This is a genomic window from Paenibacillus sp. CH40, from assembly GCF_024213605.1.
Classification (GTDB): Bacteria; Bacillota; Bacilli; order Paenibacillales; family Paenibacillaceae; genus Paenibacillus; species Paenibacillus polymyxa_B.
In genome coordinates, this window is sequence record NZ_JANAVQ010000012.1 from 1 (window position 1) to 96,173 (window position 96,173).

72 protein-coding genes, 1 rRNA gene and 1 riboswitch are annotated in these 96,173 nt (G+C 47.7%); of the genes, 69 read left to right on the forward strand and 4 right to left on the reverse strand.

Annotated features, from left to right (window positions below; translation table 11 throughout):
* Positions 1–74: ribosomal RNA gene (rrf, locus tag NLX73_RS25250) — 5S ribosomal RNA — on the forward strand; the annotation flags it as partial.
* Positions 75–308: 234 nt separating this feature from the next.
* Positions 309–728, forward strand: coding sequence for a hypothetical protein (locus NLX73_RS23195; RefSeq protein WP_013308104.1), 420 nt, complete (start codon positions 309–311; stop codon positions 726–728).
* Between the two features lie 373 nt (positions 729–1,101).
* Here the strand turns inward: NLX73_RS23195 and NLX73_RS23200 are convergent, their stop codons facing one another.
* Positions 1,102–1,629: a hypothetical protein gene (locus NLX73_RS23200; protein ID WP_061831832.1), complete on the reverse strand. Its 528-nt coding sequence runs from the start codon at positions 1,627–1,629 to the stop codon at positions 1,102–1,104.
* Positions 1,630–2,028: 399 nt separating this feature from the next.
* On the opposite strand from NLX73_RS23200, the gene NLX73_RS23205 reads away from it, so the two are divergent.
* The 10 genes from NLX73_RS23205 (at position 2,029) to rsmI (ending at position 9,960) form a co-directional block, all read left to right on the forward strand.
* On the forward strand, positions 2,029–2,214 hold the full coding sequence (locus NLX73_RS23205) for a sigma factor G inhibitor Gin (RefSeq protein ID WP_023986422.1): 186 nt from the start codon (positions 2,029–2,031) through the stop codon (positions 2,212–2,214).
* A 144-nt stretch (positions 2,215–2,358) separates the two neighbouring features.
* Positions 2,359–3,942: an aminotransferase class I/II-fold pyridoxal phosphate-dependent enzyme gene (locus NLX73_RS23210; RefSeq protein ID WP_254327481.1), complete on the forward strand. Its 1,584-nt coding sequence runs from the start codon at positions 2,359–2,361 to the stop codon at positions 3,940–3,942.
* 103 nt (positions 3,943–4,045) lie between these two features.
* Positions 4,046–4,693 (forward strand): dTMP kinase, encoded by a 648-nt coding sequence (gene tmk / locus NLX73_RS23215; protein WP_013308107.1) that lies wholly within the window; start codon positions 4,046–4,048, stop codon positions 4,691–4,693.
* A 74-nt stretch (positions 4,694–4,767) separates the two neighbouring features.
* Positions 4,768–5,097: a cyclic-di-AMP receptor gene (locus tag NLX73_RS23220; protein ID WP_007427998.1), complete on the forward strand. Its 330-nt coding sequence runs from the start codon at positions 4,768–4,770 to the stop codon at positions 5,095–5,097.
* A gap of 197 nt (positions 5,098–5,294) precedes the next feature.
* On the forward strand, positions 5,295–5,738 hold the full coding sequence (locus NLX73_RS23225; protein ID WP_013308108.1) for a YaaR family protein: 444 nt from the start codon (positions 5,295–5,297) through the stop codon (positions 5,736–5,738).
* 161 nt (positions 5,739–5,899) lie between these two features.
* Complete coding sequence (gene holB, locus NLX73_RS23230) at positions 5,900–6,895, forward strand: DNA polymerase III subunit delta' (protein ID WP_023986424.1); 996 nt, start codon at positions 5,900–5,902, stop codon at positions 6,893–6,895.
* Between the two features lie 138 nt (positions 6,896–7,033).
* Positions 7,034–7,834, forward strand: a complete 801-nt coding sequence (locus tag NLX73_RS23235) for a PSP1 domain-containing protein (RefSeq protein WP_013308110.1) — start codon at positions 7,034–7,036, stop codon at positions 7,832–7,834.
* Positions 7,835–7,861: 27 nt separating this feature from the next.
* The gene (yabA, locus tag NLX73_RS23240) at positions 7,862–8,236 is read left to right on the forward strand and encodes a DNA replication initiation control protein YabA (protein ID WP_025722558.1); all 375 of its coding nucleotides are present in this window, start codon (positions 7,862–7,864) and stop codon (positions 8,234–8,236) included.
* 90 nt (positions 8,237–8,326) lie between these two features.
* Complete coding sequence (locus NLX73_RS23245; protein WP_254327482.1) at positions 8,327–9,082, forward strand: tRNA1(Val) (adenine(37)-N6)-methyltransferase; 756 nt, start codon at positions 8,327–8,329, stop codon at positions 9,080–9,082.
* Complete coding sequence (rsmI, locus tag NLX73_RS23250) at positions 9,079–9,960, forward strand: 16S rRNA (cytidine(1402)-2'-O)-methyltransferase (protein WP_053324314.1); 882 nt, start codon at positions 9,079–9,081, stop codon at positions 9,958–9,960. The genes NLX73_RS23245 and rsmI overlap by 4 nt, the downstream gene beginning before the upstream one ends.
* Before the next feature lie 124 nt (positions 9,961–10,084).
* Here rsmI and NLX73_RS23255 read toward each other — a convergent pair whose 3' ends face one another.
* Complete coding sequence (locus tag NLX73_RS23255; RefSeq protein ID WP_007428005.1) at positions 10,085–10,339, reverse strand: AbrB/MazE/SpoVT family DNA-binding domain-containing protein; 255 nt, start codon at positions 10,337–10,339, stop codon at positions 10,085–10,087.
* Positions 10,340–10,670: 331 nt separating this feature from the next.
* Between NLX73_RS23255 and NLX73_RS23260 the strand changes: the two genes are divergently transcribed.
* The 13 genes from NLX73_RS23260 to NLX73_RS23320 all read left to right on the forward strand — a co-directional run bounded on the left by NLX73_RS23260 (position 10,671) and on the right by NLX73_RS23320 (position 23,260).
* Positions 10,671–11,954, forward strand: a complete 1,284-nt coding sequence (locus tag NLX73_RS23260) for an HD domain-containing protein (RefSeq protein ID WP_165179748.1) — start codon at positions 10,671–10,673, stop codon at positions 11,952–11,954.
* A gap of 42 nt (positions 11,955–11,996) precedes the next feature.
* Positions 11,997–12,767, forward strand: a complete 771-nt coding sequence (locus NLX73_RS23265) for a TatD family hydrolase (RefSeq protein WP_254327483.1) — start codon at positions 11,997–11,999, stop codon at positions 12,765–12,767.
* Positions 12,768–12,968: 201 nt separating this feature from the next.
* Positions 12,969–13,251, forward strand: a riboswitch (cyclic di-AMP (ydaO/yuaA leader).
* A gap of 271 nt (positions 13,252–13,522) precedes the next feature.
* Entirely contained in the window at positions 13,523–14,671 is a 1,149-nt protein-coding gene (locus tag NLX73_RS23270; RefSeq protein WP_254327484.1) for a resuscitation-promoting factor, read from the forward strand.
* A 146-nt stretch (positions 14,672–14,817) separates the two neighbouring features.
* The gene (rnmV, locus tag NLX73_RS23275; RefSeq protein ID WP_013308117.1) at positions 14,818–15,363 is read left to right on the forward strand and encodes a ribonuclease M5; all 546 of its coding nucleotides are present in this window, start codon (positions 14,818–14,820) and stop codon (positions 15,361–15,363) included.
* 7 nt (positions 15,364–15,370) lie between these two features.
* Positions 15,371–16,255, forward strand: a complete 885-nt coding sequence (gene rsmA / locus NLX73_RS23280) for a 16S rRNA (adenine(1518)-N(6)/adenine(1519)-N(6))-dimethyltransferase RsmA (RefSeq protein WP_103049272.1) — start codon at positions 15,371–15,373, stop codon at positions 16,253–16,255.
* Between the two features lie 55 nt (positions 16,256–16,310).
* Complete coding sequence (yabG, locus tag NLX73_RS23285; protein ID WP_061831846.1) at positions 16,311–17,207, forward strand: sporulation peptidase YabG; 897 nt, start codon at positions 16,311–16,313, stop codon at positions 17,205–17,207.
* Between the two features lie 201 nt (positions 17,208–17,408).
* Complete coding sequence (veg, locus tag NLX73_RS23290; protein WP_013308120.1) at positions 17,409–17,690, forward strand: biofilm formation stimulator Veg; 282 nt, start codon at positions 17,409–17,411, stop codon at positions 17,688–17,690.
* A 162-nt stretch (positions 17,691–17,852) separates the two neighbouring features.
* A complete protein-coding gene (locus NLX73_RS23295; RefSeq protein ID WP_007428013.1) occupies positions 17,853–18,032 on the forward strand; it encodes a small, acid-soluble spore protein, alpha/beta type in 180 nt (59 codons plus the stop codon).
* 144 nt (positions 18,033–18,176) lie between these two features.
* Positions 18,177–19,031, forward strand: coding sequence for a 4-(cytidine 5'-diphospho)-2-C-methyl-D-erythritol kinase (gene ispE, locus NLX73_RS23300; protein WP_165179749.1), 855 nt, complete (start codon positions 18,177–18,179; stop codon positions 19,029–19,031).
* A 182-nt stretch (positions 19,032–19,213) separates the two neighbouring features.
* On the forward strand, positions 19,214–20,041 hold the full coding sequence (gene purR, locus NLX73_RS23305; protein WP_013308122.1) for a pur operon repressor: 828 nt from the start codon (positions 19,214–19,216) through the stop codon (positions 20,039–20,041).
* A 175-nt stretch (positions 20,042–20,216) separates the two neighbouring features.
* Complete coding sequence (gene spoVG / locus NLX73_RS23310; RefSeq protein ID WP_007428016.1) at positions 20,217–20,504, forward strand: septation regulator SpoVG; 288 nt, start codon at positions 20,217–20,219, stop codon at positions 20,502–20,504.
* A 345-nt stretch (positions 20,505–20,849) separates the two neighbouring features.
* A complete protein-coding gene (glmU, locus tag NLX73_RS23315; RefSeq protein ID WP_081330709.1) occupies positions 20,850–22,247 on the forward strand; it encodes a bifunctional UDP-N-acetylglucosamine diphosphorylase/glucosamine-1-phosphate N-acetyltransferase GlmU in 1,398 nt (465 codons plus the stop codon).
* A 59-nt stretch (positions 22,248–22,306) separates the two neighbouring features.
* Positions 22,307–23,260 carry a ribose-phosphate diphosphokinase gene (locus NLX73_RS23320; protein WP_013308125.1) on the forward strand — a complete coding sequence of 318 codons (954 nt, stop codon included), beginning with the start codon at positions 22,307–22,309 and terminating at the stop codon, positions 23,258–23,260.
* A gap of 68 nt (positions 23,261–23,328) precedes the next feature.
* On the opposite strand, the gene NLX73_RS25185 is transcribed toward NLX73_RS23320, so the two are convergent.
* Positions 23,329–23,529, reverse strand: a complete 201-nt coding sequence (locus NLX73_RS25185; protein ID WP_023986434.1) for a hypothetical protein — start codon at positions 23,527–23,529, stop codon at positions 23,329–23,331.
* Positions 23,530–23,603: 74 nt separating this feature from the next.
* Here NLX73_RS25185 and pth point away from each other — a divergent pair, with 74 nt between their 5' ends.
* The 44 genes from pth (at position 23,604) to NLX73_RS23540 (ending at position 94,437) form a co-directional block, all read left to right on the forward strand.
* Positions 23,604–24,164, forward strand: coding sequence for an aminoacyl-tRNA hydrolase (gene pth / locus NLX73_RS23325; RefSeq protein ID WP_061831840.1), 561 nt, complete (start codon positions 23,604–23,606; stop codon positions 24,162–24,164).
* Between the two features lie 86 nt (positions 24,165–24,250).
* On the forward strand, positions 24,251–24,481 hold the full coding sequence (gene fin, locus NLX73_RS23330) for an anti-sigma-F factor Fin (protein WP_013308128.1): 231 nt from the start codon (positions 24,251–24,253) through the stop codon (positions 24,479–24,481).
* Positions 24,482–24,615: 134 nt separating this feature from the next.
* Positions 24,616–28,143, forward strand: a complete 3,528-nt coding sequence (gene mfd / locus NLX73_RS23335; protein WP_254327485.1) for a transcription-repair coupling factor — start codon at positions 24,616–24,618, stop codon at positions 28,141–28,143.
* Positions 28,127–29,245, forward strand: a complete 1,119-nt coding sequence (locus NLX73_RS23340) for a peptidylprolyl isomerase (RefSeq protein WP_103049275.1) — start codon at positions 28,127–28,129, stop codon at positions 29,243–29,245. Before mfd ends, NLX73_RS23340 begins: the two co-directional genes overlap by 17 nt.
* 167 nt (positions 29,246–29,412) lie before the next feature.
* The gene (spoVT, locus tag NLX73_RS23345; RefSeq protein WP_023986438.1) at positions 29,413–29,955 is read left to right on the forward strand and encodes a stage V sporulation protein T; all 543 of its coding nucleotides are present in this window, start codon (positions 29,413–29,415) and stop codon (positions 29,953–29,955) included.
* Between the two features lie 142 nt (positions 29,956–30,097).
* Positions 30,098–31,756, forward strand: a complete 1,659-nt coding sequence (locus tag NLX73_RS23350) for a putative polysaccharide biosynthesis protein (protein WP_254327486.1) — start codon at positions 30,098–30,100, stop codon at positions 31,754–31,756.
* A gap of 158 nt (positions 31,757–31,914) precedes the next feature.
* Entirely contained in the window at positions 31,915–33,414 is a 1,500-nt protein-coding gene (gene yabN / locus NLX73_RS23355; protein WP_254327487.1) for a bifunctional methyltransferase/pyrophosphohydrolase YabN, read from the forward strand.
* A 333-nt stretch (positions 33,415–33,747) separates the two neighbouring features.
* Positions 33,748–34,020, forward strand: a complete 273-nt coding sequence (locus NLX73_RS23360) for an HU family DNA-binding protein (RefSeq protein WP_007428028.1) — start codon at positions 33,748–33,750, stop codon at positions 34,018–34,020.
* Positions 34,020–34,298 (forward strand): RNA-binding S4 domain-containing protein, encoded by a 279-nt coding sequence (locus tag NLX73_RS23365; protein WP_016818913.1) that lies wholly within the window; start codon positions 34,020–34,022, stop codon positions 34,296–34,298. Before NLX73_RS23360 ends, NLX73_RS23365 begins: the two co-directional genes overlap by 1 nt.
* A gap of 178 nt (positions 34,299–34,476) precedes the next feature.
* Positions 34,477–34,761: a sporulation protein YabP gene (yabP, locus tag NLX73_RS23370; protein WP_025721693.1), complete on the forward strand. Its 285-nt coding sequence runs from the start codon at positions 34,477–34,479 to the stop codon at positions 34,759–34,761.
* On the forward strand, positions 34,758–35,336 hold the full coding sequence (gene yabQ / locus NLX73_RS23375; protein ID WP_254327488.1) for a spore cortex biosynthesis protein YabQ: 579 nt from the start codon (positions 34,758–34,760) through the stop codon (positions 35,334–35,336). Before yabP ends, yabQ begins: the two co-directional genes overlap by 4 nt.
* Before the next feature lie 4 nt (positions 35,337–35,340).
* Entirely contained in the window at positions 35,341–35,670 is a 330-nt protein-coding gene (locus tag NLX73_RS23380; RefSeq protein WP_013308137.1) for an FtsB family cell division protein, read from the forward strand.
* A 123-nt stretch (positions 35,671–35,793) separates the two neighbouring features.
* Entirely contained in the window at positions 35,794–36,318 is a 525-nt protein-coding gene (locus tag NLX73_RS23385; protein ID WP_014279051.1) for a S1 domain-containing RNA-binding protein, read from the forward strand.
* A 505-nt stretch (positions 36,319–36,823) separates the two neighbouring features.
* Complete coding sequence (spoIIE, locus tag NLX73_RS23390; RefSeq protein WP_254327489.1) at positions 36,824–39,331, forward strand: stage II sporulation protein E; 2,508 nt, start codon at positions 36,824–36,826, stop codon at positions 39,329–39,331.
* 126 nt (positions 39,332–39,457) lie between these two features.
* The gene (locus NLX73_RS23395) at positions 39,458–40,207 is read left to right on the forward strand and encodes a vWA domain-containing protein (RefSeq protein WP_023986444.1); all 750 of its coding nucleotides are present in this window, start codon (positions 39,458–39,460) and stop codon (positions 40,205–40,207) included.
* The gene (locus NLX73_RS23400; RefSeq protein WP_053324326.1) at positions 40,191–41,129 is read left to right on the forward strand and encodes a protein kinase domain-containing protein; all 939 of its coding nucleotides are present in this window, start codon (positions 40,191–40,193) and stop codon (positions 41,127–41,129) included. Before NLX73_RS23395 ends, NLX73_RS23400 begins: the two co-directional genes overlap by 17 nt.
* 65 nt (positions 41,130–41,194) lie before the next feature.
* Positions 41,195–42,643: a tRNA lysidine(34) synthetase TilS gene (gene tilS, locus NLX73_RS23405; RefSeq protein ID WP_254327490.1), complete on the forward strand. Its 1,449-nt coding sequence runs from the start codon at positions 41,195–41,197 to the stop codon at positions 42,641–42,643.
* Positions 42,644–42,690: 47 nt separating this feature from the next.
* Positions 42,691–43,230 (forward strand): hypoxanthine phosphoribosyltransferase, encoded by a 540-nt coding sequence (gene hpt, locus NLX73_RS23410; RefSeq protein WP_254327491.1) that lies wholly within the window; start codon positions 42,691–42,693, stop codon positions 43,228–43,230.
* Between the two features lie 97 nt (positions 43,231–43,327).
* Positions 43,328–45,367: an ATP-dependent zinc metalloprotease FtsH gene (gene ftsH / locus NLX73_RS23415; protein WP_254327492.1), complete on the forward strand. Its 2,040-nt coding sequence runs from the start codon at positions 43,328–43,330 to the stop codon at positions 45,365–45,367.
* A gap of 277 nt (positions 45,368–45,644) precedes the next feature.
* Positions 45,645–47,258, forward strand: coding sequence for an L-aspartate oxidase (nadB, locus tag NLX73_RS23420; protein ID WP_254327493.1), 1,614 nt, complete (start codon positions 45,645–45,647; stop codon positions 47,256–47,258).
* Positions 47,248–48,138: a carboxylating nicotinate-nucleotide diphosphorylase gene (nadC, locus tag NLX73_RS23425; protein ID WP_061831244.1), complete on the forward strand. Its 891-nt coding sequence runs from the start codon at positions 47,248–47,250 to the stop codon at positions 48,136–48,138. The genes nadB and nadC overlap by 11 nt, the downstream gene beginning before the upstream one ends.
* A 6-nt stretch (positions 48,139–48,144) precedes the next feature.
* Entirely contained in the window at positions 48,145–48,912 is a 768-nt protein-coding gene (locus NLX73_RS23430; protein ID WP_013368697.1) for a type III pantothenate kinase, read from the forward strand.
* Positions 48,913–49,131: 219 nt separating this feature from the next.
* Complete coding sequence (hslO, locus tag NLX73_RS23435) at positions 49,132–50,016, forward strand: Hsp33 family molecular chaperone HslO (protein WP_254327494.1); 885 nt, start codon at positions 49,132–49,134, stop codon at positions 50,014–50,016.
* Positions 50,017–50,036: 20 nt separating this feature from the next.
* Entirely contained in the window at positions 50,037–50,969 is a 933-nt protein-coding gene (locus tag NLX73_RS23440; RefSeq protein ID WP_235306852.1) for a peptidyl-prolyl cis-trans isomerase, read from the forward strand.
* Between the two features lie 250 nt (positions 50,970–51,219).
* Positions 51,220–52,158, forward strand: a complete 939-nt coding sequence (gene cysK / locus NLX73_RS23445; RefSeq protein WP_061831241.1) for a cysteine synthase A — start codon at positions 51,220–51,222, stop codon at positions 52,156–52,158.
* A gap of 126 nt (positions 52,159–52,284) precedes the next feature.
* A complete protein-coding gene (locus tag NLX73_RS23450) occupies positions 52,285–53,907 on the forward strand; it encodes an anthranilate synthase component I family protein (protein ID WP_254327495.1) in 1,623 nt (540 codons plus the stop codon).
* 5 nt (positions 53,908–53,912) lie between these two features.
* Positions 53,913–54,488 (forward strand): aminodeoxychorismate/anthranilate synthase component II, encoded by a 576-nt coding sequence (gene pabA, locus NLX73_RS23455; RefSeq protein ID WP_013308153.1) that lies wholly within the window; start codon positions 53,913–53,915, stop codon positions 54,486–54,488.
* A 3-nt stretch (positions 54,489–54,491) separates the two neighbouring features.
* On the forward strand, positions 54,492–55,388 hold the full coding sequence (locus NLX73_RS23460) for an aminotransferase class IV (protein WP_254327496.1): 897 nt from the start codon (positions 54,492–54,494) through the stop codon (positions 55,386–55,388).
* Positions 55,385–56,251, forward strand: a complete 867-nt coding sequence (folP, locus tag NLX73_RS23465) for a dihydropteroate synthase (RefSeq protein ID WP_254327497.1) — start codon at positions 55,385–55,387, stop codon at positions 56,249–56,251. Before NLX73_RS23460 ends, folP begins: the two co-directional genes overlap by 4 nt.
* Before the next feature lie 168 nt (positions 56,252–56,419).
* Entirely contained in the window at positions 56,420–56,782 is a 363-nt protein-coding gene (folB, locus tag NLX73_RS23470; protein WP_023986457.1) for a dihydroneopterin aldolase, read from the forward strand.
* A gap of 9 nt (positions 56,783–56,791) precedes the next feature.
* Entirely contained in the window at positions 56,792–57,340 is a 549-nt protein-coding gene (folK, locus tag NLX73_RS23475; RefSeq protein WP_069290765.1) for a 2-amino-4-hydroxy-6-hydroxymethyldihydropteridine diphosphokinase, read from the forward strand.
* The gene (locus NLX73_RS23480; protein WP_172828286.1) at positions 57,292–57,492 is read left to right on the forward strand and encodes a helix-turn-helix domain-containing protein; all 201 of its coding nucleotides are present in this window, start codon (positions 57,292–57,294) and stop codon (positions 57,490–57,492) included. Before folK ends, NLX73_RS23480 begins: the two co-directional genes overlap by 49 nt.
* A 44-nt stretch (positions 57,493–57,536) precedes the next feature.
* On the forward strand, positions 57,537–58,565 hold the full coding sequence (gene dusB, locus NLX73_RS23485; RefSeq protein ID WP_250259961.1) for a tRNA dihydrouridine synthase DusB: 1,029 nt from the start codon (positions 57,537–57,539) through the stop codon (positions 58,563–58,565).
* A gap of 214 nt (positions 58,566–58,779) precedes the next feature.
* A complete protein-coding gene (gene greA, locus NLX73_RS23490; RefSeq protein WP_013308160.1) occupies positions 58,780–59,256 on the forward strand; it encodes a transcription elongation factor GreA in 477 nt (158 codons plus the stop codon).
* A gap of 110 nt (positions 59,257–59,366) precedes the next feature.
* Positions 59,367–60,887 carry a lysine--tRNA ligase gene (gene lysS, locus NLX73_RS23495; protein ID WP_061831234.1) on the forward strand — a complete coding sequence of 507 codons (1,521 nt, stop codon included), beginning with the start codon at positions 59,367–59,369 and terminating at the stop codon, positions 60,885–60,887.
* A 90-nt stretch (positions 60,888–60,977) separates the two neighbouring features.
* The gene (locus NLX73_RS23500; protein WP_254327498.1) at positions 60,978–62,315 is read left to right on the forward strand and encodes a TrkH family potassium uptake protein; all 1,338 of its coding nucleotides are present in this window, start codon (positions 60,978–60,980) and stop codon (positions 62,313–62,315) included.
* A gap of 293 nt (positions 62,316–62,608) precedes the next feature.
* Positions 62,609–63,142, forward strand: coding sequence for a hypothetical protein (locus NLX73_RS23505; RefSeq protein ID WP_235306860.1), 534 nt, complete (start codon positions 62,609–62,611; stop codon positions 63,140–63,142).
* A 589-nt stretch (positions 63,143–63,731) separates the two neighbouring features.
* Entirely contained in the window at positions 63,732–64,502 is a 771-nt protein-coding gene (gene fabI / locus NLX73_RS23510; protein ID WP_013308164.1) for an enoyl-ACP reductase FabI, read from the forward strand.
* A gap of 12 nt (positions 64,503–64,514) precedes the next feature.
* Positions 64,515–65,975 carry a class I adenylate-forming enzyme family protein gene (locus NLX73_RS23515; protein WP_254327499.1) on the forward strand — a complete coding sequence of 487 codons (1,461 nt, stop codon included), beginning with the start codon at positions 64,515–64,517 and terminating at the stop codon, positions 65,973–65,975.
* A 44-nt stretch (positions 65,976–66,019) separates the two neighbouring features.
* Positions 66,020–67,243: an aldehyde dehydrogenase family protein gene (locus NLX73_RS23520; protein ID WP_103049295.1), complete on the forward strand. Its 1,224-nt coding sequence runs from the start codon at positions 66,020–66,022 to the stop codon at positions 67,241–67,243.
* Positions 67,240–68,940, forward strand: a complete 1,701-nt coding sequence (locus NLX73_RS23525; protein WP_254327500.1) for a thiamine pyrophosphate-binding protein — start codon at positions 67,240–67,242, stop codon at positions 68,938–68,940. The genes NLX73_RS23520 and NLX73_RS23525 overlap by 4 nt, the downstream gene beginning before the upstream one ends.
* A gap of 23 nt (positions 68,941–68,963) precedes the next feature.
* Positions 68,964–70,205, forward strand: coding sequence for a beta-ketoacyl-ACP synthase II (gene fabF / locus NLX73_RS23530; RefSeq protein WP_069290771.1), 1,242 nt, complete (start codon positions 68,964–68,966; stop codon positions 70,203–70,205).
* A gap of 4 nt (positions 70,206–70,209) precedes the next feature.
* Entirely contained in the window at positions 70,210–70,617 is a 408-nt protein-coding gene (locus tag NLX73_RS23535) for a 3-hydroxyacyl-ACP dehydratase FabZ family protein (RefSeq protein ID WP_025721676.1), read from the forward strand.
* A gap of 93 nt (positions 70,618–70,710) precedes the next feature.
* On the forward strand, positions 70,711–94,437 hold the full coding sequence (locus tag NLX73_RS23540; RefSeq protein ID WP_254327501.1) for a non-ribosomal peptide synthase/polyketide synthase: 23,727 nt from the start codon (positions 70,711–70,713) through the stop codon (positions 94,435–94,437).
* A 110-nt stretch (positions 94,438–94,547) separates the two neighbouring features.
* On the opposite strand, the gene NLX73_RS23545 is transcribed toward NLX73_RS23540, so the two are convergent.
* Positions 94,548–95,582, reverse strand: a complete 1,035-nt coding sequence (locus NLX73_RS23545) for an alpha/beta hydrolase (protein WP_254327502.1) — start codon at positions 95,580–95,582, stop codon at positions 94,548–94,550.
* Positions 95,583–96,173: the final 591 nt, after the last annotated feature.

The following is a 96,173-nucleotide window of genomic DNA, read 5'->3' on the forward strand; positions in this document are numbered from 1 at the left end:
ACACGACCGTTAAGCCCTCCAGCGCCGATGGTACTTGGACCGCAGGGTCCTGGGAGAGTAGGACGTCGCCAAGCAACAAGTAAAGAGGATCATGATCTCGTTGAGATTATGATTCTTTTTTTGCATATACGTATATTTTAGAAATATCCTTACAAAAGGAAGGTAACATTTTTGTTACGGAATGTAGGAGTAAACCCTGTATAATATAGGTATTGAATCCCATACACACACGCTGCATTATTGCAGATTTATGCAAACTCCATCATAGGATTTTGTATAGTCAATCAGGCTGGTAAGGAGGGAAGATCATGCGGCGAAATAAATGGCTTGCTCTATTGGTGCTATTCAGTGTCGCTGTCGCGATTCTTACCGGGTGCGTGGAAGAGGAGCCTTCTTGGACATCGTTTGAGGGTGCTGCCAACGAGAAGACGTTTCCGGTTCCTAAAGAAGCTAGTAAAACCGATCGGGCCAGCAGTAATTCGGACATGGACTATGTTCGCTATGCACTGCCAGCGTTGAAGGAAAGTGATAGTCTACCTGCTCCTTATTTAGAAGAGATTGCAGCTTGGGGCTGGACTGAGGAACCGAATTTATCCACCTCGAATCAGAAGGTGTTTCAGAAAAATAAGCATATGGTGCATTTGTCTGTGCATGATGGTTCTTTTACTGTATTGGTTCCAAAAGACAGAAAGGCTGTTGTGAAGAGCAAAAGCGTGGATCTTAATTAGGGACACGGTTTTCAACCGAGTAAGTAGCATAGGATTTATTGTAGATCATATTTATAGTAAACTCAGCATATTGTATGCTGTGTATAATGATGAATGAAGAGATCGGATATGGGGAAGCACTCAGAACTGCCGTTGAGTAGGGAGTGGCTTCCTTTTATATATTTGCATGTTGATCAAATGCTCTACATGAATAACGAGGATAACGATGAGGAAAAGTTTACTTGATAAGAGAATAAAGCGATTTTAATTGTTAAGACACAAAAAAAAGGAGTAACCGTTTGAGGTTGCTCCTTTTTTATTGCTTCAGTCTAGATCGTTGGTAGGTTAGTTCAGACCTGAGTTTTCTATCTGTACGGATAATGAGTGATTAAATTTACTGTTGATAATATGAGGCATCTTCATCGGTAAACTTCAACATGCCGTCTTTTCTCTCGCCTGTAAGCCGACTGAGGATGTATAGACGCGGTGCAATAAGCCATAGATGCCAGAAGAGTAAGGATACAGTAAAGGCTGGTGGAGACCAGAGAATGAATACGGCTGATAAGCAGATACCGATCCAGAGGGTATGTATGTGCACACGACGAAAGATGCTATAGCCTATGTACTGGTCTGTCATATAGCCTAGCCAAGGTAATTTACGGTGGAATGCCCAGCGTTTGCGGAAGGATGTTCCGCCACCGATGTATAGGACAGATCGTGAGATTACGAAGTGTACCCATAAGGTTAGGAAAAAGGCAAGAGCAAACAAAAACACGCTAGTCCAGGAAAAGGCAAGAAGCAGAAAGAGAAGCATAATAACAGGCAGTGTGATATGACTCCATATTAGTTGACGCGGTATACTGATTTTTTTAATGAGCTTGTAGTGATAGTAGGTAGCTTTGGTTCCGGTTTCCTCTGTCATGCGAACAGTCCTTTCATTAATCTACTGCATCACAAGTGGCTTCCCGTCCACAGCCGGAAAAAGGGACGGTACTTCGCTCATGCCGCTTAAATAAGCATTTAATCGTTTTTGTAGAAATACAGAATGATCGACATCCAGTGTTAGCTAGCCTAGTCTATAATTACTGGAAAAGCTATCACTGATGAAGTGTTCAAGGGCTCCGATGAAAGGGTATCCATACATAAGAGCTTTTCTTATTATATCGGCATAGACGGCTGTTTTTTAAACATACGGGGTACAAACACCATAATGGCCCAGATGGAATATATATAGAGTATATCGTCGAACTGGGCTATGAAAAGGTTTAAAATAGTAGAAAGTGCCCCATACTAATAGTAAAAGAAACAAGGTGGGATGGATATGCATGATCAAGGCGGCCACCGCTGTATTATATGCGGGCAGCACAAGCATGAAGGCATTTTTATCGTTTCCGAGTTTATCTGTGATACGTGTGAAGCTGAAATGGTGCACACGGATGCAACTGATGCCAAATATCATTTTTTTATTGATCAACTAAAGCAAATCTGGGTACAGAAAAATGCATAATATCCTTTGCTAATTAGTCTTTGAAGGATTGGCATTCCAAGGTCTGTCGATACGGGCCTTTTTTTCTGTGAGTAAAAGTAGGATTCCGCTTGATTTTACGATAAAATAAGGTAGATATAAAGCTTTGTTTGGAAGGATTGCAGAATGATGGGGAAAAAGGCGGTACATGCACCATTAATGGAAGCTCTAATACGTTACCGGACTCAGGGCAATGCTTCTTTCCATGTACCCGGTCATAAAAATGGACAAGTATATGAGCATGAAAATATTGCATCTCTGTTGCAAGAAGTGATGTCTATTGATGCGACAGAAATTACTGGACTGGATGATTTGCATCACCCAGAAGATGTGATTCGTGAAGGGCAAGAGCTGGCTGCAAAGTGCTTTGGTGCTGAAGAGAGCTTTTGGCTCATTGGAGGAAGTACGGTCGGTAATTTGGCTATGATTTTAACTGTATGTACGGAGCCGGGAGATCTACTGCTGGTACAGAGAAATGTACACAAATCTGTCCTGAACGGTCTCATGCTGTCAGGGGCTAATGCGGTATTCCTAGATCCGGAAATAGATACACGAAGCGGGCTGGCGGTTGCCCCAACGACGGATACAATAAAAGCTGCACTGAAGGCCTATCCTTCGGCTAAAGGGGTGTTACTTACACTACCTAATTACTATGGGATGGGGCATGACCTGAAGGCAACGGCTAAGGCCTGTCATGCAGCCCATGTGCCGCTATTGATAGATGAGGCACACGGTGCCCATTATGGGCTGCATCCTCGTTTGCCAGCCTCTGCGCTATCCTGCGGGGCTGATGTAGTCGTCCAGTCGACACATAAAATGCTTCCAGCCATGACCATGGGGGCCATGTTACATGTGCAGGGAGAGAGAATCCATCGGGAACTGCTTCGTCAGCGTTTGGCGATGGTGCAAAGCTCTAGCCCTTCTTATCCGTTAATGGCTTCACTGGATTTGGCAAGATGGTATATAGAGGCGTATGGAACAGATGCTTTTACAGTGGGCTTAGCGGCGGCAGATGCTTTTAGAAAGGGCCTGGAGCAGCTCCCACGCTTTCGCTTGCTAGAACCTACACAGCAGGCACTAGAGGGAGAATATGCTCACAGGGGAATCTCTGAGGTCCTAGAAAGGGCTGATGAGGGAATAAGCGGATATTCAACCCAGGATCCTTTTAAATTGGTGCTGTATGATACATGGGGTATACTGGATGGGTTTGGACTCAAGCATGAGTTGGAGACTTATGGATGTACTCCAGAGATGAGTGACGAAAAACATGTTGTTTTATTGTTTACGTTAGGCTCTACGGCTAAGGATGCGAGTCACCTGTTGCAGGCTCTTGTGCATATAGATAATGATATAAGATTTAAGGAGACGGCTGGTGAGCCGGGGTCAACGGAAAAAGAGCAGCAAAGATTCGAATTAGATTTTTCCACGTGGAACAATGATAGAATGAAGGGATACTCTAGTCCGGTGCCGTTTGGGCTTCGACCGATTAGCCCGGATCAGATGGAGACCGTGCCTGTAGACGAATCCGCTGGCAGGGTAGCGACTGAAATGATTATCCCGTATCCTCCAGGTATTCCACTGCTATATGCAGGAGAAACGATTACAGAAGCGGTTGCATTGCGGATGAGTCGTCTACGTGAGCTGGGAGCCAAGTGGCACGGGGTAGCAGATGAAAGTATGCTTACAATTCGGGTATTCCGTTTACAATAAAGATTAGATACTAGAGACTTAACAAATACAGAAGACTGAATAAAAGAAGCATACGTAGCCTATGGGTGACTTTTATTTTTCAGGCAGGAAAGCAGGGAATAACATGAATCGCAAAGGCATTTTTATCACACTGGAGGGGGGAGACGGCTCCGGTAAAACAACTATGATTCAACGGCTGGCGAAGTTTATGGAGGAAGAAGGCTATCCAGTCATCACGACGAGGGAGCCGGGTGGCATCGAAATTTCCGAAAAGATTCGTTCTATCATTTTGGACCCTGCTCATACCAGTATGGATGCTCGAACAGAGGCACTTTTATACGCGGCGGCGCGGCGTCAGCATTTGGTGGAGAAGGTAAAGCCGGCTATTGAACAGGGAGCTATCGTATTATGTGATCGTTTTGTGGATAGTAGCTTGGTCTATCAAGGATTTGCAAGAGGGATCGGAATTGAAGAGGTAGCTTCAATTAATCGCTTCGCGGTGGATGATTGGGAGCCGGATGCCACATTTTATCTGGATATTGAGCCCGAATTGGGATTGGCAAGAATTAATGCGTCACGAGGAGCAGAAATGGACCGCCTCGACATGGAGAGTATATCGTTTCACCATAAGGTGCGAGAGGCATATTTGGAGTTGGCTCGCAAATTTCCAGAGCGAATTACAATTGTTGATGCATCTCCGGCGCCAGAGCAGGTGGAGCAAGTATTGAAGGATTTGCTGAAAAAGCGGTTTGTTCAGAATTTTAGCATATAATTGTCGAAGGATATACGGTAAAATTGAGCTAGGGACAAGGTTGTCTCTAATATGACTTGAAGGAGGAATACAGGATGAAGCTGATTATTGCGATTGTACAGGATAAGGACAGTAACAGATTATCCAGCGGACTGGTGAAAGCTAATTTCCGTGCTACTAAATTGGCGAGCACAGGAGGATTTCTGCGTGCTGGTAATACGACATTTATGATCGGTGTTGATGACAATCAGGTGGACTCATTAATGAACGTCATTCGCAGCAGTTGCAAGGTTCGTGAACAGCTGGTCACACCCGTTACCCCTATGAGCGGGACGACGGATTCCTATTTACCGTTGCCTGTTGAAGTCCAGGTGGGTGGAGCGACGGTATTCGTGATGCCTGTAGACCGTTTCGAGCATTTCTGAATCTACACAATAGGGCCTATTCTGCCGATATGATAGGGGAATCGCCTGTATCTTCTCACATGATGAGAGTGAGGGCAGATCCACTAAAACGGTAGCGCTACAGCGCAGTTCCCGGAAAGCCGAAGAAACCCTGAGTTCTAGATTGAACTGTTCATGAAGGGGGAAAGTGGAAGCATCCGGGGAGAAAGCAGGTTTATATGAAAATAAATCCGGGCTATCGCCCTTTACAAAGTACATTGTCTACAAATGAAATGAGTGCAAAGCCAATTCAGCCCAAGAGCTTCTCCGACGTTATGCAGCAAAATGGGGAGCAAGCTTCGCAGGAGGAATTGAATCGGCGCTTTAAGGAAATACAAATGCAGGGAGATCGTCTTGCACGTTCAATGACGATTCGTGAGCTGAAGGCCTATAAGATGTTGGTTAAACGGTTTTTGGAAGATACCGTTCGGCGAGGCGTGTCCATGAAGGACACGAAGGGCTGGGATCGCCGGGGACGCAGCAAACGTTATAAGCTGATAGATGAAGTGGATGAGCTGTTGCTCAAAATGGCGGATGAGCTGCTCGAAACCGAGCAAGGCAAGATTGAGCTTTTGCAAGGGGTCGGTGAGATCAGAGGATTGCTAATTAATCTCTCATTTTAATGTAGACTTATGTTATAAATGAATACAGACGGGCTGTTGCCACGAAGAAATAATCTGCTTGCTGATCATGCTGGCAGATTATTTTTGACTATGTACATGCCCGGAAGAACAACGATTTGTTGAGGGATCACAGTTGTTTTCAGTGGAGAAAGTGAGGAAATATGTCTTTTCAACATATAATGGGCCAGGATGTAGCCAAAAAAATGCTGCAAAGTGCACTACGGAATCATACGGTCAACCATGCCTATGTTTTTAGCGGGCCGCCGGGAAGCGGGCAGATGAACATGGCGCAGATCTTTGCTAAGGCTTTATTTTGTGAGCGACAGACGGATGATGCATGCGGGGAGTGTTTGTCATGCCGCAAGGTAGAGCACGGGAATCATCCAGATTTGCATATTGTAGAGCCCGATGGAGCTACGATTAAAATTGATCAGATTCGTGGGCTTCAACGTATATTTTCTTACAAATCTGAAAGCTCCAATCCGAAGGTATATATCATTCGGCAGGCGGATACCATGACAGTGCAAGCTGCTAATAGCCTACTTAAATTTTTGGAGGAGCCCCAGATTCCAGTGGTCGGCATACTCATTTCTGAAAATGGACAGGCGTTGCTGCCTACGATTCAATCACGGACGCAGCAGGTCCCTTTCCACGCTTTACAGCCGGAGGTGATGATGCAGGCATTAATTGGGGAAGGCTATACAGCAGGGCTTGTCCGGTCGGTCGTTCATATTGCTTCAGGACTGGAATCATGTAGAGAAATTCTCCAGCAGAATTGGTTTGCAGAAATTAGAAACGTAGTGTTACAATTAGTGAAGGAGTCCATGAGTCGGGGGAGCTCGTCTATTATTCTGGCTCAACAGAAGATTTTTAAAACTGGACTTTCTGAACACCTGGATATTCTGTTTCATCTGTTTCATTTGTGGTTTAAGGATATGCTTCATTTCCGTTACGGAAGGCACGAAAGCATTGTTTTCATAGATCATTTGGAGTCCGTCTCCAAATTGGCAATCACCCGCAGCACGGAACAATGGGTCTCTTATATGGATTTGGCCGCGAATTGCAGGAAGAAGCTCCGTTTTCACGTCAACGGGCAATTATGCGTGGAGCAGCTTCTGATTGGGTTGTCCGATACAAGCGGTTCTATCACCGGCTAACAGGAAGGCGCGCTTGTTCCACTCTGCACAATCCGCGACGCCAGGTTCCCGGTTTGTGCGACAGTGAGACTTCAATTGCGGCCATTCGTACAATGTCGGCTTCAAATGAGGTTTAGTGGCATACAAGGGGGTTAATTTTTGTATAGTGTAGTGGGTGTCCGTTTCAAGAAGGCGGGCAAGACTTATTATTTTGATCCGCTGGATCTTCCAGTGGAGAAAGAAAACTGCGTCATTGTAGAGACCGCGCGCGGTATTGAATATGGCAAGGTTGTAGTGGGCAAAAAAGAGGTAAATGATTCGGATGTTGTCCTGCCCTTAAAAAAAGTCATTCGTATTGCTGGGGATGATGACGCTCTTGTTGTAGAAGAGAATAAATTGGCGGCCAAGGATGCATTCGGCACGTGTTTAAATAAAATTAAAGACCATGGCCTTAAAATGAAGCTGGTAGATGTAGAATTTACATTTGACCGAAATAAGATCATTTTTTATTTTACGGCAGAGGGTCGGGTGGATTTTCGAGAGCTTGTAAAGGACTTGGCCAGTATTTTTCGTACACGGATCGAGCTGCGGCAGATCGGCGTACGGGATGAGGCTAAAATGCTTGGCGGAATCGGACCTTGTGGACGTATTCTGTGTTGCTCCTCATGGCTGGGGGATTTTGAGCCGGTATCTATTAAGATGGCGAAGGATCAGAGTTTGTCGCTGAATCCGACGAAGATTTCCGGGTTGTGCGGGAGATTGATGTGCTGTCTCAAGTTTGAACATGATAACTACGAAAGCATGCGAGAAGAGCTACCTCAGGTGGGTAAGATGGTTATCACCTCTTTGGGAGAAGGTAAAGTCGTAGGTGTGAATGCAGGTCATCGCACGGTGCATGTTCAACTATTTGAGATCAGTAAGGTCAAGGAACTTCCAATGGACGATGTAGTCGTCAAGTAAACCATTAGGTTGCTTCGGGGTGGAAACTTGGATAAATTAAATGTTTTTGCGCGTATTCACGAAATGGAAACCCAAATGGGACAGTTGCATAGCGATCTGGGTGAATTGAAACTGGCAGTAAAAGAGCTGCTGGAGGAAAATCAACGACTAACGATTGAAAACGAACAGGTGCGCAAGATGCTCAAACGTGAAACCTCTGGAGAAGAAAAGACGGCAAACAAGCCGAAGCTTCCTCCTCCGATCGTCATTAAGGATGAAGGGCAAACGGGTGAGGTCGTGGGCGAAGGCTACGACAATCTAGCGAGGCTGTATCATGAAGGCTTTCATATATGCAACGTGTATTACGGACATTTGCGAACGGAAGGCGATTGCCTCTTCTGTCTGTCATTTTTGAATAAATAAAAACAAGCCGTAGGAGCAAGATGCCTACGGCTTTTTTGTAAGGAAGTATGAGTGAAAAGCGATTTTGGTTATAAAAGATGGGAGAGCACTATGTACGAAAATGAAAAGAAGTCGGAACGAATTGATGATCTGCTTTCACATAATTTGCGTATTATCCAAAGTGATGAAGTATTCAGTTTCTCAATGGACGCGGTCTTGCTGGCACGTTTTGCCGGTATTCCGCAGCGTGGAAAGATTCTGGATCTGTGTACTGGCAATGGGGTTGTCCCGCTGTTGCTAACGACACGAACAAAGGCGTCTATTGAAGGAATTGAGATTCAACCACGTTTGGCAGATATGGCTAGACGTAGTGTCAGCTTGAATGGATTAGAAGCAGCAATCCAGATTCGGGAAGGGGACCTACGTGAGCTGGTTCACACCACGGGACATGGTGTTTATGATGCGATTACCGTGAACCCCCCCTATATGCCGCTAAATGGTAGCGATATCAAGCTGAATCCTCACCAGGCAATTGCTCGTCATGAAGTGAACTGCACACTCGAAGAAGTCATTCAGGCATCCACCCGGCTTGTCCGTAATGGGGGAAAGGTATCTATGGTTCATCGCCCGCAGCGGCTGGGTGAGATTATAACCTTGATGCGTAAACATAGTTTGGAACCCAAACGAATACGTTTTGTTCACCCACGAGTTCATATGGAAGCCAATATGGTCCTGGTTGAAGCATTACGTGACGGCAAACCGGAGGTTCGTTTGTTGCCTCCGCTCATTGTATATCAGGAAAATGGGAATTATACTCAGGAAATAAGAGATATCTATGGAGAAGTAAGCAAGGGGGATTCTGTGTGAAAGCAGCTGTACAAAAAAGCTTTAGTACCAGTGAAGAAGAACGGGGAAAGTTGTATCTTGTTGCGACACCTATTGGAAATCTGGACGATATGACCTTTAGGGCGATTAACACCTTAAAATCATGTAGTATTATCGCTGCTGAAGATACACGGCAGACACGCAAACTGCTCACTCATTTCGAAATTACACCGGATATGCTCTTCAGTTATCATGAACATAATAAGGCTGCTAGTGGGCCTGAACTGATACGTTATATAATAGAAGGAAAAAATTTGGCACTGGTTAGCGATGCAGGTCTACCGGCCATTTCTGACCCTGGTTCGGATCTGGTCAAACTGGCACTGGAAGCGGAAATTAGCGTCATTCCTATCCCAGGAGCAAATGCGGCACTATCGGCTTTAATTGCCTCAGGACTGGATACAGAAAGGTTCACCTTCGCTGGCTTTCCACCACGGGAGAAAAAGGACCTAGAGAAGCTGTTGCTATCGTTTCAGGTATCTCACGGCACAATTATTTTTTATGAATCGCCTCATCGTATTGTGAAGACATTGATGGTGTTGAAGGAAACATTAGGTTCACGCAAAGTGGTGCTTGCGCGTGAGCTGACCAAGCTGCATGAGGAATGGGTGCGGGGAACCGTGGAGCAATGCCTTGCTAAACTAGAGGAGAATCCGCCGATTGGTGAATATTGTCTGGTGGTTGAAGGGAAAGACGAAGAGGAAGAGGAACAGGAACGTCAGGCATGGTGGCAGTCTTTATCTTTGGAGTCCCACGTCGCACATTATGAGGCAGAGGGACTCACACGCAAGGATGCAATGAAGCGTACAGCCACAGATCGTTCAATCTCCAAGAGAGATGTTTACAACGCACTCTTATGAATATCTGCCTAAACAAAAAAGGGCCTTCCAACGGTTGGGTTCAAACCGTGGAAGGCAACAAGGAGTATATATGAAAAAGGTTAGAATTAACAATATCTGATAAGTCTATTATATACTAAAATTCTCAGTTTGTCACAGGTGTTGGGATTTCAGAAATGCAATCTTGGCAAACAATTTTTCCTTTGAAGTAAATTACGTTCTCAGCATTGCCGCAGAAGATACAAGCTGGCTCGTATTTTTTAAGCATGATGCGTTCGCCATCAACATAAATTTCCAAAGCGTCTTTCTCTCCGATTCCCAGGGTACGGCGCAATTCGATTGGAATAACAACACGTCCGAGCTCGTCAACTTTTCTTACAATACCAGTGGATTTCATCATAATAAATCAGGCTCCTCTCGCCGTTTAAAATAATATAAGTGTCATGATTCGACAAAATTTTCTCTTTTCTGATATTTACTATACCAACGATTCCCAAAACAGTCAACCTTAAAAATGTAGTAACAGTCTGATTATGCAAAAGTATTTAGATTAAAGAGCTTTACTTGTGTGTATTGCCTTATCTCATTGATGATTTATTCAGTTTGTCGATTTGGAAATGTCGAAAAACTATAATTCGACATATTACGACAAAGAATGTCGAATGAGGGAAACCATTTAGGATTTTATTGTATTTTAATCCATTATTCCGAATATTAAAGGAGCTGATATCTTGCACCAGCCACTCAGTGAAGAAAAAGTTTTTAAAGACCCGGTACATAATTACATCCATGTTCAGGATACTGTGATATGGCGGTTGATCAACACGCCGGAGTTCCAACGTTTACGGCGCATACGGCAGTTAGGAACGTCGTATCTTACGTTTCATGGAGCGGAGCATAGCCGGTTTTCACACTCATTGGGCGTATATGAGATTACGAGAAGTATTATTTCTCAATTTGAACGTGGAGATTTCCCGGATTGGCCGAAGGAGGAAAGACTGGTTGCTCTGTGTGCAGCTCTATTGCATGATGTGGGGCACGGCCCATTTTCTCATTCAATTGAGGAAGCCTTTCATATGAACCATGAGGATTGGACATGCCGCATTGTACTGGGAGACACGAAGATCAACGCCGTGCTACGGCAAGTCGACGAGAAGCTTCCACAAAAGGTGGCTGCGGTTATAGCCAAAACGTATGATAAACCGATTGTTGTCAACCTGGTAACCAGTCCGCTAGATGCCGATCGTATGGATTATTTGTTGCGGGATGCTCACTCGACAGGTGTCAACTACGGCACGATTGATTTGGATCGTATTTTACGACTGCTGCGTCCTCATAATGGGAGAATTGTTGTGAAGGAATCAGGTATGCATGCAGTAGAAGATTATTTAATGTCACGCTACCAGATGTATTGGCAAATTTATTTTCATCCTGTAACACGCAGCTCGGAAATCCTTTTACGTAAAATTTTCAAGCGAGCAAAGGAATTGTTTAAAAACGGATATGAGTTTGGATTTCTGCTGGACCCGTTGCCGGATCTGTTGAAAGGAGATCTTACAGTAGAGCAATATCTGATGCTTGACGAGTCATTAATCCAGACCGTATTTAGCCAGTGGAAACGAGAAAAGGACGAGATTTTAAGTGATTTGAGCAGCCGGTTTATGGACCGTAGATTGTATAAATATGTAGAGATTGAAAATATGGATACAGATACCATTGACAGTATTCGAGAAGCTTTGAAAGAGGCCGGTTTGCACCCTGAATATGATTTTGAAATTGATTTTCCGACAGATCTTCCTTATGATGTGTTTCGGCAGGGTGGCTCGACGGACAACCAGATTTTGCTGCTTGGACGTCAGGGCGAGGTGAGTGAAATATCCGAAGTTTCGGAAATTGTGCGCTCAATAAGTGGTATTCACCGAGGGAAATATCATATGTATTTTCCCCAGAATAAATTGAACGCGGTAAAAGACAGGCTTCCTGCCGAAATAAGGAATTATTTTGTCAAAGAATAGACAACTATATAGAAATGTAAGTAAAAAAAGGAGATGTAAACCTTGGATTTATTCGACACTCATACTCACTTGGATGCGCCACAATTTGACGAAGATCGTGAAGAAGTTATAGCACGTGCTGTCGAATCAGGAGTAACGCGGATGATCAATATCGGATTTAATCGTGAGACCATTCCATCCACCATGAAATTGGCCGAGACGTATGATTTTATTTATGCGGCAGTTGGATGGCACCCACAGGATGCTATTACAATGCAGGAGGGCGATCTAGAATGGATTGCATCGTTATGCAGTCATAAAAAGGTTGTAGCCATCGGGGAGATCGGTCTGGATTATTACTGGGATACATCACCGAAGGATGTGCAGCATCGGGTGTTTCGAAATCAAATTGGTCTGGCTCGTGAGCTCAAGATGCCCATTGTTATTCATAACCGGGATGCACATGAAGATATTGTTAAGATTTTGCGCGAGGAAAAAGCGAGTGAGATTGGTGGAGTCATGCACTCCTTTTCGGGTAGCTGGGAGACAGCCAAAATGGTGCTGGATATGGGATTTCACCTTTCCTTCGGTGGTCCAATAACGTTCAAAAATGCCAAGCAGCCAAAAGAGGTGCTCGCACAGGTGCCGCTGGACCGTCTGCTCATTGAAACTGATGCTCCCTATCTGACGCCTCATCCGTTTCGTGGGAAGCGAAATGAGTCTGCACAGGTGAGACTGGTAGCAGAGGCTGCAGCCCAAATCAAAGGGATTACAGTGGAGGAAGTAGTGTCAATAACGACCCGAAATGCCCTGGAACGATTTTACATTCAATGAAAAAGTGAAGAAATCGATCAAAATAAAGAGATAGACGAAGCTAATCATGAATTTGTTGCAGGAAACTCGAGAATATTACAATATTTTAACCGAATATTTTAAAAAATGTACTTGAAACCTGCTTTACAACATGCATAGAAACAGGATATCATCTTTTCAGTGAATTGTTGTTTGAATGTAAACATCAACAAGTCATTTCATGAACCAGTCTCGCTGAGTCCCTTTTACAGGGAACGGGGGAACCGATATGGCTTACAGTACGTCCGGCGTATGTGCAAGAAGGGAACGTCTCTTCCGCCAGCCGGCTCGACCTAAATTCTTTTCCCGGATGGGATTGAACAGGTGGAGGAGCCGTATTTCGATTTCTTTCTGGGTCTTCGGGGTGAATGTGAAGGCGACCGCCATGAGCGGTTGACCCAAGCTAGGGCGACTCTCTACGTCCGAACCCGACAGCTAACCCCGTAAGCGTAACAAGAGAGAAGCCATCTCGTGCATGAGTTTTCCCGCATATTCACACATGCCGGAAGCCACGAAAGAGCTCTCTAGTCTCTTTCTCTGGCTTTTTTTGTTGTGAATAAAAGAAAATCTGTCATCATACTGTGGTTAAACAGGGGAGGACAGCATGCCGCGAAGACGGGTACATGGTGCAGGACAGTCGTAGTTTGGGCTTGTCTTGTAGAAAATCTGTTATAGTCACGTCAAATCTCAACTATGTCTTACTCCAGACGGCGGGCTATGTAAGGAGGACGGAGGAAATGGGCATTTTCCAAAAAAAGGATACCCATGAGTCACGCTCATCCAGCATGTCTTACGTATTGCGTTGGAAGCAAGAGAATGTGCGCCAGGCTGCTTTGGTTGCTATTTTTCTAATCGCGCTAACGATTATGATTTCAATTCTGATGTACACGCAATCTAAAAAACAAGTCTTTTTTGTCATCGATGGCAAGGCGTCTGCGGTAGAAACCCGGGAATCCATGCTTCAAGATTTGCTGAGCGAGCATTCCATTTCACTTCAGCCGCATGATACAGTTTCCATGCCGCTAAATGGAGCAATACAGGATGGCGATCGCGTAGTCATTAAACGTGCCAATCAGGTTAAAGTATCTTCAGGCAATGAGACGAAAAAGCTGTACACAACAGAAAATACAGTAGAAGGTGCCATTCGTACCTCGGGCTATAAATTATCATCAACGGATAAAGTTTATCCTGCGTTGGATGCCTCTGTTTCGTCTAACATGGACATAAAAATCGTCCGTGTGAAGAAACAGCAGGTCGAACAGAAAAAACAGGTGCCTTATCAGGTCATCAAAACGGCCGATCCGAGTCTTTATAAAGGCGATAATCGGGTCATTCAAAGCGGCAAATCGGGTGTGGTCGTCCAGCACGTTCAAAAGGTATATCATGATGGAAAGTTGGTATCCAAACAGCTGGTTAACAAGGAAGTTGCACAGAACCGTGTGGATAAAGTCATTGCGGTAGGAACGAAGAAAAAACCGGTCGTTCTTGCTGCTTCCGTCGGTCCCAATGATGCGGTTAAGGCAACAACGGTTAGTTCGGGCAGTGCTGTCCGTAAAGCAGGCGTAAATTTTAAATATAGCAAAGTTTTACAAAATGTCTCCATGACGGCGTATTCCTCACAGGAGCCAGGTATCGGTACACGTACTGCATCCGGCGCACGTGTCACGGAAGGACGCACCATCGCGGTCGATCCGAGTATAATTCCAATCGGCTGGTGGGTGTACATCGAAGGGGTGGGCTTCCGTCGTGCGGAGGATACCGGTGGCGCGATTAAAGGCCACAAAATCGATGTGTATTATGAGAGTTTGAGCCGAGCCAACCAATTTGGTCGTAAGCACGGTAAAACCGTATATGTTATCGGACCGGTAAAGCCTGAAATCAACTAAAACAGGTTGTGTATGTTGAGGGCAATGCGATAGTATTAACAACATAGTTATGCCATGCTAAGAAGAGGATATCCTCTTCTTATTTTGTTTTCAAAAGCAGGGAAAGATAAATATAGCTTGCTGTGTAGCAGTGGAGGGAAACGCAAATGATCAAGGAAGTGATCGTGGTAGAGGGCCGGGATGATACGGTGGCCATTCGCCGCGCTGTTGAAGCGGATACGATAGAAACTGGCGGCTCCGCCATTAATAAAATGACGCTGCGTAAAATTGCATTGGCGCAGGAGCGGCGGGGGGTCATCATTTTAACCGATCCCGATCATGCAGGGGAGCGCATCCGTAAGATTATCGCTTCCAAGGTACCCGGCTGCAAGCAGGCCTTTATACCCGAGGCAGAAGCGACGCGTAAAGGAGATATTGGCGTGGAGAATGCCTCACCAGAAGCGATCAGACACGCTCTTGCACGGGTCCATACGACAGTGGAAGGCGCCGACCCGCTGATTGAGTGGGCGGACCTGATTGATGCTGGACTCATCACCCATCCCAATGCTGCTGCACGCCGTATGGCCTTAGGGAATGTGCTGGGTATTGGTTATTGTAACGGAAAGCAGCTACATAAACGGCTCTCTGTATTTCAGATCAGCCGCGAGGAATTTGCCGGGGCGCTGGCACAAATTGAAAGTGAAGGATTGTGATGTCCGTATGACAGGGATTCAAGATATAGCAACACCGCGGCGTACGAAGGAAATTATTCAACGGCACGGTTTTTCGTTCAAAAAGAGTTTGGGACAAAATTTCCTGATTGATCAAAATATTCTCAATAAGATTGTAAATGCTGCTGGATTGGATGAGACGAAGGGTGCACTTGAGATCGGTCCTGGGATTGGCGCTTTGACCGAGAAGCTGGCTCAATCGGCCAAGGCAGTTACCGCTGTCGAGATTGACCAGCGGCTGCTGCCAATTCTCGAAGAGGTGTTGGCCCCTTACGAGCATGTGAAGGTACGTCATGGAGACGTGCTGAAGCTGGATTTGCGAGAGGTGTTCGCAGCCGATTTTGCAGACGTGAGTAAAGTAAGTGTCGTGGCTAATCTGCCGTACTATGTTACCACACCGATTCTGATGAGGCTGCTGGAGGACAAGCTCCCTCTGGAGAATATCGTCGTTATGATCCAAAAAGAAGTGGCTGAGCGCATGGCTGCGTCTCCTGGAACGAAGGATTACGGCAGTCTGAGCATTGCAGTGCAATATTACAGCGAACCTGAATTAGTCTGCACTGTGCCGAATACAGTATTTATTCCCCAGCCAAATGTGGAGTCTGCAGTCATCCGGCTGCGTGTACGGGAAGCCCCTCCGGTGGAAGTGGTGGATGAGAAGCACTTCTTTGAAGTGGTTCATGCTGCTTTTGCCCAGCGTCGTAAAACCATTTCCAATAACTTAAAAAGCCGTTTCTTCACCAAAGAGAACAGGGACACGCTGGAGCCGCTGTTGCAACAAGCTGGTATTGAACCCTCCCGTCGAGGAGAAACGCTAAGTATTGAGGAATTTGCGCGTCTCAGCGCTGTGCTGTTGGAGGCAGGTATATCCTAAGCTGGAACCAAACTGTGCATTCACCCATACGATATAGGAGGGGTGATACAGTGTGATGAGTTTAGGAGACTTGGTCGTTCGGAAATCGTACGGCGGAGATGTCACGTTTCGTGTTGAGGACATCCAGCGGGATAAAGCGATCATTAAGGGAATAGAATTTCGGCTGCTGGCCGATTCCCCGGTGAACGATCTGGTCAGAGTGCCTGCAGACCAGATTAGTGGTAAGACTCAGCAGGCCCACATTAAGGCTGGTGAGTCTCTTAATCTGTTGCAACGGGCACGCCAGCAGCAAGCTGCTCGTAGTCAGGCAGCTCTGGTAGGGGACTGGAGTGATCCGGTTGAGTCAACGTATTTTGAAATGCCGGGAAAGGTTCTTCACCTGGATGGAGATCCCAGCTATCTGAAAAAATGTCTCAGTTTATATGAACAGCTCCGTGTTCCTGCAGAGGGACATCACGTTCACGAATCGGCAATGGCAGACACGTTGTACCGACTGCTTCCTCGTATCCGTCCGGATATCGTAGTCATTACTGGACATGACGGTGTGCTGAAGCAGCCACAGCCTTACGATTTGTACAGCTTGAAAAGTTATAAAAATTCGCAAAATTTTGTGGCGGCAATTCAGGTAGCAAGACAATATGAACGTCATCTGGATTCGCTGACGATTGTAGCGGGAGCGTGCCAGTCCCATTTTGAGGCGCTGCTACGTGCGGGAGCGAACTTCGCCAGCTCACCAGGGCGTATCCTGATTCACGCGCTGGACCCCGTATACGTGGCTGCCAAGGCGGCCTTTACTTCGATCCGTGATACGGTCAACATGGGGGACCTGTTTCACCAGACAATCAGTGGCAGTCGTGGAGTGGGTGGAATTGAAACTAGGGGAAGCTATCGCATCGGCCTGCCGAAGCTTGAAAATTTATCAACGCTTAAAGTAACGCCTTCCGCAATCTAGGATTCAAATGTGCCAATAGGATTAACCTGAGCAAAAAGCCTCTGCTTTCAGAGGCTTTTTGTCATTTTTTATATAAATTATTCCTGTTCGCAAAAAATTAAATTGACAACTTATTTTTCGTGTTGTTATAATATTTAGCTTGATTTGACAATCCCTCTAAAATTCGTTATAATGGACAAGGAAAGAGGTGGTCGTTAGGCAATGGCTAAAAATACGCTGTTGGAAATCAAACGCAGTCTCGACGCACATGTAGGGCAAAAAATTTTGCTGCGGGCTAACGGCGGACGCCGTAAGACCGTCGAACGAACTGGTGTCTTGGAAGAAACGTACCCTTCTGTTTTTATCGTCAAGCTGGATCAGGAGCAACAGACGTTTAAACGTGTCTCCTACAGCTATGCTGACATTCTTACCGAGTCGGTAGAAGTCAGCGTATATGATCCCGACTCCCATACAAGTGTAGTCGAATATTTTGAAACACCTTAATTGATTTCGTGATTTATACCAGCTTTGCAGGTTTAACGACGGCTTCGTCATTTCAAATGACGGGGCCGTTTTGTATATACAGAGCAGGATGAAGCATGACATCTCTGCACATACTAAGCCGGGAATGATCTTCCTTATTCCATTGCCGAAGGAGGCGTATGTATGAGCCGAAGAAGACGGAGTGTCATGTCGGAGGAGCTAAAGTACGAGTTGGCCAAAGATCTTGGATTTTACGACACGGTCAAGGAAGAAGGCTGGGGAGGCATTAAAGCCAAGGATGCGGGCAATATGGTCAAGCGGGCTATCCAACTTGCCGAGCAGGCAGCTTCCCGCAAATCGTAGCTATCGGTGGTGCTGATGAAAAGCGGGGATATCCGGGATTAGACCGGGTCATCTCCGCTTTTTTGAACCTCATGACTTGACACGCTGAGTCTGATATAATATGTTAAGCTGTCTTGAGGGAAAAGTTGAAGGTGGGTGAACGCCTTGAAAATATATGAAAAAGCACCGGCGAAAATCAATTTAATGCTTGATGTTCTACGTAAGCGGGACGATGGTTATCACGAGGTCGAAATGATTATGACCATGGTCGATCTGTCTGACCGATTGACGATGTCTGAGTTACCGCGTGATACCATTATTATTTCAAGTCAAGCTGGGTACATACCATTGGATGAAAAGAACTTGGCTTTTCAGGCTGCTCGTCTGATCAAAGAACGTTATAACGTGTCTACGGGCGTCCACATTCATCTGGATAAGCATATCCCGGTGGCGGCAGGGTTGGCAGGTGGAAGTAGTGATGCTGCCGCAGCGCTGCGTGGATTGAACAAGCTATGGAAGCTTGGTATCTCGGATGCCGAATTAAGGGTGCTGGGTGCGGAACTGGGCTCAGATGTACCTTTCTGTATTACAGGGGGTACAGCTTTAGCAAGTGGACGCGGAGAACTGCTCAAGCCACTTCCGAATCCGCCACAATGCTGGGTGATCCTTGCGAAGCCGCCGATTAATGTATCGACGGCTGAAGTGTATGGTCGTGTCAAAGCAGATCAGATTGCGCACCACCCGTCTGCCCGCCAGATGGAGCATGCGATCCATAACGCTTCTTTTACCGATGTATGCGACGCGCTGGGGAATGTACTTGAGGATGTAACACTAAAGCTGTATCCAGAGGTAGAGCATCTTAAAAACTCCATGATCCGCTTAGGAGCAGACGGTGTGCTGATGTCAGGTAGCGGACCTACAGTGTTCGGACTGGTATCGAAGGAAGCCAAAGTGCCACGGATTTACAATGGACTAAGAGGGTTTTGTAAAGATGTGTATGCAGTACGACTTTTGACCTGATTTTAGATATTTCTTTCATATTATAGTGGTAATTGTTGTACAAATACGTACGAAGATGATATATTTACTATTAAATATTCGGATTTTACTATATCACTTACATTCCGCCAGCAACCGGCCAGTCCGCCGGTGCTTTTACTGTACAAAGCGGGCGGCAGGAGAATAGATCGCGAGGAATTGTTGTGAAAAAACTTAAAAGAAGCTCACGTTTGGTGGAAATGACGCAATTTTTGTTGTCACGGCCGCATACGCTGGTGCCTCTTACTCATTTTGCGGATCGCTACGGGGCAGCTAAGTCCTCCATAAGCGAGGATCTGGCCATCATCAAGGAAGTTTTTGAGGATGAGGGCACTGGCGAGCTTCTGACACTGGCGGGAGCGGCAGGGGGCGTGAAACTGATCCCGAGGCTTTCCAAGCAGCATGCGCTTGCGTTTGCGAACGACCTGTGTGCGCAACTGGAGCAGCCTGACCGCATATTACCGGGAGGATACCTGTATTTGTCCGATTTGCTGGGCCAACCTGCGATGATGAACGAAGCTGGTAAAATATTCGCGACCGCTTTTGCCAATCGTCAGATTGATGTGGTTATGACGGTGGAGACCAAGGGTATTCCACTTGCCTATGCAACTGGAGCACAGCTGAATTTGCCAGTCGTCCTCGTACGGCGTGATCATCAGGTGACAGAAGGCTCGGCTGTAAGTATTAATTATGTTTCAGGATCACAAAAGAGCCTGCATACAATGTCTTTATCCAGACGTGCGATGCGTGAGAAATCGCGTGTGCTCATCGTAGATGATTTTATGAAGGCCGGTGGCACGATTCAGGGGATGGTCGACTTGCTGGCTGAGTTTGATGCTGAGGTGGCCGGTGTAGGTGTGCTGGTAGAATCGGGTGAGGTGGAGAACGAAGAGCGCCTGCTGCACGATTATATTTCACTGGCGAATCTGACCGCAGTCGATTCTCGAAGCAAGCAAATTACGGTCAAGCTGGGCAATTATTTTGATGAGTGAACAGGGCAGTAAATTGTCACAATCCATCATAAAATACCTAAATATGTCGAAAAGAAATCTTTTCAAAAAAATTACCTGAATTTAGGATACGAATTACCGAAAAAAAGAAGGATTTCGAACTGCTGTGTGGAATGTATACACCAAGTCCTATTTGGAAAAAGGTGGTGAAACACACATGCAGATTACGGATGTTAGACTCCGCCGAGTGAACTCAGAAGGAAGAATGAAGGCGATTGCATCCATTACGATTGATAACGAGTTTGTTGTTCATGACATCCGAGTTATCGACGGTAATAACGGGATGTTCGTAGCTATGCCAAGCAAACGAACTCCAGACGGAGAGTTTCGCGATATCGCTCACCCGATATCTTCAGGAACCCGTGAGAAGATCCAAGCTGCTGTATTAACTGAGTACGAACGTGCAGCTGTGGATGAAGAAGTTGCTATTGAAGAAGGCGCTTAATTCGCCTAAAGCAGGATTGGGGAACAAAAGAAAAAGAGAGCCACTAACTGTGGCTCTCTTTTCTTTTTGTCTGGAATGAGATATATTCTTTAGTGAGTTAACAGTCAGTTTTAAGGCAACTTGGAGCCATCCGGGCTGCCGAAGCGGCTTTTTCATAAGACAGGGACTAGGCAGCGATGCGTCCCGGGGATGAATGTCCAGCACAAGCTGGCCTGAAAAAATAGCCATTAACCAAAGGTTCGCCGTTATTTTTCAGGAGGATTGTGAAAAGTTAAGCAAAATCTGATCTGGGAATTAACGTTTTAGCCAAGGGGTAACTGTTATTTTCAGGATAGGAGGTTGGACTTGTTGGAAAGGTTGGCAGTCATTCTTGCCGCAGGGCAGGGAAAACGTATGAAATCCAAATTATATAAAGTTCTGCATCCGGTGTGCGGAAAACCGATGGTCGGGCATGTGCTCGACACGGTTCGTGAAATCGGTGTGTCCCGAAGCGTAGTCGTCGTGGGTCATGGAGCAGAGGCGGTACAGTCTTATTTGGGACCGTCGGCAGAATATGCGCTTCAGGCTGAGCAGTTGGGAACGGGCCATGCTGTCAAGCAAGCCAAGGACTTGCTCGGTCAGGAAAAAGGTACAACCATTGTCATTTGTGGGGATACTCCTTTGATCACAGCGGAAACGCTGGAGGGCTTGGTGCAACTGCACGAGAGCCGTGGGGCGGCTGCGACGATTCTGACCGCTGAGTTGGACGACCCGAAAGGATATGGACGAGTTATTCGTGATGCTTCCGGGGCCGTGCTCAAGATCGTGGAACAGAAAGATTGTTCACCTGAGGAAGATGCTGTCCGGGAGATCAATACGGGAACGTACTGCTTTGACAATGCCAAGCTGTTTGCAGCGCTGGACAAGGTAACGAACACCAATGCACAGCAGGAATATTACCTAACAGATGTCATTGGTATTTTGCATGGTGAAGGTGAGCAGGTTGAGGCGTATTTGACAGATGATGTGTCTGAATCCATCGGTGTTAACGACAGAGTGGCTTTGTCGATAGCTGAAGGCTATATGCGTGAGCGCATTGTTCGCAAGCATATGCTGAATGGTGTCACTGTCATTGATCCGTCTTCTACCTATATCGGGAGCGAGGTTGTTATTGGTTCCGATACGGTACTGTATCCGAACACATGGCTGCATGGTCAAACACAAATCGGAGAAGATTGTGTGATTGGTCCACAGGCTGAGATTCAGAATACGATTATCCATTCAGGCGCAACGGTAAAACATTCGGTGTTGAACGAAGCGGAAGTGGGAAGCAGTACATCTGTGGGGCCGTTTGCTTATCTGCGTCCAGGCGCGAAGCTTGGCGAACATGTGAAAATTGGTGATTTTGTTGAGGTGAAAAATGCGACCATTGGAGATCATTCCAAGGTGTCTCATTTGAGCTATGTCGGTGATGCTAAGGTGGGTACAAACGTAAATATTGGCTGCGGGGCAATAACGGTCAATTATGATGGATATAATAAATCCATTACAGAAATTGAAGACGATGCCTTTATTGGCAGCAACGTGAATCTGATCGCCCCGATTAAGATTGGAAAAGGTGCTTATGTTGTAGCAGGCTCCACTGTAACACATGCTGTCCCTGATAACGATCTGGCCATTGCCAGACCACGTCAAGAGAACAAAGCCGGATATGCGGACAAAATCCGCGCACGTGCCAAAGCGAAGAAGAAAAGATCGGAATGACCTTAATCAGCAAGCTGTTGAATCTGTAATGAATGAACCAGCACGGAGGGTTTCTATTAATGACTTATTGCGATTCCAAACTCAAAATATTTACTTGTAACTCCAATCCGAAGTTAGCCCACCAGATTGCGGACTACATCGGCATCCCAATGGGGGAATCCCATACCACATCGTTTAGTGACGGTGAAATCCAGGTTAAGCTGTCGGAAAGCGTACGCGGCTGCCATGTGTATATTGTGCAGTCAACTTGTCTGCCGGTTAACGACAACTTGATGGAGTTATTGGTTATGATTGATGCACTTAAACGCGCTTCTGCCAAAAGTATCAATGTCGTTATGCCATATTACGGTTACGCTCGTCAGGATCGTAAGGCTCGTTCACGCGATCCGATTACAGCGAAGCTTGTCGCTAACTTGATTGAAAAAGCGGGAGCTCACCGCGTAATCAGCATGGATTTGCATGCGATGCAGATTCAGGGATTCTTTGATATTCCAGTAGATCATATGTTGGGAGCGCCAATTCTGGCCCAATATTTCCGTTCCAAGCAAATTGAGAACCCGATTGTCGTTTCACCCGATCATGGCGGGGTTGTTCGTGCGCGTAAGCTGGCGGACTTCCTGAGTGCGCCGCTAGCTATTATTGATAAGCGTCGTCCAGAGCCAAATGTCAGTGAAGTGATGAACATCATCGGGAACATTGAGGGTAAAACGGCTATTTTAATTGATGATATCATTGATACAGCCGGAACGATTGTATTAGGTGCAAATGCGCTTAAAGAAGGCGGCGTAAAAGATGTGTATGCGTGTTGTACACATGCTGTGCTGTCCGGTCCTGCTATGGAAAGACTGGAGAATTCACCATTAAAAGAGGTGGTTGTGACGGATACAATCCCGATCGTTCACCCGAATCCGACAAGCAAGCTGAAGGTATTGTCTGTGGCTCCATTAATGGGAGAAGCTATCATCCGTGTGCATGAAGAATTGTCGATCAGCAAACTGTTTGAAATCGAATAAGCGCTGGCTCATTAAAAAAGGGGTTGCCTTTTCCATATGGAAAAGGTAACCCCTATCAGCATGTCAGGCTAAAAGCCTGGGCGAGATATGAATGTGAAACGTTGACGATTGTATAGTGTGTCCTCTATTTCGACGAAATGCTCATTAAAACGCGCAACGATGCCAATCTGAATATGTACATTCCCGTCATATATCTGGACAGGAACGGAATGTTTTAAATGATATAGAAAATGGCTGTCATATAAGAGGATATCACCTTGATTGAGCATACCGGCACGCACCTTCCTATTCAATACAACTATTTTACCAAAAAATCAAGACTGCGAAAGAGGGTGTCAAAGTTATGAAGTGGATTGTAGGATTGGGCAACCCCGGTCCCCAATACGAGAAAACGAGACATAATGTCGGATTTATGGCATTGGATGCTCTTGCCTCGCGTCATAACATCCAGATTAACCAAAGCAAATGCAAGGCGTTAATTGGAGAGGGTCACATTGGTGGCGTAAAAACCGTACTGATTAAGCCAATGACCTATATGAATCTATCAGGCGAGTCTTTACGTGCTTATATGGACTATTATAAGGCCGATATGGAAGATCTGATTGTCGTGTACGATGATCTGGATACAGAAGTCGGTAAAATAAGATTGCGTTATCAAGGTAGCGCAGGCGGTCATAACGGCATTAAATCGATCATTCAGCATACCGGCACGCAGTCCTTCAATCGGATTCGTATGGGCATTTCCCGCCCGGAGCCTGGACATGCTATTGTCGATTATGTTCTGGGTACCTTTCCCAAGAAGGAAAAAGAATTACTGGCCGGAATGATCGAGGACACGTGCAACGCCTTAGAACACAGCTTGAGTCATCCGTTTGAACGGACGATGGCTGAATTCAACAAGTAAGTTCAGACGTAGGCAGACGGGCTTAAATGGAAGATTGTTGGACATACTGAAAGGTATAGAAAACTTTCAGGAGGCATATACATTACATGATTGTTAATTATGTATGCAGACATTGTCGAACTTTCTTGGGACGAATTGATTCCGCGGCAATAACCGAAGAAAGGTTGGGCTTCCATTCCTTGACCCCTGCCGAACGTAGAGATATAATAGCGTATAATTCGGGTGGTGAAGTGACCGTCAAAGTCATTTGCGAGCATTGCAGTCAGGCATTGGAGAATAATCCAGAGCTGAGTCTGCTCGTTAATCCGCTCCAATAACAGGTATTCAACTGGTAGGATGTACCAGCTTGAGAGGTGAAGCGGCAATTCCGCTTATGGAGCCTTGGCAGCATTGCTGAGGCTTCTTTTTCGGTTTACATGTAACTATTTATAAGCATAAAGGGGTGCCTTTTTTGTTACAAGCACTTATTCAGGCTTTTACGAAGGATGCTGATTATGCATCCATTGCAGCAGGTATTTCATCAGGGATGAAGGAACAACTGATATCAGGTTTATCAGGCTCTTCCCGACAGGTACTGATGGCCGCGCTTGCCGAAGATACCGGACGACCGTTAATGGTCATGACGCACAATATGTTTGCCGCTCAAAAAATAGCAGATGACTTACAGGAAGCGCTTTCTCCTGATCAGGTTTTATTGTATCCTGCTAATGAGCTGGTAGCTGCTGAAGCTGCAATATCCAGTCCAGAGACATTGTCCCAACGAATTGATGTATTGATACGCTGCGCCCAGAGTTTTCGTGGGATTGTTGTCGTGCCGTTTTCTGGTGTCCGACGTTTACTGCCAATCCCGGAAACATGGCGTGAGGCTCGTATTGAACTGAAAGAAGGCGAAACGATTCAGCTGGAAGCGTTTTTGCTACATATGGTCGAGATGGGCTACCAGCGTGTAGAGCGTGTGGAATCACGTGGAGAGATGAGCGTACGCGGAGGAATTATTGATTTTTATCCAATGACAACCCGTTGGGGCTATCGTGTGGAGCTGTTTGACGATGAAATCGATTCGATCCGTAAGTTTGATCCGCAAGATCAGCGTTCGGTGGAAAAGGTTCAGGACGTTACCGTAACACCGTGTAAGGAAGTTATTGCGAATAACCAGCGTATGGATCAGGCGGCGGATGCCGCTGCTATTTTGTTGGAGGAGCAGCTGGGCAAAATGACGGATCGTCAAGCTAAGCAGCACCTGAAAGAAGAGATCCATCGTGAAATTGAGTTGCTGCGAGAGCATGTGTATTTTGACGAAATCTATAAATATATCTCCCTGCTGTATCCTGAACGTAAAACCCTAGCAGACTATATGCCGGAAGATACGATTCTGATTATTGACGAACCGGCACGTATGCTGGAAACAGCCAAGCAACTGGAACGGGATGAGTCAGAATGGAATCTGCATTTGCTTCAAAACGGTAAAACGTTACCGCAGCTAGAACTGTCAGATGACGCGGACAATCTGCTGTACAACCGGAGATTTCAGACGTTGTTCCTGTCGATTTTTCTCCGTCAGGTTCCTCATACCCAGCCACAAAATATTTTGAATTTCATCTGCCGAGGCATGCAGGATTTCCATGGCCAAATGAATGTGCTCAAGGCGGAGATGGATCGTTGGCGCAAAGCTGGCACACAGGTTATGATGCTGGCAAGTGGGGATGAACGTCTGGACCGGATGCGCCGAGTGCTTGAAGATTACGGTATTGATGAGCCGACGATGGCTATCGGCAATCTGCAAAGCGGTTTTGAAATGCCATCTATTCATCTGGCTGTCATTACCGAGGGTGAGATGTTTTCCCAGAAGCAGCGGAAAGCTCGTAAGCAGGGCCGGCATGTGGACAATGCAGAACGGATTAAGAGCTATAGCGAGCTGAAGGTGGGCGACTACGTCGTACACCAAAATCACGGGATTGGGAAGTACATGGGGATCGGCACGCTGGAGGTTGGCGGTATCCATAAGGATTACATGCATGTCCTCTACGCGGGTGGAGATAAGCTGTCTGTGCCGATTGAACAAATTGATCTGATTCAGAAATATGTCGGCTCAGAGGACAAGGAACCCAAGATTTATAAACTGGGTGGCAATGAGTGGACACGGGTTAAAAGTAAGGTGCGCAGCTCGGTTCAGGATATTGCGGATGACTTGATTAAGCTATATGCAGAACGACAGTCGGCACCAGGGTTTGCTTTTGAAAAGGATTCACCGGAGCAACAAGAGTTTGAGGATATGTTCCCGTATGATGAGACACGTGACCAGATTCGGGCCATTGAAGAGATTAAGAAGGATATGGAGCAGAGCCGCCCGATGGATCGTTTGCTATGCGGTGATGTAGGTTACGGCAAAACTGAAGTTGCCATTCGTGCTGCTTTTAAGTCTGCTATTGAAGGCAAACAAGTAGCGGTGCTGGTACCGACGACGATTTTGGCACAGCAACACTATGAGACGTTCCGTGAACGTTTTTCAGGGTATCCGTTCAATATTCAGGTATTGAGCCGTTTCCGCTCGCGCAAAGAGCAGAATGAGACGATTAAAGGGGTCCGGCAAGGCACAGTCGATATTGTCATTGGTACCCATCGTCTGTTGTCGCAGGATCTGGTGTTTAAGGACCTCGGAATGCTGATTGTCGATGAAGAACAGCGATTTGGCGTAACTCACAAGGAAAAGCTGAAGAAGCTGAAAACGAACGTAGATGTGCTGACGTTAACGGCAACACCTATTCCGCGTACGTTGCATATGTCCATGCTGGGTGTACGTGACTTGTCAGTCATTGAGACGCCACCGGAAAACCGTTTTCCAGTGCAAACCTATGTGGTTGAGCACAGCCAAACTCTAGTTCGTGAGGCCATTGAACGCGAGATGGCACGCGGTGGACAGGTGTACTACCTGTATAATCGCGTGCAGGGTATTCAGGAGATGGCTGCAGAGATCAATGCGCTCGTACCGGAGGCCAAGGTGGGCGTGGGTCACGGACAGATGTCCGAAACCGAACTGGAGAAAACGATTTTGGATTTCCTGGATGGCGAATACGATGTGCTGGTCAGCACCAGCATTATCGAAACCGGCGTGGATATTCCGAATGTGAATACACTCATTGTGCATGATGCCGATAAAATGGGGCTATCTCAGCTTTATCAGCTGCGTGGGCGTGTAGGTCGTTCCAATCGGATTGCCTATGCTTATTTCACGTACCAGCGGGATAAGGTGCTCACGGAAGTGGCGGAGAAGCGCCTTCAGTCGATTAAAGAATTTACGGAGCTCGGCTCCGGGTTCAAGATTGCAATGCGCGATTTGTCCATCCGTGGAGCGGGTAACTTACTTGGCGCTGAGCAGCATGGTTTCATCGCATCCGTCGGTTTTGATCTCTACTCGCAGATGCTGGCTGAGGAAATTAATAAACGTAAAGTCAGCGTACTTGGAGAAGAGGATCAGTCCAATCGGAATTGGAGTACGTCGATTGATTTAGGCGTCGATGCTTACTTGCCGGGAGACTATATTTATGACAGCATCCAGAAGATTGAGATTTATAAAAAGGTTGCAGCGGTCAGCACCTTTGACGAGGCTTCCGAACTGGAGGATGAACTGGTCGACCGATTTGGTGATCTGCCAGAGGCTGTGCGTCATTTGCTAGCCGTGGCTCGCCTCAAGGTATATGGACGCATGTATGGCATCGAGTCCATGGTGCAACGGGATGACAATATAGTGCTGAAATTCCATGAAGGGCGCCAGCAGGCGGTACAGACCTCCAAACTTGCCGAGATTGGCAATCGCTTTGAAAGACGTGTACAATTTGAACAGGGCACTTCTATGAGCGCACGCATAAAGGGCAAAGGTCTAAATGATCCACAGTTGCTAGAACTGCTGGAACAATTTTTGAGTGCATTGAAAGAAGCATTCACATTGAAGGAGGAACTGCAAAATGCCACAACTAAATAAAAGAAAACCTTGGAGAATGCTCTCCTTGGGAATGGCAGCGCTGCTAGCTATATCTGTCCTCGCAGCATGTACGAAGCAAGCGGATGAGAACAAGGTCAAGGATGAACCGAAGGACAACAGCAAGGTTGTCGTGACCTATAAGGGTGGAACCATTACCGAAAATGAGTTCAACCAAGAAATCAGCATGATGAAATTCCTTTACCCGGAATATGAGGCTGCGTTAGCTTCGGATCAGGTGCGGGAGCAAATTGTAAAGCAGGAAGTAGTGTACAAGCTTCTGGCAGCTAAAGCGGACGACAAAGCCAAGGAGCAGGGTGCCAAAGAAGGGAACGAACAGCTGGAGCAGTATAAAAAGTCAGTCGGAGAAGATAAGTTCAAGACATTTCTGAGTGATAAAAAACTGACCGAACAAGGTGTGAAAGATTATTTCACGCGTGTAATGACGGTAATCAACAGCGAAACCAACAAAGTAACAGATGATCAGCTAAAACAGGAATTTGAGAAAAATAAAGATCAATTCACGACGGCAACCGTGCGCCATGTATTGATTAACTTCGAAGATCCTAAAACGAAGAAACAGCGCAAAAAAGAGGATACCCTCAAGCTGGCCAAAGAAGTGAAGGCGAAGCTGGACGGAGGAGCCGATTTTGCGACGATTGCCAAGAAATATTCAGAAGACCCAGGTTCTGCGTCTAACGGAGGTTTGTATGAGAATGCATCCGTAGCGCAATGGGTACCTGCTTTTAAAGAGGCCGCTGAGACTCAACCGATTAACAAAATTGGTGAGCCAGTGGAAACGGAATACGGATATCACGTGATCAAAGTGGAGTCCCGCAATGAGCCAACGTTTGATAAATTGAAAGACAACGAAAAGGCAGCCCTGAAAAATAAATTGGCCGGGGAAAGTATCCAAAACTTTACCGAAAATGATTTGGCGAAACTTGATTTGAAAATCAATCTGCCGAAGGTACCAGCTACGCAAGAGAAAAGTGGTGCAACTTCCGGGGCCGGTAGCACAACTACACCGGGCGCAACAACAAACGGTACGGGCGATACCAACGCAGGAACAGCCAAAGATGGAGCTACAAACGAAGGTAAATAACTGAACATGCATAAGGAATTGGGAACAGATGAATACTATGGTCAGATATCACCATAAACACCATGACCGTGACGTTCTTCGTGACCGCTTCTGGGGGAGTGGAAGCGTCTTTCGATACCGTCAGTAGTTTACTAAATTCTTCTTGAGAAAGTGGGGCAACATGTGAAATGAAAGCTACTGGTATAGTTCGCCGTATTGATGACCTTGGGCGGGTAGTTATTCCAAAGGAAATTCGCCGCACCTTGAGAATTCGTGAAGGAGATCCGCTTGAGATTTTTGTGGATCGTGACGGAGAAGTCATTTTGAAAAAGTATTCACCTATTGGTGAACTTGGTGATTTCGCCAAAGAATATGCTGAGTCCCTGTTTGAAAGCACGGGCCATATTACAATGATTACCGATCGGGACACCATTATTACGGTGGCTGGAGGCTCCAAAAAAGAGTTTCTGGACAAGCCAATCGGTAGCATTATCGAAGGTAGTATGGATAATCGCAAAACTGTGCTGGAGACAGCCAGCGGCTCCTATGAGCTAACGCGAGACCACGAAGAAACACTCTCGTCCTTTGTGGCGGCTCCCATTGTTTCCGGTGGTGATCCCATTGGTTCCGTTGTATTGTTGAACAAGGACGAAAATGTAAAAATGTCCGAAATGGAGATTAAAATGGCTGAAACAGCCGCTGGCTTCCTGGGCAAACAAATGGAACAGTAACATCCCGTTTCACCCCTGTATGACGTACAGAATGGCGAAAGCCGTTCTGCGTTGTACAGGGTTTTTTTTTCTTTCCGAGAGAAGAGGCGGTATAATAGGACTCGTGAAAGATGCATATTTCAGGTGGGAGTGGAGACGGAGAATGCAGGAAAATCGCGCCGCTTCGCGGCTGCTACGGGGTGCTGTCATTTTGACACTGGCAGCAGTAGCGAGCAAGCTGATCGGCACAGTGCAAAAAATCCCGCTGCAGAATATCGGCGGCGACGGCGTGTTTGGCATTTATAATACGGTTTATCCTTTTTATACGCTGTTCATTACCATTGCAGCTGCTGGATTTCCGGCTGCAATATCCAAATTTGTAGCTGAGTTTGAGGCAGTGGGAAACCAGGCAGCGGGGCAACGTGTTGCTCGGCTATCTTCGCTTGTCTTGGGTGTCTTTGGATTGATTCTGGGCGTGCTGATGTATGCGTGTGCGCCGCTCATTGGTCAATGGATTGACAATGCTCACGTCATTCCGTCGGTGAGGGCGGCGGCGTTTGCCTTTTTGTTCGTGCCGGTTATGGCGGGATTGAGAGGATATTTTCAAGGTTTGCAAAATATGGTTCCGACTGCTGTTTCCCAAGTGACGGAGCAGGCGATACGGGTAAGCGTGATGATTATGCTGCTGCTGCTCATGCTGTCACAAGGAGCGGGGGCGGATATGATTGCCGCCGGAGCAGTGTTTGGTTCAGCAGCAGGCGGTGCAGCGGGCTTGGTCGTCATGTTGCTATATTGGCGAAATCACAGGAAGAGGCTTAGAAGGCAAGGGACGGTCATGGCGACAGTGCAAGCACAAACTGGAGAGCTACACCCAGCGGAAAGAAACGGTGCCTTACTAAAGGCGCTGCTGCGTTATGCCTTGCCTGTTTGCCTTGGAGCGCTAGCCGTTCCGTTAATTAGTCTGGTAGACACATTTACCGTACCTCGATTGTTAAAGCAGGAGGGTTTGGACGATACTGCGGTTATGGTGGCCTTTGGCGTGTATAACCGAGGTCTGCCGCTGGTACAGCTAGTCATGATGTTTGCCACCACCCTGTCGGCATTATTCATTCCATCGCTGGCTGAAGCGCGGGTGACCGGCGGTACGGAGCTGGCACGTCGCCAGTGCGAGCAATCGCTGCGCTGGTTTTGGTTACTGGGACTAGCCGCTGCGACAGGCCTGATCGTGCTGGCTGTGCCCGTCAATGTGATGCTGTATGCGGACGACGCCGGCAGCGGGGTCATGCGCTGGATGGCGCTAACCGCCGTTGGCGGCACGCTCAGCATCATCTCGGCTGCGCTGCTGCAAGGGCTTGGCGCGGTTCGCGCGCCGGCTCTGGCGATGCTCGCGGCCGCAGTAGCCAAGGCGCTGCTAAACTGGCTGCTCGTGCCGCAGCTAGGCACGGCTGGAGCCGCCATTGCGGGGGCTGTCGCCTATCTGCTGGCGGCGGTGATCAACATCGTGCTGCTGGCTCGCTTGGTAGGCTTGCGTGGGAGCTGGTCCGCCAGCGTGCTCAAGCCGGCGGCACTGCTTATCGCCCTGGCTGGTGCGGCCGGGGCGGCGATGTGGGGCACCAGCGCTGTGCTGGGTGCCTTGGGGTGGGCTGCCGGAGGTCGTGCCACGGCAGCCGCGGAGAGCCTGCTGGGCGTAGCCGCAGGCGCCGTAGTGTTCCTGATCGGCCTCGCACGCTTGAGGCTGATCACGGAAGCCGAGCTTGTGGCGGTGCCCAAGCTCGGGCGCCCGCTGGCAGCCGTGCTGCGCAGGCTGCGTGTACTGACGTAGCCCAGGCATAGGGCTTAGGGCACGAAAGCGGCACAGCCATTTTATGAGCCTATACAACTTTGTGGTATAGTAAATGCCAAAGCAAAGGAAGCAGAAGCGGGTTAGGCCGTGTATTTTTTCGAGCATGAACCTTGTTTCTGCGAAACGGAGGATTGAATATGAGCGTAACATTAACGGTCGTAGGTTTGGGCTCGGGAGACCCGGATCAGCTTACGATAGGGATATTGAACAAAATGCGGGGCGCTTCAGCGCTGTATCTGCGGACCAAGGAGCATCCTGCCGTTCAAGTGCTGAATGAGTTTGAAGTGGCTTTTGAGTCGTTTGACAACGTATATGAGACAAAGGAGTCTTTTCCAGAGGTATACGAGGAAATTACCAGCCAATTAATTACGACGGCTGCTAAGGCGGCAGACGGAAGCGAAATCGTCTATGCGGTTCCCGGTCACCCGATGGTGGCAGAAGCAGCGGTGCAGTTGCTTAAGGAGCGTTGTCCTGCGCAAGGGATTGAACTGAACATTCTGGGCGGCGAAAGTTTCCTGGATGAAGCTTTTGTGCGTCTTGGTTTTGATCCGATTGAGGGTTTCCAGCTGTTGGACGCAGGTACACTGGATGCCAGCTGGCTCCAGCCTCAGCTGCATACGCTGATCGGACAGGTGTATGACACCTTCACGGCATCTGATGTAAAGCTGTGCCTGATGGAGCGGTATCCTGACGATTATGAGGTGTATGTCGGTCACGCTCTTGGGGTGGAAGGTGAGGAAGCGGTGCACAAGGTGCCGCTGTACGAGCTGGATCGAGTAGAGGGCTACGGGAACCTATCCTTGGTATACATACCTCGCAGTGAAGATGAGGCGCTGAAACGGCGTTCTTTTGACCGTTTACACGAGATTGTTGATATTTTACGCAGTCCGGAAGGTTGTCCATGGGATCGTGAACAGACACATCAGTCGATCCGCAAAAATCTGATCGAAGAAACGTATGAAGTCATCGAAACGATAGATGAGGACGACCCTGAGCATATGAAGGAAGAACTGGGCGATCTGTTGTTGCAAATTTTGCTGCATGCCCAAATGGAAGAGGAAGTCGGAACCTTCAATGTGTATGATGTTATCCAGGGGCTGAACGATAAGCTTATTTTCCGTCATCCACATGTATTTGGTGACAATCAAGCGAATGATGCGGAAGAGGCGCTGCAAAACTGGGAGCAGATGAAGGCTGAGGAAAAACGGCTTAAAGGCACGACGGCAGCATACCCTTCCGTACTGGATGGGGTTCCACGTGATCTGCCTGCTCTTATAAAATCGTACAAGCTCCAGAAGAAAGCAGCTAAAGTAGGCTTTAACTGGGATAGCATTGAGGGCGTATTTGATAAATTAGACGAAGAAGTGGCTGAGTTGAAGGAAGCGGTTCGTGAAGGGCATGCCGTGGAAGCCCAGTTGCTGGAGTTAGGCGATGTGTTATTTGTTGCCGTGAATGCAGCCCGGTTCATGGGAGTAGATCCAGAAGAGGCATTGTCCGCCACCAATCGCAAATTTGTCGACCGTTTCCAGTATATTGAGCAGAAATTACGCGAGCAGGGGCGTCGTCCCGAAGAAAGCAGCGTAGATGAAATGGAGACTTACTGGCAGGAAGCGAAAAAGCTCCTTGGCAAAGCGTGATTCCACACATTCGCTTTTGGCTGCACAGACCAGTAAAATGAGACATATGCAGGGTTGAAAGAAGGCCCAGTTTGAGAAGACTTGCCAATGGACAGAGTTTTGTAGTAGGATGTTGGCTTAACTGGGGTCGAATAAAAAAACGCCTGTCATTGCAGGATTTTTACGGACAAGCCAGAATAACTTGTAGTAATTCTGAAAATAACTGTAGCTTATAGTTAAGCGTGTTACAGTGACATTCAGGAGGGCTTCGGCCACAGTTGGACCTCACGTCTGCTCCATAAATGGACATGCAGCGTGATGATTATTTTTTGACATTTGGGAGGCTTTTATCTTATGAACAAGACAGATCTGATCAACAATATTTCCAGCAAAAGCGGTTTGAGCAAACGTGACGTTGAAGCTGTATTGAATGGCGTTCTTGGTGAAATTACAGATGCACTTGCTAGCGGTGACAAAGTGCAACTGATCGGCTTTGGTACTTTCGAAACACGCAAGCGTTCCAGCCGTACGGGCCGCAATCCACAAACCGGTAACACGATTGAAATTCCAGAATCGACCGTTCCTGCTTTTAAAGCCGGTAATAAGCTTAAAGAAGCCGTTAACTAATGCGTCTTGATAAATTCTTGAAAGTCTCGCGGCTGATTAAGCGGCGTACGGTAGCCAAGGACGTCTCCGAACAAGGGAGAGTGCTGGTGAACGGACGCGAAGCCAAGCCGAGCAGTGCGGTCAAAGTAGGCGATGAAATTACCGTCCAGTTTGGCCAGAAGCTGGTGACCGTGCGAGTGGAACGGCTCGCCGACACTACACGCAAGGACGAGGCTGCAAGTATGTACACTTTGGTAAAGGAAGAGCCTATTGCCAGGGACAATGGTTTGAACTGGTAAGCAGACCTCTGATTTTCTCATAACTGTACATGAAAGCATTCCTTCATTATTTTATGAAGGAGTGCTTTTTTTCTTTAGATGACGAGTTTTCGTCCATCATATGCTGATTAACAGCAAAAGCGGTTCTAAATCATACGGCCCCCTTCATAAGCTAAGAACAGAAGGAGGGGTACATGCCATGATTGAACAAGGGAAGTCCAAGCACCATGATCTGCGCATGCAAAGCCGCAAGCAACTCGATATTTCAGGCGTCAGCAATGTGGAGAGCTTTGACAGTGAAGAATTTTTGCTTCAGACCGAGCTGGGCCATCTCACCATTCGCGGACAACATTTACATATCAAAAACCTCAGTCTAGAAGAGGGGCTGTTGTCCATTGAAGGTCTGATTACTTCCCTCGTCTACCTGGAGCCCGGGGCCCCGGCCAAAAACGGAAAAAGCCTATTCGGCAAGATCTTCAAATGAACCCTTACACGCAATGGCTGACGTTGACGTGGATGCTGTTGTCGGGCATAGCTATGGGAGTGGTGTTTGACAGCTACCGGGTGCTGTCCATCCGCTTTCATTTTGCCCGCTGGAGCGTTCATATGTTGGACGTGCTCTACTGGGTGGCCTCGGCTTTGTTTATTTTCCGTGTGCTATACGCGAGTAATCGCGGTGAGCTGCGGTTTTATGTCTTTTTAGGACTACTTTTGGGGGTTTGGCTCTATTTTTGGGCCTTTAGTGTTACAACCCAACGTTTTGTGGTAATGTTATTAGAGATAGTTCGCAGACTGACGTTGATCGTGAACAGCATACTGCGCATCCTGATTGTTCTTCCGGTGTTAGCGCTGTATCGGCTGTTACGCAAGCTGGTCGGATGGACATGGGCACTTATTGTGTTCCTGGGAAGGATGCTGATATACATCCTGATGCCGGTTTGGAAGCCGATCCTATGGCTGATCGCTCCGCTTAAAGCACGCTGGAAGACTCCAGAGTTGCTCGTAAAGCTAGGTATCAGACTGAAAAACACAGCGAAAAGATGGTTTGGAAGGAGGTAGTATCATGCGTAATTCGTCTGTAGATCGCCATTCATCTTCTACGTCCAAGTCCAACGCGGGCGGGCGCAGGCGAATCATGATTTGGTTGCTATCGCTTGCCGCCTTTGGTAGTTGGGCAATTTTTACCTTTTTTTCTCAAGGCATGATTATGGCCGATCGAAGTGAACAGCTCACCCAGAAGGAAAAGCAGAAGCAAGCTGCTACACAAACGGAACAACAGCTTCAAACCGAAGTGAATCGTCTCAAGGACCCTGAGTACATTGGCGAGATTGCCAGAAGCAAGTACGGTCTTTACAAACCGGAAGAGACGCCAATCATCGGAGATCAGAAATAGGAACATTATCGGGCCAATGCTTAGTTGACCTTGGTTCCGCCATTTTGTATAATCAAATCACCACAGCGGGATTTTTTTGCAAAAAAATCGGTTGTATATTTTAAGGGAGGATCATTTTATTCTATGGCAATTGAAGTGGGCACCAAGTTAGAGGGCAAAGTGACAGGCATCACGCATTTTGGAGCATTTGTGGATTTGTCTGGAGGTGTCACGGGTCTCGTTCACATCTCGGAAATCGCCGATAACTATGTTAAGGATGTTAACGACCACCTGAAGATTAATGATGTTGTGACGGTGAAAGTCATTAATGTTGACAAAGATGGCAAAATCGGGCTTTCCATTAAGCAAACGATTGACAAGCCGGCAAGTGAAGCCCGTCCCCCAAGAGCTCCAAGACCGGAGCGTACAGGAGGACCAGGCGGAGGCGACCGTTTCGGCGGTGGAGGTTCAGGTCCAAGTCAAGGACGCGGTGGTGGTGGCGGTGGTTTCAACCGCGATCGTGGAGGCCGTTCTTTCAAGCCTGCACCGGGTAAACCTTCATTTGAGGATAAAATGTCACGCTTCCTGAAAGATAGTGAGGAACGCATTTCGTCGCTGAAAAAGAACACCGAAGGTAAACGCGGAGGACGCGGCGCGAAGCGTGTTTAATTCACTTTGACAACCGTATCAATCATACACGGAAAACCGTACAGTCGAGAGACTGATACGGTTTTTTTGCGTTCTACCGACAACAGATGTGATAAGCAGCGATTGTGGGCGCTGAATCCAGTGGTTAGTCGTACGGGCATTTATGAGATTCGCAATTTTGATGAAGAAGAAAAGAGCTTCGATGCTGGAAAGCGGATGTTTTTTTTGTCGTGAGGACATAATCGTCCGACAAACTCCAACGGTTTTCCGTCTATCTTCTGTGCAAATCGCTAGTTTGGACATCAGGATGAACGACATCGAGAGGTCATATAAGGAGTAGCGGGACGTTTCTTCCATCGGCTTCCATACGGGCGTAGCTTGATGTTCAGAGTGATGCTCTGTCCTTTCGCGCAGAACGTTTTTTTGTCGGAAATTTCTTGGAATAAGACGTGGGGTTCTGACAAACTTTCTCAGTCGTTCCGGTTTAAGATAGGAACATCAAATTGATGAATGGGGTGCCTGACGCATGATGGAGAAATGGAACGTGGTACATTTTCCGGGGTTAAAATCTAGAAAGTCCAAATCCAAAGAGCGTACGGAAGGTTGGTCTTCCAGACTCAAGAAACGGCTGGATTCACATAAAGTGGTGCAATGGGTAACGGCGCAAAGATGGATGCTGCTATTGTCAGCTATGGGAGTTCTACTGGGACGCGCCACTATTTTGGACGAGCTTTCTCCGTTTGCCCTCGCTTATTTTGCGGTCATAACGTTTCTTCGGCGTGATCTGATACTGCCTGTAGCTGTATCCGTTGTGTTAGGCAGCCTGTTAGCTCCTTACCCATCGTTATTTATGATTGGTGGCGAGCTACTGGTATTTTATCTCCTGTATCGCGGACTACGAACCTTCGACCGTCTGGAATTATCCTATGCCCCGCTTATGGTTTTCTTGTCGGTGTTTATGGTCAATTTATTTAACGCCGTGATGGCTCCAACTTTTACATGGTATGAGCTTATCATTGTGGGAACGGATGCGGTTCTCAGTTTTATGCTTACGCTGGTGTTCACGCAGGCCATACCGTTGTTTACGTACCGCAAGAAGACAAGCCAGCTCAAAAATGAGGAAATTTTATGTCTTATTATTTTATTAGCCTCTGTGATGACGGGAGCAGTAGGATGGACTGTTCATTCATTGTCTGTCGATCATGTACTATCGCGATATTTAGTCTTGGTGTTTGCTCTGGTGGGAGGTGCCTCGCTGGGCGCATCGGTCGGCGTAATTACCGGTTTAATTTTAAGCTTGGCCAATATGTCTGCAATTGTGCAGATGAGTTTACTCGCTTTTGCAGGTTTGCTGGCAGGGATGCTGCGTGAAGGGAAAAAGGGTGCTGTTGCGCTTGGGATGCTGCTAGGCTCCTCAATTCTGACAATCTATTTGGACGGGACCGGAGACGTCTTGACATCAACTTGGGAGAGCTGTGCGGCAATTCTATTATTCTTAATAACCCCAAAAAGTTTCTTTAAAGCGGTTTCTACCTATGTTCCCGGTACGCAAGACCACGCCAAATCTCAGCATGAATATGCCAAAAGGGTCCGCGATCTCACCGCAGAGCGGGTAACGAAGTTTTCCCGTGTATTCAGTCAGCTATCCCGCAGCTTTCACCAGATATCTGCGAGTGAGAGCACGAAGTCGGACGGAGAAATCGAACACTTTATGAATGCGGTGGCAGAAGGGACATGTGCCTCCTGCTTCAAGTGTGAGCAGTGCTGGGACGGCAAGTTTATGCAAACCCATCAGTATATGACGGAAATGATGAGCGCCATTGAGGATAACCCGGATTTGGAGCCGGAGCAGATCCCCCCGCAATGGAGCAAGGCATGTGCTAAAACGGGCGCTGTCCTGCAAGTGATGAAGCAGCAGTATAGCCTCTACCAACATAATATGCAGTGGAAGCGCCAAGTATACGATAGTCGTCAGCTTGTTGCTGACCAGCTATCGGGTGTATCACAAATTATGGAGGATTTAGCGCGAGAAATTCAGCGGGAAGGACAGACCATGCATCGGCAGGAGGAGCAAATACGAGAGGCTCTTGATAGACTGGGCTTGTCCATCCAATCCATCGAGATTATTAACCTGGATGCAGGTCAGGTAGAAATTGAGATTGTCCATGCCTATACAAGGGGATTTGATGAATGTCGGAAAATCATTGCTCCACTTCTGTCGGACATACTGGACGAGCATATAGCTGTGATGCGCGAAACGGAGGCAGATCGCCGCCAAGGCTTGGCTACAGTCATGTTCGGCTCCGCTAAAACGTATGAGATTGCTACAGGGGTAGCTAGTGCCGCCAAAGGAGGCGATTTTTTCTCAGGTGACAGCTACAGCATGATGGAGCTAGGGAATGGGACATTTGCAGTCTCATTAAGTGATGGTATGGGGAACGGAGAGCGCGCGCAGCAAGAGAGCAGTGCAGCACTTAACATTTTGGAGGAATTACTGCAATCGGGTATGGACGAAAAGTTGGCGATCAAGTCGGTTAACTCTGTCCTGATGCTGCGATCACCTGAAGAAATGTATGCTACGGTCGATATGGCGCTGATTGATCAGTACACGGCCCAGACAACTTTTATGAAGATTGGGTCTACGCCGAGCTTTATTAAAAGAGGGGAGGAGGTCATCCCTGTATCTGCCAGTAACTTGCCGATTGGCATTATACAGGATATTGAAATTGATTTGGTATCACTGCAGCTCCAGCCGGGCGATATTCTCATTATGATTACAGACGGTATATACGACTCACCGGGTTACGCGGTTAATAAGGAAATGTGGATGAAACGCATGATACAGGAAATTGAAAGCGAAGATCCTCAGCAGTTGGCCGACTGTTTGCTAGAACGGGTTATTCGATACCAACAAAATCAAATCTATGATGATATGACTGTAGTTGTTAGTAAAATCGACCACTTCCGCCCAGAATGGGCAACTCTCCATGTACCTGGCATGAGGTGGTTGGAACGTCCACGGACGGTGAGCTAAGCCGACATTGCCCGGGAAATTCCTTACCCATTTTTAAAAATCCGCATCCTTCGTTTGAATCGTTCCGGATTAGGCAAAGATAGAATCTATCGGGATAGATTAAGAGGAAGCGGAGGTCAAAAAACGATGAAGCAAATTTTGATCATTACAGACGGATGCTCGAATGTAGGTGTTAGTCCAGTCATGGCGGCTGCCCAGGCTTTACGGGAAGGTATTACAGTGAACGTCGCCGGAGTCATAGATTATGGAACTATTGGCGAGCTTGGCAGTGCGGAGATTCAAGAAATTGCTAAAGCAGGGGGAGGGTTTAGCCAAATCGTAGGGACGAAACAGTTGGCGCAGACCATGCAGATGATGACGCGCAAAACGGTGGTTCAAACCATTCAGCAGGCGGTTAATAGAGAGTTAACGCACATTCTGGGTGAGGGTGGCGCCAAACATATCGGTGAACTTCCTCCGGCCAAACGAGCCCAAGTGGTTGAGGTGATGGATGAACTGACAGAAACAAGCACCCTAGAGATTGCTTTGCTCATTGATGCAAGTGCGAGCATGAAGCCCAAGCTGCCTGCTGTAGAGGACAGCATCCGCGATTTGCTGCTCAGTTTACAGTCCAGAAGCGGACACAGTCGTATATCTGTATTTCATTTTCCGGGCGGTAAAATGGGAGAAGACGCAGTCATGGATATCGGTTGGACCTCTGAGCTTAACCAGATCAAATCGATATTTGGACGCTTGCGGATGAAAGGGGCAACACCGACAGGTCCTGCCATTTTACAAGTGATTGATTATTACCGATATGTTACACTAGGAGAACAGAAAGATCTGGAAGAATCCTATGGCAAAGGAGAAGGGATGCTCGGTGACTACGTCGTCTGATCCCGTTCTTGCACCCGGAACGGTCATCAAGGGCAAGTGGAAGCGGAGCAGCTATGTCATCCAGCGCTTGCTGGGCCGGGGAGCGAACGGAACTGTATATTTGGTAAAAGAAGCACAGGCCGATCGGCAATTTGCTCTGAAAATGGGGAAGAACACGCTTGATCTGCAATCAGAGATTAATGTGCTGACCACATTGCAGTCTCAGGGGACTCAGGCCGCCCTTCAGCGAAATGGAAATCCTTCCTTTTTGTTTGAGGTGGATGATGTAGTGTTACGCAGCGGAGAAATCCCCTTTTATGTTATGCGATATGTTAAGGGTGATCCGCTTCATCGTTTTGTGGCAGCTAAAGGGCCGGAATGGTATGGTGTGGCTGGAACCGGTATACTGAATCGTCTGGCGGATCTCCATCAGGCAGGATGGGTGTTTGGCGACCTGAAGCCGCAGAATATTTTGGTCAATGCCTATGGAGAGGCTGAATTAATTGACTACGGTGGGGTGTCTCTTGCTGGTCGGAGTGTTAAACAATTCACAGAGTGGTATGATAGGGGATTCTGGAATGCTGGCAGCCGAAATGCTGATTCCCAGTATGACCTGTTTGCCTTCGCTCTTCTAACGATTCATATATTGGAGAGCGAATCATTAAAGACCGCTGCGAGTAGGCTGCCACAGCTGCGGAATACGGCAGAATTGACGGTCATCATTCGCCGTAGCCGTGTATTACGCCCCTATGCCGAATGGCTGCTGGGTGCAGTGCGTGGAGAATATTCCGATACTCGTGCAGCGGCCCGATCTTGGTCACGTTTGGCTTCCGCACATGTCAGGCAATCGTCGGTCAAAAGAGGGAACTCACGCTGGCTGGGATATGCTTTCACGGTATCGCTTTTGCTGCTTGCCGGAGCGCTCTGGATTGCGTTAAGGTAGCAGCAGACTTACATAAGATAACAGATGATCATCATTTTTACGGTCGGGAGAAAAGAGGGTCGTGAATGGGAACAACAAAACCGACCGGTGTTGTACAGGAAGTGCTCGCCTTGGCGCGAGATCATTCACTGTGGAGCCCCGGAGACCGCATTGTGGTTGCTGTATCCGGTGGGCCGGATTCGGTGGCCCTTTTGCACATTTTACATGAAATATCCGTTATACATATGCCTTTACAACTCGTCTGCGCTCACGTTCATCATGGCTTCAGACCAGAGGAATCGGATGCGGAGGCTGAAGAGGTACGCAATATTGCCCAAAAGCTTGAACTTCCATTTGAAATGACTCGGGTGGATGTACCCGCTTATATGAAGGAGAGCGGGAAGGGGCCACAGGAAGCAGCCCGCGAGCTGCGCTACAGCTTTTTACATGATATGGCTACAAAGTGGGAAGCACAGCATATTGCAATGGCCCATCACGGCGACGATCAAGCCGAAACGGTTCTCTTGCATTTGCTACGTGGTAGCGGCCCAGCAGGTTTGGCAGGTATGCGTTTGGCGCGCAGGGAAAAAAATGTGCAACTCATTCGCCCGCTGCTACGTATGTACAAGGCTGACCTGATTGAGTTTTGTAACTTTTATGATCTTTCCTATGTGATAGACAGCACTAATTTATCATCCAAATACCGTCGTAACGCCATTCGTATGGATGTGCTTCCTTTTTTGGGGCAATATAATGAGCGACTGACACCGTCCCTAAACCGGCTGGCCGAAACGATGGCTGACGAAAATGACTTTATGGAGGCATCCACGCTGTCGGCATACGAGAAAATGGTGCGCTTGGATAATGGCAGGTACATGTTTCCCATCGCTTCATACCGTAAGCTATCCGTTGCTTTACAACGGAGGTTGATTAAACTAATATTAAATTATCTGCCTTCGGACAGTGAAAATTTTGATTTTCGTAAAATTGAGACCGTTCGACTAAGACTTCTCCAAGAGGCATCGACTACATGGAGTTTGGACTTGGGAGGCGGTGCGGTTGGAGTCCGCGAATATGACCAGGCGGTTTTGTTTGACCGTACGCAAGTCGTTATGGGCGAATGGTGCTATGGACTAAGTGTATTGCCTTTTTCCGGTGAGCTAGAGTTGCCTGAGGCAGGTGGTATACTTCGGTGGCGAAGGGCTTCCTATTCGGATGCGGACCATCCGGCGAATAAGGAGGAAACGTGGTTCGACGCAGATCAATTGAGTCTGCCTTTGACTGTACGCTCGCGATTACCTGGAGATACCATGTATGTAATGGGATTAAACGGAAGAAAAAAGGTTAAAGATATTTTTATTGATGAAAAAATACCTCCTTCAATGCGTTCCGTTACTCCCATCGTCTGCGACCACGCTGGAGCTATTCTCTGGATTCCGGGCGTACGACGTTCTGTACATGCCGCAGTGCAAAAGCACACGTCTTCGGTTATATATATGTCATGGCAAAGACAAGAGAGTCCGGGGCACCGGTAATTGCGCAGGAACGGCTTTCATAGTATAAACTTAGGAGGTTTACACCGTTGCAAAATGATATTCAGGAAATATTGATCAGCGAAGAAGAAATTCAGAGTAAAATTAAGGAATTGGGTGCACAGCTCAGCGTGAAATATGCAGGTAAAAATCCATTGGTGATTTGCGTACTGAAAGGTGCGTTTATCTTTATGGCTGATTTGGTTAAAACCATTACAGTGCCGTTGGAGCTTGATTTCATGGCTGTATCAAGTTATGGAGCATCCACAAAATCCTCAGGTATCATCAAAATCATTAAGGATTTGGACGCATCTGTGGAAGGACGCGACGTTCTGATTGTCGAAGATATTATCGACAGCGGCCTGACGCTGACGCATTTGATTGAATTGCTTAAAAACCGTAATGCCAATTCGGTATGTGTCGTAACCTTGTTCGACAAGCCTGCACGCCGGACAGTTAATCTTGAAGCAGATTATACTGGATTTACGCTTCCAGATGCGTTTGTTGTCGGCTACGGTCTGGACTATGCCGAGCACTACCGGAACCTCCCATACATAGGGATTTTAAAGCCGGAAATCTACACCAGCTAATCTCAGCCTCCAGTCCTAGGACTAAATAAGGCCCTTTGTTGAGAAGGACTTACAGGCTATGGTAAAATAACTTAAGTGTCTCGAGAGGAGGTAGGGGATGAATCGGTTCATCCGGAATTCTGGTTTTTATTTGATTCTTTTTTTAGTTGTGGTGGGTATCGTTCAGTTTGTTAGCAACAGTAACGAAGCCTCCGATCTCCCTAGATATGACCAATTACGGCAAGAGGTTAAAGCTAATAACATCTCTAAAGTAACGGTCCAATTTGACGGTTACGCCTATCTTGTAACCGGTGCATATAAGAAGCAGCCGGCTAATGCTAAATCGACCAATTTTTCCGTATATGTTCCACCAACGGATCAAGCACTAAGTGAACTGGTGAATGCCAGCGAAACGAACGGGTTTGAATACGTGCAGAAGAAAATGGAAGGCGAAAGCATTTGGCTGACGTTTTTGACTTCTATTATTCCTTTGGTGATCATGTTCCTGTTGTTCTTCTTCCTGTTTAATCAGGCACAGGGCGGTGGCGGCAAAGTTATGAACTTCGGCAAGAGCAAAGCCCGTCTGTATAACGAAGAGAAGAAGAAGGTTACGTTCGAGGACGTGGCAGGGGCTGACGAAGAGAAGCAAGAGCTTGTCGAAGTTGTAGAATTCTTGAAGGACCCACGCAAGTTTGCAGCTGTGGGCGCTCGTATTCCAAAAGGTGTTCTGTTAGTGGGCCCTCCAGGTACGGGTAAAACACTCTTGGCGAGAGCTGTTGCAGGCGAGGCCGGAGTACCGTTTTTCAGCATCTCGGGTTCTGATTTTGTAGAAATGTTCGTCGGGGTCGGTGCTTCTCGTGTTCGCGATTTGTTCGAGAATGCGAAGAAGAACGCGCCTTGTATCATCTTCATTGATGAGATTGATGCCGTTGGACGTCAACGTGGCGCCGGATTGGGTGGCGGACATGATGAACGTGAGCAGACGCTCAACCAATTGCTCGTAGAGATGGATGGATTCGGCGCAAACGAAGGTATCATCATCGTAGCGGCTACAAACCGTCCGGATATCTTAGACCCGGCGTTGCTTCGTCCAGGACGTTTTGACCGTCAAATTACGGTTGACCGTCCAGATGTTAAAGGCCGTGAAGCAGTATTGTATGTACATGCTCGCAACAAGCCATTAACGAAGGATGTTAAATTGGACGTAATTGCGAAACGTACAACAGGCTTTACGGGCGCTGATCTGGAAAATCTGTTGAACGAAGCTGCTTTGTTGGCGGCTCGTCGTAACCGCAGAGATATCTCGATGCGAGAAGTAGATGAAGCTATCGACCGTGTTATCGTAGGTACCGAAAAACGCAGCCGCGTAATCAGTGACCGCGAGAAACGAATTGTTGCTTATCATGAAGCAGGCCATACGATTATCGGCTTCTTCTTGGAAAATGCGGATATGGTTCATAAGGTAACGATTATTCCACGTGGACGTGCAGGCGGATATGTCATCATGCTTCCGAAGGAAGACCGCATGTTGACAACTAAGCAGGAATTGCTGGACAAAATCACTGGATTGTTGGGTGGACGCGTATCCGAGGAACTGTTCATTGGTGAGATCGGAACGGGAGCCTATAGCGACTTCCAGCAAGCGACAAGCATTGCACGCAGCATGATCGTAGAATATGGTATGAGTGAGAAGCTTGGTCCGATGCAGTTCGGTACTTCACAAGGCCAAGTATTCCTTGGACGCGATATCGGTCATGAGCAGAACTACAGTGATCAGATCGCTTATCAGATTGACCAGGAGATGAATCGCTTCATCACTGAGTCTTATGAGCGTGCTAGAGAACTCCTGACCAAGTATTCCAAAGAGGTTCATTTGATTGCTCAAACCTTGCTGGTAGAAGAAACTCTGGAACTTGAACAAATCAAACGTTTGATCGAGACAGGTTCTTTGGATGGTGGCGCAACGGAGGGAGAAGGAACACCAGAAAATGGTGAGCCTGTGATCGACAACATTGGAGACGTCCGTGTACGTATTCAAGGTAAGGATGACGAGCCTAAGAATACAACGGATCAACCGAATGATATCCCTAATCTGAAAAAGCCAGAGGATGATAACAATTCGGGCAACTCCGGTGGTACTCCACCGACAACACCCTAATCATCCGATGGATAGTTGAATAAGCGTATAGGTAAGCTCCGGGGAACCAGGTATTATTGGTTTTCCGGAGTTTTTTAAATGGAAGATTATTGCTAACGTGATTTGACAGACATCGGAACGTTGTGTACATTTATTGTTAAATAAACGGCTGTCGTCTTCTTAGCGTATAAAAGCCAACAGTCGCTGCAATCGACTCTCTATCATTTTGAACATATACGTGAGCGCATACTGTAGAACCTATGGTGTGCGCTATTCTTCTGTGAAATCAGGTGAAGGCATGATTCCAAGATATCTAGTTGATTTTGATGTAGCGGACTTGACCCGATTGGAGGCCGACGTATTAATTATCGGCTCAGGCATTGCGGGCTTATATACGGCGATTAAGGCTGCGGAGAATCGGAAAGTGTTACTGATTACCAAGAAGACTTTGATGGAAAGCAACACGCGTTATGCTCAAGGCGGCATTGCTGCTGTCACATCGGACGAGGATACACCAGCCTATCATATGGAGGATACTCTGATTGCTGGTGCAGGTCTGTGTGAATCTGAGGCGGTCAGTACGCTTGTCCATGAAGGTCCAGTTGGTATTCAAGAGTTAATACGTATGGGAACGGTTTTTGATCGTGTGGATGGTGAACTAGCGTTGACACGGGAAGGAGCGCATAGTCACCGGCGTATTTTGCATGCGAATGGAGATGCTACCGGTTATGAAATTGTGCGTGCCTTATCAGACCAGGTTGCTGCCCATCCCGGTATCGAAGTGTGGGAAGAATGCATGGTAATTGATCTGCTGACGGAGCATGGTGAGTGTATTGGAGCCCTCGTCCAAAAGCCAGGTGGGGAAAGGTCGTATATCACTGCTAATGCAACGATTTTGTGCTCAGGAGGTAGCGGGCAATTATACCGTTATACGACCAACCCGGATATTGCAACCGGGGATGGTATCGCTATGGCATATCGTGCTGGGGCGATTGTACGGGATATGGAATTCATACAGTTTCATCCTACGGCGTTGTGCCATCCGGGCGCTCCAAGGTTTCTAATTTCCGAAGCCGTACGGGGAGAAGGAGCCGTGTTACGCAATATTCACGGAGAACGCTTCATGGACAAGTATGATTCCCGGCAGGAGCTTGCACCCAGAGATATCGTAGCTCGTGCTATCATTCATGAGATGGAACGCACCCAAGCTGCGTTTGTATACCTGGATATTACGCATGAGCCACCTGAGCGGGTGAAGCAACGTTTTCCAACCATTTATCGGACATGTCTGTCATTTGGTTTGGATATGACGACAGACTGGATCCCCATTGCGCCTGCTGCCCATTATATGATGGGTGGTGTTCAGACTAATCTACACGGGGAAAGCTCCATTGCGCGTTTGTTCGCCTGCGGGGAAACCTCTTCTACAGGTGTTCACGGAGCTAATCGTCTGGCGAGCAATTCGTTATCTGAAGCTATTGTATTCGCCAGCAGGATTATTGAGCGACTGCATTCATTGCCACCGCTAGTCGGCCATACGTTGATATCTTATAGCGATAACCGTACAGAGTTCCCGGCTTCATCCGTCGCGGAGCAGCGGCATAGGCTGCAAGAAGCAATGGTTCGTTATGCTGGAGTTCGTCGGCACGGCGAAGGGCTGCAAGCAGCATTAGATGAGTTGCAAGGGCTAATGCCTATTTTTGAGGCTGTGATCGCTAGCCGGGAAGAGATCGAATTTGCCAATTTGCTCACCTGTGCTTTATTAGTAACAGATGGTGCGCTGCTACGTGAGGAGAGCCGGGGAGCGCATTATCGCGAGGATTTTCCTGAGACAGATGATAGCGTCTGGCGAAAGCATGTTCAGCAACGACGTGAGCAAGGGATAACGGAGGAGTACGTTCATGACATCTAACAGCGAGCTTTATGGAGAGTTTAGTGGATATCAGGAAGAACTGACGGCACAAATTCGCAGCTGGCTGCGAGAAGATACGGGTTCTGGCGATGTGACTACGCGCTGGACAATTGAGCAGGGCCACCAATCCAAGGCTGTCATTCATGCCAAGGAGAGCGGCGTGGTTGCGGGGTTACCCGTGGCTGCCCTTGTATTTCAGGTAGTGGACCCTTCCTTGTCGTTCACTCCGCTGGTAGTTGATGGACAGTGGATTGAAAAGGGGAGCGTTTTGGCAGAAGTAACGGGGAGTACCCATGCAATCCTGACCGGGGAGCGATTGGCGTTAAATCTGCTCCAACGGATGTCTGGTATTGCCACGCGGACTCGGGCTTTTATAGATCAATTGCATGGTCTGTCCACTCGTTTGGTGGATACACGTAAAACAACACCGGGACATCGACTGCTGGAGAAGTATGCTGTTCGTGTAGGCGGTGGCTCGAATCATCGTTTTGGCCTGTACGATGCTGTTATGATTAAGGATAATCATATTAAGGGCGCAGGTGGGATTGAACAAGCTGTGAGTCGAGCGCGCGCTAATATACCGCATACGATGACGATTGAAGTAGAGACGGAAAACATGAAACAAGTTCAGGAAGCCCTGGAAGCTGGGGCGGATATCATTATGCTGGATAACATGTCTGCCCCAGATATGAAGGAAGCCGTTCGGTTCATTCGGGAACGGGCACCACATGTCAAAACAGAAGCCTCGGGCAATGTATCGCTGGATACAGTGCGTGAGATGGCTGAGAGTGGCGTAGATGTGATTTCTGTAGGCAGGCTGACATACTCTTTTCATAACCTGGATATCAGCCTTGACCTTAACGCAAAGAAAGATAGGTGACACCCATTGATTCTTGTAGTGGATGTAGGTAATACCAATATTGTTCTGGGGATATACGAAGGGCGGGAGCTGTTGCACCATTACCGGATCAGTACCTCCAGACAGGCAACCGCAGATGAATACGGCGTACTCATACATAATCTTTTTAGTATGGGTGGCGTATTAAAGGATGACATCCAGGGAGTGATTATTTCCTCTGTCGTTCCGCCATTGGTCCGTGTATTAGAAGAAATGTGCGATAAATACATAGGCAAAACGCCGTTAATCGTCGGGCCGGGAATCAAGACTGGTCTTAACCTGCGTTATGAGAATCCTCGTGAAGTAGGTGCGGATCGGATCGTGAACGCTGTTGCGGCTGTCGAACGGTTCGGCGGGCCGCTGGTTGTGGTGGACTTTGGAACAGCGACGACGTTTGATTGTATTGACGATAAGGGAAACTACTTGGGCGGTGTCATTGTGCCGGGGATCGGGATTTCGACGGAGGCACTGTATCAACGGGCTTCCAAGCTGCCCCGCATCGAGTTGGAGAAACCCAAAAAGGTTATTGGTCGTAATACGGTTCATGCCATGCAAGCTGGGATTATCTTCGGTTATGCTGGGCAAGTGGATGGCATTGTGAGGCGCATTAAGGAAGAAATGCAGGTGGAACCTACGGTTATTGCTACCGGAGGTCTTGCAGAGCTAATCGCATCAGAGACAGAGAGCATTCAGAAAGTGTTGCCGATGTTGACGCTCGAAGGATTACGCATCATTTACCAACGTAATGCTGAATAAAAAAAGTGGATATAAGCTGCCGCTGAGTCCAACCGATGATCTTATCGGTTTGGATTAGCGGCGTTTTTCGTCTATACTGAAATATGTTACGTTTTTGAACAATTCGCGTGATCTGTCGATGCAGGTTGTTTATATAATAGGAAATTATGCTTCAATGATGAGCCATACTAACGAAAATAAGCAGCATAGCTGTCCTGGAGAATAGGGGAGGATATCAATATGGAAAATAAGCAGGATCGACTTATTCGTGGCACAGCCATGGATGGAAGGGTTAGAGCTTTTGCTGTTCAGACAACTCAATTGGTAGAGGAATTACGGAGAAGACATGATACGTATCCAACGGCTACCGCTGCTTTAGGGCGAACCCTCACAGCAGGTGCTATTATGGGTTCTATGCTAAAAGGCAAAGAGCGATTGACCATTCAAGTTAAAGGTGATGGACCGATTGGGCAAATCGTCGTTGATGCCAATGCTGTAGGGGAAGTGCGAGGTTATGTTACTGAACCGCATGTGCATTTGCCGAGCAATAGTATGGGCAAACTGGATGTAGCGGGTGCCGTAGGTACAGAGGGTTTCATTCATATCATCAAGGATTTGGGGTTAAAAGAACCGTATCGCGGCAGTACTCCGATTATTTCCGGTGAACTGGGTGAGGACTTTACCTATTATTTTGCCAAATCGGAACAGACCCCGTCAGCGGTGGGCTTGGGTGTGCTGGTAGATACGGATAACTCGGTTATTGTGGCCGGTGGATTTATTATTCAGTTGCTTCCAGGCTTGAATGATGATGAGATTACTGCGATCGAAAATGCAGTCAGCTCCATTCCACCCGTTACTGCTTTGCTGGATCAAGGGTTGGAACTTGATGAAATGCTGCGCTGGATGCTGCCGGACGTTCGGATTCTCGATGAATTGGATATTCATTTTCAATGTGAGTGTTCACGTGAGCGCGTGGAAAAAACATTGATCAGTTTGGGAGAAAGCGAATTAGAGCAGTTAATTGAGGAAGAAGGACAGGCTGAGGTCGTATGCCACTTTTGTAATGAGGCTTATCAGTTTAATAAAGATGAATTGCAAAATCTGTTAGATCAAGCCAAAGCCTAACCGGATGGGCGGTGCAAGCGATGACTACACGGGAAAAAGGATTATGGACAGCTGTCATTATTCTGACCGTTAGCGTCGCCGCCTTGGGTGGTCTTATCATGCTTCGGGGGCTGTCAAAGCCGGGTGATGTAAGCAAGGATGACGGCGATCATACTGTGGCGGAGATGGGTCAGGAAGGCATATCGGAGGAACAGTGGGTAGCGGAACTGAAAAAGCGATATGGAACCAATACGCTGTTGCAAATGTTGAATCGTAAAGCCGTGCAGGCTGAAACCAAGCGTCTCGGTATCAAGATCACCCAAGAGGATCTACAGCAGGTGCTGGAGCAGGATAGTAAAGGGTATGACTCAGATCATGCCTATTTTGATGAAATGCAGCGACAGTTTGGCTTAGGTCCGGTTGATTTGCGGAATGAAGCGGAATACCGGATTGGTTTGGAGAAAATAGCCACGCAGGGTATTCAGGTTCAGGAAGCTGAGATTGACGAGTATTGGGAGCAGCATCCTGAGGAATTTGCCGTCGGTAAGCAGATCCAATTGGCAGCTCTTTATGTAGATAATGCGGAGGAAGCAGAAGCGTTGCTAGATCGGGTTAAGCAGGGGGAGAGCTTCGATGTGCTGATTCAAGAGCATGCAGGTAAGCCTTTCGACAAAGATAGCAGTGGACAGCTGGGATGGGTGGATGAATATGATCCATTGCAACCGGAGGCGATCATGAAGGCGGCGAGAGAGCTAAGCTCTGGGGATGTTGCAGGTCCGATCTCTGTTAACGATGGCTATGCTGTCATTTATGTACAGGATGTCCGGTTGAAGAATTCTCCGGATAAGCAGCAGATCCGACAGCAAATTCGCCGATCTCTTGCGCTTGCACAAGCCGCTCCTTTGGAAGAGGTCGAGAAGGGTCTGCGTGATAAATATGGAGCGCGTATTTTATCTGGAAAGAATGCATCCTAAGCTTCTCTGTAACGTAGTGAAAGAATATTGGTTTGAAGGAAGCCCGATGCTGATAACGCGGGTTGACAGCATCGCGGCTTATTCACTCGTATTGACATTGGAATTGAAGATTGTTATGATTAGCGTATAAAACCAACTATTTTTATCGGAAATTAATGAACGGCACTAAATTAAAGTAATTGACTAAGAATCATCTACAATATGATTTCGCAATTTTTAATATATCATCTACAGTCAGGGAGGAATTATCATGGCTAAAGTTGTTAATAACATTACCGAACTTATCGGAGAAACACCCCTCGTTCGCCTCAACCGGATCGTACCGGAAGATAGCGCCGAAATCTATTTGAAACTGGAATATCAGAACCCAGGCTCCAGTGTAAAAGATCGTATTGCGATTAGCATGGTAGAAGAAGCTGAACGTGAAGGTCTGCTTAAGCCAGGCGGTACCATTATTGAAGCAACAAGCGGTAATACAGGAATCGGCTTGGCTATGGTAGCTGCTGCGAAGGGCTATAAGGCAGTCATCGTTATGCCAGAAACGATGAGCATAGAGCGTCGTAATTTGTTGCGTGCTTATGGAGCCGAGCTTGTGTTAACACCAGGATCAGAAGGCATGAATGGGTCCGTTAAGAAAATGGAAGAATTGCTGAGTGAAAATCCGGATTATTTTGCTGCTGAGCAGTTCAAGAACAAGGCTAATATCAAAATTCACCGTGAAACGACCGGTCCTGAGATTGTGGAAGCTATTCGTTCCATTGGCGGAACTCTGGATGCTTTTATAGCGGGAATAGGCACTGGCGGAACCATTTCTGGTGCCGGAGAAGTGCTTAAGAAAGAATTCCCTGATATTAAAGTTGTGGCTGTAGAGCCCGCCTCTTCCCCGCTGTTAGCAGGCGGTAAGCCAGGACCCCACAAGATCCAAGGTCTGGGTGCCAACTTTATTCCTGAAATTTTAAACCGTGATATCTATGATGAAATTATTCATGTAGAAAACGACGAAGCTTTCGAGGTAGCACGTAGAGTGGCCAAGGAAGAGGGCATTTTGTCCGGTATTTCATCTGGCGCGGCTGTTCATGCGGCTTTGAAACTTGCTAAGCAATTGGGCAAGGGTAAACGGATCGTTGTCATTGTTCCAAGTAATGGAGAACGTTACCTGAGTACGCCACTATACAATTTCGAGCTGTAATTATGTCGTAATTGTGTATACTATACGTAAGGATTCCCTCATTTCCCTGTTGCAGGGGGGTGGGGGTTTCTTTTTAAGGAGAGAATGTAGACTTATTGAAAAGTAGGGAAGGGGAAGCACACACGGATGAAATCGACAGCTAGAGTGACGGAGGCGCAGTGGCAGGTTTGGCAGGAGGAAGGCTGGAGCATACTTCCCTATATCGCTGAGTACCCATTACCTGTGGGAGGGCTACCGTCATCGTGGCGGAAGGCTTGGGAGGATTCGTCGCCATATGCCTTTTTGCTGGAGAGCGCTAAAGGTGGGAGGTACACCTATCTGGCCTTAAATCCGGTTGCTATATTGGAAGGCAAGGGAGAACATGCAGTTTGGACTGATTTGCAAAGTGGGAAACATGGAGATATACATGGTCAACCTTTGAAAGTCATGAACAACTGGATCGCTCCTTATCGTGCACCGCGTGTACCTGGCATGCCTTTTTTCTCTGGGGGATTTGCGGGTTATCTTGGCTACGATGTAGCTCGCTCGTTGGAGCGTTTGCCATCTCAAGCTGCAGACGATACGGGCATACCTGATTATGTATGGATGAGGGTGAATGAGCTATGGATTTATGATCACGAAAAATCCTGCATATATTGTGCTGTTCATATGCCTGCTCCTGCGCATTCCGATAAAGTCAGCCGTGATACCGATTTGACCAATCCCGTTATACTGGATGGGCCAAATCCCATACTTTGCGAGCATTATGCGGAAGCTGCTCAACGTGCAGAACGTATGCTGATTCAGTGGAATAACATCATAAATGCAGGAGAGATTGATCCTGCGTACCCTCGTCGTTGTGCTAGGCTTGCCGAAGAGGGGTTAGAGGCTGCTCATCAAGAATCTGATGGTTGGACAGCGGCATTCAACCAACAAGATTTTGAACATGCCGTAAGACGTGTGCAGGAATACATTGCCCAAGGGGATGTATTCCAGGTTAACTTGTCGATTCGTCAGCAACGTGCGCTTACAGCCCTCCCTGAAAATATATATGAATGGCTTCGTCTGCTGAATCCTTCCCCTTATATGGGTATGCTGCGTATGCCAGATTTACGGATCGTCAGTGGCTCGCCAGAATTGTTGGTGAAGCTGGAGGATGGACGTGTGAGCGCCCGACCTATTGCAGGTACGAGAAGAAGGGGGCTAACACCGGATGAAGATGCCGCTATGGCAGCAGAGCTTCTATCAAGCGAAAAAGAACGCGCCGAGCATATTATGCTCGTCGATCTGGAGCGTAACGATATCGGACGGATTGCTGAATACGGATCGGTGCATGTGCCTGAACTGCTGACTGTCGAATACTATTCGCACGTTATGCATCTGGTATCTCAGGTTGAGGGAAAATTAGCCCCGGGTCGTACAGCTATAGATGTAATTGCTGCTACCTTTCCAGGCGGAACCATTACCGGGGCACCCAAGGTGCGCACCATGGAAATTATTGAAGAATTAGAGCCCGTTCGTCGGGGTCCTTATACAGGGTCCCTTGGATGGATTGACTATAACGGCAATATGGAATTAAATATTATAATAAGAACACTAGCTGTTAAAGGCAGCACTGCCTATTTACAGACAGGTGCGGGGATCGTCATTGATTCAGACCCGTACAGGGAATATCGGGAATGTCGGAACAAGGCCAGAGCTGTCATGAAGGCGGTACAATGTGGTGAAGAAGAAGCTGCTTTGAGCAGAAGCGGTATCACAGGAGGGTGAGTCGTATGATTTTGGTGATTGATAATTATGATTCGTTTACGTACAATCTTGTTCAATATTTGGGTGAACTTGGCGAAGAAGTAACCGTAAAACGGAACGATGAGATTGATGTGAAGGGCATAGAAGAGCTGGCACCAGAGCATATTTTGATCTCGCCGGGTCCATGCACGCCGAATGAGGCAGGGATATCATTGGATGTGATCAGCCATTTTAAAGGTCGCATTCCGATTTTTGGCGTTTGCCTCGGCCACCAGGCCATCGGACAGGCTTTTGGCGGTAAAGTTATCCGGGCTGAACGACTCATGCACGGTAAAACATCACCGATTCTTCATCACAATACATCGGTATTTGAAGGCTTGCCTTCTCCGTTCACAGCAACCCGGTATCACTCATTGCTGGTGGAGCGCGAGAGTCTGCCTGAGTGTCTAGAGATTACCGCAGAAACCGCGGAAGGTGAAATTATGGGTTTGCGGCATAAAGAATTTGCCGTAGAAGGAGTTCAGTTCCATCCAGAATCCATTATTACGGATTACGGGCATCAACTATTACGTAATTTCCTAAAACGCAAGGTAGGCGTCTGATTCATGAAATATATCGGAGTCAACGGCGTCCTCACGGAAGCCGCAAAAGCCGTGATTCACGTAAGTGATCACGGCTTTTTATACGGAATGGGCTTGTTTGAAACATTCCGCACCTACAAGGGTGTCCCATTCTTGCTGGATCGGCATCTGCATCGACTTCAGGAAGGTTGCCGAATGCTCGGCATTCCTTTTCAACCGGATGAGGAGCAGCTTACGAGACACATCCAACATCTGATGGTGGCAAATGGACTGGATGAAGCCTATATCCGCTACACCGTATCAGCGGGCGAAGAGGTGCTAGGATTGCCGACGGGGGACTATACGCGCCCCAACCATATTTTGTTTGCGAAACCGTTACCCTCTACCAATACACAAACCGGGCAATCCATTTCCCCATCGGCGCTTCAGTTGTTGCGAACCCCCAGAAACACTCCAGAGGGTGAGGTTCGTTTAAAGTCGCTCCATTATATGAATAATATTCTTGCGAAGCGGGAACTTCAGCAGTATGCCGAGGCTGTCCGTTATAAGGCTGAAGGAATGATGCTTACGGCCAATGGTTTTCTGGCGGAGGGAATGGTCAGCAATCTGTTTTTTGTGCGGAATAATACGCTGTATACCCCTGACTTGTCTACAGGAATTCTGCCAGGCATTACGCGTGAATTCATTTTGGAGCTGGCGCATCTGCGAGACATTCCTTGTGAGCAAGGTTTGTACCGCTGGGACGAGCTGAAACAGGCTGATGAAATTTTTATGACCAACTCTATACAAGAAATACGGCCCGTGGATTTGTTGTTGGAGCCGGGTGGAGCAACGAACCATGTATCGGTTCCCTTGACGCAACCCAGGTCCATAACAGCTTTGCTGTTGCACGATTATAGACAGAAAGCAGGGATCAAGTGAACATACCGACCCTTTATCAACGTAGTTACCGAATGGGGGATGCCGAGCTTACGCTCGGACATTCCACACAGATCATGGGTATACTGAATGTGACCCCGGATTCATTTTCCGATGGAGGATTACATTATAGTCCCGAGATTGCTGTTTTACATGCATTGAAGCTGGTGGAAGATGGAGCCGATATCATTGACATTGGTGGGGAGTCTACCCGTCCGGGTCATGATCCGGTAGGTGTGGAAGAGGAGCTGGCACGGGTCATTCCGGTCATCCAGGCCATTCATCGTATCGCACCGCACATTTCGTTATCTATAGATACTTACAAAGCCGAAGTAGCCAGGCAGGCGCTTGAAGCTGGTGCACATATCATTAATGATGTGTGGGGGTTTAAGGCAGACCCCGATATGGCACGTGTAGCTGCGGAATTCGATTGCCCGGTCATTTTGATGCATAATCGTCATGATCGTAATTATAGTGATTTGGTTTCTGATATGCTGTCTGATTTGAAAGAGAGTATCCGATTAGCGCTGGATGCGGGGGTACGTGAGGAACAGATCATTTTAGACCCAGGCATCGGTTTTGCAAAGGATTATGATGAAAATATCCATGCCATGACTTCTCTCGATACATTGAGTCAGCTAGGTTTTCCACTGTTATTGGCTACGTCACGCAAAAGATTTATTCGTACAGCACTGGATTTGCCTGTGAATGATGTGGTGGAGGGCACGGCGGCTACTGTTGCTTTTGGCATTGCTCAAGGGTGCCAGATTGTGCGTGTACATGATGTGGCACAAATCAAGCGCACCGTACGTATGTGTGATGCGATGGTGTACGGGTCTAAAAATGCACTGAGTTATGACGGGTAAAGCCCGCTCCACGAATGATTTGATCCTACGATCGCTGTTGCAACGGGATTCTTTGAATTGGTAAAACATGTAACTGTAAGAATCCCGTTGCAAAGGCGAACGCTTCGCTACCACCAGTAAAGTCACTTGATTAGAAAAATCTAATAAAAAACAGGGGGTCTACCCACGATGGATAAAATGGTTTTGCATCGTATGGAATATTACGGATATCATGGCGTTTTTCCAGAGGAGCGCAAGCTGGGACAGCGTTTCTATATTGATTTGGAACTGGAGCTTGATCTGCGTGAAGCGGGTGAGCAGGATGCTTTGGACAAAACGGTTAATTACGCCGAGGTACATTACACCGTTAAAGATATTGTAGAAAAGGAATCTTACCAATTGATTGAAGCTTTGGGCGAACGTATTGCATCTTCCCTACTGGACACTTATACTAGTGTCAATGCACTGACTGTCAAAGTCACGAAGCCGCATCCGCCGTTTGATATTCATTTTCAAGGCGTGACGGTTGAGCTTTATCGCGCAAGAAAGTAGGAACGATACATGAATGCACATTCGACCTCTGAGGGATCAGAGGCTTATATTGCTTTAGGGGCTAATTTGGGGGAGCGCGAGCATACCCTGTATGAAGCCATTACGGCGCTGGACGAACATCCGGGTATACGGGTGCTGCGGTGCTCCAGCCTGTACGAAACAGAACCTGTTGGGTATCTGGATCAACCTTCTTTTTTGAACATGACGGTAGCCGTATCTACAACACTTGCTCCAGAGGAGCTTCTGGTATATATGCTGGAGGTGGAGAGTCGTCTGGGGAGAGTAAGACATATTCCTAATGGTCCACGAACCATTGATCTGGACTTGTTATGGATGGGAGCGGCGCAACTGGCTACACCGGATTTGGAGCTTCCTCACCCTCGTATGTTGGAGCGTGCTTTTGTGCTGGTTCCTTTGGCTGACATCGTTCCGAACCAAGATCCGTCCGGTCTGTACAGTATCGTGCATACTGCATTGAATTCTGTGGATGGAAAGGACGGCATACAGCTTTGGAAAACATGCAGCTGGCGCAACGACTCCGCGCCTTTCGGAAGCTAAAAGGGTTCACCCAGCAGGAGTTGGCAAACCGAACCGGCATATCTTTGACTGTATTAGGTGCTGTGGAGCGAGGTAATCGTGCAGTAGACCCAGACATGCTGAACATCATCGCCCAAACGCTAGAGATTGAAGTCCGGGAATTGACGGATTGACGATAAGTGACGATACAAAAGAAAGAATAAAGGGGTGAACAGATATGTTGAAAATCGGCGATATTGAAATGAAAAACCAAGTCGTCTTGGCACCCATGGCAGGCGTGTGCAATCCTGCTTTTCGCTTGATCGCCAAGGAATTCGGTACAGGCTTGGTATGTGCAGAGATGGTTAGTGATAAGGCCATCATTCACGGCAACAAGCGTACACGTGAGATGCTGTTTGTAGATGAGCGCGAGAAGCCGCTTAGCTTGCAAATTTTTGGAGGCGACCGCAAATCTTTGGTGGAAGCGGCGAAAGTCGTAGACCAGGAGACGAATGCAGATATTATTGACATCAATATGGGCTGCCCGGTTCCCAAAGTGACCAAATGTGATGCAGGCGCTCGTTGGCTGCTCGATCCAAACAAGATTTATGAAATGGTATCGGCGGTAGTGGAATCGGTAAGCAAGCCGGTTACCGTGAAAATGCGTATTGGTTGGGATAGCGAGCATATTTATGCCGTAGAGAACGCTCGCGCTGTTGAACGTGCCGGAGGTCAGGCCGTTAGCGTACATGGCCGTACACGGGAGCAACTGTATACGGGACATGCGAATTGGGATATTATAAAAGAAGTTAAAGAAGCAGTTTCCATTCCTGTAATTGGAAACGGTGATGTGGCATCACCGGAAGATGCCCGCCGTATGCTCGATTTGACCAATTGTGATGGCGTTATGATCGGACGTGGTGCTCTGGGGAATCCGTGGATGCTCTACCGTACGATTGAGTACCTGCAAACAGGTGAGCTGTTGCCTGATCCTTCACCGGAAGAAAAAATTCGTATTGCCATTCTGCATATGGATCGTCTGGTTGCATTGAAGGGTGAAGCAGTGGCTGTCCGTGAAATGCGTAAACACCTGGCTTGGTACCTCAAAGGGTTTAAAGGTTCGGCACGTATTAAGGATGTCATTATGGAAGAAACAAAGCGCGACGATATGGTACGCATTTTGGATCAATTTGTATCTCAATTGCACATGGTAGATAACGATGAGCCTTCTACAAGCGCTGCTTCTCCTGCTGCTGTTGCGCAATAAGGAAGCTGTTCCGGCCTGTGCACGCGATTGACTTTTCCAATTGCTTGCCCTATAATCGTTCAGTATAAAATCTTGATGTGTGCTACAAATTGTGTGCAGCTCTCAAGACAACAGCAGGAAATGTTCTCATTCCCTCAGAGTGGCATATTATGTTTTGAAAGCGTGCATTCCGATGCACTTTTAAACTTTTCCCATGACAGGAGAATCGGTTAAGATGAGCGATAAAGAAGTCATTCTGACACAGGAAGGTCTTAGAAAGCTCGAAGATGAGCTTGAGAACTTAAAGTCTGTCAAACGCCGCGAAGTGGCTGAACGGATTAAGGTAGCCATCGGATACGGAGATATTAGTGAAAACTCCGAATATGAGGATGCGAAGAATGAGCAGGCCTTTATTGAAGGCCGTGTAATTACGTTGGAAAAGATGCTACGCAATGCCCGCATTATCAATAGTGATGAAATTGACACCGATGTTGTGGGAGTAGGTGCAACTGTGACTGTTGAAGATTTGGAATTCGGAGATATTACAGAGTATGCTATCGTAGGTTCCGCCGAATCCGATCCGCTACAAAATAAGATTTCGAATGAAAGTCCGGTTGGCAAGGCAATTCTCGGTAAGAAAAAGGGAACTGTTGTGGATGTCACCGTTCCAGCAGGCGTTATTCAATATAAAATCGTGGATATCAAGAAATAAGACACGGACTTTGGAATTTAATGTAAAAGCTTCCTTGTGGAAGCTTTTTTTCTCTACACCCGGACGGACCCCGGCCCGTCTATTCATATTGAAGGAGCTGATTTAGCACCATGTCGGATGAAACTACTAACCAGGAATCACAAGAAAATCGCGAGGAATTAAGTGAACTATTGCAAATCCGCCGTGCCAAATTGGACGAGCTTCGCTCATTGGGCATTGATCCTTTTGGACGCAAATACATACGCACGGCTGAAGCGGGCGTACTACTGAGCAAGTATGACAGTTTGACTAAGGAAGAACTGGAAGAAAAGAATATTGAAGTTAGCATAGCAGGCCGTATTATGGCTAAACGTGTGATGGGGAAAGCCAGCTTTGCTCATATACAGGATCTTAGCGGACGTATTCAAATTTATGTTCGTCAAGACACGGTACCTGAATCCAAATATAAAGCATTTGGTATTTTGGATCTGGGTGATATTGTTGGTGTTAAGGGTGTGCTCTTTAAAACCAAAACAGGCGAAACGACAATCAAAGTGCTGGATATTGAGGTCTTGTCCAAATCCTTGTATCCATTACCAGAGAAATATCATGGCCTGAAGGATGTTGAATTGCGTTACCGTCAGCGGTATGTCGATTTGGTTATGAACCCTGAAGTACAAAAAACGTTCATTACACGGTCCCGTATTATTCAATCCATGCGTCGTTATCTCGATTCGCTCGGCTATTTGGAAGTTGAAACTCCAACATTGCATTCTATTGCTGGCGGGGCGGCAGCGAAGCCATTTGTTACGCACCATAATGCATTGGACATGCAGCTTTATATGCGTATTGCTATTGAACTCCATTTGAAACGACTAATTGTCGGCGGAATGGAGAAAGTATATGAGATCGGTCGTGTGTACCGTAATGAAGGTATTTCGACCCGCCATAACCCTGAGTTTACGATGATTGAGCTGTATGAAGCGTATGCTGATTATAAAGATATCATGCAATTGACGGAAAACATGGTTGCACATATTGCGCAGGAAGTACTAGGCACACAACACATTCAATATCAAGGCCAGGAAGTGGATCTGACGCCGCAATGGCGCAGAGTCTCCATGGTTGATGCTGTTAAAGAAGTAACAGGCGTAGACTTTAGCGTGCAGATGAGTAATGAAGAAGCTCATCGTCTTGCGAAAGAGCATAAAGTTTCGGTTGAACCGCATATGACATTTGGCCATATCCTGAATGCATTCTTTGAGCAGTTCGTAGAGGAAACGCTTATTCAACCGACCTTTATTACAGGACATCCGGTTGAAATCTCACCGTTGGCCAAGAAAAACGAACAAGATCCGCGGTTTACGGATCGCTTCGAGTTGTTCGTGGTTGCTCGTGAGCATGCGAATGCGTTCACTGAGTTGAATGATCCAATCGACCAGCGCCAACGTTTTGAAGCACAATTGCTGGAACGTGAGCATGGTAACGACGAGGCGCATGAAATGGATGATGACTTTATCCGCGCCTTGGAATACGGGATGCCACCAACAGGTGGACTGGGCATCGGCATCGATCGTTTGGTTATGTTGCTGACAGATGCGCCTTCCATTCGCGATGTGCTGCTTTTCCCGCATATGCGTAACCAACAGTAGAATAACATAACATTATGAATATAGAGGATCAGCCGGGCTTCCCGTGTCTTGTTCCTCTTTTTCATAAGAACGGATGGAGAGAATACTCTAATGAAACGCAGCGTCAAGCTTAGTCGGTTCGCATCGCCTCCTTTTATATTGGTAATCGGATATTTATTGATTATTGCATTGGGTACTTTGCTACTGATGCTTCCTGTTGCCAATCATAGTGGTCATGCTCCGCATTGGATTGATTCGCTTTTTACGTCCGTCTCAGCCGCTTGTGTCACAGGACTGGTCGTTGTTGACGTCGATTCAACGTATACGATGTTTGGCGAAACCGTCATTTTGGTGCTGATGCAGCTAGGCGGTCTGGGGTTTATGACCTTAGCGACCTTGTTTGCGCTGTTGTTGGGGCGGCGATTATCGTTAAAGGATCGGTTGCTGCTTAAGGAGGCTATTAATGCCGATAGCATGGAAGGGATCGTGCGTATTATTCGCAAGGTGCTGATCTTTTCTTTTACCATTGAGACGATAGCTGCCGTCGTCTTGGCTTTGCGGTGGGTGCGAGAGATGCCTGTCGGACAAGCGATCTATTATGGAATATTCCATTCCGTATCCCTCTTTAATAACGGGGGATTCGATCTGTTTGGGACTAGCTTCCAACAGTACGCTGGAGATTTTGTTTTCAATATGATAGCATCTGTGCTCGTTATATCTGGAGGCTTGGGTTTCCTTGTACTTAGTGATTTGTTCGATTTTCGCCGTACCCGAAGACTGTCTCTACACTCCAAAATGGTACTTAGCGTGTCGGGAGTGCTCATTGTGATTGGTGCGCTGGTTATATTTATTTTTGAGTTTACCAATGCACGAACCTTGGGCGCGTTGAACTGGGAAGGCAAAGTATATGGAGCGGTCTTTCAATCGGTCTCCACGAGATCATCAGGTACGAGCACAGTCGATATCAGCGGGTTAAGGCAGGCAAGTCAGTTTTTTATTATGTTGCTGATGATTATCGGTGCTTCTCCGGGCTCCACGGGAGGAGGAATTAAAACGACTACGTTTCTGCTTATGGTAGGTGCGCTAATCGCCGTCATGCGAGGACAGAAGGAAATTGTGTTTTTCCGCCACAGGGTCCCTAACGATATCATGATGCGGGCGCTTACCATTATTGTACTGGCCCTATTTATATTCTCGATTGTGGTTGTACTGCTCCTAATGACAGAGGATGCCCCATTTCTCTCCCTTGCATTTGAGGCTGCTTCCGCAATCGGAACGGTAGGCTTGTCCGTAGGAGTAACGCCAGGATTGTCTGATGCAGGCAAGCTGATTATTTGTGTGACCATGTTTATTGGTCGGATTGGTCCTCTTACGATTGCCTATGCCATTCGTCCACGCTCGACCAAGACATTGTACCGTCGTCCCGAAGGACATATTGTAATTGGATAGTGTATCTGTAGAAAAGATGTACCCGTGCTGATTAGCATAGGTACATCTTTTTTTATTTCAGATCATCATAATTCTTTATGGGTAGCATATCATGTAAAATGCCCATTTTGAGAACAAAACGAAATGTTCTGAACAGATACAGTTTTTCGCAGAAAAAAACGGCTATTTGTTTCCTTTTATGTAATTATAGACAAAATACTAGGAATATTATGTATAATATTGTATGATAGTGGGCATGAAAGGGGGATAGTTTTGGTAAATACCAATTTCTAATTTGAAAGGAATCATCTATTATGTATTTATTTATTATTAGTGCTGAAGTTTTATTTTGGGTTTTTGTTGTTGCAGGCTTGATCGCAAGGTATATGTTTGGCTTGAAGAAGTTAGGCGGTCTTCTTTTACTATTTACCCCCATTATTGATATCCTGTTACTGATTGCGGTGTTCATCACGGTGAAAAGTGGCATGGAGATTACGACTGCTACTGGCTTGGCGGCCTGTTATTTTGGTATTACAGTAGCATTTGGTCATAGGTTAATTAAGTGGGCGGATGTACGGTTCTCCCATTGGTTTGGTAAGGGACCCAAGCCTGAACGCAAGTATGGTGCTGCTCATGCAAAAGAGGAACGGATAGGTTGGTTGCTTCACCTTTTGGGTTGGGCTATAGGTAACGCTTTGTTGCTCGCCATCATTGTATATGTTAATGATCCTCAGCGTACGATGTCTTTGGAGGGCATTATGCAAACATGGGCAATCGTTCTGGCAATCGACTTTGTTGTCTCCTTTAGCTATACTTTAGCTCCCAAAAAACAAAAGCGTAGTCTATAAAGGTTAAGGCTTACACTTAGATGATATCTGGCTGGTCACTCAGGATGTTCAAATCGGAAGAGTCATTGTTGGTGAAAATGAAGTGGTTACTTCCGGTAGGGGGGTGATTCTGTCATCGTAATGTAAATATTTACAAAAATATGCGGATTTTATGTTTAACTCACTTTGACAGTCACCTTGTTTTTGCCTCGCTACCTTTTTTCACACACATGTATTCCTTTCGATTTGAACACGACCAACAGAAGCAACACAACTATTTCTTGTGAGATGACAGACAGCATACACGATGTGTTTTCCAGACCTTAGTAAGAAGGATCGTTGTAAAATGAATTTATGGGTCTAGTATGGAGGCGCTTGGAATTTGAAAAAATTGGGCTCGAGATTATAGCTAAAATCAACTGCGGAGTAGTGTTCTACCCATTCACACAAATTTTAAAATAAATTTTGTGATTTGCCTAAAACGTCGCCTATCCAAGTTTGGCAATTAACGCGATAATATTCCAGGAAAGATTACATATGTCTATAAATGTAGACATACGCAATTAAGTTGTTATTTTGTTTAAAAATGTAAAAAAGAAAGGTGGTTTCTGTGGCAGTACTACTGAGCGGTAAGAACATTTTGATTATGGGCGTGGCTAATAACAGGAGTATTGCCTGGGGGACAGCTCAATCTTTAGCTGCTGAAGGAGCACAGCTCATTTTTACTTACGAAAATGAGAGGGTTGCAGAGCGGGTACTAAAGCTCGTTGAAACCATTCCGGGAGCACTGGTCTGTCCTTGTAATGTACAAAGCAATGAAGAGCTTGATGCATTGGCGGATTTTCTAAAAGAAAAAGTAGGCGTATTGCATGGTTATTTTCACAGTGTCGCCTATGCTAAGGCTGAGGATTTGGATGGCTTGTTCGTTGACACTTCTCGCGAGGGGTTCGCCGTGGCACAAGAAATCAGTGCGTATTCTCTGGCTGCTGTATCCCGTCGAGTATACCCACTGATGACAGAGGGTGGAAGTATCGTCACCATGACGTATATTGGCGCAGAACGAGCGATCAAAAATTACAACGTTATGGGTGTGGCGAAGGCTTCACTGGAAGCCAGCATGCGCTATCTGTCGAATGATCTGGGCACATATGGCATTCGTGTAAATGCGATTTCCGCTGGTCCGATACGGACCTTGGCTGCCTATGGTATTAAAGATTTTAACACAATGCTCAAACATATTGAAGAAACTACGCCCCTACGCAAGACGGTTGATACGTCGGAAGTCGGAGATACGGCGTTATTCCTATTTTCCCATTTATCGAGAGGCATTACGGGTGAAGTTATCCATGTAGATGCTGGATACCATATTACGGGGATGTAAGGAGGGAACGTTGTGCTTATTACGCATATGGATTGCCGTATTATCTCACCTGAAGGAGTTATGACTAGGGAGCGTCTGGAGCGAGATGTTACGATCTTCTCCCGGATGTTGACGCTCAGAGGAATTCCCGAAGACGGTAGAGTGATTCTGAAAGCGGCCAATTCCTATTGGTTTGTTGTGTCTCTGTTCTCCCTCTGCAATATTGCTGTTTCAGTGACTGTGGTGGACGAGCAGACTGTGCTCGATGAGGTGGCCCAAATCTATGATGAAGCGGGTGCCTGTTGCATCCTTACGGATTCCGATTTAGAACTTCCTCATGCTCTCGTTATTCTGATTCAAGATCTGATTCAAGAAGAAGCAGTACACCCGGATTGGGTGGGAGAGCCAAAGCTTGAAGCCCTCGACTTTAGCAAGTGGTGCGAGAGGTCAGATGCGCTCATTCTGTATTCTTCAGGTACGACAGGCAAACCCAAGGGAATCGTGAAAGCTGGTTCAGCTTTTATGGAGAATATCAGGCATTCCATACACGCCATGAACTACCTACCGTCTGACCATATGCTCCCCGTTGTGCCTTTTTCTCATTTTTATGGAATCTCACTTATCTTCTCCTGGTGGTTAACTTCATGTTCTCTCATCATCTGCAATCCAAAAAACCTCTGGAGCGTCATTGCAAGTATTACGAAAGACCGGGCGACGGTCGTAGACGCTAACCCCTCTGCTTTTTACACCTTGTTGCGTATGCTAAACCGAAAACCCGAACAACTGGAAATGGTCAAGGAAGCTCCGGTGCGCATGTGGTGCGTAGGCGGTTCCCCACTTACCCAGGACCTTGAAGAGAAATTTAACAACATATTTGGACAGCCCCTGCTGAATGGTTACGGCCTTTCTGAACTGGGCAACGTTACGCTGGGGACGCTAGAGTGTCCGAAGGGTTGTGGCCTACCATTACCTGGTGTGGATCTGAAAATACTAGATTCTACAGGCAACCAGCAGGCGGACGGTATCGTAGGCGAAGTGTGGATACGCAGTGCTGGATGCATGGAAGGTTATCTAAATCGTCCAGACCTGACGCAATCCGTTCTACAGGACGGCTGGTTCAAGACGGGGGACCTGGGCTATCTGGATGACGGAATGCTGTATGTCATTGGTCGCAGCGGTAAGACGGTCAACCGGATGGGCTATATGGTCTCTCCAGTCTATATCGAGGACCGAATTGGTTCGCTAGGCTACCGATCCTGCGTGATTACCTTGGAGGATGAGGCTAAAGGGACATTGCTTGTCGCATTCATCGAAAGTGATTCCTCACAGGTCGTGCCTGTGCTCCGCAAAGAGATGAGTCAGGTACTCCCTTCATACATGTTTCCCGATCTTTTGCTTCCGCTCGATCATTTTCCTTTAAATCGCAATGGAAAAGTGGATCGTCTGGAGATGGAGCGTGTTGCTCTAGAGAAAGCTGCTTCTCGCAAAGCATAACAAGATATATACCAAAACTGCATACAGGAAAGGGAGAATGTGCCATGAGTATAAATCCAGAACTGGCAGAAAACACACTGTTTCTGAAAAGGCATGAATCTATTCTGAAATGCCTCAATTATTTGATTGAAAATCGGCAGGAAGTGATGGATATTCTCACACAATTTTCATCCTATCGGGCTGCCAATGCAGAAATTGACTCCACGATCCTCACACTTCAAGGTGCTCTGCAAGAAGTGCAGACCTATCAGCCAAGCTGGCAACGATCTATGGCTGTATTTATGCCTTCCAACGTCATTTTGTACTCCTATGCATTATACCTCTTGATTCCGTCCCTGTACGTTGAAAATATAGACTTTCGCCCTTCTTCTCACGTAAACGAGTACGTCAACATGCTGCATGAAAAGCTTCAGGCTGTGCATGGATTACCCATCTATATTCGTAAAGTTAGCCAGAAGGTGTTCATGGAGAATTCCGTGATGCCAGCTGATATTGTGGTGTTCACCGGAAGCTATACCAATGCAGAGAAGATCAAAAAACAGATTCGAAAAGATCAGCTCTACATTTTTTACGGACAAGGACTGAATCCTTTCATCATCGGACCTGATGCAGATCTGGAGCTGGCGGTTACCGATGTGATCCGAATGAGATTGTTCAACTCTGGACAAGACTGCCTAGGCCCCGACATCATTCTGGTACATCAAGATGTGAGTGAGCATTTCAAAGATCTGCTGATTCAACAGCTTGACCAACTCGTGTTTGGTGCCAACGATGATCCGAACGCAAACTATACCCCTATATTCTATAAAGACACGCTATATTCGGTTTCCGAATATTTCAACACGAACGATAAGTTTATTATTTACGGCGGCGGCATTGATTTCCGTACAAAAAAGATGGAGCCAACGGTTGTATATAGTGAATTGGATCAGAATCTGGAGATTATTGAGTATTTTTCGCCAGTCTTCAATGTAGTTAGCTACCAAGACGACGAGCAATTGATCAAGCGTATTTCCTCCAGTTATTTCAGTGAACGTGCAATGGGTTGCAGCTTATACGGATCGGAGCACCTGACTGACGTTCTGCGAAAGAAGCACACGCTGACCATTAATCAGACGCTTGAGGATGTGGATCAAGGTAATAAGCCTTTTGGTGGCTACGGCACGATGTCGAACTATATTTTTTACGATTTCAAGCTCATTTCGAAGCCGATCTTGATTTCAGAAATTGTCGCAGAATATTTGTCGGAAAAGAGGAGTTTGGTATGACTGCGAGCTTCTTTCCCTGGGATGCCATCATTGGCTACTTAAAATCGGCTGGGGTTCAGCATCTCTTTGGATTACCAAGTGATGATCTCAAAATCGTATCGTCACTCCCCTCATCCGGTATGGATTTTATCCTGTGCAAAGATCAACGTAATGCTGTGTTCATGGCAGCAGGTTATGCGCTCACCACCAACCAGATGTCCGTGTGTGTTGTGGGGAAAGGCCCTGCGCTCAGTAATACACTCACAGGGCTGCTGGAAGCCAAAAACCTGGGCGCTCCGCTTCTGCTTCTGGCGCTTGGCACTGGTGGAGACAAGCTGGGTACCCGATCCTTTCAGGAAGCGGATCAAATCTCACTCGTGAAGCCGCTCGTAAAATGGGCTTATCGTGTCGAGCATGTGGATCGGCTTGTATGGGCGATGGAGCGGGCTGCCTTTTTGGCTATCAATGGAGCACCAGGTCCTGTCTATATCGAACTCCCTGAAAACCTGATGGACCAGCCTGTGCCAACAGGGTTTCAGTTTACCCCACCAGAAAAGCTGTCGTGCTCTCCGTCTCGCCGGGAGTTGGATGCATCGTGGGGAATTATTGAGAACGCCCGCAGGCCACTCATTCTAGTCGGAGGCGGAATGAAGTCAGGTACAGGTGATGTGATTGAGCGGTTCGCTAACCAACATGGAGCGGCCTTGTTCGCAACCGCCTCGGGACGGGGTGTAGTTGATGAAGACCACGAACTCTTCTGTGGTGTTGCGGGACTCTATACAGATCTTAGTCTAAGACAAATCTGGAAGGAATCTGATGTGGTAATCACACTGGGCAGTCGATTGGAAGAAACGGCTACTTTTGAGTGGGATATTTTGCTACAGGATACACCTTTGATTCAAGTCAATGTAAATCTGGAGGATTTTGCACACGAGTACAGGGGTATCAAGGTGCTTGGTGATGGATATGCAGCGGTGGAGCAGTGGCTTGAACGGCGCGGCCAGGAGCCTGATGGAGTGTGGCTTGAAACGATTAGGAGCTGTAAACAGGAGGCTTTTTCTCACAGGGCTATTTATTTGGAAGAGCTGAGAAAGACCCCTGGAATCCACGTTCCTGAGCTGTTGGACATGATTCAGACGGAGTTCCCTGAAAATCTGGTGCTTCTTCAAGAGAATGGATTGCAGGATATGTGGTCCTATTTTTATCCATATTTTCGCTTTGCCCAAGGCTCTCTTTCGATTGTTCCTAGTGATCAAACGAGTCTTGGATTCGGTGCGGCTGCTGCTCTGGGAGCAAGCGTGGCAACACAACGTCCAGTAGTAGCACTTGTAGGTGACGGTGCGTTCAATCTCTTCAGTTCGGATTTTATGACGGCGGTGGAGTATCAAATACCGTTAATCTATCTCGTACTCAATAATGGTGGGTATGGTTGGTTACAGAATCAGATGAATTATAAGCATCTCACAGGGCAGTCCCTCCCGTTTGTTTCTGAGGCGGCCAAGACAGGAATTCAAATTCCTCAGTACGAGTTTGTGGAAAGCCTTGCAATTCGGAGTAAGGGAGAGGCACGCGAACAGCTTCAGCTTGCTTGGCAAAAGTATCAGGAGAACAAGCTTGTGGTCGTCGAGGTATATGCTGATCTTGCGGATGTGCATGAAAAAATCAGTCATGTGTATGGCGACTTTCCTCTCTACGAGCAACAGGCTTCTAAGAATTAATTTCAATGAAGGACGTGGATACAGTGAGAAGACGTGTTGTAGTGACTGGACAGGGAGTCGTAACGCCGGTCGGGCTTAATCTTACGGATTTCTGGAATTCACTGTTGGAAGGAAAAAGTGGAATCGGACCTGTCACTGCTTTCGATACAGCGGACATTCCGACAAAGATCGGTGCACAGGTTACGGGCTTTGACCCATTGCAATATATGAGCAAGAAGGAAGCTAATAAAGTCGCACAGTTCACTCAGTTTGCTTTGGCGGCTGCCCGGCAGGCAGTGGAGCAATCAAAATTAGTGATTGATGAGCGGAATGCAAGTCGCGTGGGAGTTATTGTCGGCTCTGGAGCAGGCGGCCTCGACGTTATAGAGGAGAACTTTGGGAAATTAACAAAGCTTGGTCCCAAAAGAGTTTCTCCTTATTTTGTTTCCTCGATGATGATTAATTCAGCACCTGGTGAAATCTCCATTGCTATTGGAGCCAAGGGGCCTTCTTTTGCTGTGGTTACGGCTTGTGCCACAGGAAGTAATGCCATTGGTGAGGCATTACGTACGATCCAGTACGGCACGGCTGATGTCGTGGTTGCCGGTGGAGCAGAAGCCAATTTTAGTCAGCTTGATCTGGCATCTTTTGCGAATATCCATGCTCTCTCCAGACGTAATGAAGAGCCGCAGAAGGCTAGTCGTCCGTTTGATGTGGATCGCGATGGATTCGTCATCGGTGGAGGAGCAGGAGTCTTGGTGCTGGAGGAATTGGAGTATGCTTTGAACCGCGGAGCCACCATTCTGGCCGAAGTTGTGGGTTACGGATGCACAACTGATGCGTATCATATCACGGCTCCAGATCCCTCTGGCTCCGGACCGGCAGAAGCGATCAATATCGCACTGCAGGATGGCGGCTTAACACCGCAGGAAATCGACTACGTCAATGCCCACGGTACGAGTACGCCATTTAATGATCGTATGGAGATTAATGCTATTCAAAAAGTATTCGGGGAGCATGCCCCCCGTTTGGCGATATCGTCTATTAAATCCATGACTGGTCATTTAATGGGCGGTGCAGGGGCAGTCGAGTTAATTGCGACTGTGCAGAGTATGATTCACAGCAAAGTACCACCGACACTCAATTGCGACAATCCTGAGGCTCCTGAATTGAATTTTGTGCCGCATGTATATCAGGAACGCGAGGTCCGCGCGGCGATTAGCAATTCATTTGGTTTCGGAGGGCACAACGTCTGCCTTGCTGTTCGCAAGTGGGAAGGGGAATAAGCCTGTGAGCGAAGAGCTAATCCATATCCCGGATGTGCTTCCGCACCGGTACCCATTTCTTCTGTTAGATGGCGTGACCGGGTACGAAACGTCGCAATGGGCGAAGGGATACAAGCTTGTCACCTGGAGTGAGTGGTTCATTACTGACACTAACCCATACATGCCTCCTATGTTGATTGTGGAGTCGCTTGCACAATTAGCGGCATTCGCTGCGATTGATAAAAAAGGCATTTCATACCTGACTAACCTCAATGGAATTCGATTCCACAGCTTGGCCAAGCCTGGAGACCGAATTGATCTCTATTTTGAAGTGATCAAGCGTCGGCGGGGCTATATTCTCGGAAGCGGTCGGGCTTCCGTAGGGGACCGATTGGTGGTTGAGGCGGAAGAAATTGTTTCACTGGATCAATGACGGGGTGGAAGCGCACGTTAAACTGTCCTTTTGTCCTCCTGACTGCCAGGTGCAGCGGGAGGATATTCACATCATGGAATAGGAGTGAATGAGATGAATGACATGCAGTTATATGATTTAACAAATGCGCAGAAGCGTATATGGTATACCGAATTACTCTACCCAGATACGTCAGTGTCACAGCTTTCCGGTACAGCTAAGATGAAGGGGCATATCAATATTGCTGCCTTTATGCAGTCCATTAATTTGATTATCAAACAGTATGATGCGTTCCGCATCCGTATTACCTCAGTGGATGGAGTGCCTCAGCAGTACGTCGTTCCTTATGAAGAGAGACAGTTGGAGTGCCTGGATCTTAGTCACTATGAAAGTGTATCTGAGGTGGAAGCCTTACTTGAGCAACACAAAAGAAAACCCTTGCCCCTGCTGGATTCTGAGCTCTTCCAGTTTTTAATTGTGAAGATTAGCGAGGAAGAGTATTGGATTAATATCAAGATGCACCATATTATTTCTGACGGAATATCAATGGTGGTCTATGGCAATCAGCTGACAGCATTTTACATGGAGTTAATTCAAGGAAATGAACCGGAGCTGGGCGACGATTGCTCGTATATTCAATATATTGCAGATGAGAATGCATACGAACTTTCTGACAGATACCAAAAGGATAAGGCTTACTGGCTGGATAAATTTTCCGATTTGCCTGAGCTTACGGGTTGGAAGTCATATAATCCGTTATCTTTAAGCACCCACGCTGTTCGGGAGCATTTTACCGTACCAGAAGTGCTATATCACGACCTGCAAGCATTTTGCCAACAGAATAGGATTTCTTTGTTCCAGTTCTTCATGGGTGCGATGTATATCTACATACACAAAATGACGAATCAGCCGGATGTGGTGATTGGAACTTCGTTCGCTAACCGGGGGAACAAAAAAGAGAAGCAAAAGATAGGTATGTTCGTCAGCACCGCTGCTGCCAGAACATACGTCAAAAAGGATATAGATGTATTGAGCTTCCTGCAGGATGTAGCCAGAGATCAGATGTCAGTCCTGCGGCATCAGAAATATCCATACAATCAGTTAATTCAGGATCTTAGAGAAATGCATGGGAACAAGGATATTCAGCGGCTTTTTGGCGTTTCAATGGAATATCGTCTTATCAATTGGGTTGATTTGGATGATGTGCGTATTTTGACAGATTATGATTTCTGCGGGGATGAAGTGAACGATTTCGTGCTTCATATTGTAGAGATCCTGGATGAAGGCGAACTGGTACTGGATGTCGATTATCGGACAGAGCTGTTTGAACGCAGTGAAGTTAAGGACATGGTTTCCCAGTTGCTTACGATCGCCGAGCAGATCATTCATTCACCTCAGCTTTCTATTGCAGAGGTAAACTTATTGGGTGAACCAGAAGAGCAGTCCATTTTGGCTCTTTCGGAAGGCGCCGCAGTCGATTATCCACGTGAGAAGACCATCCATGGCTTATTCGAGGAACAAGCCGAGCGCACGCCAGATAACGTAGCCGTTCAGATGGACGAGCAGAGCATTACATACCAAGCTCTAAACGAGCAGGCTAACCAGCTTGCGAGATATTTGCGCTCCGAGGGAGTAGGAGCAGATACGCTCGTAGGGATTATGGCTGACCGTTCCTTGGAGATGGTCATCGGGATGTTGGCCATTTTGAAAGCAGGTGGTGCCTATGTACCGATTGACCCCGATTATCCCGAAGAACGTATCCATTATATGCTGGAGGATTCAGGTGTCCGTCTGTTGCTCACCCAAAGTCATCTATGGGAGAGCACCACTTTTGACGGAAAGCTTGTGAGTCTGGACGAAGCTGCAGCGTATACAGGAGATGCTTCCAATCTGGAGAGTATTTCGGGACCAAGCCATCTGGCCTATGTTATCTACACGTCGGGTACGACCGGCAAGCCGAAGGGCACGCTGATTGAACACAAAAACGTAGTTCGACTGCTCTTTAACGATAAAAATTTATTTGACTTCAACTCTCAGGATACGTGGACGCTGTTCCATTCGTTCTGCTTCGATTTCTCCGTTTGGGAGATGTACGGAGCGCTTCTTTACGGAGGGAAATTGGTGATTGTTCCATCTCTCACAGCCAAGAGCCCAGCAGCTTTCCTGGAGTTGTTGAAAGACAACCAAGTCACCATCTTAAATCAGACGCCGACGTATTTTTATCAGGTGCTACAGGAAGAGTTAACGCACTCTTCGACAGAGCTTGGCCTTAGAAAAATCATTTTTGGTGGAGAGGCTTTAAGTCCATCTCTTCTGAGGAACTGGCGGGTCAAGTATCCTGATGTGCAGCTGATTAATATGTACGGAATTACGGAAACAACAGTTCATGTCACCTATAAGGAAATCACGGAACATGAGATTGAAGCGGGGAAAAGCAATATTGGCAGAACGATCCCCACACTTAGCGCTTACATTCTCGATGAGCAAAGACGCCTTCAACCTGTTGGGGTTCCAGGAGAGTTATACATTGCGGGGGACGGTCTTGCCCGTGGGTATTTGAATCGGCCGGATTTGACGTCTGAGAAATTCGTTGAGCATCCGTATCGGGCGGGAGAGCGGCTGTACCGAACTGGGGATCTTGCTCGTTGGTTGCCTGATGGCAATATTGAATATTTGGGGCGGATCGACCATCAGGTCAAAATTCGCGGCTACCGAATTGAGCTTGGCGAGGTAGAAGCCCAAATTCTCAAGGCTCCAAGCGTACGAGAAACGATTGTCCTCGCACGGGAAGACGAACAAGGCCAAAAATTGCTGTGCGCCTACTATGTAGCCTCCAGTGATCTTTCGCCGGGGGAATTGCGGACTCAGCTGGCGGCGGAACTCCCCGCTTACATGATTCCTTCTTATTTTGTCCGGCTGGAGCAAATGCCGCTTACACCAAATGGCAAACTGGATCGCCGTGCGTTGCCGGCTCCTGAAAGCAGCGTACAATCCGGCGAGGCTTATTTGGCTCCGAGAACTGCTGTGGAAGCTCAGATGGTACTCATCTGGCAGGATATCTTGGGCGTTGCTCGTGTCGGTGTCAGAGATAATTTCTTTGAAATTGGTGGTCACTCTTTGCGGGCAACAGTGCTCGTTTCACGGATTCACAAAGAGTTGGGATGTAGCATTTCGCTGCGTGAGGTGTTTCAGTCACCTACGGTCGAATCCTTGGCGCAACTTGTGAAGAAACACATTCCGACCATGTACGAATCCATCCCACAGGCAACGGAAAGCGAAGCTTATCCAGTGTCCTCAGCGCAAAAGCGGTTATACGTGCTGAGACAGATGGACGGGGGAGAGCTCAGCTACAATATGCCAGGGGTCTTCACAGTGGATGGACCGTTAGATCGCACGCGGCTGGAGTCTGCGTTCCAGGCACTGATCCAGCGTCATGAATCCCTGAGAACCGGCTTTTATATGCAGGATGGAGAGCTTGTTCAGCGTGTGCATAGGAATGTGCCGTTTGCGTTGAACTACACAGAGGCTTTGGTGGAGGAGACGGATACGCTCATTCACAACTTTATTCGTGCCTTTGATCTGAGCCAGGCTCCATTACTGCGTGTTAGCTTGGTGAAGCTCCAGGAGGAGCGTCATCTGTTGCTGTTTGATATGCATCACATCATTTCAGATGGGGTTTCTATTCAAATACTGATAGAGGAACTTACTCATTTGTATCAAGGAGAACAGCTACCAGAGCTGCACATCCAGTACAAGGATTATGCCGTATGGCAACGGGAACAGTCAGAGAACCAATGGCAAGATCTTGAGAAATATTGGCTGCAATCCTTTGAAGGAGAGTTGCCGGTATTGGATTTGCCTACAGACTTCCAACGACCTTCAGTTCGGAGCTTCGAGGGTAGCCGAATTGATTTTACATTGGATGAGTCTGGAAATAAGGCGATACAAGAGCTTGCATCCCGTACAGGTACTACACTGTATATGGTATTGCTGGCCGCTTATTCGGTACTACTGCACAAATATACAGGACAGGAGGACATCGTCGTAGGTTCTCCAGTAGCCGGAAGACCGCAGGCTGAGCTTGAGGGCATCATCGGGATGTTTGTCAACACACTGGCCTTGCGCAGTTACCCGACAGGAGATAAAACCTTTCAGGATTATCTTCTTGAAATCAAGGAAACGGCGCTCAAGGCGTTTGAGCATCAGGATTACCCTTTTGAAAAATTGGTAGAAAAGCTGGGCGTAGGACGTGATGTCAGCCGCAATCCGCTCTTTGACACCCTATTGGTATTACAAAATACCGAGCAGGAAGAGCAAGATATGGACGGAGTGCACTTTACTCCTTACTTGATGGACACCGTCACAGCCAAATTTGATCTGTCCCTCAATGTAGAGGAGAAGGGGTCAAAATTAGCCTTTGGCCTCGAGTATAGTACGGCTTTATATCGGCGTGAAACCGTAGAGCGACTTGCAACGCACTTGCTCCGGGTTCTGCATGCAGTCTCGGCCAATCCTCAGTTGCAACTGGCCAAGATAGAAATGATCACACCGGAGGAGAAAGTACAGATCGTTGAAGTATTTAACGCGACATCGGCTCCTTATCCAAGGGACAAGACCATTCATGAGCTGTTCGTAGAACAAGTCAAGCGTACACCAGAGCAGACGGCGCTTGTATTCGGCGATGTCCAGCTAACGTACCTTGAATTGCAAGACAAGGCGAGCCGACTGGCCCAAACACTGCGTCGTTTGGGAACGTTGAGGGAGCAGCCTGTGGCCGTGATGGGCGGACGAAGCATCGAGATGGTCATTGGTATGCTTGCGGTGCTTCAAGCGGGTGGAGCCTATGTGCCGATTGATCCTGATTACCCGGAAGATCGGGTTCGTTATATGCTTAATGATTCCGACGCCAAGCTATTATTGGTGCAAAAGGGCGAGCTTATAAGTGTAGACTACGGTATACCGATTGTCGATCTTAGTAGTGAAGAGGCCTATGCAGCTGAACCTGCCCAGCCGGAGACTGCTCAGGGATCGCAGGGGCTTGCTTATGTCATCTATACATCGGGTACGACGGGTAGACCGAAGGGCGTTATGGTTGAACACCGGAACGTGGTCCGTCTGGTCAAAGAGACCAACTATGTGGAGCTGAATGAATCCACACGAATTTTGCAAACAGGAGCCGTGGCCTTTGATGCTTCTACATTCGAAATATGGGGGGCGTTGCTCAACGGTGGGCAGCTCTATTTCGTGGAGAACGACGATATCCTGATTGCCGATAGGCTCAAAGCGGCCATTACCAAGTACGGGATTACAACAATGTGGCTCACTTCACCGCTTTTCAATCAGCTTTCCCTGCAGGATGAGTACCTGTTCAGAGGGCTAAAAGCATTGCTAGTCGGCGGTGATGTACTGTCTCTATCTCATATGAATCGTGTAATCGAGGCTAATCCTGATCTTGTCCCTATCAATTGCTATGGTCCGACAGAGAATACGACCTTCTCCACCACTTACAAGATTTCAGGTCGTGCCGAAGGGGGTGTGCCGATTGGTCGCCCAATTAGTAATTCGACCGCTTATGTGGTCAATGGATCGCTGCAATTACAGCCTATTGGTGCTTGGGGTGAACTCATTGTCGGCGGTGAAGGTGTAGCGCGCGGATATCTCAATCGTCCTGATCTCACAGCAGAGAAATTTGTTCCTAGTCCTGTGAAGGACGGAGAACCCTGCTACAGAACTGGGGATTTGGTACGCTGGCTTCCAGATGGGAATTTGGAGTTTAAAGGAAGAATTGATGAGCAGGTCAAAATACGTGGTTACCGCATCGAACTCCCTGAAATCGAGGCCCAACTGGCCAAGGTGGAGTCAGTAATCGACGCCGTAGTGGTCGTTCGCGCGGATGAGCTTGGCGAGAAGCAGCTTTGCGCTTATTATGTGGCGGATCGTACGCTCACGGCAGGCGAAGTACGTCTTTCCCTATCGCAGGTACTTCCAGGCTATATGATTCCATCCTACTTTATCCAGATGGATCGTATGCCATTAACGTCAAACGGAAAAGTGGACCGCAGGTCTCTGCCGGCTCCTCAAGTAGGCGCGTATACAGGACGGAAGTATACAGCTCCTCGTACACCGGCTGAGGAAGCTTTGGCATCTGTCTGGCAAGGGGTACTGGGTGCCGAACAGGTGGGTATCCATGACAATTTCTTTGAATTGGGCGGAGACTCCATAAAAGCTATTCAGGTGTCGTCACGGTTACTGCAGGCCGGCTATCGGTTAGAGATGAAGCAGCTGTTCAAATCGCCAACCATTGCCGAGCTAGGCGCTGAAATTCAAACGGCTGTGCATATGGCTGAACAGGGAGTTGTGCGTGGAACAACTCGCTTGACTCCAGTCCAACAGTGGTTTTTTGGACGGAAGCAGGCAGAGCCTCATCACTTCAATCAAGCGGTTATGCTGTATCGTGAACAGGGATTTGAGGAAAAGGCCTTGCATCAGGTGCTAAGAAAACTCGCTGAGCATCATGACGCCCTTCGCATGGTTTTCCGTCAGACAGAGCATGGCTACGAAGCTTGGAATCGTGATCTTGAAGAAGGAGAGCTGTATAGCCTGTTCACTGCTGATTTACGGAATGAATCCGATCCGACTGTAGCCATTACATCGCTGTCGGATGACATTCAGCGCAGTATCAATCTGGCAGAAGGTCCGCTGCTGAAGTTAGGACTTTTCCATTGTCATGATGGAGACCACCTTCTAATCGTGATCCACCATTTGGTGGTGGACGGAGTATCCTGGCGGATTTTGTTCGAGGATATTGCAGCAGGTTATGAGCAGGTGATTCAAGGACAAGCGCTGACATTCCCGCAGAAGACGGATTCCTTCCGTGATTGGGGAGACGCCCTTGCTCGTTATTCGGAAGGTCCAGAAATGGAGACTCATCGGGCGTATTGGAGAGAGCTGGAGGATCAGCCACTCGAACAGTTGCCGAAGGATGAGGCTGTGGAAAGCCTTCTTGTACAGGATAGCAAAGTAGTAACAGCACAATGGACTCTAGAAGAAACCGACCAATTGTTGAGAAAAGCCCATCGTGCTTATCAAACAGAGACGAATGATCTGCTATTGACTGCTCTGGGCATGGCGGTATCCAAATGGTCTGGCATCGGAAAGGTTGCTGTGAATCTGGAAGGACACGGTCGTGAGCCGATTATACCGAATATCGACATCACCCGTACCGTAGGGTGGTTTACAAGTCAATATCCGGTGATTTTAGACTTGGGGAATAACTCGGAAGTGGCCTCATTGATCAAGTCTGTGAAAGAAGGGCTGCGCCGAATTCCGAACAAAGGTATTGGCTACGGGTTGCTCAAAACGATGGCAAGTCAGTTGGATGAAGGCAGCTTCAGCTTGCAGCCTGAGATTTCTTTTAACTATCTGGGGCAATTTGATCAGGATTTGCAAGGAAGCTCGTTGCAGATTTCTCCTTATCCGACCGGAAGCGCGCAAAGCTTGTTGGAGGAACCGGCCTATACGCTAGATATCAATGGCATGGTGACGGACGGAGCCCTGACTCTGACGATTACTTATAACGGAAAACAGTATAAGTCATCTACGATGGAACAGCTCGCTGGATATATTGAAGAAAGCCTGCGGGAACTTCTCCAGCATTGCGTAACCCAAGAAAAAACCGTATTGACACCAAGCGACGTGCTTGCGAAGGGTCTGAGCATTGCCGATCTGGAGGAGCTTTCTAAGCAGACGAGTCACATTGGCGATATTGAGAATGTATATAGTCTGACGCCAATGCAGAAGGGCATGCTGTTCCATGATATGTTTGAGCCGCATACAGGTGCTTATTTTGAGCAGGCCGCCTTTGACTTTAAGGGTAGCTTTGATCCGACCGCCTTCGGGCACAGTCTGGATGCAGTAGTGGAGCGTCATGCTATCCTGCGCACGAACTTTTACAGCGGATGGGGCAGCGAGCCTTTGCAGGTTGTATTTCGGCACAGAGGCGCTAAATTGGTGTACGAAGACCTGCGGGAGATGAATGCATCGCAGCGCGAAGCTTACCTGAAGACATTTGGTGCTAAGGACAAAGCACTGGGCTTCAACCTAGCTGAAGACGAGCTTCTCCGTGTATCCATTTTACAAACAGATGAAGAGAGCTTCCGTCTCTTATGGAGCTTTCACCACATCGTCATGGATGGGTGGTGTGTTCCGTTAATTACGCAGGAGGTATTTGAACACTATTTTGCCCTCCTGGAAGGAAGAGAGCCGCAGTTGGCAGAGGTTCATCCGTACAGTCGATATATCGAATGGCTCGAACAGCAGGATGAAGCAGCTGCGTCCAACTATTGGAGCCGATATCTGGCCGGTTACGAGCAGCAGACGCTTTTACCTCAAGTCGGTGGAGCAAATAAGGGAGAAGGCTATATAGCAGAAAAGCTGAATTATCCTCTCAGCAGGGAATTGACTGGGTGCCTTGAAAAGGTGGCCAGGGATGCTCATGTCACGATGAATATATTGCTGCAGTCCCTCTGGGGCATTGCGCTTCAACGCTATAACGGTAGCCGAGATGTCGTGTACGGAAGTGTAGTATCAGGCAGACCAGCAGAAATTCCGGGCATTGATCGGATGATCGGTTTGTTCATCAATACGATTCCCGTTCGTGTGAAGACAGAGGAGAATCTCCCCTTCACAGTTCTGATGAAGCAGCAGCAGGAACAATATATGGCTTCTCATATGTATGACACCTACCCGCTGTTTGAGATTCAGGCTCAGACGGATCAGAAGCAGGATCTAATCTCCCATATTATGGTGTTTGAAAACTATCCTGTGGAAGAGGAGGTAGAGCGTCTGGGTGGTGGCGAGGCTGCCTTTGAGATTGAGGAAGCGGAGCTTCTTGAGCAAACGAATTATGATTTTAATTTAATTGTCCTCCCTGGCGAAGAAATGAGATTGCTGTTCCAGTACAATGCACTTGTTTATGACCCAGTGACAATTGAGCAAATCAAGGGCCATCTGGTTCACCTCATGGAACAAATTGTAGAGAACCCTGCCATTTCCGTGGATGCACTAGAATTAGTCACGCCGCAGGAGAGAGAACAGATTCTGAACGTATGGGGAAATACAAAAGGCATTTACGAGCACTGTAACACGTTCCACGGGCTGTTGGAGGAACAGGCGGGACGAACGCCGGATGCGACTGCCCTTTGGTTCGAGGACGAGAGTCTGACCTATGCCGAGCTCAATGCAAAAGCCAACGGACTGGCGAGAAGGCTCCGTACTCAGGGAATCAAGACGGGAGATCTGGTGGGACTGATTGCTGAACGGTCGCTCGAAATGATCGTTGGGATCTACGGCATTATGAAAGCCGGGGGTGCCTATGTTCCAATCGATCCAGAGTATCCGAAAGAACGAATCAGTTACATGCTTGAAGATTCCGGGGCGAAGCTGATCCTTACACAGGCCCATCTCTTGGAGCATCTCGGATGGACGGAAAATGTTTTGCTGCTGGATGAATCATCGACCTATGATGCCGACACCTCGAATTTGGAGGCTACTGCTGGCCCGGATGATCTGGCCTACGTGATCTACACTTCAGGTACGACGGGTCAGCCTAAGGGCGTATTAGTCGAGCATCGGGGACTACCAAATCTTTCGGACGTATACGGGACACACTTCGAAGTTACACCGCAGGATCGGATCGTTCAGTTTGCAAGTCTGTCGTTTGATGCATCGGTTTCGGAAATTTTAACGGCGCTGAGCCACGGGGCTGTTCTGTGCATCCCTTCTACACAAGATATTTTAGATCATGCCCTGTTCGAGCAGTTCATGAACGATAAGGGGATTACGGTAGCGACTTTGCCACCCGCTTACGCTATCCACCTTGATCCAGAGCGTTTGCCAACACTGCGGTGCCTGCTAACCGCTGGATCGGCCGCATCGGTCGAGTTGATCGAAGAGTGGAGGAAGCATGTACGTTACTCTAATGGCTATGGCCCAACAGAGGACTCCGTATGCACCACAATCTGGTCTGTCCCGGACAGTGAGGAAGCAACGGATATTGTATCTATTGGGCGACCTATTGCTAACCACAGTGTGTACATCTTGGATGACCATTTTAGATTGCAACCTGTCGGTGTAGCTGGAGAGCTATGCATTTCGAGTATCGGGTTAGCACGGGGGTATCATAATCGGCCTGAGTTAATGGATGAGAAGTTCGTGGACAATCCGTTTGCTCCAGGAGAGCGCATGTATCGGACGGGTGACCTGGTTCGCTGGTTACCGAATGGAATCATCGAGTACTTAGGTCGAATAGATCACCAAGTCAAAATCCGCGGTTACCGTGTCGAGCTGGGCGAGGTAGAAGCACAAATGCTCAGAGTGCCGTCCGTTCAGGAGGTCGTAGCCATGGCTGTAGAGGGCGATGACGGCTACAAAGATCTAGTCGCTTACTTCGTAGCCGCTCAGAAACTTGAGGTGTCCGAACTTCGGACTGTTCTGTCGGAGATGTTACCTGGATATATGATTCCTTCCCGCTTCATACAACTGGAGGACATGCCTTTGACGTCGAACGGAAAAATCGACCGAAAAGCGCTGCAGGGCGAGCGTGGATGGGCAGTGGCTTCATCTGAGGCTCCAAGGACACCTGTGGAAATTCAATTAGCTGAAATCTGGCAAGAGGTGCTGGGTGTAGAGAGCGCGGGAGTGAAGGATAATTTCTTCCATTTTGGAGGTCATTCACTGCGTGCAGCCCTGCTAGTCTCACGAATTCGCAAGGAAATGAATCGCGAGATTAGTCTGAGAGCAGTGTTCGAGTCTCCTACTATTGAAGGATTGGCTCGTGCCATTGAGGGCTATACACCGCTGAATTTCGAAGAAATTCCTACAGCGGGAGCGAGAGAGCATTATCCATTGTCCTCGGCCCAAAAACGACTGTTTATTCTAAGTCAGCTGGAAGGTGGAGAGCTGAGCTACAATATGCCGGGTATCCTTACCGTTGAGGGAGCTTTGGATCGGGAACGGCTAGAGCAGGCGTTCCGTCGTCTAATTCATCGTCATGGTTCGCTGCGAACTCGTTTTGTGACTGTGAACGGTGAACCTGTACAGCAGCTCCTGACGGATGTTCCGTTTACTGTGGAATATGCGGAGTTGAGCGAGGAAGAGGCAGGAGCTACCCTTCAGCAGTTCGTCCGTCCTTTTGATTTAGGTGTAGCTCCATTGCTGCGGGTCGGCCTTATTCGAATTGCACATGAGCGCCATTTACTATTGTTTGACATGCACCATATTGTCTCAGATGGGGTTTCTATGAATATTCTCATAGAAGAGTTTCTCCGCTTCTACCAAGAGGAGGACGTATTTCCTGAGCTACAGATCCAGTACACAGACTATGCTGTATGGCAGCAAGAGCAGCTCGGAAGCGAGCGTCTTAAGGCCCAGGAAGCTTACTGGCTGGATGCTTTCCGTGGAAGCTTGCCAGTGCTGGATTTGCCAGGAGATGAAGTTCGTCCTGCGGTGCGAAGCTTTGCGGGCGATCGAATCGACTTCCAAATTGATTCTTCTCTGAGTGCTTCACTTCAGGAGTTGGCTACCCGAACGGGTTCCACTCTGTTCATGGTACTGCTGGCAGCCTATACAGCGCTCTTGCACAAGTACACAGGTCAGGAAGATGTCATTGTCGGTTCACCTGTGGCAGGAAGATCTCATGCGACACTCGAAGGCCTCATCGGTATGTTCGTCGGCACAGTGGCACTTCGTACTTATCCAGAAGGAGAGAAGCCTTTCGAGGCTTATCTGCAGGAGGTGAAGGAAACAGCGCTGCGGGCCTATGAAAACCAGGATTACCCGTTCGAGGAGCTGGTAGAAAAGCTGGAGCTTCAGCGTGATTTGAGCCGTAACCCACTATTTGATACCATGTTTGTCCTGCAAAATATCGAGCAGGGAGAACAAGAAATAGAAGGATTGCGCTTCACTCCTTACGATAATGTACATCCGGCTGCCAAGTTCGATCTCACGCTGACCGTGAGTGAAGCAGACGGGGCATTGAACTGTACGCTTGAGTATGCGACTGCGATCTACAAGCAAGAGACTGCTGAGCGGATGGCAGGCCACTTTGTACAGCTTATTCGGGAAGCCATCGCCAATCCGGCACTGCCGTTGTCATCCCTTGATATCGTGACACCTCAGGAAAAATCAAGGCTGATGAAAGCGCCGGACGAAGCCAAGGCAGATTATCCTCGTGACAAGACGATCCATACGCTGTTCGAGGAACAGGCCGCACGTACTCCGAATGCAGTGGCAGTCGTATGTGAAGATGCAACCCTGTCCTACAGCGAGCTGAACGAACGGGCCAATGGACTTGCCCGAACGCTTAGGGAACGTGGTTTGCAACCAGACGGTTTGGCTGGAATTATGGCGGATCGTTCCCTTGAAATGGTGGTCGGAATTTTAGCCATCTTGAAGGCAGGCGGGGCCTATGTCCCTGTAGACCCTGAATATCCAGAGGACCGCATTCGCTTTATGCTTGAGGATTCGGGAGCCAAGCTACTGCTGACACAAGCACATCTGGAGCAACGTGTCTCCTTCGCCGGGAATATCGTAAGTCTGGACAAAACGGCTTCCTACAAGGAGGATGTTTCAAACCTGCAGCCTGCTGCCGGACCGGAGCATCTTGCCTACGTTATCTACACATCGGGTACGACAGGCAAGCCAAAGGGAACACTGATTGAGCATAAAAATGTAGTTCGCTTGCTCTTTAATGATAAAAATATGTTTGACTTTGGTCCTCAGGATACGTGGACACTGTTCCATTCATTCTGTTTTGACTTCTCTGTATGGGAAATGTACGGAGCATTGCTGAACGGAGGACGGTTGGTCATCGTTCCATCGCTTACCGCGAAGAGTCCAGATCGTTTCTTGCAATTGCTTAAGGATCAGAAGGTCACCGTTTTGAACCAGACACCGACGTACTTCTACCAGTTGCTACAGGAAGAGCTCGGTCATCAAGCGGCAGAACTGAGCCTCCGTATGATTATCTTCGGTGGAGAGGCATTAGCCCCGGCCCTGCTCAAGGACTGGAGAACGAAGTATCCGCAAGTGCAGCTCATTAACATGTACGGCATTACCGAAACGACCGTGCATGTAACCTACAAGGAAATTACAGAGTTGGAAATTGAACAGGGCCGCAGCAATATCGGCACCACGATTCCGACGCTGCGAGCGTACATTTTGGATGAACAACGCCGTCCACAGCCGATTGGCATTCCAGGTGAACTCTATGTGGCGGGCGTAGGTCTGGCGCGAGGTTATCTGAACCGACCGGAATTGACGGAAGAGAAGTTTGTCGCTCATCCGTTTGAAGCGGGCGAGCGCATGTACCGCTCGGGTGACTTGGCACGCTGGTTGCCGGATGGCAGCATGGAGTATTTGGGACGGATTGACCATCAGGTAAAAATTCGTGGTTATCGTATCGAGCTGGGCGAAGTGGAAGCGAAGCTGCTCCACGCTCCGTCTGTAAGGGAGGCCGTTGTGCTCGCCCGAGAGGATGGAAGTGGACAAAAAGTGCTTGTCGGCTATTTCACTGCCGATCAGATGCTGACGGTAGGCGAGTTGAGAAAAGCCTTGGCTGCCGAACTGCCGACTTATATGATTCCATCTTACTTTATGCAATTGGAACAGATGCCTTTGACGCCAAATGGCAAGCTGGATCGCAAAGCGCTTCCGGCTCCGGAGACCAATGTGCAGACTGGAGCGGTTTATGAACCGCCAAGGACGAAGGCTGAGGAAGCTTTGGCTTCCGTATGGCAAGGTGTGCTGGGAGCGCAGCAGGTCGGCATCCATGATCATTTCTTTGATCTGGGTGGTGATTCCATCAAGGCGATCCAAGTGTCCTCGAGATTGTTCCAAGCCGGATATAAATTAGAGATGAAGGATCTCTTCAAATATCCGACAATTGCCGAGCTAAGCCCGTATCTTCAGGCAGCCGGACGTACAGCGGAACAGGGCGAAATTAAAGGTGCAGCAGAGTTAATGCCAATTCAGCGTTGGTTCTTTGAACGCCATACAGCGGAGCCGCACCATTATAATCATGCCGTCATGCTCTATCGGAAAGACGGCTTTGATGAAGCTGCACTCCGGTTGACAATGGACCAAATTGCGATCCATCATGATGCGCTGCGTATGGTTTTCCGGTCTACAGAAGCTGGGTATGCAGCTTGGAATCGGGGAACGGACGAAGGCGAGCTCTACACATTGGACATTGCCGATGTGCGGCAGGCGGAAGACCCGACAGCTGCGGTTCAGGCCCAAGCCGATGCCATTCAGGCAAGCTTTGACTTGGAAGGTGGCCCACTGTTCAAGCTAGGCCTGTTCCATTGTGACGATGGCGATCATTTGTTGATTGTCATTCATCACCTCTTGGTTGACGGCGTATCCTGGCGCATCCTGTTTGAGGACATTGCAGCGGGGTACGAGCAGGCATTGAATGGACAAGCAATCGTCCTTCCACAAAAGACCGATTCGTATCTTGTATGGTCTGAGCAAGCGACGAAGTATGCAGCAGGGCCTGCTCTGGACAAGGAGAGTGCATACTGGCAGCTGATCGAGGAGGCGATTTTGGCCCCACTGCCGAAGGATGAGGATCAGAAGCCCGGCACCATTCGGGATACTGAATCGGTTACGGTAACGTGGTCTGCGCAGGAAACAGACCTGCTGTTGCGGCAAGCGAACCGGGCGTATCATACGGAGACGAACGACTTGCTCTTGACTGCTCTGGGTGCAGCCATTCAGCGCTGGACAGGCATGGAGCAGATTTTGGTCAATCTTGAAGGGCATGGACGGGAAATGATCGTACCAGACCTGGATATTACCCGTACCGTCGGTTGGTTCACAACCCAGTATCCAGTTCTGCTGAACCTGCAAGGCGGACAGGAAGTATCTGCACGAATCAAGCGCATCAAGGAGAATTTGCGAGAGGTTCCGCACAAAGGAATCGGCTACGGTCTTCTGAAGTATATGGCACCGGAGAAAAGTGTCGGATTTGGCGTGGAGCCGGAAATTTCCTTCAATTATCTTGGGCAGTTTGATCAGGATCTGGAGGGTAATGCCCTTAGCCTATCCACACATTCAGTTGGTAAGGCGCTCAGCGACCTCACACCACAGCAATATGCTCTGGATGTGAATGGCATGATTGCTGAAGGCCAGCTATCACTGACGATTACGTACAGCAGCAGGCAGTATCGTAAAGAGACGGTGAGTCATTTTGCTGAATTATTACAGTCAAGCCTTAGTGAGGTCATCCGTCATTGTGTGGCTCAGGAGCGTTCACAGCTTACACCAAGTGATGTTCTGTTCCAAGGATTAACATTGGAGCAGCTTGATCGACTCACGGCGCAGACGGCTCACATCGGAGAGATTGAGGATGTGTACAAGCTGACGCCAATGCAGAAGGGAATGCTGTTTCACAGCCTGCTGGAGCCGGACTCCTCTTCATACTTCGAACAGGCAACGTTTGAGCTGCGTGGTAGCTTCGATGTAGATATCTTCTTCGAGAGCTTCCAGGCTTTGGTGCAACGACATGCCATACTACGTACCGGATTTTACAACAACATTGCTGATGTACCGCTGCAAGTTGTCTTTAAGCAACGGTTAATCCCTCTGCACTACGTAGATTTGCGCGACGCATCTACGCAGGAACAAGAAGACCGAATCAAGGCTTATATTGCTGAAGATATGGTTAAGGGGTTCAGCTTGTCAGAAGATCCGCTGATGCGGGTGACCGTCTTGCAGAAGGATCAAAGCTGTCTTGTATTGTGGAGCTTCCACCATATTGTCATGGATGGCTGGTGTATCCCGATCATTACACAGGAGCTGTTCGATTATTATTCTGCCAAGAAACAGCAAGTACAGCCTGTCCTACCGCCAGCTCAGCCCTATAGCCGTTATATCGAGTGGCTTGATGCACAGGATGATCAAGAAGCTTCAACATATTGGAGCCAATATCTTGAAGATTATGACGGGAACACCGTATTGCCGGAAGGTAAAACGAAATCTCAAGCAAAAGAAGCGGGCTATGTTCTAAAAGAGCATGTTCTCCATCTGGGTGCATCTTTGACAGGTAAAATGGATGTTGTCGCGAAGCGCAATCACGTAACCGTCAATACACTCATGCAGACAGCTTGGGGACTGATTCTTCAACGTTATAATGCCAGCTCGGATGTCGTTTTCGGCGGCGTTGTGTCGGGTAGACCCGCTGAGATTGCAGGGATCGAAAATATGGTGGGTCTGTTCATCAATACAGTACCTATCCGTGTACAGTCATCGAAGGACGAAGCCTTTGTCGAGGTGATGAAACGTACACAGGCACAGTCATTGGCTGGTCGTGCCTACGACACCTATCCACTGTATGAGATTCAGGGGAAAACAACCCAAAAGCAGGACCTGATTTCTCATATTATGATCTTTGAAAATTACCCGCTCGACGAGCAGGTGGAGCAATCGGGTAACCAAACGGAGGACAATCTCGAAGTTGCCAACTTCACCATGTTTGAACAAACCAACTATGACTTTAACCTGGTTGTGATTCCAGGCGAAGATATCAAGGTCTGCATTCGCTATAATGCTTCGGTTTACGAGCAAGAAAGCATTGCACGTATCGGAGGACACTTGTTGCAGATGCTCGATCAGGTGGCTGCTCGTCCGCAGGCGACGATACAGGAACTGGAGATTGTAACATCCGAGGAACGGATGAACCTGCTTGACTGGGGCGGCAAGGCCCATACCTATCCAAGTGATCAGGGTCTGCATACCTTGTTTGAAGAACAGGTTGTCCGTACCCCGGATAAGATTGCGGCTGTAAATGGGGACACTCAGATCACGTATCGGGAGCTGAACGAGCAGGCGAACAGACTAGCTTCCACCTTGATAGACCAAGGACTACGGAGTGAACAAGTGGTAGGTCTGTTGGCAGATCGGTCTGTAGAGCTGCTTGTCGCCATCATGGGTGTGCTCAAAGCGGGTGGAGCCTATGTACCTATTGATCCTGAATATCCGCAGGAGCGGATTCAGTATATTCTGAAGGATTCTGGCGCTAAAATTCTGCTCACACAGAGCCACCTGACGGAGTTAGCCTCGTTTGAGGGGACGGTTATGGAATTGGATTCCCCGCACATTTACGGAACCGAGGTGGATAATCCCAATATTCCTGTTGGAGGAAACGATCTGGTGTACTTAATCTATACCTCGGGTACAACCGGAAATCCGAAGGGAACCATGATTAACCACAAAGGGATCGTGAACTACATCTGGTGGGCCAATAAGGTCTATTGTGCTGGAAAACCAACGGATTTCCCGTTGTATTCATCCATTTCCTTTGACTTGACGATGACATCGATCTTTACTCCATTAATTAACGGAGGAGTAGTGCGGATTTATGATGGTATAGATAAAGCGGAGGTTGTACAGCATATTTTGCGCGAAAATGCGGTGGACATTCTCAAGCTGACGCCGACTCATCTCAGTCTGATTAAAGATATGACCATCCCGGCAGAAAGTCGCATTCAGCAGCTTATTGTGGGTGGAGAGAATCTGACCACACATTTGTCGAAAACCATCACAGATCTCTTTGGCAGCAACATCAAAATCTACAATGAATATGGACCAACCGAAACGGTCGTCGGCTGCATGATTCACCTGTACAATCCTGCGAAGGATACGCGTGAATCTGTACCGATTGGGTTGCCAGCAGACAATATATACATCCATATTCTGGATGATCAGCTTCGTCTCGTACCGTTAGGCGTGGAGGGCGAAATGTACATCGCCGGGGACGGGGTAGCCCGTGGATATCTGAACCGTCCTGAGCTTACCGCAGATAAATTCATTAGAAATCCGTTCGCTTCGGAAGGAAATATGTATCGCACTGGGGATTTGGCTCGTCGCCTTCCTAATGGAGACATTGAGTACATTGGACGCATTGACCACCAAGTTAAAATACGGGGCTATCGTATTGAGCTTGGTGAGATTGAGGCCAAGCTGCTGGACATTCCACTTGTCGAGGAAGCTCTCGTTGTTGCATGGGCAGATGCTCATGGGCAGAAATCGCTGTGTGCTTACTTCGTAGCTAATCGCGAAATGTCTGTCAGCGAGCTGAGAGACGAACTGTCTGCCGGACTGCCTGCATATATGATTCCGTCTTACTTCGTCCAACTGGACGTGATGCCTCTGACACCGAATGGTAAGCTGGATCGCAAGGCACTGCCTGAACCGAACTCGGGTATAAAGGCGGGAGCAGACTTTACCGCTCCGCGCACGGATGTGGAGAACATTTTGGCTTCAATCTGGCAGGGTGTACTCGGCGTGCCGCTTGTCGGCATACATGATAATTTCTTTGAGCTTGGAGGTGACTCGATCAAATCCATCCAAGTATCTTCAAGGCTTCTCCAAGCAGGCTATAAGCTTGAAATGAAGGATTTGTTCGGTTATCCGACAATTGCAGAGCTGGCACAGCGCGTTAGTGTGGTCAGCCGAATTGCGGACCAAAGCGAGGTACACGGAGCGGTAAGACTGGGACCTGCTCAGCACAGATTCTTCGATGAACAGTCGATGGATCTGCATCACTTTAATCAGTCGGTCATGTTGTACCGACGGGATGGCTTCAATACCGATGCGCTCGCCGAGGTTGTTCGGAAAATTGCAGAGCATCATGATGCTTTACGACTGGTGTTCCGCCAAGGAGAGCAGGGATTGGAGGCCTGGAACCGGAGCGTAGGTGAGGGTGAACTCTATAGCCTCCGAATTCACGACCTGCGGGATGAGACAGACCCGGCTTCAGCAATAGAAGCGGGTGCGGAAGCCATTCAGCGCAGCATCTCTCTGGAGGATGGACCTCTCTTTAGACTGGGTCTGTTCCGCTGTGCGGACGGCGAACATCTGTTGATCGTTATTCATCATCTGGCTGTGGATGGCGTATCCTGGCGTATTCTCTTTGAGGACCTGCAGGAAGGCTACGAGCAGGCAGCACGTGGAGAAGCGGTCAAGCTTCCACAGAAGACGGATTCGTACCGTGCATGGGTTGAGGGAATCACACAATTTGCGAACAGTCTGGCGGCTGAACAAGAGCGCAGCTATTGGGCAGAGGTTGAGGGAGATGGCTTTGTTCCTCTTCCCAAAGACAAGGTAGACAGCGCTCTTCTCATCAAAGACAGTGAGGCTGTCACGGTGAGATGGTCACCAGAAGAGACGGAGCAGTTCCTGAAAGAAGCGAACCGCACTTACAATACGGAGGTCAACGATCTGCTCCTGACGGCTCTAGGTATGGCTGTTCACGAGTGGACGGGAATCGAACGTGTGGGCATCCTTCTGGAGGGACATGGACGGGAGCCTGTTGTGCCGGAACTGGATATTACTCGCACAATAGGCTGGTTTACAAGTCAATACCCTGTCGCCCTTGAGATGGGAGGGGAATTGGAGATCGGCGCCAGAATCAAGCACGTCAAGGAAGGCTTGCGTCGTATCCCGAACAAAGGTGTCGGATATGGTATTTTGAAATATTTAAGCGACGGTTCCGACGTCTCCTCCTTCTCGGCTGAACCGGAGATTACCTTCAACTACTTGGGACAGTTCGACCAGGATCTTGCAGGAGGGATGATGGAAGTATCGCCTTACTCAGTAGGACCTGAGGTCAGTGAGCAGATGGTGCAGCATCAGGCATTGAACATTAATGGACTGATTGCCGAAGGACAGCTTCAACTTTCGGTCAGCTATAACCGTCATCAGTTCCACGGGGAGTCCGTGGCTAAGTTTGTTGGCATTCTGAAGAACCGTCTCAGCGAAGTCATCGGACATTGCGTAAGTAAGGAAAGAGCAGAACTTACACCAAGCGATGTACTCCTCAAAGATATCAGCTTGGAAAAAATCGAGGAGATAGAAGAGCAGACACGGCATATCGGCAGTATTGAAAATATGTATAAACTGACGCCGATGCAAAAAGGAATGTTGTTCCACAGCTTGCTGGAGCCTCATTCGGAAGTCTACTTTGAGCAGGCCAAATTTGAAATTCAGGGAGCATTCTATCCTGAGGATTTCAAACGCAGCTTAAAATATCTGATGAAACGGCATGCCATATTGAGAACCAATTTCCACGCCGGGTGGGGCGATTTCCCTATTCAGATTGTGTTCAAAGAAAGAGCGTGTGACTTCGTATACGAGGATCTGCACGAGCTGGAAGCCGATGAAATTCAAGCGCGTCTTGCAGCTTATACTGCTCAGGACAAAGCAAGAGGCTTTAATCTTGCTGAAGAAGCATTGCTGCGTGTTGCTATTCTACGTACAGCAGAAGAGGCTTACCATCTGCTGTGGAGCTCTCATCACATCATTTTGGATGGCTGGTGTATGCCGCTTGTGCTCCAGGAAGTGTTTGAGACGTATGGGGTTCTGCGTGAGCAAAGGGAGCCTGAGCTTCCTGCAGCTGTATCGTACAGCCAGTATATTCAATGGTTGGAGAAGCAAGGCGAGGAAGAGGCATCCTCTTACTGGAGAGGGTACCTGGAAGGCTACGAGCAGCAGACGAAGCTGCCACAAGCCATCACACAGCCATCAGCAAAAGCAGAAGCCTATGTGTCGGAGAAGCTAGTATTCACGTTGGATGCGGAATTGACCGATCGCCTGGAACAGGTGGCCAAACAGCATCAGGTGACGATGAATACATTGATGCAAGCAGCCTGGGGAATCGTGTTGCAGCGCTACAATAGAAGCCAGGATATCGTCTTCGGAAGTGTAGTATCGGGGAGACCTGCCGAGATTCCGGGTATCGAAAGTATGATCGGTCTCTTTATCAATACAGTTCCGGTTCGGGTTCAGGCCGAGGGAAGTGATTCGTTCTCCCATGTGATGAAAAGACAGCAGGAATTATATTTGGCAGGACATGCTTATGATTCCTATCCGCTCTATGAGATTCAGGCACAGAGCGAACAAAAGCAAGATTTGATTTCTCATATTATGGTGTTCGAAAATTACCCGGTAGAAGAGCATCTGGAAGAGAAAATTTCCAGCGAAGAGGCTGAATACAGAATTACGGATGTTCAGATGTTTGAACAGACGAATTATGATTTTAACCTCATTGTGCTGCCGGGCCGTAATCTGGAGTTGTTGTACCGTTACAATGCCCGCGTCTATGATCGGGAGAGCGTGGAACGCATTCAAGGACACTTGACGAGAATTCTGACAAGCGTAGCTGTTCAACCTACCATCCGTATTGATGAGCTGGAGTTGATCACGCCAGAAGAGAAATCGCAGATTATAGAGGTGTGGGGCGATACAGCAGCTCCTTATCCACGTGAGCAGACCCTTCACGGTATATTTGAGGAAAAAGCAGCGCTCACACCGGATCGTACAGCACTTATTTACGGTGAAACGGAGCTTACCTATGGAGAACTCGATCAGCAGGCGAACCGTCTCGCACGTACGCTGCGTGCCCAAGGGGTCAGACCGGACCAACCAGTCGGCATCATGGTCGAGCGCTCGCTTGAGATGATCATTGGTATTCATGCCATTCTAAAAGCTGGCGGGGCCTATGTACCGATTGATCCGGAGTTCCCAGAAGATCGTATTCGCCACATGCTGGAGGATTCGGGAGCGAAGCTTCTGCTGACGAAGAACCATCTCCAAGATCGTTTTCCGTTCACTGGCACGATCCTGGCACTTGATGATCCGCAGGCGTATCATGCCGATAGCTCGAAACTGGAGCCAATTGCGGGGCCGGAGCATCTGGCGTATATCATTTACACGTCAGGTTCAACCGGCAAGCCGAAAGGTGTAATGATTGAACATCGCGCTGCCGTCCATACGCTGAGTCAGTTGGAAGCTGAATATCCGATGTTGGCAGGCGACCGTTTCCTGCTCAAAACGACATTCACCTTTGACTTCTCCGTGCCGGAGCTGTTCTGCTGGTTCTTTGGACAGGGGACTCTCGTGATCCTGCCACAAGGCGTGGACAAAGACCCGATGGCACTGCTAGAGGCCGTGGATACGAACCGTATCACGCATCTCAATTTGGTGCCGTCGATGCTCAGTGTGCTCGTTCAATACTTGAAAGAAAGCGGCACCCAAGGATTCCTTACTCTGAAATACCTGTTTGCCTGCGGCGAGACGCTGCCTGCCAAACTTGTGGAAGAGTATTATAAAGTATCTCCTTACGCAGTACTGGAAAACATCTACGGTCCTACGGAAGCAGCCGTATATGCGACTCGGTATACAACGAGCCTTGAGACTGCGGCTCTAACGCATGTGCCGATCGGCAAACCGTACGCTAACGTCCAAGTATGGATGATGGACAGCGCTTCTCAGGTATCACCAGTAGGTGTACCAGGAGAACTGTGTATTGCAGGCGAAGGGGTAGCAAGGGGGTACTTCAATCAGCCTGAACTGACGGCAGAGAAGTTCATTCCTCATCCGTACAAACCGGGAGAACGGATTTACCGAACAGGCGATTTGGCCCGATGGCTGCCAGACGGGAATATTGAGTACTTGGGGCGGATCGATCACCAGGTAAAAATCCGCGGTTACCGCATTGAGCTGGGAGAAGTGGAAGCACAAATTCTGAAGGTGCCATCGGTGCAGGAAGCGGTTGTTCTAGCACTGGCTGACTCCACCGGAAGTACTCAACTTTGTGCATACTTTGTGGCCGAAGAGGGGCTTGCAGCGGGCGTACTACGCGAGGCACTGGCCAGCGAGCTGCCAAGCTACATGATTCCGACTGCTTTCGTACAGTTGGCACAAATGCCACTGAATCCGAATGGCAAATTGGATCGCAAAGCGCTACCGGCACCGGAAACCCTTCTGCGGAGCACAGCGGAGTATATCGCGCCGCGTACGCAGACAGAAGTAGAGCTCGCTCAGATTTGGTCCGAGGTGCTCGGCGTACAGGAAATCGGGATCAGGGATCATTTCTTCGAACTTGGGGGCCATTCCCTGAAAGTATTGGGCTTGATCCAAAGGATCTCGTCCAGTATGGGCGTCCATCTCCCACTCCAGGCCGTGTTTAATCTGCCGACTGTGGAAGAAATGGCGCATGAAATTTTCAAGCTGCAGGCAACAACTGCTGCGGATGAACAAGAAATGGAAATTATCCGTTTCCCAGGGAAAGGAACACTTAAAGTGTTTTGCTTCCCTCCACGGGTAGGCCACTCTCTGGGGTACTATGAGATGGCCAAGGAGCTGGAAGGGTTTTGCGAGGTGTACGGAATGGAATTTATCGGCGATCGGTACCAGGGTCAAGATATGCTGGATCGATACATTGATGCCATTGTGGATATTCAAGCAGAGGGCCCATATGTATTCCTAGGATACTCACTTGGAGGAAATCTCGCCTTCGAGGTAGCTAAAGCCATGGAAAGCCGAGGTCACCATGTTAGCGACATTATTATGGTAGATGCTATGAGAAAGATGTCCAAAGATGAATCGACACCAGAGGAGCTCGAAGAGATTGTCGAGACGGTACTGGACAGCATTAGGGACCAGTACAAAGTATTCCTCGCCGATCCAGTGGACAGGGAGCGAGTCATGGACAAAATGTTGGTGTACTCCACCTACCGCGATGAGCTTATTAACGCAGGTGAAGTTCATGCGAATATCCATGCTCTGATTGCAGAGGATGATAGTATTGGTCCAGATACATCATTAGATAAATTGTTATGGCAACAGGCGACACTTGGTCAATACAAAGAATACGAAGTCATCGGAACGCATGATGTGCTGCTTGATTCCGGTTTTATTGGGGAAAATGCTAAAGTACTGAGACAGATACTTGGCAAGGTCACAGAGGCTTCATCTAATAACAAGCCCATTTTGTCCTAAGCTCAATCAAGCATAATAAGTGTTAGGCAGCAAAGACGCCCGGATTCCTTTATATAGAAGGAACTCGGGCGTCTTTTGTTTTTTTAAGCTGTCCTTAACATATAAAGTCCCTAATCATCTGTGTATGCTTTAGACGTGGTTGACTGAAAGTGACTGGTGTTGGTGATGAGTTCACGGATGATTTGGATGACAAGATCCGGTTGATCATGGATGATCATATGCTCGCTTTTCTTGGCAACAATTAATTTGCTGTTTGTAGAGATGTTAAGCATCTCGCGCTGTCCGATTTGCCAGCTTTGTTCAATCTGATCATTTCCGCGTTTACTAATACCGAACTGAGTCAAATCTTGTTGAATGCCCCGAGCAATTACACGTACAGGGAGATTACCCAGATGCTGTCCCCGTATGGCATCTTCGGTAGTGCTCGCTAGGTCACCCTCCTCTGCAACAGACCGAAAGTATTTAGAAGAAGCGACAATATTCACAAAAGATTTTCTATCTTGATATTCGACCCGACCCGTCAGCATAAAATTGGGGAACAGGCGAAAAGCCCCTGATTTTTCTAGGAGAATGGATATTAACGGGGAGGGATTGACCTTAGGCCGTTCCTTGGCATAGATCTTATTTGTCCGTCGGGCGTCATTCTCAGGCCTGGCATCCACCAGAACCAATCCTGCCACTTCGTCTCTGTATGTCTGCGCGTACAGTCTTGAGTACATCCCTCCGAGGGAATGGCCTACCAGAATATAAGGAGCTTGGATGCCTGCGTTTTTTAAGGCGACATGAAGCTCTCGAACGATGTTTTCCCCGGTTCGTGGAGTAGCAGCCTCCTCGCTCCAGGCATAGCCTGCCCGGTCATAGGATACAACAGTGGCGAATGATGACAGCTTTTCGGGAATATCTCTCCAGGAGAGGCTACTTTCCCCGCTCCCTGATTCAAGCAATATTGTTGGAGAACCGTTACCGAGTTTACGAATATGAAGTTGATAGCCCCCGGCATCGACCAATTCCCCCGGAGGTGGGTATTGTGATTTATCCTTCTTGGATGCAATCCACTCATACACAAATCCGGAGATCACGAAAAGCAATAAGCAAGAGATAATAAGAAACACAATTCTCGTCCATGTTCGCCTTCGTTGCTTCATTAGAAAATCTACTCCTCTATACAGCTATAATTAATCATTACCTAAAGTTGCGTGAAACAATAGCTGCTACCGTATGGTTTGTGGCTAGCTCCTTATCTTTTTACCCATCCTTTCTTTGTCAAATCATCAATATTAAAGAAAAAAACAGAATATGCACTTGAGTTGTAATGAGCAACATGCGTATTCGAGATCATTGAATGGAGATCACATCGTTCTTGGATGCGGATAACTAAGTCCATTTGGCAAAAGTACAGTGTACACAGGATAAAATTACAACAATAAAGATAGTAAAAACTATTCATTAAAAAGGGTTGCATTTAAATATACAGAATGGTATACTCTAATTCCGGCCAAGAAATACAATATTGCGAGCGAGTGTTTCGAAAAAAGATTCTAAAAAATGCTTGCAAAGTTGGTTCGGACATGATATGATATAAGAGTTGATGAGGCGACAAACTGAATCGACGAGAAAAGAATGTTTGATCTTTGAAAACTGAACAACGAGTGAGTAAAATGATTTTGTTCGCAAAATCAAACAAGAGATATTTTATCTCGTCAGTTTCAAAATGAGCTTATCGCTCTTTCTATAAA

Excerpts from the sequence above, each read along its gene's own strand:
- NLX73_RS23440 (WP_235306852.1), top strand. The coding sequence starts at position 50,037 with ATGACTACACGGGAAAAAGGATTATGGACAGCTGTCATTATTCTGACC.
- hslO (WP_254327494.1), top strand. The coding sequence starts at position 49,132 with ATGGAAAATAAGCAGGATCGACTTATTCGTGGCACAGCCATGGATGGA.
- pth (WP_061831840.1), top strand. The coding sequence starts at position 23,604 with ATGAAGTGGATTGTAGGATTGGGCAACCCCGGTCCCCAATACGAGAAA.
- NLX73_RS23380 (WP_013308137.1), top strand. The coding sequence starts at position 35,341 with ATGCGTAATTCGTCTGTAGATCGCCATTCATCTTCTACGTCCAAGTCC.
- folK (WP_069290765.1), top strand. The coding sequence starts at position 56,792 with ATGAATGCACATTCGACCTCTGAGGGATCAGAGGCTTATATTGCTTTA.
- NLX73_RS23320 (WP_013308125.1), top strand. The coding sequence starts at position 22,307 with ATGACTTATTGCGATTCCAAACTCAAAATATTTACTTGTAACTCCAAT.
- yabQ (WP_254327488.1), top strand. The coding sequence starts at position 34,758 with ATGAACCCTTACACGCAATGGCTGACGTTGACGTGGATGCTGTTGTCG.
- NLX73_RS23195 (WP_013308104.1), top strand. The coding sequence starts at position 309 with ATGCGGCGAAATAAATGGCTTGCTCTATTGGTGCTATTCAGTGTCGCT.
- folB (WP_023986457.1), top strand. The coding sequence starts at position 56,420 with ATGGATAAAATGGTTTTGCATCGTATGGAATATTACGGATATCATGGC.
- NLX73_RS23245 (WP_254327482.1), top strand. The coding sequence starts at position 8,327 with ATGTACGAAAATGAAAAGAAGTCGGAACGAATTGATGATCTGCTTTCA.
- nadB (WP_254327493.1), top strand. The coding sequence starts at position 45,645 with ATGATTCCAAGATATCTAGTTGATTTTGATGTAGCGGACTTGACCCGA.
- NLX73_RS23505 (WP_235306860.1), top strand. The coding sequence starts at position 62,609 with ATGTATTTATTTATTATTAGTGCTGAAGTTTTATTTTGGGTTTTTGTT.
- NLX73_RS23450 (WP_254327495.1), top strand. The coding sequence starts at position 52,285 with ATGAAATCGACAGCTAGAGTGACGGAGGCGCAGTGGCAGGTTTGGCAG.
- tmk (WP_013308107.1), top strand. The coding sequence starts at position 4,046 with ATGAATCGCAAAGGCATTTTTATCACACTGGAGGGGGGAGACGGCTCC.
- greA (WP_013308160.1), top strand. The coding sequence starts at position 58,780 with ATGAGCGATAAAGAAGTCATTCTGACACAGGAAGGTCTTAGAAAGCTC.
- spoVG (WP_007428016.1), top strand. The coding sequence starts at position 20,217 with ATGCAGATTACGGATGTTAGACTCCGCCGAGTGAACTCAGAAGGAAGA.
- NLX73_RS23360 (WP_007428028.1), top strand. The coding sequence starts at position 33,748 with ATGAACAAGACAGATCTGATCAACAATATTTCCAGCAAAAGCGGTTTG.
- NLX73_RS23395 (WP_023986444.1), top strand. The coding sequence starts at position 39,458 with ATGAAGCAAATTTTGATCATTACAGACGGATGCTCGAATGTAGGTGTT.
- NLX73_RS23365 (WP_016818913.1), top strand. The coding sequence starts at position 34,020 with ATGCGTCTTGATAAATTCTTGAAAGTCTCGCGGCTGATTAAGCGGCGT.
- veg (WP_013308120.1), top strand. The coding sequence starts at position 17,409 with ATGGCTAAAAATACGCTGTTGGAAATCAAACGCAGTCTCGACGCACAT.
- pabA (WP_013308153.1), top strand. The coding sequence starts at position 53,913 with ATGATTTTGGTGATTGATAATTATGATTCGTTTACGTACAATCTTGTT.
- NLX73_RS23545 (WP_254327502.1), bottom strand. The coding sequence starts at position 95,582 with ATGAAGCAACGAAGGCGAACATGGACGAGAATTGTGTTTCTTATTATC.
- NLX73_RS23500 (WP_254327498.1), top strand. The coding sequence starts at position 60,978 with ATGAAACGCAGCGTCAAGCTTAGTCGGTTCGCATCGCCTCCTTTTATA.
- nadC (WP_061831244.1), top strand. The coding sequence starts at position 47,248 with ATGACATCTAACAGCGAGCTTTATGGAGAGTTTAGTGGATATCAGGAA.
- NLX73_RS23520 (WP_103049295.1), top strand. The coding sequence starts at position 66,020 with ATGAGTATAAATCCAGAACTGGCAGAAAACACACTGTTTCTGAAAAGG.
- NLX73_RS23340 (WP_103049275.1), top strand. The coding sequence starts at position 28,127 with ATGCCACAACTAAATAAAAGAAAACCTTGGAGAATGCTCTCCTTGGGA.
- lysS (WP_061831234.1), top strand. The coding sequence starts at position 59,367 with ATGTCGGATGAAACTACTAACCAGGAATCACAAGAAAATCGCGAGGAA.
- NLX73_RS23385 (WP_014279051.1), top strand. The coding sequence starts at position 35,794 with ATGGCAATTGAAGTGGGCACCAAGTTAGAGGGCAAAGTGACAGGCATC.
- cysK (WP_061831241.1), top strand. The coding sequence starts at position 51,220 with ATGGCTAAAGTTGTTAATAACATTACCGAACTTATCGGAGAAACACCC.
- NLX73_RS25185 (WP_023986434.1), bottom strand. The coding sequence starts at position 23,529 with ATGCTCAATCAAGGTGATATCCTCTTATATGACAGCCATTTTCTATAT.
- tilS (WP_254327490.1), top strand. The coding sequence starts at position 41,195 with ATGGGAACAACAAAACCGACCGGTGTTGTACAGGAAGTGCTCGCCTTG.
- spoVT (WP_023986438.1), top strand. The coding sequence starts at position 29,413 with ATGAAAGCTACTGGTATAGTTCGCCGTATTGATGACCTTGGGCGGGTA.
- rnmV (WP_013308117.1), top strand. The coding sequence starts at position 14,818 with ATGATCAAGGAAGTGATCGTGGTAGAGGGCCGGGATGATACGGTGGCC.
- NLX73_RS23220 (WP_007427998.1), top strand. The coding sequence starts at position 4,768 with ATGAAGCTGATTATTGCGATTGTACAGGATAAGGACAGTAACAGATTA.
- NLX73_RS23225 (WP_013308108.1), top strand. The coding sequence starts at position 5,295 with ATGAAAATAAATCCGGGCTATCGCCCTTTACAAAGTACATTGTCTACA.
- NLX73_RS23255 (WP_007428005.1), bottom strand. The coding sequence starts at position 10,339 with ATGATGAAATCCACTGGTATTGTAAGAAAAGTTGACGAGCTCGGACGT.
- NLX73_RS23525 (WP_254327500.1), top strand. The coding sequence starts at position 67,240 with ATGACTGCGAGCTTCTTTCCCTGGGATGCCATCATTGGCTACTTAAAA.
- NLX73_RS23295 (WP_007428013.1), top strand. The coding sequence starts at position 17,853 with ATGAGCCGAAGAAGACGGAGTGTCATGTCGGAGGAGCTAAAGTACGAG.
- NLX73_RS23200 (WP_061831832.1), bottom strand. The coding sequence starts at position 1,629 with ATGACAGAGGAAACCGGAACCAAAGCTACCTACTATCACTACAAGCTC.
- rsmA (WP_103049272.1), top strand. The coding sequence starts at position 15,371 with ATGACAGGGATTCAAGATATAGCAACACCGCGGCGTACGAAGGAAATT.
- yabN (WP_254327487.1), top strand. The coding sequence starts at position 31,915 with ATGAGCGTAACATTAACGGTCGTAGGTTTGGGCTCGGGAGACCCGGAT.
- spoIIE (WP_254327489.1), top strand. The coding sequence starts at position 36,824 with ATGATGGAGAAATGGAACGTGGTACATTTTCCGGGGTTAAAATCTAGA.
- NLX73_RS23540 (WP_254327501.1), top strand. The coding sequence starts at position 70,711 with ATGAATGACATGCAGTTATATGATTTAACAAATGCGCAGAAGCGTATA.
- holB (WP_023986424.1), top strand. The coding sequence starts at position 5,900 with ATGTCTTTTCAACATATAATGGGCCAGGATGTAGCCAAAAAAATGCTG.
- NLX73_RS23205 (WP_023986422.1), top strand. The coding sequence starts at position 2,029 with ATGCATGATCAAGGCGGCCACCGCTGTATTATATGCGGGCAGCACAAG.
- dusB (WP_250259961.1), top strand. The coding sequence starts at position 57,537 with ATGTTGAAAATCGGCGATATTGAAATGAAAAACCAAGTCGTCTTGGCA.
- NLX73_RS23210 (WP_254327481.1), top strand. The coding sequence starts at position 2,359 with ATGATGGGGAAAAAGGCGGTACATGCACCATTAATGGAAGCTCTAATA.
- fin (WP_013308128.1), top strand. The coding sequence starts at position 24,251 with ATGATTGTTAATTATGTATGCAGACATTGTCGAACTTTCTTGGGACGA.
- NLX73_RS23350 (WP_254327486.1), top strand. The coding sequence starts at position 30,098 with ATGCAGGAAAATCGCGCCGCTTCGCGGCTGCTACGGGGTGCTGTCATT.
- NLX73_RS23460 (WP_254327496.1), top strand. The coding sequence starts at position 54,492 with ATGAAATATATCGGAGTCAACGGCGTCCTCACGGAAGCCGCAAAAGCC.
- ftsH (WP_254327492.1), top strand. The coding sequence starts at position 43,328 with ATGAATCGGTTCATCCGGAATTCTGGTTTTTATTTGATTCTTTTTTTA.
- NLX73_RS23270 (WP_254327484.1), top strand. The coding sequence starts at position 13,523 with ATGGGCATTTTCCAAAAAAAGGATACCCATGAGTCACGCTCATCCAGC.
- yabG (WP_061831846.1), top strand. The coding sequence starts at position 16,311 with ATGAGTTTAGGAGACTTGGTCGTTCGGAAATCGTACGGCGGAGATGTC.
- yabP (WP_025721693.1), top strand. The coding sequence starts at position 34,477 with ATGATTGAACAAGGGAAGTCCAAGCACCATGATCTGCGCATGCAAAGC.